The following is a 115,343-nucleotide window of genomic DNA, read 5'->3' on the forward strand; positions in this document are numbered from 1 at the left end:
CTTTAATTCTGGGTTCCCGGCAACCGTGCAAGAGGTCGTGAAAAGTGGATTAACGAAAAAATTAGGGCTTTTTAAAAGACCTGGCCGAGATGCCAAAGACAAAGTTCAAGAAGCTTTAAAGGCAGTTGGTATGGATGCTTATATGAATCGCAACATTGGAGAACTATCTGGTGGACAACAACAACGTGTTTTTATTGCAAGAGCTTTAGTCAGTGATCCCAAACTGCTCATTTTAGATGAGCCAACTGTCGGCATTGATCACGAGAATGTGCAGTCATTTTATGATATGCTGGCGAAATTAAATCGGGAACAAGGAATTACGATGATTCTTGTCACACACGATGTCGATACGGTATCGAATCGTATTAGCCATGTGGCATGTTTGAATCAAACGATTCACTTCCACGGCTATAAAAATGAATTTGATAATATTTCTCAGGATGCGCTAGACGCTTGGTATGGCCATTCCGTGAGAAAGATTCATTAGAAGGAGCAGGCATATGATTGAAGCAATTTTACATTATGAATTTTTACAAAATGCCTTTTTCTCTGGATTATTAATTGGCATACTTGCGCCCCTGCTAGGTGTGTTTATTGTTGTACGTAGGCTATCCTTGATTGCGGATGCTTTGTCGCATGTAACACTTGCTGGAATTGCTGGGAGCTTATACATTAGTCAATCAGTAACAGCCTTAGCAATGCTCAATCCTATTTATCTAGGAATACTAGCCTCTGTGAGTGGCTCTGTCTTGATTGAGCGTTTAAGACGTTTGTATAAGCACTATGAGGAGCTTGCCATTCCTATTATCATGTCAGGTGGTATTGGGATTAGCGCCATCTTTATTTCACTTGCCAGTGGTTTTAGCACAGATTTAATGAGTTATTTATTCGGCTCAGTTTCGGCTGTATCTCGTCAAGACTTATGGGTAGTGATTGGCATTGCTGCCATTGTGATAATCTTTTTGTTTTTATTTTTTAAAGAATTATTTGTTTTGTCTTTTGATGAGGAATATGCAAAAGCTAGTGGACTTCCAGCTCGTTGGGTTCATCTTTTATTTATGATTGTCACAGCGCTTGTCATTGCGGCAAGTATGCGCATAGTTGGTATTTTACTTGTATCATCTCTAATGACATTGCCTGTTGCAGCAGCAATGCGCTTAGCAAAGGGCTTTAAGCAAACCATCATTTATGCCATTGTTTTTGGAGAAACAGCTGTACTAATTGGTCTAATTAGCGCATTTTATATGGATTTAGCGCCAGGAGGCACGATTGTTGTCACTTCTATTCTGATTTTGTTACTTGTAATCCTAGGGAAGAAAGTAGCCTTTAAAATAGCTGCAAAGCAGGGGGAGGTAGCGCAATGAATATTTCAAGAGCGTGGGAAATATTAAAGGAAAATGGCTATAAAAAAACAGATAAACGGGAGTTAATATTAGATATGTTTGCAGCAACAGATAAATATCTAACAGCCCGTGATTTATTGGATGTTTTAAAAAAAGATTTTCCGGGAATGAGTTTTGATACTATTTATCGTAACCTTGCTACTTTTGTGAAACTTGGGATATTAGAAGAAACAGAGCTATCAGGGGAACGTAATTTCCGTATGCACTGTGAATCTGCGCATCATCACCATCATTTTATCTGTATGGACTGTGGCAACGTCAAAGAGCTTAATCTTTGTCCAATGGAAATGTTAGGTGAAAAATTGCCTGATTATGAAATTGAAAATCATAAGTTTGAAATATACGGTAAATGTCCTGATTGTAAGCATGAAACTCTGTCACATTAAATGTTGACAGAGTTTTTTTCTATGTAAGAAGAGGGTGCCAATAGAAGGCTACCCTCTAAAAGGATTAAGCTACTGCCACTCGACGAATCGCAACAATTTTATTGCAATCTACAATTAAAGGAGAAGCAGCTGCTGCACCTGGCTCAAGGAAGTATGCACAGCAATTTCTTGGATCGAAGGAAATGAAAGTCACACCTAAGAAGCTAATACCTCCAGATAAGAAGATATCTAGTGTAGTAGCTAGCTCTAATTTTCTTAATTGGTGACAAATACAGCCTCTACAGTTGCTGCTCATTCTTGGTGTACATTTTTCTTCTTTTTTACAGTGACATTTTTCCTCTTTTTGGCAATGGCATTTTTCAACTTTACGTTGACAGCATTTTTCCTCTTTTTTAGGACATTTACAGCCTTGCCAGTTCATATGTGACATATATCTTTTATCTTCCATTGTCTAGACCTCCCTTCCTCTAGTTTCGTAAGGGTAACCCTTACAGTAATAATCTATGTTTGGTGCATAGCTAGAGGCTGGCGATATGTCCGATAGGCTGCTTAAAAATCTATATTTTTCTCAAAAACTTTTGCAATGTGTAAAGCCCTAAGCTGAAATATTGCTATAAACATCTAATCAAGCTAATGGTATGGGAATAGATTTCTGATTTCCTTCTACAAGCGCGAAAAAAAGATGAATCTTTACATTTCTGTAAAGATTCATCTTTTAAATAGAAGTTTATTGATGTTTTTGTTGGAAATCTACCATGAAATCTCGTAAAGCTTCACATGCCTCAAGGGGCACTGCATTATAAGTGGAAGCACGACAACCACCTACAGAACGATGTCCATTTAGCCCAACAAAACCTGCTGCCTTTGCCTCTACAAGGAATAATTTTTCCAGCTCCTCATCTGCAACACGGAATGTAATGTTCATTAAAGAACGACTTTCTGGTGTGGCATGGCCTTTGTAGAAGCCATTACTATTGTCAATGGCATCATAAATGACTTTGGCCTTTAATTCATTATGTTTCTCAATTTCTGTTACGCCGCCTTTAGCTTCAACCCATTTTAACACCTCGCCTAGCATATAGATCCCAAATGTTGGAGGTGTATTATAAAGTGAATTACTATCAGCATGTGTTGTATACTTTAGCATCGTCGGAATATTTTTATTGGCTTTTTCAAGTAAATCTTTGCGAATAATTACGACCGTTACACCTGAAGGACCAAGGTTTTTTTGAGCACCAGCATAGATGATTCCGAACTTTTCAATATCAACGGGTTTTGATAGGATGTCACTTGACATATCTGCCACTAATGGAACATTTCCTGTATCAGGGTAGTTTTTCCATTGCGTACCATATATCGTATTATTGGATGTGATGTGAACATATGCATCATCTTCATTGAATTGAATATCTTCTAAAGCAGGAATATTGCGGTATTGGTTTTCTTTTGTGCTTGCAGCTTCAACAGGTGTCCCAAATAATTTAGCTTCCTTAAAAGCTTTCTCAGACCATGAGCCTGATAATACATAGCTAGCTTTTTGCTCAGTTGTTAAGAAGTTCATAGGCACCATTGTAAACTGAAGGCTTGCTCCACCCTGTAAGAATAGTACCTCATAGTTTTCAGGAATAGCATAAAGTTTTTTTAATAAAGTAATGGCTTCGTTATGTACTTCATCAAAAATGGCACTACGGTGACTCATTTCCATAATGGACATACCTGAATCACGGAAGTTTACTAATTGCTGTTGAGCATTTTCTAATACTTCTTGTGGTAGAGCAGATGGACCTGCGTTGAAATTGTATGCACGTTGTGTCAAAGTGGTACACTCCTTGTTTGGTTAATAACAGAACTTTACTGGATTATAACCTAATTTTCAAGAGAAAAAATAAAATTCTTAATATTTGAGCAGAATGGAGACAGACTCGCAACAAAATGTACACATTTAAGCAGGTATTTTCATTAAAAACGAACAAATAGAAAGTTATTTTTGAAATTAAGTGATATTTTCCGTATATTAAATATTTTTTGTTGCCATAAAAACGATAATGTTCGTGTTTTAATTTACAAGTATTTCCTTATTGGGAGTGTGAAACCTACAGGCTAAAGCAAAACCATTAAAATCGATTGTTAGAGAAAACTCCTTATTACTTTACGAGAGATAAGCAGGTTTTTGTATAATATTATAAAGAAAAGAAAAAGAGGTGTTCAGGATGTTTACAGTAGAGAAAGCTTGTTTAGTAGTGGTAGATGTGCAAGGAAAGTTAGCAACAATTGTTGATGACAGTGAAATGGTAATTGAAAATGTGGCAAAGCTCGTACAAGCAATGCAGGCACTGGAAGTACCTATTTTATGGCTAGAACAAAATCCAAGTCGTTTAGGGGGAACGGCTCTTGAGATTGCTCAGCATTTAGAAGGGCAACCGATTCCTAAAATGGCCTTTAGTGCGTGCCAAGAAGAGGCATTTGTAGAGGCGATGAAGGAAAATGGACGTACTCAATTCATTGTGACAGGTATCGAAACACACATTTGTGTGTACCAATCGGCTAGACAACTGAAAGAACAAGGATTTGAAGTAGAGGTTGTTGTAGATGCCGTATCTTCTCGAACAAAGGCAAATAAAGAAATTGGGCTTACAAAGATGCATGCGCTTGGTATTTACCCAACTAGCACCGAAATGATCTTGTATGAGCTACTACAACGTGCAGATCATGAACATTTTAAAACCATTTTGAAGCTTGTCAAATAACGTCACTAAAATCGAAACAATTGGTATATGTATTCCATTCATTGTAATAACAATTTTGTTTTCAAGAGAAATATATACAAAGAAATTGGGTTAGATTGAATAAATGTAGATGTTCGATGGGTCTATAGACCTTTATTGGGCATCTTTTTTATTTTAGGGCTAGATTATGTGTGACATTACTCATATAAAAACTTAGCCATTCCATTTGTTGTATACTATAATTAAAAATCGGGAATTCGTTATGGGTAAATAACTTTTAATTAGGATGATGACGATGAAAAAACAGTCATTTTTATGGGAGAAATGGAACAGCTAACATGGCTTGCCAAGCAATCCTCAAAGATCCCTCACACATCTGAGCAGCTTATCTCACAAGGGTTTTTACCTGAGGCAATTGGCCAATATGTGTTCATAACGAAAAATTTCTGGCAGCTTAAAGAGCCTTTATTATGGATTCATTCATTAGAAAATGCCTCTGTAAAAGGTAACTTTTATGCTCACTTGAAAGAGACAAATTCACAGACAGACGCTGCGATTGAAACAAAAGAAGGGCAATTTGTTGTAGCCATAAATCAAAATGCTGATAAGGAAGACGGTAAAGTAGCTAAAAAAGGTGAAATATCCTATGTTTTAATGGCAGAATTTGTTGGGCTCATCCTTGTCATTGCCGTTATCCTGTATATCATCCTTCGTAAACGAAAGAAAAATCAACTGAAACAATAAAAGCAAAGTCGCGAATGTGCGACTTTGCTTTTTTATGCAGGCATGTCCGTTGGTGTTGGTTTTGCATAGCCCTCTTTATACGTGTCATCAATGAACTGACGAATTTCTTTTAAGCTCTTGCCTTCCTTGTGCAGTTGTGCTGATTGGACAGCAATCTCTAAGCACACTAAACAACGCGTCCCATGATCATCCCAAACAATCGAACCATCCTCACGTTTTTCCTGAATAAAGCAATTTAAATTACTTTTATGGCCAGCAGATTCCCCACAGCCGCAATAGCATGGCATCCATTCGAGAATCTCTGTTGATTGTCCAGCGATTTGATAGACTAAGCGTATATTTTCTTGTTTGCCCTCTAAAAAGGTTGGTAGGACGTCAGCAGAAGCCGTTTCTTCTTGGATATCACCAGATGCCTCTGCATGGTCATGACCTTCATGTGAAGCGTCATTTGCTTTAGGAGAGGTTTCAGCACTGTTTTTATTTTCTCCACAAGCACTTAGTAACAGTAACGCCAATATAACAAAAATAGTAATCGATTTCTTCAAAAATAGCGCCTCCTACATGTTTACAATACTTCCATTATAACATCGTTTTCATAAACATTTACAGACGCCTCGTAGAAAATCAGTGAAATATATCTAATCCACGTGTTTTGTTCATGAAATGTTCCATTTTCTCGCTCAATAATTTTTTTAAGAAGAATCCGAACAGGATAAAAATGAACCAGAAACCAAATAGGAAGATGAGGTCCATCCAGACTGTTGACCAAATAATTCCGCCGACAGCTTCCCGCATCATTTCAATCGCATACGTAAATGGTAAAAAAGGGTTGATTATTTGGAAGAACCTCGGCAATAACTCGACTGGATAGGTTCCACCAGAGCCTGCAATTTGTAACACAAGCATCACAATCGCTAAAGCTTTTCCTACATTACCGAAGACGGATACGAGTGTATAGACAACCGTTACAAATACGAGACTAATAAAAAGTCCAAATAAGATAAAGTAGGCAGGTGCTTGAATGGAGCCGTCTACTAAGAAAATATCTCCAATGGTAATAATGAGAGTTTGAATAAACGAGAAAGTTGCAAATGTTAAGAGTCGACCAAAGTAAATTTCTCGAATACTATAAGATGAATCTCCGTGGAGATTCACAGACAATAATGAAATTAACAGTAAACAGCCTACCCAAATAGAGAGTACTGTGTAAAACGGTGTCATGGCTGTTCCATAGTTCGCAATAGGGAATACGCGATGTTCCTTTAATTTAATAGGCTCCTCAAAGAAATCACGTTCGGCGTTGACATCATTTTTTAGTAATTGCACAATCTCTGCTAGATCCGCTTCTTCTTCTAAAGTTCGTAGCTTATTCGCTAATTCTTTGATTTTAGCACTTAAAGTTGGAAATTCAGTTTGTATTTTTTGAATAGCTTGATTTGCTGTTCCTAGCGTGTTTTTGGCCTGTGTCAATTTATCTGTTGCCTGAGGTATGAATTGTTTTACATTTGTCAGCATGGTAGAAGCGTTAGTTAAAGTTTGCTTCGCACTGGTAAGGGTAGATCGAATTTGTGGCTCTAGACTTTCGCTATAATAGGATAAGAATTTTTGTAAATTAGCTGTAGCATTTTGTGCGATTTGCTGAATAGCTGTAATGTCTTGCTTGATAACATCTTTATCAATTGGCTTTAATTGATCCACTTTATTTAGTAAATCGTCATGTAGCGTCTGTAATTGTTGTAATGAGCTAAGCGCATTTGACGTAGAATCAATGAAGTTTGGAGGATGTTCCAAAGCTTCGCGAATGGCTGTCAGCTGTTCGATGATGGGTTGATTCGCTTCGGCATTACTTTCCTGTAAAGAACCAATAATGGTTGTTAAAGAGTCTTCTAATTGCTTACGAGTCGAAGCATCTGCCTGAATTAATTTTTGCAGTGCCTCAAGCGTTTGAATACTCTTGTTTATGTTGTCTTTAGAAGTTGACAATTGATTTTTAAGTGCCTCTTTCGTTTGCGTAATGGAGGCAGGGTCAAAATTTATACGATTGAGCTTATTGATGATCTCTGTAAAATGTTGGGCAATATTTTGAACAGTTGTGACATCCTTTTTGATGATAGGGGATAGTTCATTAAATAAAGCATCTGCTTCATTCACTAAATGTAAACCCTTTTGAATGGTAGTTAAACCATCTGTTGTTAGTTGTTCCACCTGTGGAACTTGTGTCAGCGCCTGATTAAGTAATTGATTTGCCTCTTTTCCTTGAGTAGAGGCTTGCGTTAAAAATGAATTAATATCAGGTAAATGCTGTTCGATAGTAAAAACATAGTTTTCGAATTTGCGAAAATCAGGTATGTCACGTTCCATTTCAATTCCAATTGAATTAAAAATAGAAAAAAGTGTCCCATTGACGGTGGATACAAATTCATTCGAAACCTGCTGTGTAAGTACGCTCGCTCCTTTACTTGTAATTTTAGGGGCAATAGGATTCTTTTTTTCATTTACATAATAATCAATATGGGCCTTCGTTGGTTGGTCGGTTAAAATAGAGGTTAGTTTTTGCGAAAAATCATTTGGAATGATTATGACTGCAAAGTAATCACCATTTTTTAATTGTTCCTTAGCTTTTTTCTCTGTTTCCAGCTTCCAAGTAAAGCTTTTATTCGTACGTAAAGTCTCAATTACTTCATTCCCGACATTAATTGCTTCATCTCTTACCGTGGTTCCCGTATCTTCATTGACAATCGCGATTTTCATATTAGAGGTGTGGGCGTAAGGGTCCATGGAGGCATAAATATTTAGCCAGGCATAAAGAGATGGAAGAAAAATTAGCCCACCTATAATGACAGCTACGACCCAGTTTGTGACAATATTACGGATATCTTTTGTATAAATTTGAAAAACATGCTGGAACGAGTTTTTCATCATGATCACCCCACATTCAAATTTTCATGAACTCTCACTATGTATGTTCCCAAATATACTTGAAATTATGTTATAAATGTGAAATATCTTCATTTAAAGGCGAATTAGTTTACTAGGTTTTCAAAACAATTTATAATCAATCGCGAATGCACTAAAACTAGGGCTTTTAGTGTAAAAAAGGAGGTCACTACTTTAGTGAAAAAATTATTAATTATTGGTTCAGTGATTGTTGTTTTATTTGCAGCAATTATTGTGCTTACCAACGTCTCAAACAAAAGTAAATTAGAAAGTGCAAATAACCCTTATGGCGATAAAAAGCTAAAACAAGAAACAATTGATCAATTGGATGATGAAAACTATCAAAACATTATGTTACCAGACGAACTAAAAGCTAAAATTAAAGCGGGTGAACCGGTCAATGCTTACTTCTTCAGTCCAATCTGTGTACACTGTCAAGCATTTACACCAGTATTAATGCCAATTGCCGATGAGCTTGGTGTTGATATTGCTCAATTGAATGTCTATGAATACGATGATCTATGGGAAAAATATAATATTGAAGCAACACCAACATTCATTCGTTTCGAAGATGGTAAAGAAGTAAATCGCTTTGTAGGAGCTCTTAAAGAAGAAGATTTACGAACGTTCTTAAATACGGTTGTGTTAAATAAATAGAAAAGGAAGAGACTGTATCATAATTATTTAGATACGGTCTCTTTTGTTTTTGTAGTGTATACTAAAAATACTGAATAGTTGTACACTGGAGGAATTCTGAATGTCAATGGATGATTATTTTTATAATGGTGAACTGATGAAATGCTATGAATTAGCGAAGCAGGTGACAAACGAAGAGGACAAAGTATTGGCACAAAAATATATTCGATTATTAGAAGAATATGAATATGATCGTTATCCAAAGCCAACTGCTCATCTCGAAGTACAGCATGTGGAACGAGCTGATGAAAGCTATCCAGAATCAGATCTAGTTGCAGATATACGGGCAATAAAAGATGAAGAGTCATTTGCGAAGCGTATTCAGCAATTGGAGGAAGTCGCAAAAACTGGAACACCCGCAGACAAGGCGCAATCTTTTTTTACACAGGGGGAGCTGTTCCTATTCGCACATCAATACAATGAGAGTGTTCACTGCTTTCAGCAAGCAGTAAAGCAAAATCCGAATAAGGCTGTCTACTGGGGGATCACAGGGCAGACGATGCATCGTTTTGGTTGGATGCCATTTGATGCGCTCGGTTATTTAGAACAAGCGATACAGCTAGATCCAACAAATCCTCGTTGGAAATGGAATAAAGCGCTCGTACTAATTCAATTAGCTAAGGATTTGCAAATGGCTCCATTTATGGCGAATGCAGCAATCACCTTAGAGGATGCACTAGCTTCTTGTGGCGAACAACAGCGGTCATTGAAAGAGGCCATTCAAAATACAGTAGATAATATGGATAGCTATGTTTTCTCCTGATATTTAGGGATTCCTATTTTCACCTTTCACAAACGATAATTACTTTACAACACTATGCGGATGTCCCCAATGTATATGGAGACATCCTTATTTTCTTGAAATAAGATTATGTCAACAGCGAAAAAAGACCTTTTGGCAAGGGAGAGGGTTGATTTCCGTTCCGCCAGCGCCCTTTCCAGGGGTCGTCCGATGAGACGCTTCACTCACTTGCGTTTGCTTCAGGGTCTCACCTGTGAAGCTAAATTCCCTAAGACTGAGGCTGGCTCCACTCCAATCAATCATTCTGCAAAGTGTCTTTACTTTTTTCATAGGAGCATAGCAATCAAATGGCCCATTATTTGTATTTTTAGAGGGAATAGGCTCTTATTTTCCATGTGGAGAAGTGAAGCGTGACACCACCTCTCCATAAAATGAGTAGTAAATACCTTCACTTTATTTGACTTTGCTAAGAAGATACATTTTTATAGAGTGGAGTGGGAGCCTACATGACTCCCGTTGGATAGCGAGACAGGCGAGCCCCTGCATGGATCGGTAACGGAGGAAACAATTTGGCGCTCGCCCACAGGAAAGCAAGTAGTCTTCAACGAAAATCTCTTTTCACCTTTCAAAAAATACTTTGGATGATTTTGTTTTCCAAAACAGTGAGGATGTCTCCAATGCATATGGAGACATCTTTTTTACTGAGAAATCTAGTGAGCCGGGTTCGTTGCCATATTTCACAATCATGGTATGATAAGAAAGAAAATGATTTGTAGATATAAAGGACGGATTTTTTATGGCACAAGAAGCGGCAAATAAGTTTATAGAAAACGTATGTAATCATTTAGTTCGCAATATGAATATTACAAAAGTGGAAGAGCATTTTAAAGAAACAATTACTATGCAGCGACAATCAGCCGCAACATCTATGGATTTTTGGGACATGTTGATGATTAATATGCTTTATTTTACTGAGAATGAACAGGCTTGGCAGCAGGAATTTCTAAAAATGCTTCAAGCTAAGGAGTGGCTAAAGCCATCAGCTCTTGAAGAGGAATTATTAATGCATCAGATGCGAATTCGTCAACAAGTGGCAGAGCAATTGGATGCTGCAAAGAATTTATTCCATAAGCAATATGAGACAGAAGGCATGACAGAGGAAGCGATTATTTATGATTATGCCTATAGCTCTGCTGGGCATTCCATGCGTATGGATTTATTAACCGTGCTTGTATCCACGCCAGAGCAGTCAAAAATACTCTTTAACGCAGATCCACAAGAAACGATACGAATTGTCAATGGCTATATTGCCTATCATACTGATGGATTAATTAATAAAACAAAATTACACTAATTTTGTTACAAAGCTTCACGTGAAAGGAATTTGATTAATGAATACACCATTTACTTTTAACCATACACAACCAACAAATATGGACCCTACGAAGAAATACCCTGCTATTTTTTTGCTTCATGGCATGGGCAGCCATGAAGATGATTTACCACAATTAGTGCAAGATTTTCAAGAGCAATGTCATATATTTAGCTTGCGAGGGCCAATTACTCAACATCCTGGCTATGCTTTTTTTACCATTCAAGAGGTGGGGCAACCAGATCGTGCAATCTTCGATAAAGTGTTGATTGCATTGCAACGATTTATATTAGAGGCCATCGAAGAATATCAAATCGATCCTCATAAAGTATTTGTTTTAGGCTTTAGCCAAGGGGCGGTTTTAGCACAATCACTGGCCTTTGTTATGGGGAATTTAGTGACGGGTATTGTTGCATTAAGTGGCTATACGCCAAAGTTTGTGACGGAGGAATACGCTATTCGTTCTGTAGAACATTTACATGCTTTTATTTCGCACGGTGATTATGATTATGTAATCCCATCTCAATGGGGAATGGAAAGCAAGGAGATCTTTGAACAATTTGGTGCTACGGTGACATTTAAACAATACCCAGATGGACATGGTGTAACACCCGATAATCTTCGTGATCTAGTGGCATTTTTAGCGCAGCAACTACAGGAGGAAATTCAATAAAAGGAAATCCGAGGCAAAAATTTGTCTCGGTTTTTTTGGCTATCGTAATATGACCTATTATCAAATTATTTTTCTCCAATAGTGTTTGGAAGAATCGAGGCAAGAAGGTTCAAATTCACGTCAGTCGGTGGTATCATAGTAGATGTTGTGAATGAACGTGCTTTGTTAGATGAAAAACATGTACTTTATGTGAAAAGAGAGACAGAACAGATCTAAAAGGGGTAAAATAATAATTTGATGTGCTAGATGCAAATTTTGTCGCTTTCTATCGATGAAAGCGTGTAGAAATTATGGAGAAAAGGAATTAAGCTGAATGGAACAAAATCTGAAAACGGAGCATAAACCACTATCCTCCGAAAAAACAAGAGGGAAGTCATCACGTTCTTCTATTTTAGCGCAAACCGTCAAGACAGGGATTATCAAATCTAATTTAATACCTATGTGGGCTGGTTTAACGCTAGGCATGTACAAAAATAAAATGACGTTTGTAGACAATATACCAGAAATTATTTTTTCAACAATCGGTTCTGCCCTTGTCATTGGAGCTGCGGGGGCCTTTAATAATGTCTATGATCGTGATATTGATGCAATTATGCCTCGTACACAAAGCAGACCAACTGTAACAGGTGAAATGTCGGCAAAATCGACTTTATCATTAGCTGTTGTAATGTTAATTATTGGCGTAGCTGTGTTGGCACTTGCCTCTCCTTTAGCAGCGGCATTTGGATTATTAGGTGTATTCCTATATGTAGTCCCTTATACCATGTGGACAAAGCGTCGTACGATATATAATACAGAAATTGGTAGTATTAGTGGTGCGGTACCACCATTAATTGGTTGGTCCGCTGTATCTACAGATATTACACACCCAGCGATACTTGGTTTATTTTTTGTTATGGTCATTTGGCAAATGCCACATTTCTATGCTATTGCCATTCGCAAACGTGTAGACTATGAAGCAGCCAGTGTACCCATGCTACCAGTTATCAAAGGGATGCGTCGAACGTATTATCAAACCAATTTTTATTTAATATTATTGATTCTATCAAGCTTTTTATTTGGCTCGTTAAGTGTAGGCATCATGCTTGTGGCATTGATCTTAAGTGTTGCTTGGTTAGTGATGAGTATTTACGGTTATCATAGTAATACAGATCAAGTGAAATGGGCTACCAAAATGTTTGTGTTTTCCCTGTTCCATATGACTATACTATTCTCAACAGTTATTGTGTACTCGCTAGTAGGGGTTATTTTTAAGTTATATTAATTTTTCAAAAATGGCGCTGAAAAAATATCGTTGTGCGAAAACAATTACGAAAATAAAAACCAACAAGTTTACTCGTTACTTGTTGGTTTTTTATTATCGACTGAAATGATTTGGCGACTAGGCCACTCGAATGCATGTAACTGTCCGCCAAACACAGCGCCACCATCAATACCAATAATATTATTTTCTCCGAAATAAACACGATAATCAGTTGGATCATGATGCAGGTTATAAGTAGGGGTATGGCCGAAGATTACTGTTTTTTCCCCTTGATAGCCTGCGTGGAATTCCTCGCGAATCCAAAGTAAGCGCATAGGGTCAGTTTCGGCTATTGCAGCACCTGGCACAACGCCACCGTGAACGAAAATAGCATCCTCTAACTCAATATATATTTCAAATGTCTCCATTAACTGTAAATGTTCTTCAAGCTTAGGGAGCGTTTTAATAAAGCTAGGCAGAGTATTACTTTGGATGGCTTCCTCAAAGTCTGCCAACTGATAGCCATAGCTTGCTAATGTTGCCTCACCACCACAAAGCCCTACCCAATGGTTCCATGGCTTAGCAAGACCTGAACGGCATGCATGGAGCATGATCGCCTCATGATTGCCTAGTAAAACTCGTGCACCTTTTGTCTGTAATTCACTCACTAAATTTAACACACCACTAGAAGAGGGCCCTCTATCAATATAATCACCAAGAAGAAAAAGCTGGTCGTTCATTGGGTCATAGTTTGCTTTTAATAATAATTCTTCCAGTAGCCCTAATTCTCCATGTATGTCACTAATTGCTAGTATACGGTTCATTTACGAGCATCCTTTCTAATAGTACAGCTTTACCCTTAAGTATAGAGAATTATTCTACAAGTTTCGACTTTTCTAGCTTCTCCTAGCTTTTTTCATAGAATTTTTAAAGAAACAATTCTCTTACTACTATGTTTATCATATGAAGGATGTTTTTATAGCTTTATTCATTTGTCTAGAGAAGATGGGTGATGAGAGGAGGGAAATGCTTGAAACGTAACAGCAGAAGCAAATTGCAATGCTCCTACTGTTTGACTTAAAAATTATATCTGTAGTTTTTCCCATGCTTGCTTCGCTATTTGTTCATCAAATGTTGAAATGAGGCGAAAATTATTGCTGTCTAAAATGCGATAATGCTGACTGATGACGTTTTGCTGTAGTCGAAAACCACCATACTCCTGAATGTTTTTCCACCATATGTATCCACCCATTGTTTTCTCTTTTGGCTGCAATGTTCCATTATTTGCGATTAAATCTACAACCTCTAATGGATCACCACCAAGCTCATGCTGTAAAATCGTACTGTCTCTACACAATGTGCAAACTGTAACAGTGGTTGTCCAGCCAGCTAGTATACGGCCCTTTTCAATTTGGACAAGTGTTTTTTTTGATAATCCTAGTAAATCACTCATTTGATCCTGTGTGAAAGCTTTTTCTGTACGGATTAATTTCAGTTTTTCTGAAACGAGTGTGATTAATTGTTCACGATTCATCCTAACACCCCTTATTTTCAGATTGTTAAGTTCCATTATACATGAAAGTAAAGAAGCGTGTTTTTCTTTCACCTTGAGAAGTGGCAGAGATCGCGTAAAATTGAAACAGACTGCCCCTAATGGACAGTCTGTTGGATGCTAGATTTCATATTTTTTCGTATCCGAGATCACCCTGAAGTGAATGCCTTTAATCTGAGCGCTGACCTTATGGCGGAGTGTATCAATATCCACAAGCTCCTCTTTATTTTTGACACACACAGCAATCTCTTGTAATAGCTTTGTAAAAGATTCTTTAAATAGAGCGCGCATATTATCGAAATCTAAACTACGAAAACTCCCATCAATATCGAAAGCTTCCACTGAATTTAATTGCTTGGAAGCTCCTGCAAACCGATCATCGTAGACTGTGTAATTTTCATCTGTTACCACGATAATAAATAGAACTTCTCCCGTGATTGTTTTTAACTCAATATTTGTTTTGTGTTTTTTTACATCAGTAATAATGTGAATACCATCTGAATGATATAGCTTAAATAATGTCATGTGTATGGCCCCCTGCAACTAAAATCATTTTCTCTATTCATTATATAGTGAAATGGCTAATAATGGAATAAGGAATACTGTTTCCTACTGTTACGATTGAACCTCTGTTTTAAGAGGTAGACTTTTTCGAAGAGGACGAACCTCTATATAATGAATTTGATGACCTTGTTGCTCATAGATGCTAAAAATATAGGAGCCTAGCTCAATATTTTTTGATGCTTTAATGCCGTTATTCACAGTTAAGAACCAACCACCTAATGTTTCCACTTCTTCAGCATCCAGGGTAATGTTTAATAGATTTTCTACATCTTCCACAAGCATTTTTGCATTTAATAAATAGTGATGATCTGTAATTTTTCGAATATCCGCAATTTCATCATCATCAAACTCATCTCGAATTTCACCAACAATTTCTTCTAAAATATCTTCAACCGTTACAAGGCCAGATGTACCACCATACTCATCCATTAGGATAGCCATATGGATTCGTTCCTTTTGCATACGTACAAGTAATTCTTGAATGGGCATTGTTTCAATTACGCGAATGACAGGATTTATGAAATCTTCTAGAACTAAGGAGTCGTCTGTAAGTTGTTCAAGTAGACCCTGCGTTAATAGTTCTTTCGCATTGATGAAACCTAATATATTATCTCGGTCCCCATCATAGATCGGGTAACGCGTATATTTTTCAGCAGCGATGTAATGAATAATGTTTGTAAAAGATTCATTTTGTTCAATTCCAATAATTTCTGTTCGGGGAACCATGATTTCACGAGCAATACGTTCATCAAATTCAAAGACGTTATTGACATATTTGAGCTCAGATTTATTGATTTCACCACTTTTAAAGCTTTCAGACAGTAATAATCGCAATTCTTCCTCTGTATGAGATAGCTCATGTTCGCTAGCAGGTTTCATTCCGAATAAGCCAACTAACACGCGTGCAGAACCGTTCAAGAACCAAATAAATGGATACATGATCTTATAGAAAAACATAATGGGTTTTGCAAAAAGAAGTGTAATGGATTCAGCTTTTTGAATGGCAGCTGTTTTTGGGGCTAATTCGCCGACCACTACATGTAAAAATGTAGCAATGGCAAAGGCTGTTCCAATTGTAAAGATCGTCATATATTTATCAGAAATGCCGATTATTTCGAATAGCGGGTGAAGCATAAATTCAAAAGTTTTTTCACCAACCATCCCGATACCAAGAGCGGTTACAGTAATCCCTAATTGACACGCTGATAAGTATTCATCTAAGTGTTGAACAACATGTTTAGCAGCAACAGCTTTTTTATTGCCTTCTGCAACCAGCTGATCGAGTCTTGAGGAACGTACTTTTACAATGGCAAATTCTGTTGCCACGAAAAAGCCTGTTAAAGCTAATAAAATGGTAAAAATCGATAGGTTTATTATGGTCTCCAAATAGTCGTTCTGTAAAAACAGAACGTCACCTCCTAATTATGAATGAGTAATAATAAAGATTGCATTAATGCAATACTTTCGGGTGAAACATTTTTCTTAATCGTTTCAATTTTTTTATCATCTTGCCTGTTCATTTGTGCGAGCAGAGATGTAACATCATGCTCTAAATCTTGCATTTTTAAACGAAGCATCTGTACATCGATTTCTTCATAGGGTGTGATGTTTAACTCATGTTGGATTTGTACAAGTGAAAGCCCCTGTTGTTTGCGCTGTTCAATCAATTGAAGCCGTTTAATCATGGCTTGGTCATAGTAGCGATAATTTGCTGCAGATCGTTCTGCATCTAGCAAACCAATATTTGTATAGTAATCAATTGTTCGTTTAGTAATGCCTGTTTTTTCTGCAAGCTCGCCAATCTTTAATTTTTCTGTCCCAATGCAAACACCTCCAAACCATCACGTGATACTTTGATTATAACGTGATGGTTTTAGTTTATTCAAATGATAGCCTTTGATATTTCGAAATTATAAGATTTTTTTCAAAAAAAGAACGTTTCTACCATGATTAAATGGTAGAGACGTTCCTAGGTTTTACGGAAGTAAATAAGTATCGTATAGGTGATGGAGTGCTTCCTCACCATTTTTTTGTAAGAGAATTTCATCATTATATGTAAGTGTTATGCTCGTTTGTTGGCTATCAATTTTGTCGTCAATTATTTGACAGGTAACAGTCACAAAGCCTGATTCAGTAAGCTTTTCTTTCATATCGTCACTCCACGCCTGATCAGAAAATAGTGGTGGCTGCCAAGTACCTCTCACATGCAGCTCACTTTTTTCAAGGTCATAATCCCAGCGTATGTCACGTAAAATAGTTTTAAATAGGTCATTAACGGTAAACGATGTATCTTTATAGTTAATGTCTAGAGCACGTATTGCATGGACATCTCGGCTAACTGCACTAGCTGCGGAATTAGCAGCTGAATTGATGCCTGAAGCAGCATCTTTAATTTCTGAAAATCGACCACCACAGCCAGAAAGTAGTACGCAGATGCATGTGATATAAGCAACTTTTGTCATCCATTTCACAAGTAGTCCCTCCAGTCTAGTAAGTTGTTATAACTATCTTAACGAAAAGAAAAATATGAAGAAAGGGCATGAAGGCGGTAGTTTGTGACGGTTTTGCAACGATGCGACCTCCACTTGATTGTTCGGCATTTGAGAATTATATAAGTCTGAATATTTAGTAAAAAAACAAAAGAATGGGAGCGGTTTGTGATGAAAATTAATGATGAAATGCTTGATCGATTAGGAACATATTTTGTTTATCATGCTGTTTATGATAATTATGGAATTACGTTTGAAAACTTTGTGGAGCGTTGGCTACGAGGCATACTTGACATATAGCGAGCTATACGTTAAAACTCCTGGAAACAGGAGTTTTTATCTATAAAAAATACATATTTCCTCCTGATTTAGATACTTTACTCATGGTGATTGATGCTATAATTAGCTTAATTGGTTACTTATCTATTACTTTCTATCTAAAGGAGATGATGCATATGAATTTATTGGGGAAAATTCTCGCAACTGTCATTGGAACAGTATTTGTCGTATTTGCAGTACTGACCGTTGTGAATATTTATCAAACAAAAAATTTAACAATAGAAACAGCTCAAAAAATGGCACAGGCAGAAACTTCTGATCACGCCTACCAGATTCAACTTCAGCTTGATTATGCTATGGATACAGCACGTACGCTTGCAGCTAATTTAACGACAATGGTGGAAGAACAAAAGGCTGATCGTGCTTTAACAGATGCTATGTTCCAACGTATTTTGAAAAATAATGAGCAATTTATGGGTGTTTGGTCTGTATGGGAGCCTAATGCCTTCGACGGGCAAGATGAAAAATACATTAATACAGAAAGGCATGATGCATCAGGACGCTATGTTCCATTTTGGACGCGTGATGGTGATAGTATCGTTCCTTCTCCTATTGTTGATTATGATACATCTGATTTTTATCTATTACCGAAACAAAAAGGACAGGAAATGATTTTGGAACCATTTGTTTATCCTGTCGCTGGTAAGGATGTGTTATTAACGTCTATCATTGTGCCTGTTACGATTGACAATGAATTTAAAGGTATCGTGGCCGTGGATATGAGTTTAGAAACATTCGCTCAACTAAGCCAACAAGTAAAATTATTTGATAGTGGCTATGGTTCGATTATCTCGAATAATGGCATGTTTGTGACACATCCAAACAAGGATTATGTGACAAAGCCATTTGCTGAGCAAGAACAGTATACATATAGAAACGAGATCCAAACAGCCATTCAGCAGGGCAAGGCTTCTGTTATTCAAGATTTTTCAAGCTATTTACAAGAGGATAGCTATATTGTCACTGCTCCCATTCATATTGGAAAAGCGGAAACTCCGTGGTCATTGCTTGTCACAGTACCGACTAAAGAAGTGTTAGCACAAACAACAAAACTCACATGGACGATGGTCATCATAGGCGTTGCTGGCCTGATTTATCTTTTAATCGTGCTAACATGGCTTATTCGTCGAATTGTTCGACCTATCGTAATGGCAGTGGCACAGGTGCAAGCGATAGCAGATGGAAATTTAGCAGTGGAACCATTAGCGGAGGATAGCAAGGACGAGCTTGGTCATTTAGCAAAGGCTGTCAATATCATGACAAGTAATACACGAACATTGATTCAGGAAGCAAGGCAAATTTCAAATCAGGCAAGTACCTATAGTGATCGACTCATGTCTTCCACAAATAATATGAGTGTTAGTATCGATCAAGTGCTAACGACAACAGGTGAGTTAGCGACAGGAGCAACCTTACAAGCTGAGCATGCAGCCCTAACGCTAGGTGTAACGCAAGAGGTAGAGCAGAAATTGCAAGCTATTCAAGTGGCTATCAAGGAAATGACTCATCGCTCTCAGGAGACAACGCAGGCATCCAAGCAAGGATTGGTTCATGCGGAACAATCGATTCAAGGCATGGAGGCGATGTCGGAGCAAGTCACATTAACAGCCTCTGTTGTCCAGCAGCTCAGTGACCAATCGACTGAAATTAATCGTATTTTACAAGTAATCAATGCTATTGCAGGTCAAACGGATTTACTTGCACTTAATGCTGCGATAGAGGCTGCTCGTGCAGGTGAGCATGGGAAAGGCTTCTCTGTTGTAGCAGAGGAAGTACGCAAACTTGCGGAGGAGTCCGCCAAATCGACGAATCAAATTGCAGCTATTATTGATACGGTTGTGAAGGATACTGTAAAAGCAGGGGATGCCATGCAAAATGTTGTAGCTGCTGTGCAAACCAACACACAGTATCTTGATGCCAATAAACAAGCACTTGATGCCATCTTACAGCATATCAATGATACTGTAGCGCAAATTGACGAAGTGACGACTGCCTCTCATTTAATTCAAAAGGAAACAGTAGAGGTAGTGCGGGCAGTGGAAAATATGACGGCTGTCAGCCAGCAGTCCTCAGCAGGAACAGAGGAGCTATTAGCAACGATGGAGCAGCAAAATACCGCGGTTCATGAGCTGAAAAATATGGCGGAAAGCTTATCTGGTATGACGAACTCCTTACAACAAACACTAGCAAAATTTCATTCTTAGTAGAGAACTAAGGTTGCGTGTCATCTTCTGTACAACGGGATGACATGCAGCTATATTGTGAGTTACTTTCTATAGAAAAAATTTTTCTGAATATTTTGTTATTTATTGTCGCATAAATGCTATTATTTATTTAGTTGCTATAGGCAGGAGCTGGTACATATGAAATTACTACATAAAATTTTACTGACAACGTTATCTACAATGATGTTTGTGTTCATCATTATTTTAAGTGTCAATATTGTAAAAACTAATTCATTAGCAGTGGAGGATGCACGACAGCTTGCTCAATCGAGGGCGTCCGAAAGTGCATATCAAATGCAAATGGAACTTGATTATGCGATGGATACAGCAAGGACAGTAGCCTCTAATCTCCAAACAATGGTAGCTAATCATAAGGGAGATCGTGATTTAGCAAACGAGATGCTCAAACAATTACTCGAACAAAATGACACCTTTCTAGGGGTTTGGACAATTTGGGAGCCAAATGCCTTTGATGGACAAGATGCTCATTTTGCCAATTTGAAAGGGCATGATACATCAGGGCGTTTCCTTCCATATTGGGCACGCAGCAACAAAGGTGTGACGCTTGCTCCTCTAGAAGACTATGAAACTAGTGATTATTATGTATTACCTAAAACGTTGAAACAAGAGGTTATTTTAGAGCCGCTCACTTACCCAATTGATGGTCAAGAAGTATTAATGACGTCCACAGCTATCCCTATTCAAATAGATGGAAAAGTCGTTGGTCTTGTTGGAATTGATATAAGCTTAGAAACATTGGTTGCCATTAATAATGAAATTGTACTATATGATACAGGGTATAGTGCCATTGTGTCTCATAAGGGGTCATTTGTTTCCCATCCATCTCCTGATTATGTCAATAGACCAGTGACTGAAATGGAGAAATATAAAAGTGCGGATAAAATTTTGTCTGCTGTTGAGCAGGGCAAACCCTATCTAGTAGAGGATTATTCAACCTATTTGCAGGAAGCTTCCTTTATTGCTGTCTCACCTATCCAAATTGGTCAAACGTCGACACCGTGGGCATTGCAGGTAATTATTCCATCTGAAGAGGTAATGGCCGCCGCAAGTGAGGCAATGTGGTTATCGATACTACTAGCTATTATTGGTATTATTGTATTAGTTGGTGCCATTACTTGGATAGCTCAACGGATCGTCAAACCAGTGGTTCAGACAGTGGAACAGGTCAAAACTATTGCTGGTGGAAATTTAGCAGTGGAGCCGTTACAGGTTCGTTCGAAGGATGAAATTGGTGAGCTTGCACATGCAATGAATCATATGACAGACAATATGCGCGAGCTGTTACAAGCAGCTACACATATTTCCAATCAGGTGAATGTATACAGCGGAGAATTACGTGCTTCTACCAATGATATGAGCATCAGTATCGAACAGGTGTTAACCACAACAAGTGAGTTGGCGACAGGTGCTACTGTACAAGCCGAACAGGCATCTACCACATTAGGCGTTACACAAGAGGTTGAGCAGAAATTGCAAGCAATTCAAATGGCAATTGAAGAAATGCTTCAGGATTCTCAGCATACAACAGCGTCTTCTAAACAAGGTTTAATTCATGCAGAGCAGTCTATTCAAGGGATGGTAGTGATGTCTGAAAAAGTGTCACTGACAGCTATGGTCGTCCAACAGCTCAGTGACCAATCAACAGAAATTAATCGTATTTTACAAGTCATTAATGCTATTGCAGGTCAAACAAATTTATTAGCATTAAATGCGGCGATAGAAGCTGCTCGTGCAGGTGAGCATGGCAAGGGCTTTTCGATTGTGGCAGAGGAAGTACGAAAGCTTGCAGAGGAATCAGCCAAATCAACGAGCCAAATCGCCTCCATTATTGATATGGTTGTTAGGGAAGCAGCAAAGGCTAGTGATGCTATGCAAACTGTTGTCTTAGCTGTGGAAAACAATACGCAATATATTGATGCCAATAAGCAGGCACTTGATGCGATTTTACGCCATATTGTCGATACAGTAGCGCAAATCGATAATGTGACAGCTGCCTCCAGTGTCATTCAACGGGAGACGCAGGAGGTTGTCCGTGCAGTAGAAAATATGACGGCTGTTAGCCAGCAATCCTCAGCAGGAACAGAGGAGCTAATGGCAACGATGGAACAACAGAATTTAGCGGTTCATGACATCAATAACAAAGCCCAACAATTAACAGCTATGACGGACTCATTACAGGCAGCACTCGCTAAATTTCAATATTAAATTAAAAGAGCTGTAGGCGAGTTGAAATTTACATCCAACCTTGCCTACAGCTCTTATACTTATTTGAAAAATTGTGTAATAAATTGATTCGCTTCCTGCCAGTTATAAACCCTTACAACATTATTAGGAACAGCAAGACGATTATAAGGTGTGTCAAATAACACAACAGGTATTTTTAACTCCTCTGCCAGCATTACTGCATTATCATGCTTATCCTCAAAGAAAGCTTCTACACGATGTTTTTTTGCAGCGGCTAGTTTATCATGGCTGCCGAGAAGCTCGATATGGTCGTAAGGTATAGCTTGCGATTTAAACCAATTGACCGTGATGTCTGCTACATTTTCACCTCGAGCAGAAATATAATACAGCTCAAAATTATTTTTCCAAGCGCTTAGAATATTTTTTGCATCTTTTGCCAACTCAGAGACTTCGTACATGTAAGGTTCATTTTCCTTAAACCAAGTATTAAAGGCACTTCGGTCAATAGGGTGTGGGAAGGCAGATAAAAAATCATATTCACAAACATCATCCAGCGTAATATTTACATTGTACTGTTTATTAATATGTGGAATGAGTGTACTTGGACATGTCACAGTCCCATCAATATCAATACCAAAGCGGGGCTTTTTCATGCTAGCACCTCCTTAGGCATTCGCTTTTTGAGCTTCTTCCGCTGCACGTTTTTCTTCCATTTCTGCTGCTAATTTATCAATTTCTTTCTTCAGTTCTTCCACCATTGTTTCTTCTGGCACTTTACGGACTGTTTTCCCCTTCATGAATAACAAGCCTTCACCACGGGCACCAGCGATACCGATATCTGCCTCACGCGCTTCTCCAGGACCGTTTACTGCACAGCCTAGAACAGCTACTTTTAACGGTACATTTAATTTTGAAATATATTCTTCTACTTCATTTGCGATAGAAATTAAATCAATTTCAATACGTCCACATGTTGGGCAAGAAATCAGAGTTGCCATATTAGAAGCGAGGCCAAAGGATTTTAATAATTCTCTTGCTACTTTAACCTCTTCTACAGGGTCAGCAGAAAGGGAGATACGTAATGTGTTTCCAATCCCTTTTGATAGGATGGCTCCAAGACCTGCTGCTGATTTTACAGTACCAGCAAATAATGTCCCTGATTCTGTAATCCCTAAATGAAGCGGATAATTAAAGGCTTTAGATGCCTTTTCATAGGCTTCAATGGCAAGATTAACGTCAGATGCCTTCATTGATACGATAATATCGTGGAAGTCCAAGTCTTCCAAAATTTTAATATGATGTAGAGCAGATTCTACCATCCCATCAGCTGTAGGATAGCCGTATTTTTCTAAAATATGACGCTCTAATGAACCGGCATTTACACCAATACGAATGGGTATACCTTTTGCTTTGGCTGCATTAACAACAGCTTCCACTTTTTCTTTACGACCAATATTACCTGGATTAATACGTACTTTATCAATACCATTTTCAATGGCTTTTAATGCTAATCTATAATCAAAATGAATATCAGCTACTAATGGAATATGAATACGTTTTTTGATTTCGGCAATCGCGTCCGCTGCACGTTCATCTGGTACAGCAACACGAACAACTTGACAGCCCGCTTCCTCAAGACGAAGAATTTCTGCAACTGTTGCTTCTACATCATGTGTTTTGGTTGTACACATACTTTGAATGAATAATTCATTACTACCACCAATTGTTAAGTTACCGACACGCACAGGACGTGTATTTGAACGGTGACAAATTTCACTCATTAACTTTCTCTCCTTTTCGGGCCTCTATTTTCAGCCGTCACTGTCATTTATTTTAGCAGTGTAAGAAAATAAGGACAAGGAAGAAACGCTAACTTTTCATTTTCCGCATTTGTTTTCTAGCTCAAATGAGAGAGGAAGCTTGATATTTTCACCTGGAACTAGTGCTTGTAATTGTAAGTATGGGTTTAAGTTGTAAAAAAGTTGTAAGCGTTCTGGAAAGGTCATGGGAACTTTAGCAGGGTGTAGAGCAAATAAACTATGAATAGTATCTCCTTCAATCGTTTGTACAGTAATATAATTTGGCTCACGCTGTTGTTCACAAAGTCCGTTTTCTGAGCTCTTTGTGGATAAAGCCGCAAGTGGGATGGACCCTTCTGTTAAATCTACTTTGACGACAAAGGCAATTATAATGATGATAGTTGTTAAGATGAATGCTCGCAAAAAATCCCCTCCTTTTCTACACTATATTGAGAAGAGAGGGGATTCATGCACATTATTTTATATTTGGTTGTTTTGGATATTTTGTAAAGGCCACAATTAATAGAGAAATGGTTAAAAATAAAGATAGTACAGTGATAACAGTACTGCTAACGGGCAGATAGTCTGCTAACATCGAAAGTAATGTAGCCCAAGTGATCGCAAAGGTAGTTGTTCTCCAGATATGGCGATACTCACCTCGACGCTTCATCGCTTTCAAGATAAATAAACCTGCTAAAGCATAAAGGGCAATTTGTGCAAAAATAAGCATTGTTGTCACGACGAAAAGCATTAGGAAGGTGAATGGATATAAGAGCCATTTAATGCCCTCTATGTAATCTGTTAAACCAGTTAAACTATCCATATCGAATGTATCAACGGACATACCTGCTGCAAAACGACCTAAAGAGAATACGGACACAATGGTAATCAGTAGAAAAGTATATTGAATAACCTTTCCAATAGGTAATAAACGATAGGCTGCTAGTTTTTTAGGATGTATAAGACTATCAATAAAAAGCTGTGAGTGTTTCATGCTATATCTCCTCCAATCGATATTTTAACATGTTCAAAGAGGACAAGATATGAAAGAAGTATAAATGAGGAGGGTCTTGATGTTAAAATGTTAACATTATGTAAAGAAGTTAAAGGATTTCTTTACTTTTTGTTTGGAATCATTTAATGATTAGAACGAGGGTAGTAGAGATGTAGGAATTGGAGCGAAAACAATTGACAATAGATTGGCAAAGCATTCTCTTTCAGTTTATAGGCGGGCTAGGGGTCTTTTTATTTTCCATTAAATTCATGGGGGATGGACTTCAAAAATCAGCGGATGATCGGTTACGTGAATGGTTAAATCGCTTTACCACAAACCCTATTATGGGTGTCCTGGTAGGTATATTTGTAACGATTTGCATACAATCAAGTTCTGCCACAACAGTCATCACTGTAGGATTAGTGAGTGCTGGTTTTTTAACACTGCGTCAAGCAATCGGTGTCATTATGGGGGCAAATATTGGTACAACGATTACAGCATTTATTATTGGTATTAATATTGGACTCTATTTTTACCCTTTATTGGCAATTGGGGCTGCCTGTTTATTTTTCTTAAAGAAAGCAACGTATCAACATATTGGTCAGATTCTATTTGGCTTTGGCGGTTTATTTTTAGGGCTAGAGTTGATGAGTGCTAGTATGCAGGCGTTACACCAGCTTGCAGATTTTGCATCGTTAACGCTTCATTTAAGTAATCAACCGATATTAGGCATATTTTTAGGAACCATTTTTACCTTACTTGTGCAAAGCTCTACCGCAACGGTGGGGGTATTGCAAGGTTTATATGCAGAACAATTAATTGGTTTAAATAGTGCTTTACCGATATTGTTTGGAGAAAATATTGGCACGACCATTACAGCTGTTTTAGCTTCCCTTGGTGCTTCTATTTACGCTAAGCGTGCAGCAGCGGCTCATGTATTATTTAATGTGATTGGAACGATTATTTTCATGTTATTGTTCACACCGTTTATGCAATATGTACAGTGGATCAGTGGCGTATTTCATTTAGAGCCTCGCATGCAAATTGCCATTGCTCATGGCTCATTCAATGTCTTTAATATGATGATCCAACTACCATTTATTGCTGGACTCGCAGCCTTAGTTACAAAGCTACTGCCGGGACATGATGGCAATATCAATGTAACAACAAAGCATTTAGATCCATCATTCATTGATTCCTCTCCTGCTATTGCGCTAGGTCAAGCTAAAGAAGAGGTATTACGAATGGGTGAACATGCATTGCGTGGGTTGGAAGAAACGTTTTTATATATGAAATCTGGAGAGGCAGAGCATATTCCAACGGTGCTACAGCTAGAAGTCGGGCTTAATCATCTAGACAATGAAATTACTGATTATTTAGTAATGGTGTCTAAGCAGCCTCTTTCCCGTGCAGACTCAGTAAGACATCATACTTTATTGACAAATGTAAGGGATTTTGAACGAATTGGGGATCACTTTGAAAATATATTAGAGCTTTTACAGTACAAGGATCACCACGAGGTAAGCTTAAGTAAATCAGCGCGACAGGACTTAATAGGTATGTTTAGTTTAGCTATAGAGGCAGTGCGCAAAAGTATAGAAGCATTAGATACCGCTAGCTTAAGCTTAGCTCAAGAAGTAACAGAGCTAGAAAGCCTGATTGATGATATGGAAGATAAACTACGTCAAAAGCATATTGCCCGATTAAACACGAATGAGTGTAGTGGGGCGGCAGGAATTGTTTATATGGATATCGTGAGCAACCTAGAGCGTATAGGAGACCATGCAGTAAATATTGCAGATTCTATTTTAGGCATTCGTCATTAATGAAACTTTTCACTTTGTTATTTCGTATGAAAGGCAATGCACGTTAAAAGGAGAGAATCTTTATGGAAGTTGTTGGCTGGATCTTAGTGATTGCCTGCTTTATTATTTCATTTATTGGTTTAGTATATCCAATTATTCCCGGAGTACTGTTTTTAGTTGGTGGATTTTTGCTCTATGGCTTATTTTTCTCATTCGCAGAGCTAAGCTGGTGGTTTTGGGTCATTGAAATACTATTTGTCGTGTTGTTATTTGGGGCAGATACTGTGGCAAATGCGTTTGGTATCAAAAAGTTTGGTGGTTCCAATGCTGGCATGTGGGGGAGCACCATCGGGTTATTAATTGGACCATTTGTGATCCCTGTGGCAGGGATTTTAATTGGACCATTTTTAGGGGCTGTGATTGCGGAACTAATCGTTGAGAAACGTACATTTAGTGAGGCAGTGAAAAGTGGTGTCGGTTCTTTAATTGGCTTTTTGACATCTACTGTTGTCAAGGCTGTTATTCAAATTGTTATGATTATTGTATTTTTTATCGCTATTTAATGCCTCACATTTAAGGTTTAGTGTGTGTGAGTAAAGGGTAAGATAGTAAACATATCGGTATTTCGGTCAAAAGGCTGAAATCTTCAAATTGAAGTATTTTTCGTTGAATGGTTTGACCAATTTTGATAATCTAAGGATGTACTAATTATTTCTTATTTTAGGGAGGAACTTAACAATGGCTTACGAATTACCACAATTAACTTACGCTTATGACGCATTAGAACCACATATCGATGCAAAAACAATGGAAATTCACCATTCTAAACACCACAATACTTATGTAACAAACTTAAACGCAGCAGTAGAAGGTACTGAATTTGCTGAAAAAGACATTAACGACTTAATCGCAAACCTAGATGCTCTTCCAGCTGACAAACAAACTGCTGTACGCAACAACGGTGGCGGACATGCTAACCATACATTATTCTGGGAAGTAATCGCTCCAGGCGGTTCAAATACACCAGTTGGTGAAGTAGCAAAAGCAATCGATGCTAAATTCGGTTCTTTTGATGCTTTCAAAGAAGAATTTGCTAAAGCTGCTACAACTCGCTTTGGTTCAGGTTGGGCTTGGTTAATCGTTGATGGTGACTCAGTTGCTGTTACGTCTACTCCAAACCAAGACTCTCCAGTAATGGAAGGGAAAACGCCAGTTTTAGGCTTAGATGTATGGGAACATGCATACTACCTAAACTACCAAAACCGTCGTCCAGATTACATCGGTGCTTTCTGGAACGTAGTAAACTGGGATGTAGTAGAAGCTAAATTCCAAGCTGCAAAATAATAACGAATAATTGGCTGTGCCTAAAGTGAGCAATCACGGGGCATAGCCTTTTTTTGTTGGATAAAACTGCAAATTAAGGGTGAGAATCTGAAAATAGCAGGATAATGAAGACGAAATATAAGGAGAGCGTGAAATAGGGCAACCTTTCTCCATAAAGTACCGTCAAATAAATGATGTTTTACATAAGAAATCGAAAGTGCGTGCTTTTCTGTCATACCTTCGAATGGTATACTAGGTATCGTGTATTGAAATGATCAGAAGATGAGGAGGGGAATACATATGCGCAAAGCACCAGGAAAAAATCGCGCGGCGAGTGTTAAAGCAAAACATCATTCTAACTTAACATTTCGTATGAATATCCTTTTCTTTGCAATATTTATCGTATTTTCAATGTTAATTTTTAGACTTGGCTATATGCAAATCGTCAAAGGGGAAGATTATGTACGTGATTTAGAGCGTAAAGAAGAGGTACCTGTGAATACAAGTGTACCAAGGGGACGCATGTATGACCGTTATGGCCGTATTTTAGTGGATAATCACCCAGAAAATGCCATTACTTATACAAAAATGCAAACGACCACATCAGAGGAGATGCTTGATATCGCGAAAAAGCTGGCACAATTAATAGAACAGCCAACAAAGCGTGTCACATTGCGTGATAAACAGGATTTCTGGATATTACAAAATCACGATGCTGCCTATGAAAAAGTCACAGAGGCAGAAAAAACAAAAATTAATGCACAAGAAAATATTACAACCAGTCAAATTAATGCAGAGATTGATAAACTGGTACGGGAACGTATAACAAACGAAGAACTTTTACAATTAACAGAGGCAGATTTAGAGGTATTAGCGATTTATCGTGAGATGGTATCTGGCTATAATCTATCTCCTCAAATTATTAAAAGTGAAAATGTATCAGCTGATGAATTTGCTCGTGTATCTGAGCGTTTAACTGAACTACCAGGTGTTAATACAACAACAGACTGGAAACGTGTTAAATTATCATCTTTATCTATTCTTGGTCGTACAACGGTCCCAACAAAAGGGATACCAAAAGAGAAGCTCAATTACTATTTAGCACGTGACTACTCACGTAATGACCGTGTGGGAGAAAGTTATATTGAAGCACAGTATGAAGAATTACTACAAGGTCAAAAAACAGTCGTCAAAAATATTACCAATAAAAAAGGTCAAGTAGTCGATACAGTCACAACCTATGAAGGGGAGCCAGGTAAAGACTTAATCCTTTCATTGGATAGTGAGCTGCAGGCTGAAACGGATAAGATTGTAGAAGAAGAACTGCTTAATTTAAAGGCACTTCCAGGCTCCTATTTATTAGACCGTGCCTTCCTAATTATGATGGATCCGAATACAGGCGACATTTTATCGATGGTGGGTAAGAAAATAGAAAAGAATCCCGAGACAGGGAAAAATGAAGTCGTTGACTATGCATATGGATCGTTTACAACGGCTTATGAAGCAGGTTCATCAGTTAAAGCAGCGACAGTCCTTACTGGCTACAATCAGGACGTTATTTCGATGGGGACTTCAATGGGAGACGAGCCGATTAAATTAGCTAGCACGGATCCGAAAACGTCTATTTTTAACAGGGCTGGATATATTCCGATGAATGACTTGTTGGCATTAGAACGTTCTTCCAACTCCTATATGTTTAAAATTGCGTTGCTGCTTAATGGAACCCCTTATAGTTATGGTATGCCATTACGCTTAAAGGACGATACGTTCTCCAAAATGCGTAATAATTATGCGCAATTTGGTTTAGGTGTGAAAACAGGCATTGATTTACCAAATGAATTTAGCGGAGTGCGTGGTCCATCAGGTCCAACAATGGGTGGTAAAACACTTGACTTGGCGATTGGTCAGTATGATACGTATACACCACTTCAACTTGCACAATATATTTCAACAGTTGCCAATGGTGGCTATCGTATTCAGCCACATGTTGTGAAAGAAGTTCGTGACCCATCACAGGATGGCAAGCAATTAGGACAATTAGTAACTGAAGTAGGTCCAACTATTTTGAATCAAATTGATAATCCTAAAGAAGAGATCGACTATGTAAAGCAAGGGCTACGTCGTGTATATACTGGTTCACATGGTACAGCACGAGCACAATTTGCCGATGCTCCTTATACAGCAGCAGGGAAAACAGGGACAGCAGAGGTAGTGTATTATGGTCCGTTACGTGAGCACTACGGCACAAATACGATTAATTTAACGCATGTTGGCTTTGCCCCGTATGAAAATCCTGAAATTGCCTATGCAGTTGTGATCCCATGGGTTAATACAAACTTAGCTCCACACTACTATCAAAATAATGTCATTGCTAGACGTTCTTTAGATAAGTATTTTGAATTAAAAGCTAAATATCAAGCTGAAAAAGTAACAGATAGTAATGTGAAACAGCCAATTTTACCAGCAATTACGGAAGAAAAAATTGGAGAGAATGAGCAGGATTAAAGGGTATTGGATATACGCTAATACAAAACGGATTTGGAAAAATTATTTTCCAAATCCGTTTTATTTTTACTTTTTTAAGACTAATCACGACCGCTAATCCTAAAGTAAATAGGGCATGTATAGCTAGAGATAATAAGGCATTAAGATACGAGTTGGGTGATTGCTATTCATGATAAACAGGCAGGAATGGAAAATACATCAGCACTTATTCAAAAATCCACTATAGCGATAGCTGACATTGTGCGCAATTCAGAGGCACTTGTCAAAAGTGCTGATGAACTCAATCAGTAGCGAAATCTCAACTGAACTAAGTAGTGAAAGGGGCGTTTGCATAGCAAAACGCCCCTTTCGGATATTTAGTGCCTTTATGCGGATAATTGCTGAATGGCTAATTCAAATTGCTCTCTTGGTTTTACCCCATAAAGTTCTATATTGTTATAGAAATAAGAAGCTAGCATAAAATCAATCGCCTCTTGAAGTGTATAGTCCCGATGTTCCATTACTAATGATAAATATGTTTTAAAATAATCGGCATTTTGTACTTTTGCATGTTTCATGACAAAGGTCAAACTCTCCTTATCATTAAATTAAATATTTCCTGACACAATTGCTTATTATAACACCTTTCCTATAGGAAGCAAGTTTCCTCTATTGTAAATTCATCTTTACAAACGTTTACAAAGCATTACATTCCTTTACATCTCTTTTACGAACCGTTTATACGACTTCAACAATCAGTCATTATAGTAAAGATTGTAAGACAAATAACTATAAAACAGTTCATGACGGAGGCAAATGAGATGAAAAAGTGGAAGTACTTAACGATGACAGCGGTAATGGGTTCTGCATTAATGCTAGGTGCATGTGGTAGCGATTCTGCACAAAACGGAAACAATACAGAAACGAACGCACCAGCAAGCTCAGGACAAGAAGCTGCTGATGAAAAGCTACAAGGGTCTGTAGCTGGAGATGGCTCATCAACAGTAGCACCAATCATTGAGGCAGTTGTTGAAGAGTATGCAGGTACACAACCAGATGTCAAAGTATCAGTGGGGGTTTCTGGTACTGGTGGTGGTTTTGAAAAATTCATCGCAGGTGAAACAGACTTTTCAAATGCATCTCGTAATATAAAAGATGAAGAGAAAGCGAAATTAGAAGAAGCGGGCATTGATTTTACAGAGCTAGCTTTAGCATATGACGGTTTATCAGTAGTCGTGAACCCAGAAAATGATTGGGCGAAGGATTTAACGGTAGAACAACTACAAAAAATTTGGGTTGAAGATGGGACAGAGAAAAAGTGGTCTGATATTGATCCATCTTGGCCAGATGAAAAAATCGTTTACTATTCACCAGGTACTGATTCAGGCACATACGACTACTTTGATGAAGTGATTTTAGATGGAGCAGATCTAGTAAGCTCAGCAACATTATCAGAGGATGATAATATGCTAGTGCAAGGTGTAGCTGGTGATAAAAATGCGATCGGCTTCTTCGGTTATGCGTACTACCTTGAAAATAAAGATAAATTAAACATTGTCAAAGTAAATGGCGTAGAGCCAACAAATGAAACAATTGAAGGTGGCGAATATACACCACTTTCACGTCCATTATTCACATACGTAAAAAATAGTGCGATGAAGGACAATGAAGCAGCTTACGACTTCATTAAATTTACACTTGAAAACGCAGGCGATATGGCTGAAGCAGTAGGCTATGTTCGTTTACCTGAAGAAAAATATACTGAAGGCTTAAAAACTTTAGAAGGCTTAAAATAAGAAGACATGCATAGAGGGAAAGAGATGTGTGCTCTTTCCCTCACTTATTTGAAAGGAGCTCCCAATGGTTTCTCAAAAGGAAGATAAGACATCATCTGTGCAGCAATTAATTGCAAATTCGCGCAACCAAAAAACAAAGAAAATAGTGGAAAAAGCCATGCCAGCTCTATTATTTTCTGCAGCTATTATTTCGATATTAACAACATTTGGCATTGTTTTCACCCTTATTTTTGAAACGTTTGAATTCTTTAAACGTGTGTCGATTACGGATTTCCTTTTCGGTACTAAATGGTTACCGTTTTCAGGTAACGAACCGTTATTTGGGATTCTGCCATTAATCGCTGGTACATTAAAAGTGACACTTATTGCAGTTGTAGTAGCTGTACCATTTGGAATTGCTTCAGCTATCTATTTAAGTGAATATGCAAGTGAGAAAACACGACGAACAGTGAAACCTATTTTAGAGGTATTAGCAGGTGTGCCAACAATTGTTTATGGCTTCTTCGCTTTAACATTTGTCACTCCAGTTTTACAAGAAATTGTACCTGGACTAAAACTTTTTAATGCATTAAGTCCTGGTATTGTTGTAGGGATTATGATTTTACCAATGATTACATCTCTTTCAGAAGATGCCATGTCCTCTGTACCAAATAGTATGCGTGAAGGAGCCTTAGCTCTAGGTGCGACGAAATTTGAAGTAGCAATCAAAGTAGTATTACCCGCTGCGCTTTCAGGGATTATCGCTTCTGTTGTGTTAGCTATTTCCCGGGCAATTGGAGAAACAATGATTGTATCGCTTGCAGGTGGTTCAACACCGAAATTTGACCTTAATGTAACAGACTCTATTCAAACAATGACTGCATACATTGTACAGGTTTCAACTGGTGATGCGGGTTATGGTACAACCATTTATTACTCAATTTATTCAGTAGGATTCACACTATTTATCTTTACTCTAGTAATGAATTTACTTGCTCACTATATTTCGAAACGCTTCAGGGAGGTTTACTAGCATGCGCTATATGGATGACACGGTCGTCATGAAACGAATGACAAAGCGTATTACAGCAAATAAAGTTTGGAAAACGCTCTTTTTCTTAGCTACTACGTTTGCACTTGTTGCTTTAGCTATTTTACTGTACCGCATTGTGACACAGGGGATTGATTACTTAAATATCGATTTCTTGACGAATTTTGCCTCACGATTTGCGGATAAGGCAGGTATCAAAGCTGCTTTAATCGGTTCGCTTTGGTTAATGGCAGTTGTAGCACCAGTATCAATTATTTTAGGAGTTGGTACTGCGATTTATTTAGAGGAGTATGCCAAGAAAAATAAAATCAATGACTTTATTCGCATGAATATATCGAATCTAGCAGGTGTTCCTTCCATTGTTTTTGGATTACTTGGATTAACTATTTTTGTACGTATGATGGGTCTAGGAAAAAGTATTTTAGCTGCTGGCTTTACAATGAGTTTGTTAATTTTACCTGTTATCATTGTAGCGGCTCAAGAGGCTATTCGTGCAGTGCCAAACGAACAACGTGAAGCTTCATATGGCATGGGTGCAACGAAATGGCAAACGATTTTGCGTGTTGTATTGCCAGCTGCCATCCCAGGTATTTTAACAGGAAGTATTTTAGCCTTATCTCGTGCCATTGGAGAAACAGCTCCACTAGTTGTAATTGGAATTCCAGTTATCCTGCAGTTTTTACCGAATGGCTTGCTGAGTCAATTTACAGCATTACCAATGCAAATCTATGATTGGGCAAAACGACCACAAGAAGCCTTTCAGTATGTAGCAGCAGCAGGTATTTTAGTGCTTATGACAGTGCTGCTATTAATGAATTCGATCGCCATCTATATCCGAAATAAATTCCAAAAACGTTATTAATGAGGTGACCTTATGGTAGTAGATTTTAAAGAGGAAAAAACAATTGTCAAACGGAATCAGGCAACGACTAAGTCTGTAGCAGATGTGGCGAAAAATATTGTCTATGATACACGCGATTTAAACTTATGGTATGGTGATCATCATGGTTTAAAAGATGTTAATTTAAGCATCTATGAAAATGAAGTAACGGCTATTATTGGACCATCTGGCTGTGGGAAATCTACGTATCTAAAAACATTAAACCGCATGGTTGAACTTGTACCAATCGTACGTACATCAGGAGAAATTTTATATCGTGAGCGAAATATTTTAGATAAAAACTATACGGTAGAGGAATTAAGAACACGTGTAGGTATGGTATTCCAAAAGCCAAACCCGTTTCCAAAATCTATTTATGATAACATTGCCTATGGACCAAGAATTCATGGCATTAAAAATAAAAAAATTCTCGATGAAATTGTGGAGAAATCATTAAGAGGGGCAGCCATTTGGGACGAGGTAAAAGACCGTTTGAATCAAAATGCCTACGGATTATCAGGTGGTCAGCAACAACGTATTTGTATTGCACGTTGCTTAGCGATTGAGCCTGATGTCATCTTAATGGATGAGCCAACATCTGCCTTGGACCCGATTTCTACGTTGAAAGTGGAAGAGCTGGTCCAAGAACTGAAAAAGGATTATTCCATTGTCATCGTGACACATAATATGCAGCAAGCGGCACGTATTTCTGATCGTACAGCATTCTTCCTAAGTGGAGAGGTTGTCGAATACGATAAAACGGATGTTATTTTCCAAACACCAGCAGATCAACGTACAGAAGACTATATTTCGGGACGTTTCGGCTAAGGAGGAGCAATGAATGATCGTACGTGAACGTTTTGAACAAGAGTTAAAAGAGGTACAGGGGCAATTTCTTGCCATTGCCAATAGCAGTATCCTTGCATTAAAAACAGCTTTTGAAGCATTGGTAGAGCAGGATTTAGAAAAGTCTTTGAAAATTTTGGAGGACGATTTAATCATTAATCGCCTTGAAGAAGAAATTAATGACCATGTGATCCTAATGATTGCCAAGCAACAACCAGTAGCAACAGATTTACGCCGTCTCATGGTTCTCGTAAAGGCAGCTTCAGATATGGAAAGAGTAGGGGACTATGCGGTTAATATAGCTAAAGAAGCAATTCGAATTGGTAAGGAGCCAATGATATTCCCAATAACAAATCTCCAAACCATGTGCAATAAAACAGTAGAAATGCTAGAGAGCATCATGAAGGCCTTTACTGAGGAAGATACGGTACGCGCTAAAGAGATTGCAGAGTTAGATGATTACGTGGACGATTTATACGGGGCAACGATCACCCTTTTACTCCGTGCTGGGGTAGAAAACCCCTCCCATATTTCACAGATTACGCACCTAACATTTATTTGCCGCTATTTAGAGCGTTCTGCTGATCATGCTACAAATATTGCTGAACATCTATTTTACTTAGTAAAAGGCAAACATTATGAATTAAATAATTAAGAAAGAAGAGCTGCGTTTTAGCTCTTTTTTTCATTTGCAGAAAAAAATCTCCTGAAGCAGCAACATTGTCTTTGGCTGTAGCGTCTTTATAGCAAGCGTTTTTGTATTGTCAAAAATTTTTTTTGGTTATACTATAGACATTATCCAAAAAATGTGGTGCTTAGGAGGTGCTGCTATATGAAAGATGCAATTGAATCCCTCATCAAGCAATTTGACAAGCAGTTGACAATAGAACAACTTGACTATTTACGTTTTCTCTATGAAAACCTACATATAGAGGAGTTAAGTGAAGGGGAACAACATTATTTTATCGATTATTTTTTCAAGAGTGAGCCATTACGAAATATGGCAGCATTTGCTCTGGAATTGACGGATATCATGCATGAAATCCAAGAGAATATGCCTGCTATTGAGAAGGCAGAACGCTTAGCAAATGGCAAAGAGCAACGCCAGTATTATGAACGAAAATGGTCAGAGCTTAGACGTCAAAAGCTGAAGCAACAGACAACGAAAAGCGGCAATATTTACTATGTACCCTTTCATGATTATCAACAAGACCCTGGCCCGATGATTATTTGTTTAGAACAAACGACAGGAATGGCCGCTTATTCTGAGATTTGTAAAAGTATGATTTTAGCGTTATTTATGAGTGCACATCGAGAAGGCCGTGATTTATACATTGTACCGTATGATCGGCAAATTCATGTCCACTACCGCTTTGAAAATGGTCATTTAAATTTAGCTGATTTTAAAAGTTTTATCGAATATAAGGCAAAGGGAGAGGCAGCCATTTTACCTGTTTTACAATTTGTGAAAGCATTGCTACAGGAAAATCAATTAGGTACAGAAGCAGATGTCATTATTTTTACAGAAGGAGCACCTATTGATGGGCAGCATCTCGTTGGCAAGCAAGCAAAAATGATGCTAAAGGAAATGAAGCAAAAATATCATGCTGAATTTTCGGTAATTGCCATGCATGAACATAACTTTAATAAACAGCAATTTTGGTTTGCTAGTAGGGCTTTTTTTGCAGATGATGCCATACAATAACAAGAACGGGGCTAACCATTACTGAAGGTCGGCTCCTTTTTGCTGGCGATACATAGGTAGTTATAAAGGAGAAATACATGGATTCATTACATTGGTTATTACCTAAATTTACAGTCCCAACCTGGCTAGATGGCTTAATTGCTGTCATTATTTGTTTAGTAGGGTGGCTTATTCAACGATTCATCATCAAAAAAATTATTCATCGTGTTGTGCTATTTTTAAAAGATCGTCAGCGCAATTTCCAAGCAAATGTACTGGCTCAATTTAGTAAAGCAATTGGCTATGCCTTTATGACGACGGTCATTGTGCTAAGCTTATCTTATTTAATAAAAGTCCCTTTATTTACACATCCATCAACAAAGAATTTTGTATTGTCTATTATGGTGTTTCTTGCTTTTAAAGGGATTTATGATGTTTTGAATTTTTATACGAAACAACCATTTGAATTAACGAGCGAAGAGGATCAGAATGTTTTATTACCGTTTTTTCTACGAATCGGTAAAGTACTTATCATGATTTTTGCTATGTTTACGATTGCTTCCTTTTGGGATTTTAATCTGAATGGCTTTTTAACTGGAATCGGCTTAACGGGTGTGGCGATTGCCTTTGGGATTCGCGATACACTAGCGCATGTATTTGGTGGCATGTCCGTAGCTTTAGATAATCCATTCCAAATAGGAGATTGGATTGCGACAGAGGACCAAAAAATTGAAGGAACGATTGAGGATATCAATTTAAGAAGTACGTTAATTCAAACAGGCGATAAAGGACTTGTGTATGTGCCGAACTCCTATTTAGTGAATCGTCCTCTTTATAATTTATCTAAACGAGAAAAACGGAAGTGTGAGCAATTTTTATATATCGCTGCTGATAATGATGAGGAAGACATACGTAGCGCTTTAACGGCCATTCATAAGGAAATTTATTTACATGCTAAAACAGAGAAAGACATGATTCATGTATTTATAGATGAATTTCATCATGATTCGTATCGCGTGCTTGTTCGATTCTTTGTTGCCACAAATGATACTGCTGTTATGCTGGAAGTGCGGCAGGATATTTTATTTGCGATTCGTCAAATAATGGAGGAGCTATCGATTACATTAGCTAGCCATCCTGAAGAAGAAAGTCTGCGAAATAAAAAATAAATTGAATTGTAAGATAGTTTGCTTTACAATATTACCAAGAAATCAGCTTTGATGAAGAGTAGTAGCTAGTACAATTTGTTATAGAGAGCTAGTGGTTGGTGAAAACTAGTACAAATGTTTAGTGAATGGACTTCGGAGCTCTAATCCTGAAAAAAGTACGGATTAGCGGATGCCTACGTTACAAGGCTTAGAGAGGGTTTTCCTATCAGGAGACCAATGAAGGTGGCACCACGGCTTTTCCGTCCTTTTGTGATGGAAAGGCCTTTTTATATTTTTTTCTTTAGACGGCAAATGTTTTAGCTGAATGAAGAGAAAGCCTTTAGCAGATTTCTGCTGCTAAAGATAGATGAGGTGTAGATGAGAAGAGCTTAGAGAAGGAGAGAAGAGTATGACAGTTGAGCTTAGAAAGTATGCTATGAAAGTATTACAGGGGGATATGATGACCCCGATCTCTGTGTATCAATCACTGAAAGGGCAGCATAAAATGTTGTTCGAATCCTCAGCGAAACATGAGGAAAGTGGGCGATATTCCTTTATCGCCATCAATCCAGTGGCTGAACTAAAAGGAAACAATGAAGAATTCGTGTTTTCAAAAGGAGCAGAAAATGACAAGGCTAGGGGCAATGTGCTTGATCGATTAAAAGAACTAATACCCTTTCATGAAGAAAGCTATCCTTTTGCTTTCTTTGGAGGAGCGATAGGTGTCTTTGGCTATGAAACAGCATTTTACACAGAAAAAATAGGGGACTATTTACAGGATGATTTAGCTATGCCTGATGTTCATGTTTTTTTCTATGATACATTTATTGTTTTTGATCATCTAACACAGGAAATTACACTAGCTTCGATTGATCTATTTCAGGATGGGCGTTCATTAGAGGAGATGGAAGCTGCTATTACAACGATGGAGCAACAGCTTTGTGCAGGTACGACCTTTGAGGCATTAAAGGTGGATGAGCTACAGTTTAAGCCTATGATTTCAAAGGAACGATTTGTTGCTTTGGTGGAACGTGCTAAGCAGCATATTTTGAGAGGTGATATTTTCCAAATTGTGTTATCGCAACGTTTTTCTGCGCCGTTTACAGGTTCGCCATTTTCGCTCTATCGTCAATTGCGCACGTCTAACCCGTCACCCTATATGTTTTATATGGATTATGGTGACTATGTTATTTTAGGAACATCTCCTGAAAGTCTTGTAAAGGTAAAAAATCGAAAAGTGACAACCAACCCAATAGCAGGTACAAAGCCGCGTGGCATGACAATAGAACAGGATGAAGCAATCGCAAATGCGCTATTAGAGGATAGCAAGGAAATAGCTGAACACCGTATGTTAGTGGATTTAGGTCGCAATGATCTTGGTCGTATTGCAAAAGTCGGTTCCGTCAAGCTAACTAAATATATGAAAATAGAGCGCTATAAATATGTGATGCATATGGTATCTGAGGTGATTGCCGAATTGCGAGATGACCTCCATGTTCTGGATGTACTTCGTGTTTGTTTACCTGCTGGCACAGTGTCAGGGGCGCCAAAAATTCGGGCCATGCAACTGATTAATGAATTAGAACCAGTAAAGCGTGGGGTATATGCGGGAGCAGTAGGCTACATTTCGACAACTGGTGATATGGACTTGGCCCTCGCGATTCGCACGATGCTCATTAAGGATCAAAAGGCACATGTACAGGCAGGAGCAGGTATTGTTTATGATTCGATTCCATTGTCAGAATATGAAGAAACACTGAATAAGGCACGTGCCCTATTGGAGGTAAAAAAATGATTTTAATAATAGATAACTACGATTCTTTTACCTATAATTTATTTCAACAAATCAGTATGCTTGGAAAAAGCGTCAAGGTTGTACGAAATGATGCCATTACTATAGAAGAAATTCAAAAACTATCGCCAGAAGCCATCATTTTATCACCAGGGCCAGGAACGCCAAATGAAGCAGGGATAACGATAGAGGTCATCAAGGAACTCTATCAAAAATTCCCTATTTTAGGTATTTGTCTTGGGCACCAATCGATAGGGCTGGCTTTTGGCGCAAATATTGTGCAGGCCAAAAACATTATGCACGGAAAGCTGTCCCCATTACAATACGAGCAAACGGGTTTATTTGCCAAATTAGATGGAGATATCGAGGTTATGCGCTATCATTCACTTATTATTGAAGAACAAACTTTACACATGGATTTTAAGATACTCGCAACAGCGGGGGATGACGGAGAGATTATGGCCATCCAACATAAAGAATATCCTCTTTATGGGCTGCAGTTTCATCCCGAATCAATTGGCACAAAAGAAGGCAGTATGATGATGCAAGCCTTTCTAGAAAGTTTAGCGTAATAAAAAAGCTGTCGCCTCATATCTGAATGGGCGACAGCTTTTTATGTTATTGTTTCTTGCCTGTAATTAAATTAGCTATTTCTTCTAAAGTCATGGAAGAATTGACCTCATAGGAGCCGATTTGTAAGCTTCTAGCATATTTAGGGTTAGCGAGTAGTAACTCCATTTCAACACTATTGGTAATAATGCCACCGTCTTCAAGTTTTTGTGCCACACTATACGGTGTGATACCACTATAGATTTGCAGAGACATCGTTGTAACATCTGTATCCGCTTCTTCATCAGCTTGTTCAGATGCATCTGTTGTCGAAGTTTTTTCAGTCGTATGTACTTGCTTTAATTGATCCTTTAACGAGGCAATTTCTTGATTGGCCTTACTTAATTTGTTTTGTAGTTCTTTTACCTGTTGTTGATTGGAAAATTCCTTGGTAGGAAGACCAATATTTACATCGAAGTGGTTTGCGAGTGCAAGCAATGCCCCAACAAGAAAAATGGCTATACCAAATGCGCGAATGGCAGACATATTCATCAATCAACGCCCCCCGTTTGCAATCACTTGCCGAACTTGCTCTTCTGTTAAATTTGAGCGAATACTAATATCTGCTATAGAAAGACCCTGTTTATTTAATTCAAGTACCTGACTAATAATAATTTGATGAATCGGTTTTGCTTGTGCTGTTGTTTGTCCAACTTTTGCCCCCTGTGCAGCCTGTTGAACAGCCTGCATGACTTGATGCACTTTAGAATCTTGGCCTTTTGGAGGGATACTTGATTTTGATTTCACTTGGAACTCAGGCTCTAGTAAAAGTTCTTCCTCCACAATCTTTAGACGACGCTTTAAATTATTCGTTTCTTGGAAGATGGAGATAGATAATTCTTCGACATCTTGTTCGATTTTTTTCGAGCTATTTTTGAAAAAGAACGAAACGATAATCAGAAAAATGCCAATACTCATTAATACGATGGATAAATCCAATAGCTTCACCTCAATGTAGTATGTAATTATAAGATATTTTACCATATGCAAACTTAATATGAAATGAAGGTAGATTTTTTTTCAGTTTATGTTATAATAGGTTAGTCGTATAAATCATGCTCAAATTTAAATTCTTGATATAGAGTGGGAGGGTTAATGATGCGCGTAAATATTACTTTAGCTTGCACAGATTGCGGCGAACGTAACTACATTTCTAAAAAGAACAAGCGTAACAATCCAGAGCGTCTTGAACTTAAAAAATATTGCTCTCGCGAGAAGAAATACACTCTTCACCGTGAAACTAAGTAATCGCTCATTAAGCCAAAACCACAAGTGGTTTTGGCTTTCTACATTTTATCACATCATTCAATGTAACAATTCCAGGAGGATATGAAGTTTTACGATATAGGAGGTAGCCTAGATGGATAAAACAACTTTACGAAACACGGTACGCCAAGCCCTTGCAACTATGACGGATGAGGACTATCATCGTCAATCATTAGCTGTTTTAAAAAAGGTGCTACAGGAACCATATATAATAGAAGCAAATACAATTGGCATGACCATTTCAAATAAGCCAGAAGTCGACACAATTCTTATAATTGAGGAATTATGGAAACTAGGTAAAAAGGTTGCAGTTCCTAAATGTCACCCGAAAACAAGAGAAATGTCGTTTTTTGCCATTGAATCATTTGCACAGCTTGAAACTGTATATATGCATTTGCGTGAGCCCATTCCAGCAAAAAGTGAGTTTGTTGACGCAAATGAGATGGATATCATTGTTGTACCAGGCGTTGTTTTTGATCCATACGGTTATCGAATCGGCTATGGCGGTGGTTATTATGACCGCTATGTATTAAACTATAAGAAGGGTAAGCTGATGTCGCTGCTCTTTGATGAGCAAATCATTGATTGTGTTCCTACTGAAGCACATGATTGCCCAGTAGATATCATTGTGACGCCCACAAAACGTATTGACTGTGTTGCACAACGAGGAGCGAACGAAAATGGATAAAATGCTAGATATTTATGAACTCTTGAAAACATATGGTACCTATATTTATACACGTGATCCTATTGGCGATTTAATGCTGATGGAGGATGAAATACGTGAGCTCTATAAAGCGAATGTACTAGACATAAAAGATTATCAGATGGCCCTACTGCTTATTCGACAAGAAACAACAAGACTTCGTATGGAAGAGCATAAAAAGTAATGTTTGAAATATAATGTAATTGGGTATTGTAAAATTAATGTAACATGTATGTAATATTCTTAAAAACAGTGGGTTTCCGCTGTTTTTATGTTTTTATGAAACTTTTTACAATGCAAAACGTATATATAGATATCTGGTGCATAGAAAGAGCAGGGTGAAAAAATTTTCCACAAGATATGTGTTGATTATCTGTTAAAAAAGGATTAAGATATATTTTGTTTCCGTAACAAAATGTAAAAAATTATTATTTTTTTGTAAGGAAGTAGGGAGGATGTTAGGAATGAAATCAATAAAGTGGCCTAAACATTCATTTATGATACTAGCAATTATAGCAACTTGGATTAAAACGGTCATTGTTTACCACACAAGCTTTGAAATGAAAATTGAAAATGCAATGCAACAGTTTATTTTATTTATTAATCCATTAAGCTTCTTGCTATTTACGTATGGTTTATCACTATTCTTTAAATCAGCAAAAGCTAGAAATCGTTATTTGATTACGGTCAGCGTTATTTTGTCCATTGTTTTATACGGAAATGTAGCGTTCTATCGATTCTACAATGATTTTATTACGCTACCAGTATTATTCCAAACAAGTAACTTTAGTGACTTAGGAACATCAGTAGCAGCCATTGTTGAGCCTTGGGATGTATTATATTTCGTTGATGTCGTGATCTTAATCTTAGCGAATAAATTTTTACCAAAAATGAAAAATGCATTTAAAGTGAATATTGAATTCCGTCGTGCATTCTTTGTGCTTGCAATAGCAATGACATTCTTAAATTTAGGATTAGCAGAAACTGAGCGTCCACAATTACTAACACGTAGTTTTGACCGCGAATTATTAGTAAAAAACATTGGTACGTACAATTACCACTTGTATGACATTTATATTCAATCTAAATCATCTGCACAACGTGCGTTAGCTGATGGTAGTGAACTAGTAGAAGTGAACAACTATATACGTTCTAATCAGGCTGCTGTAAATCCAGAGATGTTTGGGAAATATAAAGGTCGTAACCTGATTGTGGTATCGATGGAGTCATTACAAAACTTTGTCATTAATAATGACATGAATGGTCATGAAATTACGCCATTCTTAAACTCTTTAACAAAGGATAAAGATACGTATTATTTCAGTAACTTCTATCACCAAACAGGTTTAGGAAAAACATCTGACTCGGAGTTTATTGTTGAAAACTCATTGTTTGGTTTAGGTCGAGGTGCTGTATTCTTCACGCATGGTGGAAATACGTATAATTCAATGGCTGAACGCCTTGGAGAAAATGGATACTTTACAAATGTCATGCACCCTAATAATAAATCATTCTGGAATCGTGACATGATGTATCAATCGTTAAAAATTAATAAATTCTACGATATAGATTCATATACTGTGGAAGAGGGGCAAGCTGTAAACTGGGGAATGAAAGATGTTCCATTCTTAGAGCAATCAGCTGCTTTAATGAAAGATATGCCTCAGCCATTCTACTCTAGACTGATTACTTTAACGAACCATTATCCATTTACATTGGATCCAGAAGATATTATGATTCCTGAATATGATTCAAATTCAGGTACATTAAATCGTTACTTCCAAACAGTACGTTACATGGATGAGGCTTTAAAAGACTTCTTCCAACAGTTAAAAGATCAAGGTGTCTATGATAATTCTATTATTGTGATGTATGGGGATCACTATGGTATTTCTGAGAACCATAATAAAGCAATGGCGCAATATTTAGGAAAAGATCAAATTACACCAATGGATAATGCAATGCTTCAAGAAGTACCTTTATTCATCCATATCCCAGGAGCTGGCGATGGAAAAGAAATGGCTGAGATTTCAGGACAAATGGATTTACGTCCAACGATCTTACACCTTCTTGGCGTTGAAACGTCAAAAGATATGCAAATGGGTGCAGATTTATTCTCTCCAGAGCATGAGGACTTTGTAGTCTTCCGTGATGGACGTTTTATTACAGATAAATACGTCTATGCTGGTGAAGCTTGCTATGACAAAGCAACTGGCGAAGAAATAGATGGTGAGCCATGTCAGTCTTATGCTGATCGTGCTACAATGGAGCTAGAAAATTCTGATGCCATCATTAATGGAGACTTACTTCGCTTCTATGACGAAAAAACAGGTAATTTAAAGCAGGATTCAGTTAAATAATCAAAGAGAGATCTCGTATAGGGATCTCTCTTTTTATATTGCTGATAAAAAGGAATGAGTCTCAAGCATCCATTCATAAAATTTTTGTGAAGCCTATGCTAAAGAAAACACCTTTCGCAATGTTTTACAACACTATGCAACGTGAATACACTTTATTGAACATTTCTTTTTATTGACAAATAGCAAGATACGATTATAATAAGTGTAAATATCTGCATAACGAAGATTTGTTTTTCGCATTTCGGAGTATAAGAGTGAAAGGCATCGAAAAGAACGAGTAACTTTAATGGAACTGACAGAGAGTAGCCGGTTGTTGAGAGGCGCAAGGGGATATTAAAGTGAATACATCTTGGAGCTGCGTACCGAAACTATAGTAGGCTACGACGGGGTTGCATCCGTAATCATTGCAAAAGTATCGCTATGGCTGTACTTGTTGAGGAGAGCTATGTGAATAGCTCTCGAAAAAAGGTGGTAACACGTTTATCTACGTCCTTTAGGAATTTCCTAAAGGCGTTTTTTTTATGCCTTCTAAGCCAAAACGTGTAAAGTGATTAAGGCCTTGTCAACAAAATCGGTACCCCATATACTCTTATAGAACTTGCAATATTAATATTTAATATTACAAGGAGATGTTTCGTATGTTTTTTACACCAAAGGAGCAAATAGCGATTATCAAGAAAGGTGCTAGCAAGATTGTTGATGAACAGGATTTACTTAAAAAATTAGAGCGATCGTATAAAGAACAGCGACCTTTAACGATTAAGCTAGGGCTCGATCCGTCCGCACCAGATATTCATTTAGGTCATGCGGTTGTTCTACGGAAAATCAAGCAAATGCAAGATTTAGGCCATCATGCAGTGATTGTTATCGGTGATTTTACAGGACGAATTGGCGATCCTACAGGTAAAGCTAAGGGGCGAACAGCCTTAAATGACGATATAGTGAAGAAAAACGCCCAAACTTATTGTGAGCAAATTTTTAAAGTACTAGATCCGAACAAGACAACGGTTCGTTTTAATAGTGAATGGTTAGCGAAGCTGTCCTTTGAAGAAGTCATCAAGCTAGCAGCCACAACATCTGTTGCTCGACTTCTAGAGCGCGAAGATTTTCAGAAACGTTACCAACAGCACATCCCAATTGGTATACATGAGTTTTTCTACCCGCTTATGCAAGCATATGATTCAGTAGAACTTGAGGCAGATATAGAGTTAGGTGGAACGGATCAGACGTTCAATATTTTAATGGGACGCACCTTACAAAAGCATCGAGGATTAGAAAAACAAATTGCTATTTTTATGCCCTTACTAGAGGGGTTAGATGGTATTGAAAAAATGAGTAAGAGTTTAGGTAATTATATTGGCATCAATGAAGCACCTGAGATTATGTTTAAAAAGGTGATGGAAGTACCAGATACTTTAATTATCAAATATTTCGAATTAGCAACAGATGAGCATCCACTACACGTGCAGGCTATTCAAGATAGACTACAAAAGGGAGAGAATCCCCGCGATTTGAAATTCCTATTAGCAGAAATTATAACGGCTTTATACCATGGATCTACAGCAGTGGAGGAAGCAAAAGCTTATTTTGAAGCAGCATTTCAAAAAAAGGAAATACCGAAAAACATTCCTATACTGCTCTTAGAAATTGATAAGGAAAGAATCGTGGATATCATTCCACAACTAGTGGCAATGGGTTTTATTCAAAGTAAGAGTGAGTTTTTGAGGGTAATCAAGCAAAAAGGAGTATCCTTGAATGGAGAAAAAATGGCGATGGATGACATATCACAAGTATTAATGAATAATGATGTTCTACAAATCGGCAAGAAGCGGTTTCTTCAATTCAATAAGTAATAATAGACAAAAAAAGAGCAATCTCCTAAGAGACTGCTCTTTTTTTGTCTGAATTTTAGTGTAATTTTGGTGGGTAACCGCTGTGAACAATCGTCATGATGACGAACCATCCGAATACAGCAGCACTTAATAAGTTGAAAACAACGCTTAATAGGTTCTTTTCTTTAATTGCTTGGAATGTACCAAATACAGCTAAAATCGCTACTAGACCAAAAATAACCATTAATAAGTTCATTAAAAATAGACACTCCTTTCGACATCAGAAAATGAATGTCGCAAACAATATTCCTCCTTAATTGTAAACGTTCTACTTGTTTTTGTCGAGGACTAAAATACTGTAAACTATGAACATTTATCGTCAAATTGTGGCAAAGCCTGTATAATAGGAAGTTGAGGTGATAACTATGATGAACGTACGAAGTTATTCTCTTGGTCCCGTCCAAACGAATTGCTATATCGTATCGAATAAAGAAAAAGAATGTATCGTATTTGATCCAGGTGAAGAGGCGGAGCGTCTAATTAAAACAATCCGTAGCAACGGCTTAAAACCTCTTGCTATCTTTTTAACACATGCCCATTTTGATCATATAGGGGCAGTAGATGCAGTGCGTGAGGTATTTGACGTTCCTGTATGGATTCATGAAAAGGAAGTTAGTTGGCTAGCAGATCCAACGAAGAATGGCTCTAGTAAATATCCTGCATTACCAGATTATAGGGTAGCCGCACCAGCGCAAGATACAATCATCAAAAAAGAGCAGCAAATTGAAATAAGTAATTTTGTGTTTCAAGCTGTTTTTACACCTGGGCATTCACCGGGGAGTATTTCTTATATCTTTGAAAATGACGGTTTTGCCATCGTGGGAGATACGTTATTTGAACAAGGTGTAGGACGTACAGATCTATTAGGTGGATCAACCAAAATTTTATTGGAATCTATCCATCATAAACTGTTGACATTACCTGAGGATACTATTATCTATCCTGGACACGGTAATTATACAACGGTAGGTGCAGAAATGGAGACAAATCCTTTTTTAAATGGATTTTAAAATAGGGACAATAAACTGTTTTAGCACATAAAAAAGCGTATCTCACCGAAAGTGAGATACGCGATTTTGTTTGTATTAATGACCGCCACCAGGTACGTGAATGAATGTTGTATAGTACGTGAAGCCAGCGAAGAATACAGTTAAATATGCTCCGAAAATGTACATGTACATACGTTCTGAAAGGTTTAAGAAGCCTAATAATAAGAATAAACCTGTATTACCTAAGAATAATAGCGATACCTCGTTCATACCTCCAAGGTAGAACATAACGGCAAAAATACCTGTCCAGAATGCCATAACTTTATACATATTATCCATGAAATTTCCCCTCCTTTTGCCCACGACACAATAATCTCTTACTCATTATAAATGATATGAAAGGTGTCTGTAAACTGGAACTTCTCCATGTTTGTGACAAACAAATGGATTTTTAATCTAGCTATCGATTTCTGTCACGTTTATTTCATATTTACATAAATCGCAATTATGTATCATACTTTCCATTTGCACAAATTCATTATTCGTAAACAATGCATCTAATTGACCTTTTAAATAGGATTCATGTAATGAACAAACAATTTCAGAATAGGCTGTCAGTTGCTCCTGGAATGGACAATTGAAAATGGAGAAGATAACTTTTTTTCCTTGCTCAGTTTGTTGAATTTGTGGAATATAGCCAATTAAAGCGGCATTGTCCGTTAATAGCTGAAGTTTTTCATCGAAGGAAAGAGAATTACTTACTGTCAATTCAGCACTCATATAATTTTTCATTTGCTGGTAGCCGTCTTGGTAGCTAATTTCCTGGCACTTTGTTAATGCAGATGGACCAAAGTCTTCAATTAATTGTATCGTCCATTTTAATAAACGATCTTCCTCGCGTCTTGGAAAAGTAAGAGATACGCCTTTTTCTGAAGCTTTATAAACACGTCCAGGTCTGCCACCTTTACCTGTTTTTACATAGTCAGCTGTAATAATATTTATTTCTGAAAGCTTCGTTAAATGAAGTCGAGCAACGTTTGGATGGATACCGAATTTATCAGCAATATGTTGTACAGTAACTGTTTTTTTCTCTTGCAATATGTACTCATAAATAGAGTATCTTGTTTCATCCGCTAGTGTACTAGTAATTTTTAATGGATGGATCATGAGCTTCACCTCTTTAATTTATTATAAAAATTATGTTCGTCTACCAAGTGTTAGGAAAATAATCATGTTGATACTATTATATTGTATTATTGAAAAAGATACAGTTCATTTCGGCATAAATATTAATTTTTTCATGTATTTATATTCTTTTTTAGTGGAAAATTGCACTTTATCCACATTTTTATAGCAAAAAACATTTTTGGTAGAAAATTAACTTACAAATTTTTATTTTCTGAAAAGGGCTTTTCTCGTGGCGAGTTCCTCTTTATACTAGGAAATAACGAATAGAGCGGTCATATTCGAATGAACTAAAAGAGAGGTGCATATATGCAGAATTTTGAAACAGTTGTCGAACAAAAATGTGAGCAACTTTTACTAAAGGCCTATCATTTTGGAGCATCCGATTTATTGCTAGTTCCAGGAAACATAAAGTATCGGATCTATTTTCGAAAATATGATAAACTTCTACAAGCTGGTGAGCTACCTTATGAACTTGCAGAAAGAATGATCTCTTACTATAAATTTCTTGCAGAATTAGATATTAGTGAGCGTCGTAAACCTCAAAGCGGTGCCTTTCAAAAGGCAATGGAGCAAAATTCTTATTCGTTTCGAGTATCCACACTTCCTTCTGTATTTTTAAAAGAAAGCTTAATTATTCGTTTACTTCTCCAAAATCATGCATTTCCACTAACTTCCCTAAGCTTTTCCAAAAGCGCAGCTCACCAACTCATGGAGCTGATACAAAACCGACAAGGTCTTCTGTTTTTTACGGGAGCAACAGGCTCTGGCAAGTCTACTTCACTTTATTCCCTCATCCACTACTGTTCCACAGAATTGAATCGACATGTAATCTCTTTAGAAGACCCTGTAGAAAACAGTCAAGCCAATTTACTTCAAATTCAAGTCAACGAGCGAGCAGGCGTTACGTATGCTGCAGGATTAAAAGCCATTTTACGCCATTCACCTGATGTCATTATGATTGGTGAAATTCGCGATAGAGAAACAGCAAATATTGCCATCCAAGCCTCTTTAACAGGGCACTTAGTTGTCTCCACTATTCATGCAAAAGACTCCATTAATTGTCTCTATCGTTTAATGGATTTAGGTGTGTCGATAGAAGAGCTTCGTCAAACGGTTATCGGTATAGTTGCCCAAATGCTTGTTCAAACCTCAGCTATACATGAAGAACGTCGAGCTGTCTATGAGATATTACATGATGACCATCTATCAAGAGCCATCACCGCCATCAAAGATAAGGGCAATTACAAACTTCCTTATGATTTAACATTAATGGGACAAAAAGAATTAGTGGAGAGCCTATATGCAGTTACAAACATACATCGATAAAATGACTCTTTTTTATAATCGGGCTACGAAATGGCGGGTAAAGGAGCAAGCTCAGCTTTTCAATCGTTTATGTGTATTAATGCAGGAAGGATATTTATTTCCCCAAGCTATTTCCATGCTACTACCTCATCATATTGAAGCACATGAGGACATACAACAGCAAATTGATGAAAAGCTCAGACAAGGAGTAGGCGTTGCAGGGATATTTGAAACATTACAGCTAGGGAATCATTATTTAATGGCAATTAAGGTGGCGGAAAACAATGGTCATATGATAGAAGCGTTTGAAGGTGTAGCTAAACAGATAACAGTAAGTGAAAAGACTAAAAAAAAGTTAATCAAGCTGCTGATCTATCCTGTCACACTGATTATCTTTTTATTGTTATTATTTTTTGTGTTTCGTACATTTTTTTTGCCGAACATTGAAAGAATGGTCGGCAGTCGTACCTCTGAAACAGAGGAGACAAGCATTGCATTGTCCAATCTGTTATTGCATGTTCCAGATGTAGTTATCTCGACCATGTTCATAGTAATAGGTAGCGTATTCCTTTTTCGATTCTATCTTAAACGACAAGCTGTTGCTCATCAACTTACAGTCTTATTAAAAATCCCCTTTCTACAACGCTATTTTAGGTTGACTTTGACAAGGCAATTTGCTGCTTATTTAGGAAGCTTACTACAAAGTGGATTTTCATTACAAGCAAGCCTACAGCTATTAGAGGAACAGCAACTACAACCATTTCTTCAAGTTCTTTCACAGCGTATAAAAGATAGAGTCATCTTTGGAGAATCACTCACACAGGCGGTAACGATCATGGCCGTTTTTCAAAAGGACTTTCCGATGTTCGTTGAGCATGGCGAGCACAGCGGTTATTTAGCAAAAGAGTTAATATTGTATAGCGATTTATTAATGGAAAAGCAGGAACAGCTTTTGCAAAAAATATTATCGTTTGTGCAGCCTAGTTTCTTTATCCTTATAGCTGCTTGTATAATAGCGGCTTATATCAGTTTATTATTACCCATCTATCACATGATTGAATTAGTTTAGGAGGAAGATGATGAAACGTCTTAACCAACAAGATGGTTTTACTTTAATTGAGATGCTTATAGTTTTGTTAATTATATCTATTCTTATTTTAATTACAATCCCAAATGTTACAAAGCATTTCGCCACAATAGATAAGAAAGGCTGTACGGCTTATATAAGCATGGTACAAGGTCAAGTAGAGGCGTATCGTGTAGATTATATGGCTTATCCTACCTTAGAGGATTTAGTGGCAAAGGGCTATTTAAAGGAAAATGAAACAACCTGCCCAAATAAAGAAGAAATAGTGATTACTAATGAGGGAGAGGTACGTCCAGCCAATGTCAACTTGGAAACAGGTACGGATAGCTAATGAATGTTCGTAAAAACGGCGGTTTTACCATTCTTGAAATGCTGGTTGTCTTATTTCTTGTTATGAGTTTAACAGCAATTGTTAGTAAATTCTCATTGAAAATAGCAGAAACCAAGGAATTAGAACGATTTTTTACGCAATTACAGCTAGATATTCAATATATTCAAACCTATAGTATGAGCCAACGACAATATATAGCCTTGAAAATGGAAGGTTCAATAAATCGTTATACTATTCAAAAAGATATTTATACTCATTTATATGAACGTTCTTTTCCGAAGGGGGTTGAATTTTTGCCAGCTGAGAGTTCCATTCAAACACTTGTCTATAACTACAGCGGCAATGTGATGTCAGCAGGCACCATGGCATTTAAAACACCACAGGGCAAGAAAAAAGTAATCATAACATTAGGGCGAGGGAGAGCTAGGATTGAATGAGTCAGGCTATTCTTTTGTAGAAACTATTTTAGGTGTGGGTATTTTGATGTTACTTTGTACCTCGTTAATCCCCATTACCTATACGATGAAAACAAATCTTGCTAATAAAAAAATGGAGCTAATTGCAGCTGAAACAGCATACGAAGGTTTAAAACAGTACCATGCGATTCAAGTAACAGAGGGCTCTCGGACCATTGAACAGGTTGCTTATCATTGGATCGTTGACGAACAACAAGTTTGTGTCCAATTTCAAAATTTACAGGAGTCACGCCAAAAATGTATCCAAGTGACAGGTGAAGCCTCGTGAATGAAAAAGGCTATACATTAATAGAAGCTATGTTTCAATTAGTCGTTTTTGTGCTTATTTCTCATTTTTTTGTCCTTATAATACTTTGGTTTGCAGAAATGAAATCAACTATGCTAACAGATGAACAAACAAAGTGGGAACTATTTGTTTCCGACTTGAACCTCTCTCTAAAAGAACTTTCCACCTTTTCCATTCGTGAAGATCAAAAAAGAATAACTTTCCAAACAGCTAATACGCTCCATCATGTTGATTGCTACTCAAATATTATTCGTGAGCAGGTAAAGGGTGGACATGTTCCTATGCTAATAGGAATCAATAAATGTCAATTTAGCTATTCCGAAAATAAGCTGACGGTAGCTGTTGAAATGGCGAGTGGTATTCAAAAGGAGCGAGCCTTTTATGTGCCAATTATTGAAAAATGACAGAGGGGCTATTTTTTTGATCGCAATTGCATTATTATTTTTTGTAACTACTTTTGTTCTTGCGTATTATATGTCTTATGAAATGCAGTATCGAACATATGATGGGCTAGAAAAATTGAATGTTCGAGCTACGATAAATTTATTGGGACAAATTTTGTCAGACAGTGTAGAATCGTAGTTATAAGAAGGTGAATCGAATTGCGAAAAATATATTTAGTTGGTTTTATGGGTAGTGGAAAAAGTGCATTAGGAAGACGCTTAAGCTATTTATTGAAGATGCCATATTATGATATGGATCATGAAATTGTGCGTCAGCAGGGGATGACCATTCCACAGATTTTTGAAAAATACGGTGAGGCCCACTTTCGAGAAATAGAAACAGAATTTTTGAAAAATTTCAGGGACGAGGCTTGCATTATTTCGACTGGTGGTGGCGTTGCCATTAATGCTGAAAATCGAAAAATTATGAGACGCAGTGGATTGGTGTTTTTTTTAGATGCGTCGTTTGAGGATATTTATAAACGAGTTCAGCATGATCCAAATAGACCCATTGTACAGAGCTCTACAAAGGAGGAGCTAGAAAGTCTGTATCACTACAGAAGGAAGTTTTACCGTGATGCAGGTCATATTCAGGTACTGACAGAAGGTAGGACGATTCGCCAAATTCTAGAGTATTTAGTATTTCAAGTGAAAAGGTTAAAAAACGAACGATGAATATATTATGTCAATTTAATGTTCGTGTTTTATTATCTTTTAAAAAATGATTGCCTTTCCAATGCATTTAATGTTAGGATATAGACAAATAAGTAACTAAATGTTCATTGAATACTAAATAGTACCAAGATTTATCTTGGGCGGATGATTGTGCGGGGAGAGAGCGTGTAGACGCCACCGAAGGAGCAAGTAGCAATGGGCTATGAATCTCTCAGGTAAAAGGACTCGTACAAGACGCAACTCTGGAGAGAGCTGTAGTATAACAATAACAGCCACCAAAGGGGAAAGCCGACTGATTGGCAAGGGTAAAGCTTGCGAGCCAGTCTGGTGTAACTTTCAGGTGCAAGGACAGAGAATCCCGAAAAGGGGTTCGTCTGTCTTTTTTTATGTCTATAGCCAGTTTTACGTAATTGATTGTAGGAATACAAAAAGCAGACGAACTACTACCAGTAAAAATGTAACTAACAATAAGGGGGCAAAAAAGAATGGCGAATGAATTAAAACGTACACCTCTATTTGAAGAATACGCGAAATATGGTGCAAAAACAGTTGACTTCGGTGGATGGGAATTACCTGTTCAATTCTCTTCTATTAAAGAAGAACATGATGCAGTGCGTAATCGTGCAGGCTTATTTGATGTATCACATATGGGAGAGATTTTAGTAACTGGTCCCGATGCATTAGGTTTTTTACAAAATCTGTTATCAAATGATGTCTCAAAAATTGTTGACGGTCAAGCGCAGTACACGGCAATGTGCTATGAAGATGGTGGCGTTGTTGATGATTTATTAACATATAAATTAGCTGACAATCACTATTTATTATGTGTCAATGCAGCTAACATTGAAAAAGACTATGATTGGATGATGGAAAATCAACATCAATATGATGTGACGATTGATAACCAATCGGATGCCTACGCACAAATTGCTCTGCAAGGACCATTAGCAGAAGAAGTTCTTCAATCCCTTACTTCAACTGATGTAAGTGCCATTAAATTTTTCCGCTTCCAAGAGAATGTGGAGGTTGCCGGACATAAAGTATTAGTTTCGCGCAGTGGCTACACAGGTGAAGATGGCTTTGAATTATATGGCGCTCCAGAAGACATCAAAGCGCTTTGGGGTAAAATTTTAGAGGCAGGTCAAGAAAAAGGTGTGGTTCCAGCTGGACTAGGATGTCGTGATACACTTCGTTTTGAAGCGGGGCTACCACTATATGGTCAAGAGCTATCAGCAACAATTTCTCCTCTAGAGGCTGGTATTGGCTTCGCTGTGAAATTAAATAAAGAAGGCTTCATTGGTCATGAAGCATTAGTAGCTCAAAAGGAAAATGGTCTACCACGCAAACTTGTAGGCATTGAAATGATTGATAAAGGCATTCCACGCCATGGCTACAAAGTGTTTAAGGATGGTCAAGAAATCGGTGAAGTGACAACTGGTACACAGCTTCCTTCATCAAAACGTAATGTTGGTCACGCATTAATTGACAGTCAATTCGCAACAATCGGAACTGAACTGGAAATTGAAATTCGCGGTAAACACTTAAAGGTAATAACAGTAGAAACACCGTTTTACAAGCGTTCAAAATAATAGTTGAAAAGAGGGACCTACATTTATGAAACATCGTTATTTACCTATGACGGAGCAAGATCAAAAAGAAATGTTAGACGTAATCGGTGTATCCTCAGTCGATGAGTTATTTGAGGATATTCCTGAGAAAGTCCGCTTTAAAGGCCTTTATGATATTAAAGAAGCAAAATCAGAATCTGCGTTATTAAAAGAGTTAACGGCACTTGCTGCTAAAAATAAAGACACAAATGCCAACGTATCATTTTTAGGTGCAGGTGTTTATAACCACTATAAACCAGTGATCGTAGACCATGTTATTTCTCGTTCAGAATTCTATACAGCTTATACACCATATCAGCCAGAGATTTCACAAGGTGAACTACAAGCCATCTTTGAATTCCAAACGATGATTGCTGAGCTAACGGGAATGGATCTTGCTAACTCATCTATGTATGACGGTGGTACAGCATTGGCAGAAGCGGGTATGTTGGCAGCTGGTCATACGCGTCGCAAGAAAATTTTAGTGTCAGAAGCAGTGCACCCAGAATATCGCGATGTTGTTGCTACATATGCCTATGGTCAATCCATTGATATCGTGACTATCCCGCAAAAAGATGGTGTGACAGATGTGGATGCATTAAAAGAGTTAATCGATGACAACACAGCGGCTGTTATTGCACAATATCCAAACTTCTTTGGCCAAGTGGAAGATATCCAAGTGATTGGGGATATTGCACATGCTGCAAAAAGCTTACTCGTTGTATCTTCTAACCCATTGGCATTAGGAATTTTAACGCCTCCTGGCAAGCTTGGTGCTGATATTTGTGTAGGTGATGCGCAAGTATTTGGTATTTCTGAAGCTTTCGGCGGCCCACATTGTGGTTTCTTTGCAGTGACAACAAAATTGATGCGTAAGGTTCCAGGACGTCTTGTTGGTGAAACAGTGGATGGTGAAGGCCGTCGTGGATACGTATTAACACTACAAGCACGTGAGCAACATATCCGTCGTGATAAAGCAACTTCGAATATTTGCTCAAACCAAGCACTACTTGCACTTGCAGCTTCTGTAGCGATGACAGCTCTAGGAAAACAGGGAATTCGTGAAATGGCTACTCAAAATATCGCGAAAACACGTTATGCAAAAAATGCCTTTGAAGCAGCAGGCTTTACAGTAGCATTCCAAGGTGCACACTTCAATGAAATCGTTGTGAAAACGAATAAATGTGTGAAGGAAATCAATAAAGGCTTAATCGAAAAGGGTATTATCGGTGGCTATCCTTTAGGTCAAAATTATGACTCTCTTAAAAATCATGTGCTAATCGCAGTAACTGAATTACGCACGAAAGAAGAAATTGATGCACTTGTTGCAGAAATGGGGGCTCTTAATGCATAACGAAAATCAATCACTCATTTTTGAAATTTCAAAAGAAGGTCGCGTTGGCTATAGTTTAGAAGCACTAGATGTGCCTGAAGTAGACCTAGCAGATTTATTACCTGCAAACCTAGTACGTTCAGAGGCAGCAGAACTACCTGAAGTATCTGAGCTTGATATTATGCGTCATTATACAGCACTTTCTCGTAGAAACCATGGGGTAGACTCGGGCTTCTATCCGCTTGGCTCTTGTACGATGAAATATAATCCGAAAATTAACGAAACAGTTGCACGTCTTTCAGGCTTTGCAAATGTTCACCCATTACAGGATGAATCAACAGTACAAGGGGCAATGGAACTTCTTTATGATCTTCAAACGTCTTTAGTAGAAATTACAGGGATGGATGAAGTTACATTACAACCAGCAGCAGGTGCTCATGGTGAATGGACAGCGTTAATGATGATTCGTGCGTTCCATGAAGCAAATGGTGAAGGTCACCGTAACAAAGTAATCGTGCCTGACTCAGCTCACGGTACAAACCCAGCCTCAGCGACAGTAGCAGGCTTTGAAACAATCACTGTTAAATCAGATGAAAATGGCTTAGTTGATATCGAAGACCTTCGCAAAGTAGTAGGTTCTGATACAGCAGCACTCATGTTAACGAACCCGAATACACTAGGGTTATTTGAAGAAAACATTATCGAAATGGCAGAGCTAATTCACTCTGTAGGCGGTAAAGTGTACTATGATGGTGCGAACCTCAATGCTGTAATGAGTAAAGCACGTCCTGGCGATATGGGCTTTGACTGTGTGCATTTAAATCTACACAAAACATTTACAGGCCCACATGGTGGCGGTGGCCCAGGTTCTGGTCCAGTAGGTGTAAAAGCAGATTTAATTCCATTCCTACCAAAACCAGTATTAGTAAGAACTGAAGAAGGCACATATCACTTTGACTACGATCGTCCACAATCAATCGGACGCGTAAAACCTTACTATGGTAACTTTGGTATCAATGTTCGTGCTTATACTTATATTCGTACAATGGGGCCAGATGGCTTAAAAGCTGTTACAGAATATGCTGTATTAAACGCAAACTATATGATGCGTCGCTTAGAGCCATTCTACGATCTACCATATAACCGTCACTGTAAACATGAATTTGTCTTATCAGGTCGTCGTCAGAAGAAGCTAGGCGTTCGTACATTAGATATCGCAAAACGTTTGTTAGACTTTGGCTACCATCCACCTACAACATACTTCCCATTAAATGTGGAAGAGGCGTTAATGATCGAGCCAACTGAAACTGAATCTAAAGAAACATTAGATGCATTCTGTGATGTAATGATTCAAATTGCGAAAGAAGCAGAAGAAAATCCATCAATCGTTCAAGAAGCACCTCATACAACAGTCGTATCTCGTCTAGACGAAACACGCGCTGCTCGTACACCAGTGCTTCGTTATCAAAAAGCATAGTCTCCAAAACCGTTCACGTTTAGGTGAACGGTTTTTTTTGCACCTTAAATTACAAGCTGAATGGATGAACATTGGATTTTAGCGTGCTGGCGACGTAATATAAAGCCAAATAAAAGTGTGACTGATTACTGGCTCATGACTTTTGGGAAGAAAATCATAAAAGGAAAGCAAAATTTTCGATTATTTTGTTTAGATGTAACTTTCCAAGGATAAGAGGGTGAAGTTGTAAATGAAGAGGTGAACAATGCTATTTCTCCTAACTATTTTTGGAGGTTGGACTTTCCTTTTTGAAATTCATAATATCCTGAAAGAAAAGTACAAATGCTTAAAGAACTATTTTATATATATTCATCCTAAAAGACTAATGTCGTTATTTGATTAATACTTTTTATTCATTTTTCCTATATAGAAGATTATTTAAAAAAACAGCTTTGGGCCCAAGAGTAATTGAACCTTTAGTTTTTTTTTTATAAAAAAATAGGATTAATCCTATATTAACTGAAAAAATATCATAATTATTATATGTAACATTTTTACTAAAAATACTTTAAATTGTTTTTAATTACAATATCTTCTATAGAAAATATTGACATTAATTTTTGGTGTTATATAGTTACTTTTGTGATACATCCTATCATTAGTGAATAAAAAATGCATAAAAGAAGAATTAGAGTTTCTAGTACATAGCTTAGCCTCAAATTGATTTTTATTCCTGAAATATTCTTTATAAGAAGTAGTTATATAATTCTAATCCTGTATTTTTATCACTAAATGTTTATGCTTACCCGAAATTCGTTATCTAAAGGAGGGACGGCTGTAGAAATATACAGCCAAATGAATGGAGATTATTAATCAAACAAACAGAACCATGCTATTTGAAGAAATTAATCCTGAAAAAATGGACTTAATTACGCTTGTTGGAGATGTAAAGGGGATCGACAGTCTAAGTGATGAAAAGATTAAAGAAATTCCATGATGGAGATGATATCGGCTACATTATTGACGAGAAAACGAGCACGTGTCAAATTGACCTTGTGTTTAATGGCAATGTGAAGAATTTAGAAGTAATGATTACAAAAGGGACAAGTGCTGTTAAAGCCTAACAAGTATAAACCTACAATTATTCAATTTTTCAGTCGTATGTTTAAGATTTTTTAAATCTTTTAACATAAATAAGAATCGAGAGACTAATTGCTAATATTCTGCAGAACAGTTAGATGTCTTGATTTAACAAATTTTAGGGGGTAAGAAAATGGGTTTTGTATTAAAAGTAGAAGGTTCAGAGGCAATTGAATTAGGCTTAGAAAGCATCATGACTGTCGAATATGAAACAGATACACCAAATGATTCGAACGCTCGCTCTACAGATGTTGGAGCCACTTTAAAAGTAAGAGGTAAAATTCTTACAGCAACTGATGGTGATAATTCTGATGATACGATGAAATTAGGTTTATGGTCATTAGTACCAGCTGAAAAGGCTGATTGTTACCGTAAAGTGACATTAGAGGTTGTTTCAGCGGATCAAGTAGTAAGAAAAATTCATTTCCCGAACGCTTTTGTGGTGGATTATACAGAAAGATATGGTGACACAGAAGGTATCGGTGAATTCTTCTTATTTATTAAGCAAAAGAAAGACAAAACAGATTTGGCAAAAATCGAAGGCGGCTACGCTGTCTAAGATTGCAGCAGGATAAAACACTACTAATTATCTAAGGAACTTTTATAGTTCCTTAGATTATTTTTAATCTCCCTAAAATTACTTTAAAGGCGGAAATAAAAGATCCTATACATAGAAAAGATAGCACTCAAACTCATATTTTTGTGAGGAAGAAGTAGAGAGAAGCATTGCCAACAGGTATGCCTTTGATGAGATGGTTGAGGCAATGGAAGGATCAGATTTCAAATTCTGTGTCATGAAGGATGTGTAGGGACTAAGCAAATAATAGTTGATAGGTTGAAATATAGTTGATGAAAAAACGGAAGGTGATTGGGATGAAGTTTATAGATGAAAAAATTATTGCATTAAGAAATGAAATGAGAGAGCAGGAGCAACATGAGCTAGCCCAGCGACAAGTAGCCTTACAAAAGGAACAGGAGCCTGAGCAGGCATCTAAGCAGGAGGAGCAAGACCTTGAAAAAGTAAATATCTATCAAAGCTACATCATCATTGATGATGAGAAGATAGGGGTGATGGAGCAGTCATTATTGGATGGTAAAATGACGATTCGTATGCCAAAACTATTTTCTAAGATGTCTACTGAATTAGCAGCCTTAAAGTACCCATCGGACCGTCGACCAAATCTAATTTATACAGATGAATCCTCATCGATTAATCTTGCCTTCAACCTGACTCCACATCGATTACAGGAGGAGGGAGTTGCTGCTTTTCAAGAAAATATGATTGATATCCTTGAACAAGCTCAACCTTCAGCTGATTGGCTTGATACGGATGTCCTGAAGATTGACGAAAAGACAGTAGGCTTTTTAGAGATTATTACACCGGCTATTGATGGCGATATTTTTAATTTAATGTTCTTTGCCTCTATCGAAGGAATAGCACTTATTGGAACCTTCAATTGTATGGAGGAGGACCTTGAAACTTGGCGTCCGATTGCGAGAGCTATGATGGAATCCTTGCGATTTGCTTCAAATAGTAGGAACGGAGGGGGAATACGATGAGTAGTGTCGTGACAGCTTATCATAATATTCAAATTCTACCTTTTGAGCTTATTAGTATTCAAGAGCTTACTATCGTAAAAAAAATGAATGAACATGCTACGTTACGTTTTACTGGTATTGTGCCTGAAGTAGCGAGAGACACATATGTGGAAATGACGGAGGCAAAATCGGCAATTGAAGTAAATCAGCTTAATCATCTTGGTATCCCTTCACCCTTATTTAAAGGTGTAATTTTAGATGTGAAGGTTCGTTCAGTTCGTGGCATTTATTATATTGAAGTAGAAGCGGCTTCAAGCACCTACCAGCTAGACATTAAAAAGAAAAATCGCTCCTATCAGGATAAGGAAATGACCTATTCGTCTTTATTCAAACTATTACATCCTTTTTATCCTGGTCTTGACATTATTGATGAAGCAACAAAGGGTGCTAAATTAGACAAGTTTACCCTGCAATATCGAGAGACAGATTGGCAATTTTTAAAAAGACTAGCCTCACGTTTTAACACTGGACTAGTGCCTGCTGCTACCTTTGATAAGCCAAAGTTCCATTTTGGTGTGCCTGCTGGTAGAGCTAAAGGCAAGCTAGAAGATTACCATTATACGACCCGAAAAAAACTAGCAGATTACCTTCTATATACAGAGAATGGTAATGGAGGTATGGGAGAGCATGACTTTCTATACTATGAGGTGGAAACAGATAAGGTAATGGAAATAGGAGATCATGTCACTTTTCATCAACAAACGCTTTATATATGTGAAGCATACACAACCATGAAGGATGGCTTGCTGAAACATTATTATACGCTGTCAACGAAAAATGGCATGAATAAAAGTGAACTATTTAACGATGCGATCTCAGGCTTATCACTGGAAGGAAAAGTATTAGAAGTCGCAAAGGATCATATTAAGGTGCATTTAGCGATTGATGAGAAGCAGGATAAAGGCAAAGCACATTGGTTTCTTTATTCTACAGGCTATACAGCAGAGGGACATAGTGGTTGGTATTGTATGCCTGAAATTAATGATTTTGTTCATGTCTATTTTCCTTCACATCGGGAGGAGGAAGGAATTTCTAGCAGCTCCATACGAAAAAATTTAGATACTTCAGCAACGAACAAACTAGAAGATCCCTCAACCAAATATTATCGTACAGCCTTTGGTAAAGAAATTAAAATGAGTCCAACTGAAGTGGTTATTACTGCACAGGATGGGGATATTTTTATTCGGCTAAACGAAGCAAATGGTATTGAAATATTTAGTAAAAAAGAAATTAAACTAATCTCTGAGGCAGATATATCAGTGAATGCGAGTAAGAAAATTCTTTTGTCTGCGGAGGAAGAAATTTCTTTACAATGCAAAGAAAGTAAAATAACGATGAATGGCAGTGTGCAGATTTTTGGGAAGGAAGTAAAGGCAAATTAAAATGGTTGCGTGTGAATGAGAAGGAAGGAGACTTATATGCAGACACAGGGAGTTTTACAGCATTTTTATGATAACGAAGTAGAAAAAAGACGGTTGAAATATCTCTTATTGCTCGAGGATTTTTTTCAAGCCTCCAAGGATAGGCTCGCTGATGATTTTAGGATGTCTTTTCAAAAAATATGTCAGCAACTCAAACAACAGCAAACGCTTCAACAGAAAGGACCGATTGCACATATCACGTTTTCAATGCTACGCACAGAGCTACTAGAGAGCAACCCTCACTATTTAGTAGAAGCTACGGATGAGGAATGGTTTTTTGATATTCATCCACTTTTAACTACTTATGATGCAGGTTGGGCGCATCATTTTTTAGAGCAATACATTGAAGAATTAAGTTTGTATAGCAAAACTTTTATGGGGGCAATTACTCAGGCAGATATAGATCGCATTAGACTTCAGGAAGCCAAACATTTTCACCAATATGTAATAAGTCTCGCTAGATATGCGCTACCTGACATTATTCGATGTCCAGAGTATTTGGCGCTAGATCGGGATGTGGCTGTCGAGATACGTGTAGGCGAGTTTATGGATATGAACGAGGTTGTCTATAGCGAGGATTTTTCAGCGAAGGATAGTGAAGAAATAAAGGCTTGGCTAGATGAACAATTAGAGGAGGAATATCCATACGAGGTATTTAGCCATTTAAATTTAGCAGGTGGGCGATATGAAGGCTTGGATATTCGCTATGCCTTTTTCCACAAAGCCAATTTAACCAATTGTCATATGCGTGAATGTCTGTTGATTGGTACTAGCTTTCGGGAGAGTCAGCTAATGGACACGGATTTGAGCTTTAGCACAATTTATGAGGCGGATTTTAGTAATAGTCAGTTACAGGGAGCGAATTTTCAACAGGTACAAGGAGCGAGTGGTCTACTAGATCGTCAGAAATGGGAAATACCTGGCTATTTACCGGTTCGTTTTACCGATGCGAATTTAGAAGGCGCCAATTTTGAGCTAGCGAATTTACGAGGGGCCAGCTTTATGGGGGCAAATGTTAGAAATACAAATTTTGCGGGAGCCAATTTAGAAATGGCTATTTTCTCTAAGGAAGCAAAGGAATATGTAAAGCTAGATCCATTCCAGGCTGCTAGTGTCATTTGGAAGTAGACAGTGTGAAAAAAGGAGACGAAAGATGAACTATTTTATTCTATCTCAAGATGAACGTATCATAAATGCTGTGAAACCTGTTGGTATCGCCCAAGTGATTAAAAAAGAGCTATTAACCATTGAAAGAATGGAAGAATTAGAGGAACTTGAACGGCAATTTCCTGTATTAGAAAAAGGCGAGATGGTGTATACCGATCTCATAGAAAAGCCAATCATGCTTATTTCTGATGCTGTTAAACAATTAGTGGAAAAGTATGTCCCAAATATGCCATTTAAAGCAGTTGTTCTCACGGATATGCCTAAATTAATGCAAACCTTATATTGGCTGGTGATCCCACCAAGAGTGCGTTGTCTTTCCACTCAAACGGAATTTCATCTGGATGGTACGTTGAAGAAGCTAGTCATAGATGAGCAGTTGGCTGCTCCTTATTCATTCTTTCAAATCGAGGGCATTAAAGAACAGTTTATAGTGGTGAATATTGAATTAGCAGAGAGTATTCTACGCAGAGATTTTCGGGGAATACGATTACAAAAAATACAAACTGAAGGAAGATGGAACGACATTCTTTCTGTAGGAAAATAGATGAGGTGCTTGAAAAAGGATTAAAGCACATGATGGAAGGTGCTTTAGATAAATGGTAGGGAGAAAATAGCGAGATTAAAATTAGAGCAATTTGAAGAAAGAGTCGTCAGACGTAAGTATTGCAGTTAAGTCTTATGTTTAGCAAAAGTGGTAACACCTTACGTATCGAAAGGATGGTTTTTCTATGTCAGAAGAATTGCAGACAAAGGGTGGCGACCAACGGAGTTATGTCGTAGCTGGTGCCAAATTATCCTGTTCACAAGGAGATCAAACGAGTATTTTAAAAATGCCAGTCAGTCACGGTGTTTATACGAAAAATAAGGCGCAGATGAATACGATGGATTATAAGCCTTATGTCAATATTCAACCATTTGGCTTATGCCAGACATTAGCGAATCCAACTGTTGCGGCAGCTACAGCTGCTAATAATGGTGTCTTAAAGCCCATGCCCTGTACACCTGTGATTACAATGCCCTGGATCAATGGGAAGGATGATCAATTAATTGAAAATCATCCAGCGTTAGTTAGTCAATCGATTAATATGTGTATGTATTGTGGAACGATAAAAGTAGAAGATGATGGGCAAGAATAAGCGATTGTCCCCTGAGGAAAGAAGGGAATTCATGTGAACACATACGAGGAAGTAATCGGATACGGTGAGCTTGAACTCGTATCCCCCTATGAAATCCAAACATTGCATAATCTCACGTTGACTCAAACAGTGAACGACCATGCAAGATTAGCAATAACGGGATTTATTCCTGCGGAAAAGAAAGATAGTTGTATGCAGCTTGCCAGTACGGCAGATCGAATAGAGCTCTATCAAAAACACAAAGGTCAACGGCTGCATGCGCTTTTTAAAGGGCAGGTAACAGAAATTGCGGTACGAATGACAAGGGGTGTATATCAAGTTGAATTAGAGGCTGTTTCTTCTACATTCACCTTGGATTGTAAACAAAAATACCGCTCCTTTCAGCATCATAAAATGACTTATGAGGCGATGTTAAAAAAGGTGCTAGAAGATTATTCAGGTGCAGATGTTATTGATACTGTATCGAAAGCTACTCCTCTTAAGCAATTTATATTACAATATAAGGAGACGGATTGGCAATTTTTACAACGTATGGCCTCCCATTTTCGGGCTGTATTAGTCGCCGCAGTGGATGCTGATAAGCCGAAGTTTTGGTTTGGCCTACCTGAAGGGCGAATGCAAAAGCTTTCCTTGGCAAATTATACGATCTTAAAGGATCGCTCTAAGTTTTTACATAGTAAGCATAATGACATCGAGCAGCCAATTGAAGAGCGGGATACAGTTGCCTACGTGATAGAATCTAGAAAAACATTGAAACTGGGTGATCGCGTTCTGCTCCAGGGCAAGGAGCTGGTAGTAGCCAAGTCTATCGCCCGCATGAAGCAAGGCATCCTTACCTATGAGTATCATCTGCTGTTCGAAAAAGGCATACGTCAAGATAGGCGCAGTATTCCGTTCCTACCGGGCACAGCGATTGAAGGAAAGGTATTAGAGGTCAAAAAGGATCAGGTTCGAGTCCACCTCAGTATCGATGAGACACAAAAAAAGGAAGAAGCTACGTGGTTCCCACTTGCTACGCCTTATACGGCAGAGGGACATAGTGGCTTTTACAGCCCACCAGAGGAAGGAGATAGCGTCCACCTAACCTTCCCAACACATCGAGAGGAAGCAGCGTTTGTTCGTCATAGTGTACGAAAGGGTGGCGAGTCCAACCCGAAAACAGCTGATCCCAAAACGTCTTACTGGGGTACACCGAAAGGGAAGGAAATGAAGCTAGACCCACAGTCCGTAACATTTACCGCCAAGGAGGGCGCTGTCTTTCTGCAGCTCCATCAGGACAGCGGCATCACTGTGCATAGTAAGCCCTCCTTGCTGGTCAAAGCCAACGACACGATCACCTTTGCCGGAAAACGTGTGTCCATGAGTGCAGCGGAGTCGATGCGTTTCACATGCGGCTCAAGCAGTCTTGTATTTGATGGCAATACCGATATTCAGGGACAGGTAGTGACGATGGATGGCTCCATTAAAGCCCCTGTATCTGTCGCAGCGCAAGAAGAGGAAGCAGACCTGGAGGCAGCCCTAGACGTCATGGGGATGATCCCTGTTGGTGGGGGTGATGCCTAATGGGTCTATTAGGATTAGCAGGAAGCTTACTAGGGATGATTCCGAAAGTAGGCTCCCCAAGTGGAAAGAAAAAAGGAAAGAGCGGCGGGTCAAAAGGAAAGAGCACTAAGAAATCCTCCAAAAAGAAGAGCTCTACGAAGAAAAAACAAAGAAAATCCAATAAAAAGAAGAAAAAACGCAAGAAGAAAAAGAAGAAGTGGGGTAAATTCTTTACCAAGGCACGGAAGCTAAAAAATAGTTTATCCAAGAGTAAATTGGTTAAACGGGCAAAAAAGGCAATTAAAAAAGCTGTTCTGACCACGAAAAAGGTTGTGAAAAAAACAAAGGCGGCTGTTTCGAAGGCCAAGCAACAGGTAAAGACCGCTGTCAAACAGACGAAGCAGGTAGTGAAGAAACAAGTACTACCAGTCGTGAAAAAGGCTGCGCAAGCAACGACCAAAGCAGTGAAAAATGCTGTAAAACCTAAAAATCTGTTAAATACGCTCCAAACGGGCTTGGATATAGTCGGGATGGTCCCCGTTGTAGGAGAAGTAGCAGATGGCGTGAATGGTATTATTTATGCGGCAAGAGGTGACAAGGTCAATGCGGCCCTCTCCTTTGGCGCTATGATTCCAGTAGTGGGTAATGCGGCAACAGCAGGTAAATGGGTCAATAAAGGTGCGAAGGCAGCGAAGGGTATCAGTGAAAGTGCTCAAAAAGCGAATAAAGGTCTTTTAGGCAATGTAAAAGAAAAAGTCAACAAGCAAGTCTCAAATGTAAAAACCCAGATCCAAGCCAGAGTAGACGAAGTCAAACAACAGCTGCGTCAGCTACGACCACCAGAGATGGAGTTAGCAGGAGCAGGTGTAAACGTCAGACGCATAGAGGATACAGGAACAGTTGGAAGAAACACAACAACTCCAAGTCCGAAGCCATCTAATTCCCAACCACCACAAAATGGCTCGAATAAAAAGCCTGATGAGAATAAGGGTACGGGTAAAAATGAAAACGGATGGGATATTCCTCGTGGTGGCGGTGAGATAGGGGGAAGAAGATATTCAGAACATGCACTAGAAAGAATGGCACCTAATCTGATCCAAGTTAACGTTGAGTTAGAAAAAAGAGCCATTGAAAAGGGATTAAAGCCAGGTACTAAAGAATTTGAAAAATTTGTTGACCCAAGGGGTGTTCCACCTATGGTTGTAGAGGATACAATTAGAAATGTAATACCTACTCCTGGAAATAGACCAAATACACTAAAATATGATGGTGAAGCCGCTACTGTAATTACTAACACAAATGGTGATGTTATTACGGTAATTCCGAAGGGAAGCAAGAAGAAGTGAGGGTGATTTTCATGGCAATAAAATATGATGAATACTTACTGCTTGAAATATTCAATAGTGAGCCAATAATAATTGATAAAGAAGCTGAAATTTACAAATATAAGATGCAAGGTCCTCTAGGATTAGAAATAGCATTTTCTTTTTCAGTTTATGACCAATATGTAACAATAAGATTGGACAATAAACAACTTCAAAATCCATTATATGACGTTGAAATACAAAATGTAGAGGAAATTAGGGTAGAGAATGCTAAACTATTAATAATTAAGCAACAAAGTAAAGAGCCAGTAATCGAAGTTACAATAACACCTAACTTTAAGATAGATTTATGTATCTAAACTAATAATAGTCACGAAAATATTTTATTATCGACCTGTATCAGCGGATTTTACAATACAACCAAGAAACCACAATGTGAGCTAGTCGCTCATGTTGTGGTTTCTTCTTCATCCCAACTATATCATTAATTTTCACTGAAAGAGCACAGGTGGTCACAATGAAGGACTAATTAAATCAACAAAATATTAATAAAGGTAGTGGCATTCTAAAAGTAGATGCAGGAAAGCAAGGTAAGCATGTGCCAGGGCATGGTAATAACGTTTCAACCAAGTCACAATGCCTGAAGGTCAAAAATGGTGTACAGTTAACTCAAGAAGCATGGATGAATTTTACTCCGGTACGAGCAGATGGAAGTGTAAAAACTTATGATTTTGGCAAGCCTGTTGGACCAAATGGAGAAACTAGGGTGAAAGTTCATATTGATAAAAAAGGTAATATTCATGGAGATAAAATATGAGAGAAGTTTTACTAAATACAATTGACAGATTGTATGGAAAAGGTGATTTTCAATATATACTTGCTAAGTATATTGATAAGGAATATTGGGTTAGTAAGTTCAATGATGAGGTAGAACAGATATTCATTGATAATCTTACCGACTTCAGTTATTCAACGTGCTTTTCTTATTTTATTCAATCATCACTAAGTCCGGACTTTAGAATAGGTAGTGATGAGTTTAACGATTATCTTAAGGAAAAGCATGAGGTAACAGGGGTTATGGTGTTAATTTCATTAATTGCTCCGTATTCAGTGGTTAAATATGTTAGGTACAACTACAATGATGGGGCTGTACAAAAATGAAGCATATTCTCCACTTAATAAAGAAACAGAGCGAATTAATATAAGGATTTTAGAAATATTAAATAATAATGGAATTCAAACGCTAGACGAAGCTATTCTGAATGTTGTAGTGCCGAATATTTCTTTAGAGTTAAAAGAGGAAGACGTTACAATATTTAATTGTCTTTTTGAGGATAGATATTGAGTTGTTAAACCTTGACTGGCTATATGCCTCTCAAGGTTTTTCCTTAACTCAATGAAATTTATGGTTAAAAAGTAATCTGATATTTGATTCGAAAGCTAATAAAGGCTGGGCCATCAAGGAGCACTATGTAAACAGTGGTCTAAGAATAAAAGTGTGAGAATTAGGCGAGATGACATTTTACATGCAAGAGGTAGTTTTGTATGGAAAAGTGACTAAATAAACGATAATGACAAAGCTCGTGGCGATAAACAAGGATATAAATAGTTTTTTTGTGTACAGTTAAAGATATCCTTGAATTTGAATAAATAACTCATGAAGGCAAGCCGTCAAGAAATGTTTTTTTATACTAATGTAATAAGAGCGAAAATGGGTGAGATGACATATTACTTACAAGGACCACTTTATGGATGGCATAAGCAACAAACACACGAGATTAAACAAGCTAAAGGGTTTAAAAGGTACACTTGCCATGTAGTAAAAAAGATGTCATACTGTCAATACTAAAATAACTTATAAAACTTGCAAATATTAATAAATTAGAAAATTTATAAACTTAAAGCACTTGATTGTCTATAACAGGCGACAAGTGCTTTTCTACATATACAGTTGGAAGAAACACAACAACTCTAAGTCCGAAACTACTAATACCCAATCATCACAAAATGGCTCGAATAAAAAGCCTGCCGAGGATAAGGGTACGGGTAATGGTGTAGGTAATTTTGTAGGAAAAATTAATGCCGATAATATTCCTAACATGACTAAAAATGATATATTAGATGGGTTACCAAGTAACTGGAAATACACTGAGAATAACGGTTTTGTTCATATTAGAGATGCTAATGGAAATGTCCGGATGAAAATTGACCCTCCTGACAAAGTTACAAAGTATGACCATGTTCATATTTTTGATGAAAGTGGTAATCCGCTTGATGTAAACCTAAACGTTGTGGATAGAAAAAGCCCGGATGCTCATATTCCATATAAAAAGTGAGGTGGAGTAACTTGAATGCTCAGAAAATACTAAATGAAATTGAAGAACTGCATTATTGGGATGCTAGAGTACTGCAAATGGAGTCCAGTTTTTTTGGAGATGAACTTAGAATTGTATTTGAAGACACAGATTTTAATGTAATCTTACTTTTTACTGGATGTTCGAAATTCTCATTTGTAACAAGTGTTGATGATAGATTGAAACCCTTAAAAGAGTTAACGAAAACTCAAATTCCTTATTTTATTCAAGATGTTGAGATTACAGATGTACAGATTGATGGAGAAGATATATTAAAATGTAATATTTTTATGCCGCCTTTAAATGTAGAAGTTGTTTGTAATACTATACTAATTGAAAAAGAATAATAAAAGAACCTTGATTTGGTTAATGAGCCTATCAAGGTTTCTTTTTTGTTGGTGGGGATACCCAGTGTCGAATAGTTCAATTGTTATGCAGAGAATATGAGTAACTCCTGTAAGCCTCATATTAAGTTTTTACGAATTATATAGTACGTACAATACCTTTAAAAAGTATGTCCTATTTACTCTTTATTTTGTTAAGCAAATAACCATAATATCATCAGTTACCACCATTTCTATTCTCCAAAGCCATACCTTCGCTTCTCCCTGCCTTTAAATTTTTCGCAACTTTTACGTACATATAACGATTACTAGAGCGAGAGGCTACTCCACCTCGATTAACTCCTGAATGTCGATGTCTAACACTTTGCATACTGTTTCTAATGTTGATAGATAAACCCTGTCCACATTGTCTGAACAAAGATGGCTGATTGTATTTGGTCGTAGTCCTGTCATTCGTGCTAACTCACGTTGTGAAAGGTCACGTTGTTTCAAGATTTCCTTTAGTTTGATTGATATTGGCATGATATTTCCCTTCCTATTATTCATATTACCTTTTACGATACACAATAAATTTGTATCGGTAAAGGGGTTGAGTATATCGCTAAAGCCGCATACAATGAACTTATACTAAAAATAGCGTCTAAGCGTTACGTTAATCTCAATTTATGTAACGGAAAGAAGAAAAAGAAGAAGTGGGGTAAATTCTTTACCAAGGCACGGAAGCTAAAAAATAGTTTATCCAAGAGTAAATTGGTTAAACGGGCAAAAAAGGCAATTAAAAAAGCTGTTCTGACCACGAAAAAGGTTGTGAAAAAAACAAAGGCGGCTGTTTCGAAGGCCAAGCAACAGGTAAAGACCGCTGTCAAACAGACGAAGCAGGTAGTGAAGAAACAAGTACTACCAGTTGTGAAAAAGGCTGCGCAAGCAACGACCAAAGCAGTGAAAAATGCTGTAAAACCTAAAAATCTGTTAAATACGCTCCAAACGGGCTTAGATATAGTCGGGATGGTCCCCGTTGTAGGAGAAGTAGCAGATGGTGTGAATGGTATTATTTATGCGGCAAGAGGTGACAAGGTCAATGCGGCCCTCTCCTTTGGCGCTATGATTCCAGTAGTGGGTAATGCGGCAACAGCAGGTAAATGGGTCAATAAAGGTGCGAAGGCAGCGAAGGGTATCAGTGAAAGTGCTCAAAAGGCGAATAAAGGCCTTTTAGGCAATGTAAAAGAAAAAGTCAACAAGCAAGTAGCGAACGCCAAAACCCAAATCCAATCGAAAGTAGACGAAGTCAAACAACAGCTGCGTCAGCTAGGAGCCCCGCAGATGGAGTTGGCAGGTGTGAACGTTGGACGGATTTCGGATACAGGATCGGTTGGAAAAAATACGTCATCCTCGAGTCCGAAGCCATCTAATTCCCAACCACCACAAAATGGCTCGAATAAAAAGCCTGCTGAGAATAAGGGTACGGGTAATGTTTTAGATAATGGTACAGTGTGGGGAAATATAAAAATAACTCAACCAGTCTATGATGGCACAAAAATACCTAAATCATTTGAATTAGCAGTAGACGGTGAAAAATTTTGGGTACATCCAAATGGAACAAAACATATGGTAGAGTATATAACTAGAGATGCGACTACACATGGAATGCCAATAAATAGCCAAACTTTATTGACAAGCTTCGAAAGCTCTGTTAAGAAAGCTGTTAAGGAAGGTGTCAAATATGAAGAAATTATGAATGTAGGAAATTGGGAGTTAATATTTAGTAAACCACGTGGAGACGGATTACTACCAGTAATAAAGCACGCTGTATATAGACCTTAGAAGGAGATAGGAGTATGCTAAAAGTAACAGAATATAAAGAAAGTCAGCCTATAAATATTGAATATGATCTTTATACACCGATTAATATAGAATTTGGTGCTTGGGATATATCAAAAGAGCAAACGATATATTGGAGAACTGGGGATTTTAAGAAATCTTTAATTGAAATAGGAATAGGGAAATATACAGGAAATATACGTTCTATTACATTGACTTTGAGTGAAAATGTACACCAAATAGAAGATTTGAACTTGGATATGAAAAATATAACTTTAATTAATGGTATACCTAATTTTCAAGTTGAAGAATATGACGATAAGACATATATAGATGAGAACAGTAAATTGAATGTATATATAGGGATTGATAATGTATTAATTTCATTTTCAGAAAATGATACTGTGTCAATTGTGCAAAATGATAATGTGGGATTTGCTTTAGACAAAGATAAAATGGTTTGTGGCATTTTAGTAAGTGGTATGTTAGAACATGAGAAGAATATATTAGAAGAAGCATTGAAATAAAGTATTATGAAATATAAGGAAATTGAACCTTGATTGGCTAACCACCTTTCAAGGTTTTTTGTTGTGGTTAAAACAATAAGAATCTAGGATTACAGCTCATAACAGGAGAGTAAAAGAGAAATTAGAATTTGTTGATAAAATAAAGTCATGCCATGTCCAGAATCAAATATCATGAAGGCACTGCCATCATGAGTATTACTAAACAATAAAAAGCGTGAGAAGTATGCGAGATGACTTTTTACATGGCAAGGGTAGTAAGAGTAGGAAATAATAAAAAACAAATGATACTGACAACGCTCGTGGCGATAAACAATAAGGCACTCTTGTCCTAAGTTAACCAAGCAGAGTGAACGTGGTTTTAACAAAAGGTTATACACAATTTTATTAATAATGACGATAAAAAAAGTCGCTTCTTCCAACACTGGAGGCGATTTTTTTAATCTTCCATGTCTATAAGGTCAATAATTTCTCGAATATCTTCTATCTCTAATGTTTCTGCAATTTTTTCGATATGATGGAAAAGAATATTTTGTCTTTTTTGGTTGGCTAGCTCACTTCAAGCGGCATGACGTATATCTGTTAATCGAGACAATTCTCTAAGGGAGATCCTTGGCAATGCGGCAACAGCTGGTAAATGGGTCAATAAAGGTGCGAAGGCAGCGAAGGGTATCAGTGAAAGTGCTCAAAAAGCGAATAAAGGTCTTTTAGGCAATGTAAAAGAAAAAGTCAACAAGCAAGTCTCAAATGTAAAAACCCAGATCCAAGCCAGAGTAGACGAAGTAAAACAACAGCTGCGTCAGCTGCGACCACCAGAGATGGAGTTAGCAGGAGCAGGTGTAAACGTCAGACGCATAGAGGATACAGGAACAGTTGGAAGAAACACAACAACTCCAAGTCCGAAGCCATCTAATTCCCAACCACCACAAAATGGCTCGAATAAAAAGCCTGATGAGAATAAGGGTACGGGTAATCTAGTTTTCAAATCAGATTATGATAACCACTTAATAAATGTACAAGGTTTTAATCGTGATGCTTCTAAAGGTATTACAGGTGGTCACAATATGGATGAGTTCTACAATTATTTTAGAAATGTTGAGAAGTTAGATGATAAAGATTTTATCCATAAAGTAACACCCCATCCTACAATTGATGGAATCATACAAATTAATTACAAGATACCTAAACTTGATAATAAGGGTAATCTAACTGGGGAGTATAAGCACTTCAAGAATCCAAAAACAGTGTATGATCCATCCAAAATATCGGATGCAACCATAATCGAATGGGGTAAAGACGCAATGCAACAAGGAATTGATGCTGGTAGTATTGTCGGAAGAAAGATAACTGGTATTAATCCGAATGGATTGAAATTTGAAGGGTATATGGATGCAAATGGTACTATTACAAACTTCTATCCAAAACTAGACTAAAGGAGATAAACAATGAAAATAAATAAGAATTTTGATGAATTAACTGCAATGGAACTATATTTCCTCTATCTTGATGAAGATAAATTTGTAAATGCTCTTGAGGATTTTTCAAACTCCATAGGATATGGTATCTCAGAGTTTATCAGTTGTGCATTTCCATCTGAATATGAATCGTGGGAAGAAGGGTATTTTGGAGATAATGGTGTGAAATTTGAAGTTGAACCACCAGCAGTTGATGAGATTAAATATGAAATAGTATCAAATACAGACTTCATTGATTTTCTAGATAATTTAACAGATCAGTACCTTGGCTCATATCCTATGGAGGAATCTAAAGTTGTACTTCTATTAAACCAAATTAAAACTACATTAATTTAATAAGTGGGGCTATACAATGCCGAATGAAACAATAACGAATATAATCCATGGAATATTCATATAAAAGTTTCGTCATTTCGTTTGTATGCACATAAATGCTTAAATTTCATACCTTAAATAACGCTATGCTGTTATATTGGACAGGTCGATTATGGTCAGATAGCCCATGATTGGCCTGTTTTTGCCTCGATGGCACAGATAAAGCAAAAGATACAGACTGGCATGGATAAGCTTGGAGATATGTTAAACGGAAATAAACCTCAGCTTGCGACAGCAAGTGCGAATGGTATGAAGATGGGAGCGAAGAAAGAAAGTGACTCGCTCGTTCAGATGAGTACCAATAAATCTGGTAGTTCAGAGAAGGATGTTAAGTGGTATGTTAGAACATGAGAAGAATATATTAGAACAAGCATTGAAATAAAGTATTATGAAATATAAGGAAATTGAACCTTGATTGGCTAACCATCTTTCAAGGTTTTTTATTACAGTTGCAACAAGAAGGATTGAGGATAACAACTCATAATATGCAATGACTAATAGTATTGATAAGATAAAACTATGCCCTGCTCAGAATCAAATATCATGAAGGCAGTGCCATCATGAGTATTACTAAACAATAAAAAGCGTGAGAAGTATGCGAGATGACTTTTTACATGGCAAGGGTAGTAAGAGTAGGAAATAATAAAAAACAAATGATACTGCCAATGCTCGTGGCGATAAACAATAAGGCACTCTTGTCCTAAGTTAACCAAGCAGAGTGAACGTGGTTTTAACAAAAGGTTATACCCAATTTTTTTAATCTTCTGTGTCTATGAGATTAATGATGTCTCGAATATCTTCTATCTCCAATGTTTCTGCAATTTTTTCGATATGATGGAAATGAATGTTTTGCCTTTTTTGGTTGGCTAGCTCACTTAAAGCGGCATGACGTATATCTGTTAATCGAGACAATTCTCTAAGGGAGATCCTTAGCAATGCAGCAACAGCTGGTAAATGGGTCAATAAAGGTGCGAAGGCAGCGAAGGGTATCAGTGAAAGTGCTCAAAAAGCGAATAAAGGTCTTTTAGGCAATGTAAAAGAAAAAGTCAACAAGCAAGTCTCAAATGTAAAAACGCAGATCCAAGCCAAAGTAGACGAAGTCAAACAACAGCTGCGTCAGCTGCGACCACCAGAGATGGAGTTAGCAGGAGCAGGTGTAAACGTCAGACGCATAGAGGATACAGGAACGGTTGGAAAAAATACGTCATCCTCGAGTCCAAAGCCATCTAATTCCCAACCACCACAAAATGGCTTGAATAAAAAGCCTGCTGAAGCAACTAAGGGAAAAGTTGGACCGTCTCACGAAAAAGTGGATTATGGTGATCATTTTACGAAGAGTGGTAGAAAAAAAGTTTTAAAACCAAATGTAGAATACAAATCTCCAGATGGTTATACTTACCGTACGGATAACAATGGACGTATTACCGAATGTGAAGGAACGCTTATTCTAGGCACTGCAGAACGAAACGCATACGCACAGAGAACTGTGGGAGGAAAAGATAGATTACCTGATGACGACGGTGGACACTTAATAGGAGCACAGTTTAAAGGGCCAAAGGATATCGATAACCTAGTTCCACAAAATAGCCAAATTAACCGTTCTGGTGGTGAATGGTTCAATATGGAGACTGAGTGGGCAAATGCATTGAAAGAAACACCTCCGAAAAAAGTTACTGTACAAATTAATCCGACGTATTCGGGGAATTCAATGCGACCAGATTCATTTATAGTTGAATACGAAATTGAAGGGGACTTTCCAGTAATTCGTGAAATCGCAAATAAAAAAGGTGGATGAAATAGATGAGTTTTGAAATAGAATTGAATAAAATATATAAAGAAATAGCACAGCAGGTTAACGATATCATACCTGTTGAATGGAGTAACTTCTATTTTAATGGTGAAGTTAAGGATAAGGACGGAGGAGTTTTTTTCTTTTTTAGACCTAAAGATAATGAAGAGAACTACTTATTTTCACATTTTATTCCAAGAATATATGGTGTAGATAAAAGGGTTTATAATAAAGAGCTGCATAAGTTATTTGAACTAATTGTTAAACTTCAAGATGTGTTTATTAATAACGACCAAGAACTTTGGTTTTCAGTGACATTATTACTTAATGATAAAGGTAAATTAAATGTCCATTTTGATTATATAAATTGGCAAAAAAGTGAATTTGGCCCAGCAGCAAGAATTAAGTATTTTGAGTATAAATATGTAAGCAATAACAAAGATAAACTAGATATAGATTTAATAGAGAGAATGAAGAAATTTGAAGTTAAAGAGAGTAGTATATAGTTCTCCTTTTCTTTTGATTTTAGATTCGAAGAGTATGAGTACCTTAGAAAGTATATTTATAATAATCCATAATTTTGCAGGAATTCTAGATAAAGAGTAGTATTTAAGTTGATTTGTTAAATTAACGCTTTTATACTCCTAGTTTAGACAAAATAAATATTTAAAGAATTATAAGTTTAATAGCTTCTTTTAAAAAGCTCATACATCCATTTTAATAGTGGATATGAGCTTTTTATTTTTGCATTGTTGTCAACTTCAATAATAGAAGCTCAGAGAATTACCTTCTTGTACGGCGCAGCGATAAAGAGCGGAGGGGCGAAAGGAAAGAGCGCTAAGAAATCCTCTAAAAAGAAAAGCGCCACGAAGAAAAAACAACGGAAGTCCAATAAAAGGAAGAAAAAGAAAAAACGCAAGAAGAAAAAGAAGAAGTGGGGTAAATTCTTTACCAAGGCACGGAAGCTAAAAAATAGTTTATCCAAGAGTAAATTGGTTAAACGGGCGAAAAAGGCAATTAAAAAAGCTGTTCTGACCACGAAAAAGGTTGTGAAAAAAACAAAGGCGGCTGTTTCGAAGGCCAAGCAACAGATAAAGACCGCTGTCAAACAGACGAAGCAGGTAGTGAAGAAACAAGTACTACCAGTCGTGAAAAAGGCTGCGCAAGCAACGACCAAAGCTGTGAAAAATGCTGTAAAACCTAAAAATCTGTTAAATACGCTCCAAACGGGCTTAGATATAGTCGGGATGGTCCCCGTTGTAGGAGAAGTAGCGGATGGTGTGAATGGTATTATTTATGCGGCAAGAGGTGATAAGGTCAATGCGGCCCTCTCCTTTGGCGCTATGATTCCAGTAGTGGGCAATGCAGCAACAGCTGGTAAATGGGTCAATAAAGGTGCGAAGGCAGCGAAGGGTATCAGTGAAAGTGCTCAAAAAGCGAATAAAGGTCTTTTAGGCAATGTAAAAGAAAAAGTCAACAAGCAAGTAGCGAACGCCAAAACCCAAATCCAATCGAAAGTAGACGAAGTCAAACAACAGCTGCGTCAGCTAGGAGCCCCGCAGATGGAGTTGGCAGGTGTGAACGTTGGACGGATTTCGGATACAGGATCGGTTGGAAAAAATACGTCCTCCTCGAGTCCGAAGCCATCTAATTCCCAACCACCACAAAATGGCTCGAATAAAAAGCCTGATGAGAATAAGGATGCGAGCCAAATTGGTACCTCACCTCGATATGGTGATAGGCAAATATCAGACGAAGAATATGATATGTTAAGAGGACAGACGCCAACACAAAAATTGAGAGATAAAGTAAATGAAGGACACGATAAAAAAACAGTAACCAAAGATCAAGTCCTTCCTGGAAAAACATTTAAGGGTGCATTGGAAGCTGATCATATTGTTTCGATGGATAGAATTGCTAGGATGGATGGTTTCGGTAATTTAACAACCTCCCAGAAATTAGATATTTTAAATAATTCAGAAAATTTTGTGGAGTTAAGTAAATCTGCCAATACTTCTAAGCAGTCTAAATCGTATGAAGAGTGGACACATTATACGGAAGGGAAACCAGGAGAAATAGAGGTAAATCCTGAATTTAGGGAAAAAATGATTGTCAAAGAAAAAGAGCTTGAAAGAAAGATACAGAAACAGATAGATGATTTTAATGAGTTAAATAAAAAAGGAGATGACTAGAGATGAACCAAAAACTTACTTATTTAAAAAAGTACAATGAAAATGTTCGCATATTAACAATTGATCAAATTGAAAAACTTGAGGATAATGAAATACCAATTGAATGGAAAAAAATCTTTTATAATGACGATATCAAAAAAAGAATTGATTTATTTGTGAAAATTTGGGAAAAAAATATAGGGATTGAACTACGGAACACGATCTCTTATCTAAACGAATATCTTACAAATATTGAAATAATCGAAATGGAAGGAGAATATTCAGTTTTATATACTATAAGAAATTCAAAAGGAGACATATTATATTACGAAGGGCGTAATCCTCAAAAGAGACAAAAAAACATAGAATTAGAGAAATCGTGGAGTAAAATACCTTCTTCGATTCAAAAATTTTATGAAAATGTTCACGATGGTTTTTATTATTATGCGAGTGAGTCGATGGGCTTAGTTCCACTAGAATCAGTAACATACCTTGGTGATGAAGATATTGAATGGAGTATTATTGATGATTTAGAAGAACCGATAAAAATTAACCTAGATTCATCTTTTGGCTTTTTCACTAACGGTATGGGAAGCTATATAGCGATAGATTATACAAATTGTGTTGATAATAATGCAACCTTTTGGTCTGCGAAATTAAAGCCAAAATATAATATAAATTTTTGGAGTTATGTAGATGAATGGATTGTAATTGGATTTGAAAATTAACTCTGTAAAGGTATTCTTATTTTAAAAGAATAAAAGCAAGATTTTTTAGAACCTAAAAATATTGTTAGGAAAATTACTTAAAGCACTTGATGTATAACATTCAACAAGTGCTTTTCGTGTTTTCACATTCGCGATAAATTACCCTCAAAAGAATTATAGTAACGTTGCAATATTGGATGTAAATATTTCTGGGCTTAAGCCATAATTTAAAGCGCACAGTAGGACAAAAGAGCAGATAAAGCACTCGATTCTCCATATGATTTTGCAAATTATCTAACTCTAGGTGCAGTAGATGGCATTTGGTCTGGAGCCAAAGGTAGAGCAGATAAGATGCGCAACATTTGGTTTACGGGAAATATTTTAATAAAGGGATTATCTCTCATTATGCAGTAGAATTGATGGAAATTGGTGACGAAAGTGAATTTGTTCATGAACTTGCTTGGGGAATATCTAGTGAAGATTTAGATAAACTCATGTTAGCTATAAGAACTAATTATTTTCCTCAATTAAATGAAGAAAGCACAATATTGGTTAATTATATGCCCCAAGAACTTCCAACTACGCATGAAGATATAATGAAAAGGTTTGAAAATTTTTTAAAACGAGAGAGAATTAGATATAGTTAGCTATTTTAATGGGCAAAGAAAGAAAAGCATAAAAGACAAGTAAAAAAAGTGAAAGAATGGATGAATGGTGGAAAATGAAAAGGGAAGAATTGTTTAAGATTGAACAAGAAAAATGGATTTCTAAGATTTCATTAGAAAACAATTTTCAGTTAGCAGCTATTCGTCGGGTAGCTGGAATTGACATTGCATATTGGACAGAGGGGAAGCAAGATTATGGGGTTTGTTGTATTGTCGTAATCGATTATATTACCAAACAAATTATCGAAGAAGTAGAATATTGGGGTCAAATAGATGTGCCATATATTCCAGGATATCTTGCTTTTAGGGAACTTCCGATGGTGATAGAAGCAGTGAAAAAGCTGCAATGTGAACCAGATCTTTATATGTTTGATGGAAATGGTTATTTACATTATAGGCATATGGGAATCGCAACACATGCCTCATTTTATTTGAAGAAACCCACAATAGGCGTTGCAAAAAGCTACTTAAAGATAAAAGACACGGATTTTCAAATGCCAAAAAATGAAACAGGAAATTTTACTTATATTAAGGTTGATGGAGAAGTATATGGAGCAGTATTGAGAACGAGAAAGGATGTAAAGCCCATTTTTATTTCATGCGGTAACTGGATCGATTTAGAGACTTCAATAAAAATAACTCTACATTTTGTAGAAAAAAATAGTCGATTACCAATTACGACACGTTATGCAGATTTAGCTACTCATGAGAGTAGAAGGAAATATACTCAATAGATTCATTAACAGGTAAACATATTTGTTAGGGTATAAGAAGGAGTTTTTGGTTACTCATAGATTTAGAGGTTATGTGATATAAAAGGTGTCGTACAATCAATAAAGAAATCACCCTACAACGTTATAAACTTAATAAATAAAAGTTCTTTTTTTTCAAATACATATTGGGAAGTTTATGATAAAACACATCAAGACCTTTTAGGACTGGATTCATGTAAAGAGGAATCTGTTTTTTTATAAATATATAGAATCTACATAAAATAAATATCTCACAAAAATATATGGCTAGATTATCTTTTGAAATCAACTGCTTGAATCACCTATTTAAATGTGATTTAAGCTTTTTTTATGAATAAAGGTTAGTGTTAATTCGACTTTCTAATATAATAAGAAATTCTTAACGAGAGATGGATAAAAAATCAAAATGTCAAATAGATGTATCAAACCTCAAATGGAAAGAAGATCACTATTTAATAAAAAGATATAAATTGGTATACTTACATTAATTTGTATTTTAGTTAAAAGGTAGATAATTTGATCTATATTTGCATACAGGTTTTCAAAGCTTATAAGGGGGAAGGAGCAAAAATGCAAGCAACTCAATGTGAATTGAGCTTACCGATAAATAGTGTTCTGAATAATACATATAAAATAAAAGAAGTTGTTGCTACTAGTAAATTATCCATCGTCTACCTTGCGGAAAATATTAACAATGCAGAGCAACTAATTGTTAAAGAATTCTTTCCAAAAGAAATGGCTATACGGGATTTAGATAATAGAACAATCATCAATCGTTTGCCTTCAACAAAGCAAAAATTCAAGGATCTAAAAGGAATTTTTCTAAATGAAGCATTTATTATGCAGCAAATAAATCATCGTAATATAGTCAAATATACTGATCATTTTGAGGAAAATGGATCGATTTATATCATTATGGATTATTATGAAGGAAAACTATTAGATCAATATCTAAAGGATTTTCCTGTCCAGGATCGAGACCATTTATACAAAAGTATCTTTCTTCCTTTAATAGATGCACTGTGCTATGTACATAAACTGGGGATTCTCCATCGTGACATTAAGCCAAGTAATATTTTGATAGATTCAGAAGGTAATCCATTTTTACTAGATTTTGGGTCAGCAATTTTTTATAAAACAGCTAAAGATAATCAAATTTTTACAAGCTCAGGTTACTCTCCTCTTGAGCAATATTCTAATAAGTCCGCGCAAGGTGTATATACTGATGTATATAGTTTTGCTGCAACATTTTACTTTTCAATGACAGATAGTATTCCTCCTGATGTTTCCCAGCGGCTTATTGAGGATAAAATTGAACAAGTAAAAGAACATAATAATAGTGTAAGTCTTCTCTTATCCTACATCATTATGTGGGGGTTGGCAGTACAAGTAAAAAAACGGTGTCCTTCCCTACAAATCATGAAGTGGGTAATAACAGTTGAAGAATTTGTCAATAGGATAAGGAACTATTTAAAGGTAAATAATTCTAAATGACCAATTATCTAGAAAAAGTAATCCATTCTTATCATTTTGTAGTGTAAGATCAGCGCTCTGTACAGCCTAAGAGGATTAAAAAATTCACCCTAGGCTGTCTTTTTTTATTAAAAAAAGTGGAAAAACACATTTTTTTTAAAAAAAATATCATAAAATTAGGTATGTTTAATTTTTCCTATTAAACTATCAATTTACATTTTAATTAACAAAATATTACAATGTAAATATTGACAATAAAATAAGATATTGTATAGTTACGTTGTGATACATAATGTCATTTGTGATGTAGATAAAATGGTTATAAAATTTTAACTTCAGTTTAGCTAAACTGCAGTTTCTTTTTCTTTAAATGGAATTTTATAACTAAAAAGTTAATTTTAAGTTACCGCTCGCAGATGATTGTGCTTACTCGAAATCCGATGTAAAAAGGAGGGATGGCTGTATAATAATACAGCCGAATGAATGGATATTATTAGTCAAACAAACAGAACCATGCTATTTGAAGAAATTAATCCTGAAAAGATGGACTTAATTACGCTTGTTGGAGATGTAAAGGGGATCGACAGTCTAAGTGATGAAAAGATTAAAGAAATTCATCAATATCTTCTTGTCAAAAGCTTTGACGAATTTTTAGATAAGTTTTCTCCAACGGTTTATTCATTCTACAATGCCGCTAATCAAAAGGTAATGTATACCCTGAAGAAACCTGAAGGTATTCAAGATGATTGTATTTCTGAAATAGCAATCGATCAAAATAATGATTTTTTAAAGATGCTCTTCACCCTCATTGATACCAAAAGAAGCCAGGGCATCACAAATGTAGATTTTAAATTCGAAAATCTACTTGATATGATCTCTCCTAAGAAAGTCATGGACGACATTCGCCAAGTTCGTAAGGAAATTCATTACCTTTACGGTGAATATGAGAAGCTAGATGAGGGTGATCCGAAAAAATTAGATACTGGTGACAAGCTGAATCTGATGTTTGAAGTAGCCAGTAAAAATTACAACAATGTCATGGCCATGCTACCTTTAGCAATCGAAGATATTAAAACTAGATTATTGTTAGGCGTTAATCAGGATGAAGGAGAATCCGAAAAATTACAAATTGGGACCCTTTCTATTGGTGATAATGGCGAGTTGAAAATTATTGAGGCACCTCAAAACAATAGCTCGGAACTGATGGTGATTGAAGAAAATAGTAACTATGGTTTAAGTACTGTTTTTGAAGAAGATTATGAGGCCATTACAGAGTCTCCTTCTTCCTATGTAAAAGATTTAGTTGTAAGAACGTTCTCTCCTCTACCAGCTGTGAAGGCGGAATTTGATGTGGAAACAGAGGTTCAAAATTACAATACATACCTTGAGTTCTATAAGAATGCGAAGGATGAATTTGTAAAAACGGTCAAGCCTCTAGTGGAAAAGCTCCTAGGCATTAAAATGTACTTTGATCAGTACACAACGAAAAATAAAGGGATGCAGCCATCATTGCTTGTGACAAACACTAAGCTCGATATGCTCGTGAAAAGTAATAACCTACCACGATTACGGACGTATTTAAATACTGTAAACTCTAAAAATGACTTTACGGATACGGTGTGGTACGGCATTGTTCCTGCACTGGAGCTAGAGGCTACTGGAAAAATGAAGGTCAGCCGATCTAGATTTAAAGGGAATGAAAAGGTTGCCAAGCAAGAAGGCAATACAATGGAATCCCTATCGATTCTTCTAGATACGATAAAAGATTACAAAGTGCAGGTTTTCTTTAACTTCATGGCGGAGGAAGAAACAACATTCAATGGGATTGCAACCGCAGGGATAGATCGTCTGATTGATAAATGCGCCGTGCTTGTTCGAAAAGACTATAGTGAGTTTGCGATACCGTGCTTACCGAACTTCACCATAATTCCAAAGGATAAATCAGGTGTCGTTATTGATGCGAGAATGTACACGACGGAAAATGGCGCCCGTTTATCTAAAGAAAAGGAAGATATTTTAAAGCTATGGATCGAAGGGGTCTATGTCGGGGCTAGCTATGTAGCCGCAGGCATTGTTTCCGCCTACCAATGCCCTGAGTATTTAAAGGAGTCCTTCAGAAATGTAAAACGTAATTATCCTGGCGTACGATTCGATATTGAAGCCGGTGAAAACTCGCTTAGAGCTGTTACAACAATGGCAAAGGAAATCTCAGGCTTTACGAATAATATTAAAGATGCGATTAACAGCAGAAGCTTTGGCTTTGTGTTCTCGTCAGAAAATGCCCAGCTCCAAGATAAAGATATTAAACGTATTACTGTCTATAAAGCTAGAAGCTTAGCGATGGAAGAGGATGGATTCGATTCTATCTACAAAACACAGGTGAGTACGTATATTGAAAGAATACTGCGATTCCAATCAGGTGACTTTAAGCATGAAAATATTGTTAGGTTCTTCAGTAATAATCCAAGCAGTCAAAAAAGTAAATGGCTGAATGATAAAGGCTATGTCAACTCCATTATCCATGATGGAGATGATATCGGCTACATTATCGATGAGAAAACGAGCACGTGTCAAATTGACCTTGTGTTTAATGGCAATGTGAAGAATTTAGAAGTAATGATTACAAAAGGGACAAGTGCTGTTAAAGCCTAACAAGTTTAAACATACAATTATTCAATTTTTCAGTCGTATGTTTAAGATTTTTTAAATCTTTTAACATAAATAAGAATCTTCATTAAGGTGGAGTGTTACATATTTCTCGATGTTTTATTGAGAAATGAAAACAGCAAGTGTTAAAAACTTTCATCTTATGAACAGGAGATTCAAAAAATATTAGGAGGGAATTAGAATGGGTTTTGTATTAAAAGTAGAAGGATCAGAGGCAATTGAACTAGGGTTAGAAAGCATTATGTCTGTTGAATATGAAACAGATACGCCAAATGATTCTAACGCACGTTCTACAGATGTTGGAGCCACTTTAAAAGTAAGAGGTAAAATTCTTACAGCAACTGATGGTGATAATTCTGATGATACGATGAAATTAGGTTTATGGTCATTAGTACCAGCTGAAAAGGCTGACTGTTACCGTAAAGTGACATTAGAGGTTGTTTCAGCAGATCAAGTAGTAAGAAAAATTCATTTCCCAAATGCTTTTGTGGTGGATTATACAGAAAGATATGGTGACACAGAAGGTATTGGTGAATTCTTCTTATTTGTTAAACAAAAGAAAGACAAAACAGATTTGGCAAAAATCGAAGGCGGCTACGCTGTCTAAGAGTGAGATAGCACACTAAAAATTATCTAAGGGGCTTAATATAGCTCCTTAGATAATTTTTGAATAATCCTAGTACTGGGGATGAAAAAATGAAAACACATTATGACACATTAGGTATTAGTAAAGACGCGACACAAGATCAAATAAAGCTCGCTTATCGAAAGCTTTCAAAAAAGCATCATCCTGATGTAAGCGGAGGAAACAAAGAGTCTGAAAAAATTTTCTTAGAAGTAACAGAGGCATATAAAGTTTTGAAGGATGAAGCGGCTAGGAAGGCATATGATGCTCGACTAGATGGCGCTGCGCAAAGCTGGAATCATGAACACTCAGCTAACAAGCAATCGACAAGTCAACAATCGACTGCAAAAAGGCCAGATTTTAATATGAACAATATTGAAAAAAACTTTGAACATTTCTTTGGCTTTAATCCTAAAACAAAGGAAACGTCCTCAACGTTACATAAGAAAAATAAGAAGAATCCTCTTGATACTACAGATTTATTCGAACGTTTCTTTAATAAATAATTCAAAATGGCAAGAGGGAGTGTGATTATATGCAGGAACCATATTCAAGTAAAGATTATAGTAACAATGCAAGGAAAAAAATGTTTATAAGACTCATCGATATTATTATTATCACAATTGCCTTCTTTTTTATCCTATATGTTTTTGTTATGAATCAGGAAGTCCTTTTAAAATTTGTTATCGGAACCGTAATGGTGATACTTGCCATTATTTATGGTTCTCTCAAATACGAGGCAAAATCACTCACTCAAGCGAAAACAAACAACGACATTTCAAAGCTTGTACTACTTAATGAACGCGGGATGAAAGTAGATGAATGGGAGCTTGGTGATCAAATTTCATTGCTTATCGGGAAAAGTACAGCTGAACATAAGGCAGATATTGATTTATGTGGAACGGAATATGAATCTCTTGTGAATTATGAGCATGCTGTATTAAATTGTGTAGCTGGTATTTGGTATATAGAGGATATTGATTCAGTAAATGGTGTTGGCTTAAAAAAAGCTAATAAGCGCGTTAAAAATAGATTAAAACAAGAGATCCCTTACCCATTAGGTAATGGTGACACGATATACATAGCAAATACGCGAATTTTGGTGAAATAGAGAAAGAAATTCGGAACATAGATGGGGGATAACGAAATGAGTTTGATAAGATGTACAAATGGTCACATGTTTAGTTCAAGGAGACATCGCAATATTTGTCCATATTGTAACGTGATGGTGGAGCAAGAGCACAGACAAAATAGCCCAACAGCTCCTGTCGTTGAATCAGAAGATAAAACATTGCCCTATTTAGGAGAAATGGATGGAATTGATCCAGTAACAGGTTGGTTGGTTTGTATTGAAGGCCCTCAAATGGGGAGAGATTATCGCATCTTAACTGAAAAGAATTTTATAGGTAGAGCAGAAGACATGCATATCCGGATAGCAGGAGATAATTCCATCTCGAATCGTAATCATGCTGTCATTGTATATGATCCGAAAAAGCGTAATTTTTATTTATTACCAGGTGATGCCTCGGGATTAGCTTATCTGAATAATGAAGCCGTTTATACCCCAACTGAATTAGCAGCTTATGATGTTATTCAGTTAGGGAGAAGTATGTTTTTATTTATTCCATTATGTGGCGTTCACTTTGAATGGGAAAACAATCAAAGTGAGGAATGATGATATATGGACCAAAATTTAGTGCCTTACATAATTGCCTTAATTTTCATCATTATACTCATCGTTTTGCTAATTATCAGATTTATTCTAGCTCAAAAAATGGATAAAGGGAAAATTTATATTGGGAATGGTCAAACGATTGGAAGACGTGATGAACAGGATGATTATTTCTCCACAACCGAAACAACGCATGGCACAATTGCAGTGCTTGCAGATGGTATAAGTGGTTTAGCCAATGGTCGTATGGCCAGTACTATCGCTGTAACGACATTTATAGAAGAATTTAAAAAGCTTACTACCTTAAAAAATCTACCTAACTATTTTAAGGAAGCAGCCATAGCAAGTAATCATATGATTTTAGAAAATTTAAATGGCTCGAACGGAGGAACTACCCTAGTCACGGCCATTATCGACAAGGAAGGTTTACTCCATTGGGGGGCTGTAGGAGATAGTGTTATCAAAATTTTTAGAAATGGCGAATTTATAGCGGTTAACCAAAAGCATATTTTTGAATCAGTATTAACAGAGCGATATATTTCTGGTGAAATAACTCAGCTTGAGGTGCAAGAAAATCCTCTGAAAAAGAGACTTATCAATTATTTAGGGTATGAAGGCTTTAAAAATTTAGATATAGGGAAGAGCCCTATTCAGCTAAATAGGGGCGATAAGGTCTGTCTATTTAGCGATGGAGTCTATGATACGTTAACAGAGGTTGAAATGGAAAAAATTCTCTCACAGCCAACTCCTCCCTATGATATTGCTCAAGACATTATTAAAGCTGTTGAACAAAAACGCTTAAAAAATCAAGATAATGCAACCATCGTTATTCTAGAAAAAACATGGTAAACATTTTACATGTTAAGGAGGAGTAATCATGAGAAAAGAAAACAGCGACTTTAAAACTAGTTTTCTATCTGAAGCTGGTTCATTTTTGCAGAACAAAGATTACTTTGCCTATACAGAGCTCGACGATGTAGCCTGCTGGGTAGCTGTAAAAGGGTTAGATTCTGATCAGGAAATAAGTAGCGCAGAACTTGCTGTGAAGGCAATTTTGGAAAAGTTTATGGAAAAACCATCTATGTCCAGGAGAAGTATTAAAAAATATCTAAAAAATGCGCAAGCTATACTTCAGGCTCAAAGCTTAAGGGTGAGATTAAAGGCAAGTATTGTTATCGTCATATCAGATTACTCAAAAATGATTGTTGCAGTCGCGGGAAATTCGAGGCTATATCATTTTCGAAATGGTACTTTATCGTATAAAACTACTGATCAAAGCTTAGCGCAGGAGATCGTAAACAGCAGAAATCGTTCACTGGATATAAGCCAGCACGAGGAAAGAAGCAACCTACTAAATTATCTTGGTAAACCTGAAGATTTTAAGCCCTTTGTGTCTAAGAAAATGAAGTTATTGGATGGAGATGTGTTAGTGCTTTGTACGGCGGGCTTTTGGGAGGATGTTAATGAGATTGAAATGGCCGACGCACTGGAGGACACGAAAGACCCTGAGCAATACACGGATTTATTGGAAGAGGTGCTTCTAAGTAGGCAAAGGAAGGTTGTAAATAATTATACAATTGCCACTATATTTGCTAATAAGGTTTATCAGGAAACAAATAAGAAAAAAATGAAGTACATTAAAATGATTGCTGCCGCATTAATCGTAGCGTTAGTCGTTGGGGGCAGTACTATTTTTTATCAAGCGAAGCAAGCCAAAAAAATGGCAGAATTAACCGTTGAAATGAAGGACCATGAAAAGAGCGGAAATCTTTATTTTCAAGATGGAAATTATGAAAAAGCGCTTCTGGAATATAGTGAGGGCAGAAATGCAGCCAAAAAATTGAAGGATCCAATACATAGAAATTTACTGGCTAAAAAGTTAAGAATTACTGATCTCATCTTAAATGGAGATAAATCAGCTGAAGCAGGAAAATTTACAGATGCTCTTGAGCAATATGAAAAGGCTAAAAAAGAAGGAAAGCTCATTAAGAACTTTGGAAAGGAAGCTACTGAGCAAAGAATAGCGAATATGGATACGATTGTTCAAATTGCTGAAGCTGTGAAGGATGGAGATTTTCGATTTGAAGCAGAAGATTACAATGGGGCACTTGAAACATATGAAAAGGCAAGGAAAAAGGCCCTCACCATCTCCTATACTGGCGAGCCTCAAATAAAGACAAAAATAGAAGAGACAGAGGCTAAAATTGCTGAATTGAAAAAGGCCCAGAAGGAATTGAAGGCAGAAGGTTTAGAAAAAAGTGGAGATCAGAGCTATGCACGTCAAGAGTACGGAAAAGCGATTGAATATTATACACTTGCACAGGAAATTTATCAGGAGACAGAGCTACTGTCAAAGGTTTTAGGTCTTGAGCGAAAGGTTATGAACGCCAATGATAAATTAAATCCACCTCCTCAGGCACCGGCTACTGATATAGACCCATCTTACGAAGCGGCAATACCATTTGAAGAAGGAGCAGCTGCTAATGAGTCATCTGATGCTGAAGTGATGAAAGAGGGAAAGTAAAGTGATAAAAGAGCTCATGTTTGAACGGTTACGCAAAATAGAGGATTTAGAGCAACGTCAACTGCTAAAAGATATTGTCAGTGGCGTTTTTGTAAATTTAATTGACTATCAGGATGAAATGAATAGAAAGCTTGAAGAGCGAGTATTTAACGAAATAGAAGATGTTGAGAATAGGTTTGACATTTATGTCACGCTTAGTTCAAAGGAGGATGTTGACCCGATTCATCAATGTTTATTTCCGATGCGACCAACTGATTTAGAAACGAAAGCAATCGATACAGCCAAATTACTTCAATCGTTAAAAAACAAAGAACAAGCCGTCCTGTGTACTTTATTTCTAGAGTGTGACTCGATACAAATTCAGCAGTTATTAGTTGAGAAACGACGCTTTAATGGAACTCTCATCACAACAGAAGGACAACTAGAGATAAAGGTAAGCCTTTCAAGAAATTCAGACTATTTGCAAGAAATCGATCAGCTATATCCGATATTCCAAATTAATGGATTGCCATGGAAAACCATTAATCACCCATACGCCTATAAATTTTTGGATGTACATTTAGTGGATTGTCCACCTTTCAATGAAGATACTGAAATCATTGAGATAATAGTTGATTTAGAGGAATACGAGCCAAAAAAGAGAGTGGACATGGTTCCACTATGGAATATTGAGCGACATGAGGTCAAGAATGTGGGCTTCCCCATTCCTGCTATCGATAAGGTCAATTATGAGCATGTCCTTTCAATCCGCAAAATTGGCAACGAGCATGGGTATCTTGTTGAAGCGGATGAGGAGAATGTTCGCTACGTTAAACGTTCAGATAATGAATTAACCATTGTTTCACCACAAGACAAATCAGGGGTTTGGCAGTTAATCAAAATTGCAAAAATGGAAGATGAAAAAATTGGAAAGCTTCATTATGAGCTTGTTTCCAATCGACGAATAGAGCATTTTATGCACAAATTTGCTAGTAAGTATACTGCAAATGTTAAAACGAAGGGGGAGATTACTAGGATGATTAACTCCTTCGAGGCAGCTGTTAGCGTTGAGCTAGTAGATGTGGAGATAGTGGACTCTTTTTCAAGAGCAGGTTTTACGCATTCAGTAAACCCTTTCTTAACAGAAATGATAGGAGAAAATAGTCATAAAAAAACGATGCTACTAAAGTTTAAGGCAAAAGAGAAAAAAGATTTTATAGCAAATGATATTTTGAGCTTTTTAGTATCCGAGGTACAGCGACATTTCTTTGAATATAAATGTGTAGGTGTGTGGCTATGAATTATATTTGGGATTTGCTCATTAAAGCCGAGGATGAAGGACTTTCTAAAAAGGATATAAATTTTCACCTTGCCGAGACATATTCGCCCTATATGGAGCTTAGTCCACAGTTTTTAAATACACAGTTGGTTGAGCAGCACGTCGAAGTAAATCCGTACTATCGCTACTTTGATATTTTTAACAATCTTTTTCACCCGGATAATACATCTGATAGAGCGTTTAGGGAATATTTTTTTGACATCGTACTGCATTTCTTAGCTGACATTGATCGTATGCAGGGGATGAATAAAAAAGAGTTTTTTATTCGCTTTATTTTAAAAGATATCGAAGCCAATGTATTTGGCAATGTAGTACGTCATAATATTTGTTCGTTTTCAAAAAAGGAACAAGAAATCGTGGTCCTGAACATGCTGAGACTGTACCAGACCGGGGATGAAATTTACTTATTAAAGGATACGCTAAAAAGGCTCTTTAAAGGTTGTTTCATCTATGTAAAATCAGAGGAGCAAGATGAGCTGCTTTTATATATACGTCAGAAGAAGACAGAGCAGAATGAGCAAAAGGTACAGCTCATACAGGAAATATTTTTGCCTATCAGCTTCCATATAGAGGTTTATTGGCAATATCACTTCGGCATAATCGATGCAGAGGAAACAATGAAGCTAGATCGAATAGCTCTTTACTAAACAGGGCAGAGGAGGGATTCGTAATGACGACTAAATATTCATATAAACTGTATGCGAATAAGCGTTATACAGAAAAAAAGTTTATGACCTATACACGAGTAGAATTAATGGAAATGACAACCTTCCAGCTGAGGAATATTTGTTATAAGGAAAAACTTGTGACAGGGCTTATTAATACATTAACCAGAGACGAGTTAATCGACAAAATTTTACGATATCGTGGCGCTGAAGAAAACCCTCTAATTAAAGAAAGTAAGGATGGGGGATTCGAAAGAGTAGAAGCGGCTGTGCAGCAGTATTTAAAAACACCACTGTCTGACAATGGTGAGATAAAAATTCCTGCCAAAATGAGCTTATATAGCGGTATGAAAATTGATAAGCCAGACCAGTATTTCGTAGAAACAGGAGGATTTCTAGTTGAATCCAATGTACTGCTAGTCAATGAGCAGCTAGATCTTTGCGGCATCCTTCATGTTATAAAAGACGATCAGCAGCCAAACAAGTACTATTTTGCGGCAGATGAGGCACTAGAAATTCGAAAGACTAACAATAAAAACTACAGCTTTATATTTTTACGAAAGCAAGATTCTGAGTATATCTATAAGACTTACTATCAGGAGACCCCACTTCCGCCTACAAACCTTCACTACTATAAGGTTCCAATACCAGATTTAGAGATTAAACAGCTGGAAACAACCGATGCGATTCTTGCCATTGATTTTGGAACTACCAATACAACGGCTGGTGTTTACTTAGAAAGTGATTATGTCTCTTCTCCTTGTAGCCATGACCTATTAAATGACAGAATTCAGCTAAATAGCATTAATTTTGTCCAGTTTCCAGATCCGCTTCACCAAAATGAATGGATCGAAGTAGTGCCGACAGTCATGACAGTGGCAGATTGCTCAAATCAAGATCAAGTGAGCTATTACTATGGCTATGAAGCGTTAAAAATGATGAAAAAAAATAGCTACACTTCATTGGCAACGAAATTCCAAGGCATTAAACGCTGGGTTAGTAATTATGCCAAATTGGAAGAGATAATGGATGCGAACGGAAATACAGCACTTGTTCCGCGAAGTCAGATATTAAGAGAGTTTATGCTTTATATTATTCAAATGGCAGAACATCAATTTAAATGTCGCTTCAAGCATTTACATATTTCCAGTCCTGTAAAGCTGAAAAATCAATTTTTAGATATGTTTCAGACAATTTTACCTGAATACAACATCGAAACAGAACATGCTCTCGATGAAGGGATGGCGGTTCTTTATAATACAATCGCCAATCAAATAGAGAATAATAGCTTCTTGGATGGGAAGGAACATAAGGCACTGGTCATTGATTGTGGTGGTGGAACAACCGATCTTTCCTCCTGTAAGTTTCGAATAGAGGATGGACATATTTCATACAAAATTGATATTCATACAACCTATGAAAATGGAGATACCAATTTTGGTGGCAACAATATTACCTATCGTATTTTCCAATTTATGAAGATTGTCTTTGCCAATTACTATAGTCGGGGAAAAAGTGCTTATGATATTGATGCACTCATTGATATTCCAGGCAAGGATATTTATCGATATGTAGACGATCATGGGGTTGACGAGGTATACAAACAATTTGAAAAAGCCTTTTCAGATGCTGAGTATATCATTCCAACTCGCTTTAAGGAATATGAAAATCGCACACGTGATGAATACTTACGTGTCAGAAATAATTATTATTTCTTATGGGAAATGGCAGAGGAAATGAAGAAGGAATTTTTCCGTAAAACAGGCATTTTAAGAAGCCGCTTTTATTCGGACAGTGATATGCAGCACGATAGCGATTTAAATGTGACAGCAGTAGATCGATGGTGCCTATCTCTGCTTGAAAACAATCAATTTAAGGAAGTTTATGATTATCCAAATGTCTTTTTCAACATAAAAGAAATTAATCATCTTATAAAGGCTGATATTTATGATATTGTGCGTGAGTTTTTAGAGGAATTTTATGAGAGTGGTCTTTTGGGCGAATACTCTATTATTAAATTAACTGGACAGTCCTGTAAGATTGATGCATTTCGTGAGGCCTTAAAAGAATTTGTACCCGGACGAAGCATTGAATTTAGGCAAAAAGCTGAAAATATTGGTAAAGTGCCAGAATTAAAGCTTGCTTGCCTTAGAGGAGCACTGCGTTATTTAAATGCGAAAAAGATAGGCATGATTGAAACAAAAGTGACAAATCATGCTCCTGTTGTACCTTATGCTGTAAGTGCCTTTACACATAATCGCCAGGAAAAATTACTTATTAGTAGCTTAGAAAGGCTAAACCAAATTCATGGTACTATTTCCCGTCCATGGGGTGTAACAGAGGTGGAGTTTTTCCTAACTGGCAGTGACAATCAGTCATCCTATAAATACACTTACTTTAATCGTCCTGAGAATTTTAAGCCTGTTCTTTATGAAAATATTGCGGCAAACTATTACGATAAAATTCCACAAGACGAGACGGATTCTATCATGAATGGCGAAGTGAAATTCTTTGTTTTTGCAGGCGAAGATCATTGGGGCTTTCATGTGGTGCCAGTAGCACGAAAAGACGAACAGCTGTTTATTGGAAAGAAGGAATTCTTCGCCTTTGAAGCTGATTTATCGGATCTAGATTTCTTTGACGGATTAAAGTAGAGCAAGCTCACGTGATAAAAAAGAAAAGAGGTGGGTGACAGCTTGTTTGCTAATCAATATCCACATTTTCATAAAGGTCGCATTTTAAAGCGAGAAATGCTGGAGAATTTGCGAGATTACCCAAGAGATTTTTTAGATTTATATTTTCAAGATTATTCAAACGGCATCATTGCTGGTGTCCATATTATTGTAGCGGATACACGTCTTATCATTACAAAAGGCATTATTAAGCATAAAGGAAGGCTCTATATGCTAGATAGTAGCTATGAGCTTCCTTATGAAGCTACAGGAAGTGAAACGATTTTAAAAGTGCGATTTGCTGAAGAAGCAAATGACTTAGACTTTAGCAATTACAGAACAGAGATTGTCTTAGACGATTCGTTAGAGCTTGCTCATAATGAACTAGAATTAGCGCGCTTTAAATTAAAATTAGGTGCCAAATTACGCTCACAGCATACCGATTTTTTCGACTTTGCGACAGAATATAATACTGTTAATTATCTTCATTGTCAGTATGCAGGGCTGGAAAAAAGCACCTACCATCCACTCATTTTGCAATACTTTTCGCGAGAGCTTTTAAAAAATCGACCCACTAATCCGTATGATATTGCCTTTGCCTTAGAGTGCTTAAATCAGGAGAGAGTGCAACGAGATGTAATTGATTTCTATATTTGCAACCGGCTAGAGTTGGACTATCAATCTTTATCTAATAGCCAAATTCATAAATATTTAAATCGCATTTTGTTGGAATCTAAGGGCAGTAGTCGGATGAAAGGGGTCGGTCAAGGGCGACCTAAGCGCATGATAGTTGATTAATAGTCTACTAGTGAATTAAGAGGTTGGCTAGTTAGAGGAAGATAAGAAATACGAATAACAAAGGAGGGGAAAAAATGAATTTCATGGATGAAGAAGTCATTGAGATGACGAAGCATGCAAGGCAGAAGAAACGACTGGAGAACATTGAAAACCAATTGTTACATACTGACATCGTTCAAGCCATTAAAGAAGGCCAGCTAACGATTGAAGATGAAATGATTGAATTTGCAGAGAGTAGTTTTTATGAGGACCAAATTCGGATGTTTATCCCTACAGCTTTTGAAGAGATGGAACCTGAATTAATGGATATTAAATATCCATCAAGCCGTAGACCCGATTATATCTACACAAGTGAAAGTACATCTATTAACATCACGATGAAAATGATGGAGCAACAGATTCAAGAAGAGGAATTAGAAGATTTCACACATACGATGATGAATATCCTTCGAAAATTACAGCCAGATGCTGATATGTTAGATATTGGCATAAAAGAAGTGGATGGTCGTCAAATCGGCTATTTTGATTTCATTACGAAGGCTCTAGATTCTAAAATTTACAATTTAATGTTTTTGTTTATGGTAGGCGATAATGTAGCAACAGGCTCGGTCAATTGCTTGAAATCAGAAATACCTATTTGGCAACCCATTGCATACGGCATGATGGAATCAATCTCAATCGAAAACAAATCATTAGATGGAGAAGGTGTTGTTTGATGGAGCGAGTAAATAAGGAAACAGCTTTAACGTATAAAGATATGGTTGTGATGCCCTATAATATCCGCGTTAGTGAAATCGAAATTACACAACAAATGAACGAGCATGCAACATTGCGTTTAACAGGCGTGATTCCAGATGAACTTGAAGATTCCTACGTCTATATGACAGATGCAGAAACAGCCATTGAAGTATTACAAATTGGTAGCAATGGACAATCCACACCTATATTTAATGGGCTTGCGTTAGATGTCCAAGTGAAAATGGTTATGGGTACGTATTATTTGGAGGTTAAAGCCGTTTCACATACGTATAAGTTAGATGTGAAGAAGAAAAATCAAACATATCAAAATGCAAGCATGCCCTATAGTGAATTAATCAATGTATGTATTGCCGATCAACCAGGCGCGGATTTTATGGACCATGTCACAAAGGGGGCTAGTCTTGGTAGCTTCACGATGCAATATTTAGAGACCGATTGGGAATTTCTTAAGCGAATGGCATCGAGATTTCATACAGGCTTGGTGCCAGATACCATTCATGGGGCGGCAAAGTTCTACTTCGGTGTACCGTTTCAACCGGGTAACACACCAAAAATGGATGCCCTTAATTACCGAGTTAAAAAAGCAATCGGCAACTTCCTAATCTCTAGTAAAAATCATCTCGACAGTATTACGGATAGTGACTACATGTACTATGAGGTGGAGTCGACTCAATCATTCAAAATAGGTAATGAAGTTACTTTCCAATCAATGAAATTGTATGTTTATAAAATTGTCTCAAAGCTAAAAAATGGTTTATTAAAGCATATCTATACGTTAACACCACAAAATGGCTTTAGTGTTCACACGACTTACAATCAAGCTATTATTGGTGCCTCTATTCAAGGAAAAGTAATTGATGTGGCTGGGGACAAAATTCGTATTCATGTCAATTTTGATGAGGGGCAAGAAAAGGACACGGCCTCTTGGTTTCCATATTCAACAATCTATGCATCGGAAGATAATACAGGATGGTATTTTATGCCTGAGCTATCTGACAACGTTAGAATTTATTTCCCAAGCAATCGTGAGGATGAAGGGATTGCCATTAGCTCCGTATCAAAAGCACCTCCCCAATCTGGAGCAATGTTAGCAGCAACGAATCCTACTAGTCAAGATGGTGGTGGGCAATCAGGTGCTACAGCGCCAGAAGATAGTCGCCAAGACCCGATGCGAATGGCTGACCCAGATGTGAAAACACTGAGAACGAAGCATGGGAAACAAATTCTACTAGCTCCTGATCGGATTGTCATTTCTGGTGGGGGATTAATGATTTCACTTATGGATGATAATGGTATTTCAATCATAAGTGATAAAAATATTAACTTAAAAGCAACAGATAAAGTCGTCATCAATGCGAAGCAAATTATGATTAATGCAAATGAGAAAATTGAGATGACGTGTAAAGATAATTCCATCAAGATGGAAGACAAAATGGAAATTAAGGGAACGGAAGTACGAGCAAATTAGTGAGGAAGTGGATGCATGAAACGAGAAGAAGCATTACAGCATTTTATGGATGAATGCGTGTCAGTTCATGTCAGCCGATTGCAAGAGAAAGTTGTTCGACGGTTTCGCCAAAACAAGGAACTTTTGCTACAGCCAATCATTCACTCCCTTGAACAGTTGTTTGCGAATATTAGAGAGCAGCAAAGGCAGGGAAGATTAGCATCTGTTGCTTTTATTCATTTTTCATTGCTAAGAACGTCTTTGCTAGAAAACAAGTTTACGTATTTGCTAGAAGCCTATGGAGAAGCTTGGTATTACGAATGGACAGAATGCACGGCACAGTATGAAGCGGATTGGCTGAGTGAGGCAATTACAGAGTTACAAACAATACTTGAAAAAGAAAGAAAACCCTATCTCAGCATTCAAGCAGCGGACGTTCGAGTCATTATTCAGCAGACAGTTATCCTATTTCATCACTTTATCATTCAATTGATACGCTATCTCTTTCGCTATCAAAAAGAATGCGTACCAAAAATCAATTTTCAACGAACAGCGTGCTTACGTTTTCGTGTCGGTGAATATAAAGGGTTCAGTGAAGATGTTGCAATCATCGACGAACGGGAACGTGAGGAGAAGAACCTTCTTTTATGGTTAGAGAACAAAGAGACCGACCAATCGTATACGTTTGAAAACTTCTCGAACCTTCCCTTACAGCAGAAAGATTTCAATCAGCTGGACTTCTCCTATGCGAATTTCAAAGAGAGTAATTTAGAAGGCTCCTCATGGAAACACAGTGTATGCATTGGTACTAGTTTTCAACAGTGTAGATTAGCCAATGCTGATTTTTCATATGCAGCCATTCAAGATGCTGATTTTCGACAGGCTAATTTAGCAGGCGCGAATTTTACTCATGCGCAGGGAAAAACGCTAAGGCTTTCCAATTATGAAGTTGCGAGCTATCTTGGCACAGATTTCAGTAATGCGAATTTAGAAAATGCAAGATTTGAGTTTGCGCAGATGGCAGGTGCCAATTTTACAGGTGCCAATCTAAAAGGTGCAACCTTCTTTAAACGCGATCAAGAAAAGTATCTATTCAGCCCAGAACAGATAAAAGACATTCATTGGATTCATTAACTTTGTACAAAAGTGATGAAGGGAAGCAATGGTGGTTACAGGAGGAAAAGATGGAGTATTTTATTCTTCAGCAAGATCAAAGTATTACTAATCCAATTATTCCTATGAAGACAGACCTCGATGATGATTTTGTCTGTTCGTCTGTTTTTGGAGAAGTGATAGAAAAAGAGAATGCACTCTATTTGGATTATTTAGAAAAGCCTCGGAGAATCGTGTCTGAACAATTAAAAAAGTTATTAGTAAAATACGAGGATAACTTAGCATTTACGGCCATTGTTTTTACGGATGTTATGAAAGGAACACAGCGCATCTATTGGCTTTTGAACATTGTGAAAAAGCATTGTATTTCACATGAAACGACGTATTATCCAGACGGACGCATAAAGGAGCTTGTGATTAACCCCAAAAGTGTGGAATTGGATTGTATTTTTCAGGTTGATGGCAAAAGGGAATCTTTTACCATCGTTAATTTGGATGTGGCAGAAAGTCTCTTAAGGCGATCATTTCTTGGAATTCAGCTACAGCGAGTAAAGCTAGAGAAACGATAAATTATGAAACACTGTAGCTACAGTGTAAACGCGAAAATGATCACAAATAATCTGAAGGGAAGGATAGCAAATGGCTCAAGTTGTAGAAAATTTGGAGACAGAGGGTTCGGGACAAGAGCAATTTAGTTATGTGGTACATGGAGCAATCATTTCCTGTGAGCATGGTAGCCATCTGAATTATTTAAATTTACCACAGGATCATGGCGTTTATATAAAAGGCAAAGCCGTTATGAATGTAGGCGATCGAAACCCTGAAAATATCCCAACCTTTGGTGTTTGCTTGAAATTAAAAAAGCCGTGTACGCCAGCATGTTCCATCGACTGGATGGAAGGGATGGAAAATGTCAATATCGAGGGGAAGCAAGCGCTATTAAACCGTTGTCATACGCAATGCTCTGCAGGCGGAGGCAAAATCGATATAGTTCATGATGGACAAGAGGATTTGGAAATACCAAAACAAGGTTTTTAAAAAATAAATTGCTTGAAAGGAGGTAAGCAATGACAACGCTAGAAAAAAAAGAAGTCCACATGATTAGTACGTATGAGGATCTTGTGCTTGAATGGCCTTATCCTCTTATTCATTTAGATAAACTAACCATTAAACATAAAGGCAATGACCATGCGAGATTGTACTTTACAGGAATGATTGCTGAAGAGCAAGCACAAAAGTATATTCAAAGGGTCAGTCATACTGATGAAGTGGTTGTGAAATTTGGACGAGAGCAAGGTATTTTGTTTTCAGGACGAATCGAAAATGCAGAGTTACAGGCTGTTCAAGGTGTGCATTATGTCTTAGTTGAAGCGGTATCGTTTACAGCAAACATGGATATTGAGAAACGTTCCCGGTCTTTCCAAGATGCGACTATGACGTATGTAGAGTTAATGAATCATATTGTGGGAGCCTACCCTCAGGGTGATTACATCGACCATGCTTCTAATAGCCAAGCCATTGGTCATATTTCCATTCAATACTTAGAAACAGATTGGGCATTTATTAAAAGAATGGCCTCAAATCTAAATGCGGTTGTTTTCCCAGATTTAAAAGGAAAAGGGCCGCGATTTTGGTTGGGTACACCGCAAAGTAGGAAAAGCATATCAATCGACCATTTACCTTCCACATTACGAATGGATATCGATACGTATCGGCTGATTACTGAAAACGATGGCACTGATGTAAGCGAAATCGATTATACTTTTTGTGAGTTTGAAAGCACAGAGGCCTATGAGCTAGGCACTACAGTCCAATTAAAAGGAAGATCCTATGTTATTACGGCTCGGGAAGTCTGTCTTGAGGGTGGTGTCTTAACGTTTCACTATACTGCCCAACCAGAGAAAAGTATTCGCCAGCGATTAGTACGCAATTTAGATCTTATTGGGGCAGCTTTTACAGGAAAGATCATCGATGTCACACAGAACACGGTGAAAATTCATTTGGATATTGATAAAAAACAAGATAAAGCAAAGGCCCATTGGTTTGCTTATTCTGCCGATGCGAATGGGGTTATGTATTTAATGCCTCAAATAGGAGCACGTGCCCAATTACATTTTCCGAGTGCAGTGGAAGAAGAGGCTATCGTTATTAGCTCTGTCCGGGTTGACCCAGTCACACCTGAGGGTGGTCAAAAGCAGACGAAGAAAATGGCGGACACGACCGTTAAATCATTAGCGACCAATGCTGGGAAAGATGTGACATTAGGTGTTGGGGATATTACCTTTAGTGCAGTAGATGGGGTATTGGACTTAAAGATGGATGATGGAGAAGGTGTAACATTTCTTAGTAACAGTACCATCATGCTTGCAGCGGACGAAACACTTGACATTAGCGGTATGAAAGAGCTATCTGTAGAGGCGGAAGAGTGGATTGCCATTTCAGCAAAGGAGCAAAGTCATGTAATCCTTGCTGCTGACACACAGTTAATTAGTACACTTATTGATCAGGAAGGTACAGAGAAGAAAAGCCAACCTCCGAAGTTAAATGAAGAAGCAATCGAAGCTACGTCGAAAGTTGACGTCATTTTCCCCCAAAAGGCAGAGGTGAAAAAAGAGAAAAAAGGCTTTTTTAGTAGTTTATTAGATGGTGTAAGTTTGGCACTGGATGTAGCTGGATTCATTCCTGGTATAGGGACAATTGCAGATATTGCGAATGCAGGTATTAGTTTAGCTCGGGGAGACTATATGGGCGCAGCCATGAACTTAGTGGGGGCGGTTCCAATAGTTGGTGATGCAGCAAAAACAGCATACAAGGCCAAGAAAGCAGCAAAAGTGGCAGAGGCAGCGAGTAAAACGGCAAAGGCTGCGGATAAGGCAGTTGATGCTTCAAAAGCAGTTAAAGGGATGAAAGCAGCTTACACAAAAGTATCCAAGACGCTAGATACCGTATCAGCGGTAGCCAACAAGGGCTCAAAGAGCGTCAAGACAGCAGCAGATAAAGTCATCGCCTCCATGGACGAAGTGCTAGCTGTTTCGAAGGCAGTAGACGGTATGAAAGCAATGGCCAAAACAGAGCTAACGAAATTTAACCATGGGGTATTAAAGAAATTTAATTGTACAAAAGGGTTAAGTGATAAATTCTGTAAAAAAGGCTTTGAACCTGTTGATTTAATTACAGGACGAATGATATATGAAGGTGTAGACTTTGAGCTACCTGGACCAATCCCTCTTTCATGGGAACGAGCTTGGTACAGTGATAGTAGCAGGGTTGGCTTGTCAGGTCATGGTATGCACTTTATCTACGATCTTGCCTTAGAGATATTTGAGGAAGAAGACCTGATTGGGATTGTAGTAACAGATGGTCGTGCAGTTGGGTTTCCAATTTTACCAATAAATTTGCCATATTTTAATAAAAAAGAAAGAATGACCCTGATGAATACAGGGGAAGAGTATCATTTGTTTGAGCATGATACACGATTAATTTATGCATTCGAACAAGTAACAACCTCAACATACCGATTAAAAGAAGTAAAAAATGAGCAAGAGCACCATCTTCAATTCGCCTATAACAATAAAGGTTTCCTATCTCAAGTAACAGATAGCGTTGGCAGAATTCTAGATGTTACGACCAATGAGGCAGGAAGAATGACAGAAGTTGCCTTACGTAATCAGAACAATCGTGAAGTATTGGTGCGCTATGTTTATAATGATGTTCAGGATCTAATCGAAATTCAGGATGCATTAGGTCAGAGCACGCATATAACCTATGTGAATCACTTAATGATGCAAAAAATCGACCGCAATAAAAATAGCTTCTTCTGGCGCTACGATGGCCCAACAACAGGGGCACGAGTAATCAGAACATGGGGAGATGGCAATGTTCTAGCAGGTGAGCTTGCCTATTTCGACGGCTATAATGAAATCACTAATAGTTTAGGACATACAAGCTATTACTATTTTAATGAAGATAACTTGTGTACGAAAATTGTCTATCCAGATGGCAGTGAAGTCAGCTATCAATATAATGAGGACTTTGAATTACTCCAAGAAGTAGATGAAGATGGCCGCACAACAACATTCAGCTATGATGAATGGGCAAATCCGGTAACCATCACTCTTGCAGATGGCAGTACATTATCCTCACAGTATGATACTAAGGATAGGCTCATTCAAGCAGTTAACGCAGAGGGCGGAAGTCGTCAGTGGATCTATAATGAAGACGGTACATTGCAGGCAATTATGTTAGAAGACGGTACAAAGACTGAATTTTCCTATAATGAGTATCGTTTAATTGACACAGTGACAAATGCGCAAGGTCATATGGTAAGCTTAGCGTATGATGCAGATTTGAACTTGAGCCAAGTGACATTACCAGACGGGACAAGCTCCACTTGGACATATGACCGCCGAGGTAACTGCATTAGTACAACCAATCCATTAGGGGCGACAGAGAAGTTCCGTTACGATCACTTGAATCGCCTTGTTCGCGCAAATCTTTCAGATGGTAACGATGTGCAATTACAGTACAATGCCTATGACGATATTATTTTTGCGAAAGATAACCATACGCAAGTTGCCTTTGATTACACGATTCTTGGTAGCCTAACGTCTCGAAAACAAGGTGGTAAGAAAGTACAATTCACTTATGATACAGAGGAGCAATTAACCGCTGTGATCAATGAAAGAGGCGAAGCATATACGTTTGAACGTGATACGAAAGGCCATATCATCAAGGAAATCGGCTTTGATGATATGGAAAAAACGTATGAGCGAAGTCCAGCAGGATTGGTTCAGCGCATCCAACGTCCAGGAAATCGTTGGACAGCGTATCAGCATGATGATCTAGGGAATGTCATACGATCAGACTACTATGATGGCACATGGGAAACGTTTGCCTATGACAAAAACGGCTCGCTAAAAGAAACGGAAAACGACCATGTAACCGTCAAACTAGAACGAGACCCATCCGGCCAAGTCATCAAGGAGTGGCAAAATGACCAGTGGATTGCCAGTAGCTATGACGAGTTAGGCAATCGCTCCCAAATAACAAGCAGCCTCGGTGCCAAAATCGATGTCATGCGTAATGAGCTGGGCAATATCTTACAAATGACTGCCTCTCGCTCCGAGCAAGCCCAGTGGACAGCCTCGATGCAATACAATGAACTCGGGCAAGAGATTGAGCGAATCCTGCCAGGGGATGTCATCAGTAAATGGCAATATGACATCACAGGTAGACCAACACACCATCGCGTAAGTAGTCAAAGCCGAAATACGCGAAGACGTGTGTATAATTGGGATGTGAATCACCAATTACGCAGCATGGTCAATGAGCTAACTGGTGTAAAAGTAACGTATGGTTACGACGAATTCAGTAACCTCGTCTGGGCCAATCAAGACAGTAAATTTGATTTCTTATACCGTAGCGTCGATGATGTCGGCAATCTATATGAAACAAAAGACAAAAAAGATCGTGTTTATGGTGCTGGCAGTAGATTACTAGAATCACAAGATGCCCAATTCTCTTATGATGAAGAAGGAAATCTCGTAGAGAAAGTCGAAAAGAATGGTGATACGTGGAAGTATGAGTACTATGGCAATGGCATGTTGTCGAAGGTCATTAAGCCAGATCATACGGAAGTTACTTTCAAGTATGATTCATTAGGTAGGCGAATAGAGAAGCGTTCTGAGGATAAGGCAACGCATTTTGTATGGGATGGCAATACGATTCTGCATGAGTACTCCACACAGAATGTTGCAGATACTTTAGACAATCTGAAATCTTTACAGACTGATACCGATATAGCAGATGATCTTGTTACATGGGTGTTCAATGACGGCTTCGTCCCTTCTGCAAAGATTACGAGTGAAGGTCATTATAGCATTATTAGTGATTATCTTGGAACGCCTGTTGAAGCCTATGATGAAAAAGGGAATAGGGTTTGGACAGCTGAACTTGATGTTTATGGACGAGTGAAAGAAGTTACAGGTGAGAAAGACTTCATTCCATTCCGTTATCAAGGGCAGTATGAAGATGTGGAAATAGGATTGTATTATAACCGATTCCGATACTACGACTCAGATGTGGGGATGTATACTCAGCCAGACCCGATTGGGCTTGCAGGGAATAACCCAACGTTGTATGGGTATGTTAGAGATCCGCTTATGGATATTGATCCATTTGGGTTGATAAATTGGAAAAAAATTAGTTGGACTGCTACTCGACCAAAGGGTACTAAACAAACATATGATGTATATCAAAGGGATGATATCGACTGGGATAAAGTAAGAACACTTGGTAGTGCAAAGGGGAGAGGAATGACAAATAGAGATGCGGCGAATAAATATGGATTAGCACCTCAACTTGCTGATGGTAGCTTTGTAACTTTACATCACTTAGGTCAAGATTCGAGGGGAGCATTAGTAGAGGCAAGTACTCGATATCATGGAGTAGGAAAATATGGGCAGGATATATTGCATAGCCAATTTGGAAGAAACAAGCCACATCCTATTTATCCAATAAATAGACCTCAATTTAATGTTGATACTAGAGAATATTTTAAAACACGATGTAAAAAATAGAATTTTGGAGGTAAATAAAATATGAAAGATATGAATGAATTACGAAATAAATATAAAGCTTTATATGATATTGATGGAGTTTCTAAAGAGGATTTAGATAAAATTGAAAATGAACTTCAAATAAAGCTACCTAGTGATTTCCGTGAAATATCTGGCTTTTACAGTGGAGGTATTGTTGGTGGGATAGATATCCATTCTTTTCTATTTTCTGAGCCAACTAATTTTATAAGCGAAACTATAAGAATCCGAGAAGCAGTTGGTTTGCCGAACAGATTTATTGTAATTGCTGAAGAAGCTGAAAGTATTATTGTTATGGATACTGAAAAAAAACCATCAATTATGTGGCTTGATTCTGTAGAAGTAACTAAATTAGAAATGCAGGATTTTATTTCTAAACCAGATGTATGGGAGGACTTTTCTGACTTTTTTAATTACTTACTAGATGAGGAAGAGGAAGAACGGAAATATTAAAAAGTTTAATAAATAAGAGTAATATTAAATTAAGAAAAATACTATTACTGATTTAAACGAGACATATGTAAAGTAAATGAATTAGATTTTACTTTACATATGTTTTTGTGTTATTTGAAAACTTATATCTGGCTTTTTGGTAAAATAACAAAATAATACTTGTAACATACAAAAAGTAAAAAACAATTTTTTTATAATTGTATTAATAAAGGATAAGGCAACTCATTTTGTATGCATGGCAATACGATTCTACATAAGTATTCCACGCAGAATGCTGCAGATACTTTAGATAATCTAAATACTTCACAAACCGATACTGCTATTGCAGATAATCTTGTTACATGGGTGTTCAATGATAGCTTCGTCCCTTCTGCAAAGATTACGAGTGAAGGTCATTACAGTATTATTAGTGATTATCTCGGAACGTCTGTTGAAGCCTATGATGATGAGGGTAATAGAGTTTGGTCTGCTCAGCTTGATATTTATGGACGAGTGAAAGAGTTCACTGGTGAGAAAGACTTTATTCCATTCCGTTATCAAGGGCAGTATGAAGATGTAGAAACAGGATTGTATTATAACCGATTCCGATACTACGACCCAGAACAAGGGAATTATACTCAAATTGACCCGATTGGACTTGCGGGTGGGAATCCTACCTTATATGGATATGTCCGGGATACAAATAACAATATTGATAAATTTGGTTTATATTCAGATTTATTGGATACTGGTATGGGACATCATTTGATGCCGAGATCAATAGCAAAGGCTTTAGACATTTCAGAGTTAAGTCAAATTCATTCAATTTCTTGGTATCCAGATGAAGGAGCGGGAACGGCAGAACTTCACAAAAAATTGCATAGAAAGCTTATAGAAGATGGAATACCTTATCATGGTTCAAAATTTACTGGTACAACAGATGAATTTTTTGAAAAAGCTGCTAAAGCTTACAAAGACATTGACGTTAAAGGTTTTTTAAAAATCCCATACACAAAAGAAAAGTTATTCAAAGATTTAACTCCTGCAGAAGCTTTAGAGAAATTAAAAGAATTACATTCTAATGGAAAAATCCCTTGTAAATAGAAAAAAAGGAGATGTTATAATGGATAGAATTTTAGATACTGGGAGTTACGGAATTTGTTTATTTTCAATAGACGTCCTGCAAGACTTTTTAAAGAAAGAAAAAGTTAGGACAAAAAAAATTTTAAAAAATTTTCAGGATAATCATAATCGTTATTTAGCTTCACTTAAAAATGGTATTTGGATACCTTTTTTGCCTATAAATTCCATAGAGTATATAATCAAACTTGAAAATTGTAATCAGTCATTTGACGATGAATGGGAAGAAAAATTCGTTTATCATGACTTTAATATTGAAGTTAAAGATTCATTGTGGATTGCAGATATTGGTTCATTTTATGAATTTGATAAAAATGAATTTTTAGGAAATGATGAAGTATCTTATGAAACTTTAGATGGTAAAACACTATATTCCGGATTTAGATACAGTGTTTCTTCTGGTAAATATTCGGTATCTATAAAAGGATTTGCGCGTAAGAAGAAATTAGATTATCCAAATTCAAACTTTGGTTTTTTGTTTTCTCTAAAAAAAGTAAACGAATTTGAAGGTTTTAATGATCCACGGGAAGATGAAAGATATAACTTTAATGTGGCAAAGATAGATTAAAATAGTATAGGAGAGATACCTAAGTATCAATTCTGAGGGGCAATAAATCACACTAAAGGGATTTTTGCCCCTTTTCAAATTACAGTGATTTCAAGAAATATGGAATAAGATTCTCGATGAGTGTTTCACGCAGAATGATACAGTTGAACGAGAAAACTTAGTTGAGTCACAAAACAAGCATGAATTACAGAACAATCTAGTTACATGAGTATTTAATGAAAGGTTTGTCCCTTCTACAAAGATTACGAGTGAAGGGTAGAAGCTTTTGACGAAGAGGGTAATAGGGTTTGGTATGCTCAGCTTGATATTTATGGACGAGTGAAAGAGTGTTATCAAGGGCAGTATGAAGATGTGGAAATAGGATTGTATTATAACCGATTCCGATACTACGACCCAGAGCAAGGGAATTATACTCAGATTGATCCGATAGGTCTTGCAGGAGGAAATCCTACGCTTTATGGGCATGTCAGTGATACGAATATTTGGATTGATATATTTGGGCTTTCTTATACAAAAGAGCTTAAGAAAAATATGAATAAAGCTAACAAAGAACTGGCCAAAACAGAAGGATATATGAAAAGGGCTTGGCATAAGGAGAAAGGGTCGGCTGCCCATCATATTGTTGCTGGCGATGATTTAAGGGCTCAGCCTGCGAGGGATATATTAGCTCATTATAAAATCGATGTAAATTCAGCTGATAATGGTATTTATTTGAAACACATATACCCTAATAGTAAACAACCAGGAGCGTATCATAGGGTGATTCATACAAATAAATATTATGAGGATGTAAACAAACAAATAATCAATGCAAGTAAAGTTGGAGGGAAATCAGCTGTAGAAAAAGAATTAGAGTTAATTAGGAATGAATTATTATTTGACAAGAAGGTGTATTAATTTTGGATATATATGAAATTAAAAGTGACTATGATGTTTTTAAATTTTTTGTATTTAAACAAGGAAGTTCATCTAACTATTTAAACTTTGAAGGTCAAAAATTAGGAGACAATTGGATACCTTTAGAGTTTGAAATTTTCAAAGAAAAAGGAAAGAAAAAGGATAAACGATTTGAAGATTTTGATGCTTCATGCTATTTTGATGGTATTTTAATCGTGAATAATAATCTGAAAGAGATTTTGGAAGCTAATTATAGTGAAAAAGTTGAAATTTTGCCAGTTAATACGGATAGAGGTCCATATTATTATATAAATGTAACGAATAAAATTAAATCTATTAAAAATGTGGATAAAATGTCTTCAGACGAAATAATGGAAATGGTAAGAAATAATAGGTACGTTTTTGATCTTCAAACTGTAAAAAACGAGTCCATATTTAGAGATAGCAAAATGTCATCAAGCTATTTTGTTACAGATTTCTTTATTAATCTAATGAATAATAATCAAATCAAAGGATTACGTTATGAAAAAGTTGGTCATACAGAATAGTAAAAAACGTATAACGAAAATATACAAAACAGGATATTACAAATTATTATTTTTGTTCCGAAAAAAATTAAACTAATTACTATTGAAGATGTGTTATCGCTTCCAGAGATTTGGTTTTAGCTTCTTCCAAATTCGAAAAAATGAAATTTAAATATAAAGGGATGTTTTCATTAGATAGCTTTTATTTACTATTTAAAATGATGCGTTTTTAATTTTTTGTAGTAAAAAAATTAAATTTTGTCAACTGTGCCCCATAATTTAGCAGTTTAGTAAAAAAAGAATGCTGTATTAATTAGATGACTTCTGCATGTTGCCGAAGTCATCTCTTTTAATATTTCGAAAACTCTTTTCTATGCTAGGAGCTTCCTTGTAACTCTTAGGCTATGGATAAGAAAATATCTTCTCAGTTAAGGTAAATACAACTGTTTTACTATGTTAATGTTTGAAAGGATACTGATGAATACTAGCAGGTATTGATGAAATTCCAGTAAACTGGGCAAGTGAAGAATCAATGGTTTAAAATATCAACAAAAAATGGTGGGACATCAATTGTTTTAAAGAGGTGGATCTAGACAGGTGATTTGTAGGAAAAATAGAGTCAATAGTTGAAATAGAGAGGTGTGAATAATATGGATTGGTACAACAAAATTGAAAACGTATCAAACAAGCAACAATTCTTAGAATTTGTAAATTTATTATCAACGGATTATCAAAAAAATATAGATGAATGGGAGAATAAATCTATAGATTTATTTCTTCAAGCCATTGAGGGATGGATGGAAGATATGGAAGGATTTTATGAAAATTCTGGTTTAGATACACCCAAAAATATAGACTTGAAACTATTGTATATTATGCTATATGTAGGTAAGGTATATGAATAAAAGGCCCACGCTAAAAAAGAATTAGTTATGTGAGATTTGTATGGAGAGACTTTAAATTGATGAGTGTGGTGTAAATAATAAATCAATTTAAGGAATTTATTAGATCGATTGATTAGTTGAAGAAGCTTATTAGTGATTATCTAGGTACACCTTCTGAAGCCTACGAAAATGATGGTAATAAGGTTTGGTCCAATGAGTTAGATATTTATGGCCAGTCAAAAGCGTTTAACAGTGACAAGGATTTTATACCATTCCGATATCAAGGGCAATACGAGGATGAAGAAACTGGCCTTTACTACAACAGATTTAGAAATTATTCACCAATTGAGGGTATGTATACGCAAAAGGATCCAATTGGGCTTAATGGAGGTTTGGTCTTATATGGCTATGTACAAGATACAAATAACTCAATAGATATTTTTGGTCTTTCTTGTACTAAAGAGTTAAAGAAAAATATGAACAAAGCTAATCGAGAGTTAAGAAAGAATGAAGGGTACATGAAACGTGCTTGGCATAAGTATAAAGGTTCAGCAGCTCATCATATTGTAGCGGGGGATCATTCAAACCAAGCAGCTCAGAGGGCAAGAGATGTACTAAAAAGAGTAGATATTGATATCAATAGTGCTCATAATGGAATTTATTTAAAACATATGGATCCAAATAGTAAACAACCAGGGGCTTATCATAGAATAATTCATACCAAAGAATATTTTGAAAATGTTGCTCAAAGATTAGAATCTGCTGAGATGTTAGGAGGAAGAGCGTTAGTAAAAGCTGAATTAGAATTAATACGAAATGATTTACTATTTAATAAAAAAATATGGTAATAAAACAAGGCGAGGGATTAATATGGATATATTTAAAATAGGAAATGATTTTGACTATTTTGATTTGACTTTTCTTGATGAAAAAGACGTGAGACTTTTTTCAACTTTTAAAGGACAAAAAATTACTTTAGAATGGAAAGAAGATATTTTTGCAATATCAAAGGATAATTTACAAAAAAATGAGCTTTTAGATTTTGATGCACGTTGTTTTGGTTCTACTTTAATTGTGAAAAAGAAATTTGAAAATCAATTTAAAAAATTACAGCCAAATGAAATTGAAATGTTTCCTGTAAGGATAAAAAATATTTCGGAGGATTTCATATATATAAATGTACTTAAAGTAATTCCTGCTATTGATTTTGATGGTTTAGATACCCAACAATCTCTTAGTATGCTAAGAAATAAAGAAATTAAGTTCAAATTAAACGAAATATCCGATCAAATTCTCTTTAGAGATGTTAAAATTAATTTTTATTATTGTACTCAAAAGTTTATTGACTTTATTGAAAATAATCAAATTAAAGGTTTATCTTTTGATAAAGTTGGGGTAGCAACATGAGTACAAAGGAATAAATATTACAGTTAAATAATGACAATACCTATTTCTCATTAAGACTTCTTGAATAGAAATATATTTTTCCGTTGTAAGATGCTTCAATAGCTCTAATCACTTAGACGAATGATTCGCCTGCCGAAAGCAAAAAATTCACGACATAAATTAAAGATGTTCTGTTGGTAATGGGATGAAATGTACGAAGGCCGGAATTTTTTGTATTAAAATATATCTTCAAGTAGAAGTAGAATTTTTAGTCATATATCGTAATAATAGATGATTATTGGGAAAATATTGAAACATAGGTAAGAAGGAATTTTTAATACTTCTTTACCTATGTTTTTTGTGTTAATGATACTTACAGGAAGCAAACACAAAGATAGAAGCAAGAAGTGAATAAAATAAAAAGTAGATGGAAACCAGGAATAAATGATGACGCAACTATTAAAAGAGTACAAAAAGAAAAATAAAAGCAGGGGATCTTCCAAGAGGTAAAGAAACTTGTAATAAACTTGGATAGATAAATCAATTAATGAGGAGAGGTTTTATATGGAAAAGAAAATTAAAGATTTATTGATAAATTAGCTCGATTAATAGAACTAGCTGATATTAAAAAAGATAAATATTTATTCCAGACCCATCATATGAAATAATGGATGAAATTGAAGCGTTAGATAATGCATTTGATTATTTAGAACCTATATTTCTATTAGATGAAAGACGCCCTTTGGTGTCTTGGAGCACTTGGGAGTTTTTTAGAAAAGTTTTATCATGATGGCTATGAAGACTTGTGTGTTAAGTCCTGAATTAATAAGAGACTTTCGATTAAGACAAGGATTTTTTGAAGCTTACCCACCCTATGATGAAGAGAATAAACTATTCTTTTTAATGGATGGGAGTCTGTGCCTTTTTCAATAGAATTAACAGATAGTGAATAAAGTCCTATTTATGAAAACCAAAAGAAGATTGCCAGCTCTCTTGAAGAATTTTTATCCAAGATCATGGAAGATCCTGAGTACTTCCAACAGGATTAGTAAAAAGATAAAAAGGGCATTAAATAAAGACAAAAGAAGATTAGAAATTGTTTGAAACGAGAGAGGCAATATTCTTTATGATTTGAAGGTACTCTCCTTCAGAAGGTTAGAAGATTGAGCATTTGACCAAAAAGTATCTTGAATATATTTCGAACCTAATTAAAAGAGAGTAGCATAAATCCATAGAATTTGGATTATTGCTACTCTTTTATTATAGTGCAAGGACTCTCATCAGTTTCCAGTAAATATAGTCAACACTGAAGCTTTAAAAAAGCAAAAACCGCTAGAATTTTAATTTTAAAGAATTTATTGTTAATTATTGAAGAAAGATATTGAAATGACTTGATGTCACCTCACATAACACATCTGAAATAGAATTACTATTTGGGATGTGAATCACCAATTACGCAGCATGGTCAATGAGCTAACTGGTGTAAAAGTAACGTACGGATACGACGAATTCAGTAACCTCGTCTGGGCCAATCAAGACAGTAAATTTGATTTCTTATACCGTAGCGTCGATGATGTCGGTAATCTATATGAAACAAAAGACAAAAAAGATCGCGTTTACGGCCCTGGTAGTAGATTACTTGAAACGAAAGATGCCCAATTCTCTTATGATGAAGAAGGAAATCTCATAGAGAAAGTCGAAAACAATGGTGATACGTGGAAGTACGAGTATTATGGCAATGGCATGATGTCGAAGGTCATTCGTCCTGATCTCACAGAAGTTATTTTCAAGTATGATGCTCTAGGTAGACGGATAGAGAAGCGTTCTGAGGATAAGGCAACTCATTTTGTATGGGATGGCAATACGATTCTGCATGAGTACTCCACACAGAATGTTGCAGATACTTTAGACAATCTGAATTCTTCACAGACTGATACCGATATAGCAGATGATCTTGTTACATGGGTGTTCAATGACGGCTTCGTCCCTTCTGCAAAGATTACGAGTGAAGGTCATTATAGTATTATTAGTGATTATCTCGGAACGTCTGTTGAAGCCTATGATGATGAGGGTAATAGAGTTTGGTCTGCAGAGCTTGATGTTTACGGTAGAGTGAAAGAATTTACAGGTGAGAAAGACTTTATTCCATTTAGATATCAAGGTCAGTATGATGATGTAGAAATTGGATTGTATTATAACCGATTCCGATACTACGACTCAGAGCAAGGGAATTATACTCAAATAGATCCGATTGGACTTGCGGGTGGGAATCCTACTTTGTATGGTTATGTCGGGAACCCAAATAATTCATTGGATATATTTGGTCTAGCCCCTAAATCTCCAATGCTTCCTGGTGTAGATTTATCAGAATTGAACTTAATTATGTATAAACCAACAAAAGTAACACCAATAAATGGATCGTATTATCAAGGTATAGAACGTGCTTGGGAATTAGAAAAAGAATTGGTTGAAAAAACAGGGAGTGGATCTCATCTTTGGGATGAAGCTGAAATAGAAGAACTAAAAAGCCGGGGAAAAGTGAGTGGTTATACAGGACATCATATTACTAATCATAAGAACGGGGCTTTAGGGAATGCTTGGAAGGGAGATCCAAGAAATATTAGATTTTTACCTAATGCTAAACATGTTGGAGGATATAATGAACATTTATATGGTGAGAGAGGTCATAGAGGAAGTTATACTAATGCAACTACTGGTAGACTAATTGATCGCCAAGCAATGATAGATAGATATAACAGTGAAAGGAGCTGTAAAAAACGATGAAGTATCTAGCTCGTTCAATTTCTAAGCAAGAAAATGCCAATAAGATAAAATGTTTAGGAACATCTACAGAAACTAAACGGGAGTTAGGAAAAGTTTTCAAACTTCCAATTTTAAGCCAAGCGCTTTTGAAATGGTACAGTGATTTACCAAAATCCAAAGATATAATGTTTTATTGGACTAACGATTTCTATATATTTGGTATAGAAAATCTAACAGTTGCGTTAGAAGGTTACAGGTTTATAAGAGATGATAAAGGTTGGATAGATATTTCAAAGACAATGAAATGGCGTGAAAATTGGATTATTATTTCCAGTTGGAGTGGAAATCCAGTGATTGCCGATATAAGTAAAGCAGAAACTCCAATTTATTACGATTATGTTGGAGAAGATTTTTCACCAAAACTACTAGTGGATTCACTAGAAAAATTCGACTATTTTCTATCTGTTTGGCTTGATAAACACGATGATAGATACTATAAAAGAGGTGAATATCAATCTGATTTTTATGATTTAATGGAGAAAGAGTGGAAAGTTAAGTTAAGTGAGGAGGAAATTAGGGTTTTATGCGGATTTCTTCCTATTGTAAAATCAAAAGATAATTTTGCTCCAATTGAGCAACGGATTATAGAAAAAGCAAAAAAGAATTATGTGTATCTGGATAATCCAGGTGAAAATAAATCAAAAGTGATACTAGCATTAAAAAAAGAAACAGGATTATCACTTGATGAGATACGAAACGGTTTAAATAATAAAGGATTTCTAATAGCTGCGGGATATGGAGAAAATATTTTAGTTTTAGCTGAATACTTTATTTCTTTAGGTGCAAAAGTGAGGATTGAGCAGAAATAAATCATTATAGTGTATTCATTAGAAACTAAAATATAGAGGAATTTAATTTATGAAAAAGAGGCTTATAAAGCCCGAAATAGATAGGTTGGAAAATTCAGAAAAATTTCAAGTTAATCATAATCGTTTTTTTGTTTTAAAGTAGTATTTACCTTTTTACCTTAAACATGAAAATTGTAAACAGTTATCTGAAGTTGAATGGGAAGATAAGGACTATTGAAGATATTGGTGCAATTAATGAATTAGAAGGCTTAATAATCTATGGGAAGATGGAAGGTATAACTTTAATATAGGGGGTAAAGTGGTAATTTTTAAAAATATAATAAGAGAAAGATTATAATATTGGCAATATCATAGTTAGATAAATAATAGTAGAAATATAAAAAAGAAGGCGCTTTAGCCTTCTTTTTTCATATCATCGCGTAAGCGAACAGTTTTCATTCCGTTGCATTTAAGAAATGTTTTGAGAAAACAGTCTGTTAATAGAGACTGAGAATAAACATACATGCAATCTTCAAGCTTGAGCGAGATCCATCTGGTTCTGAAGAGACTTTATTCCATTTAGATATCAGGGGCAGTATGAGGATGTAGAAATCTGATTGTATTATAACCGATTCCGATACTATGACCCAGAGCAAGGGAATTATACTCAAATTGACCCGATTGGACTTGTAGGCGGGAATCCTACATTATACGGTTATGTTAGTGATCTAAATGCAATGATAGATCCCTTTGGATTAATAGTAAGGCAACCAATCATTTTCCTTTCTACTGGTGAGGAGTAATACATCCTAAAACTATAAGTCCGAATAATCCACATGGTATATTTACTATAGATGCAACTGGTTCATATTTTGATGATAGAGCCGCACTTGCAAAAGAAGCTGGAATTAATGATCCAGGCAAAAATTATCGATCTCATCATATAGATTACGATCCTAAGACGAATACAATGAGAATGCAATTTGTACACGAAGAATACCATAAATACCCCACATGTAGGCGGTGCTGATGACTTTAAAAAGGATACAGGTTTTAAATATGGTTCGCCAGAAGCAGTTGCGGAAGCAACTAAAAGAAGAAATAAATTAAAAGGAGGGTGTGTAACCTAAATGAACAACAATTTTAAAAGTAATTCTAATGAATTTTTTAATAATGATATTTTATTTGAGAATTCTTGGAAGAGTATATCGCTTTCCCAAATAAATGAAATTGTACCTGATGAGTTTCCAGGTAAAAAAGATTTTATAAAGTTTTACCTTACTACTAATGGTGGAGTGTTTTCTAAAGGGGCATATATTTATCCGCATAATTTTTATGAAGCTTCAAATAAGGATTATTATTCTATAGAAATTGGTAGT

At 36.8% G+C, this 115,343-nt stretch carries 122 protein-coding genes, 2 pseudogenes, 1 riboswitch and 2 other annotated features (2 of these 127 only partly in view); of the genes and pseudogenes, 101 read left to right on the plus strand and 23 right to left on the minus strand.

The window, feature by feature from the left end; genetic code table 11:
• The 3 genes in view from EW028_RS08600 to EW028_RS08610 are tightly spaced (at most 13 nt apart) and all read left to right on the plus strand, a layout consistent with a single transcriptional unit that may run on beyond the window.
• On the plus strand, positions 1–487 hold the 3' portion of the coding sequence (locus EW028_RS08600; RefSeq protein WP_131520575.1) for a metal ABC transporter ATP-binding protein. The gene continues 260 nt to the left of window position 1, outside the view; the window shows 487 of its 747 coding nt (coding positions 261–747); its start codon lies off the left edge, out of view; the stop codon is at positions 485–487.
• Between the two features lie 13 nt (positions 488–500).
• Positions 501–1,364: a metal ABC transporter permease gene (locus EW028_RS08605; RefSeq protein WP_131520576.1), complete on the plus strand. Its 864-nt coding sequence runs from the start codon at positions 501–503 to the stop codon at positions 1,362–1,364.
• A complete protein-coding gene (locus tag EW028_RS08610) occupies positions 1,361–1,789 on the plus strand; it encodes a Fur family transcriptional regulator (RefSeq protein WP_004227247.1) in 429 nt (142 codons plus the stop codon). Before EW028_RS08605 ends, EW028_RS08610 begins: the two co-directional genes overlap by 4 nt.
• 64 nt (positions 1,790–1,853) lie before the next feature.
• Here EW028_RS08610 and EW028_RS08615 read toward each other — a convergent pair whose 3' ends face one another.
• Positions 1,854–2,237, minus strand: a complete 384-nt coding sequence (locus EW028_RS08615; RefSeq protein ID WP_048392221.1) for a hypothetical protein — start codon at positions 2,235–2,237, stop codon at positions 1,854–1,856.
• 279 nt (positions 2,238–2,516) lie between these two features.
• Positions 2,517–3,605 (minus strand): 3-phosphoserine/phosphohydroxythreonine transaminase, encoded by a 1,089-nt coding sequence (gene serC, locus EW028_RS08620; protein ID WP_131520577.1) that lies wholly within the window; start codon positions 3,603–3,605, stop codon positions 2,517–2,519.
• Between the two features lie 394 nt (positions 3,606–3,999).
• On the opposite strand from serC, the gene EW028_RS08625 reads away from it, so the two are divergent.
• Together EW028_RS08625 and EW028_RS08630 are read left to right on the plus strand one after the other, a co-directional pair.
• The gene (locus tag EW028_RS08625) at positions 4,000–4,536 is read left to right on the plus strand and encodes a hydrolase (RefSeq protein ID WP_131520578.1); all 537 of its coding nucleotides are present in this window, start codon (positions 4,000–4,002) and stop codon (positions 4,534–4,536) included.
• Between the two features lie 303 nt (positions 4,537–4,839).
• Entirely contained in the window at positions 4,840–5,259 is a 420-nt protein-coding gene (locus EW028_RS08630) for a hypothetical protein (protein ID WP_227744903.1), read from the plus strand.
• A gap of 32 nt (positions 5,260–5,291) precedes the next feature.
• Here the strand turns inward: EW028_RS08630 and EW028_RS08635 are convergent, their stop codons facing one another.
• Complete coding sequence (locus EW028_RS08635; protein ID WP_131520580.1) at positions 5,292–5,804, minus strand: PCYCGC motif-containing (lipo)protein; 513 nt, start codon at positions 5,802–5,804, stop codon at positions 5,292–5,294.
• 79 nt (positions 5,805–5,883) lie between these two features.
• Complete coding sequence (locus EW028_RS08640) at positions 5,884–8,178, minus strand: YhgE/Pip domain-containing protein (RefSeq protein WP_131520581.1); 2,295 nt, start codon at positions 8,176–8,178, stop codon at positions 5,884–5,886.
• 195 nt (positions 8,179–8,373) lie between these two features.
• Between EW028_RS08640 and EW028_RS08645 the strand changes: the two genes are divergently transcribed.
• From EW028_RS08645 to cyoE, 5 genes are all read left to right on the plus strand, one after another.
• Positions 8,374–8,853, plus strand: a complete 480-nt coding sequence (locus tag EW028_RS08645) for a thioredoxin family protein (RefSeq protein WP_131520582.1) — start codon at positions 8,374–8,376, stop codon at positions 8,851–8,853.
• Between the two features lie 100 nt (positions 8,854–8,953).
• On the plus strand, positions 8,954–9,655 hold the full coding sequence (locus tag EW028_RS08650; protein ID WP_131520583.1) for a tetratricopeptide repeat protein: 702 nt from the start codon (positions 8,954–8,956) through the stop codon (positions 9,653–9,655).
• Positions 9,656–10,430: 775 nt separating this feature from the next.
• The gene (locus tag EW028_RS08655; protein WP_131520584.1) at positions 10,431–10,988 is read left to right on the plus strand and encodes a hypothetical protein; all 558 of its coding nucleotides are present in this window, start codon (positions 10,431–10,433) and stop codon (positions 10,986–10,988) included.
• A gap of 37 nt (positions 10,989–11,025) precedes the next feature.
• Positions 11,026–11,679, plus strand: a complete 654-nt coding sequence (locus EW028_RS08660; protein ID WP_066036432.1) for an alpha/beta hydrolase — start codon at positions 11,026–11,028, stop codon at positions 11,677–11,679.
• Positions 11,680–11,992: 313 nt separating this feature from the next.
• On the plus strand, positions 11,993–12,943 hold the full coding sequence (gene cyoE, locus EW028_RS08665; RefSeq protein WP_131520585.1) for a heme o synthase: 951 nt from the start codon (positions 11,993–11,995) through the stop codon (positions 12,941–12,943).
• A 68-nt stretch (positions 12,944–13,011) separates the two neighbouring features.
• Here cyoE and EW028_RS08670 read toward each other — a convergent pair whose 3' ends face one another.
• From EW028_RS08670 to EW028_RS08695, 6 genes are all read right to left on the minus strand, one after another.
• The gene (locus tag EW028_RS08670) at positions 13,012–13,746 is read right to left on the minus strand and encodes a metallophosphoesterase (protein ID WP_131520586.1); all 735 of its coding nucleotides are present in this window, start codon (positions 13,744–13,746) and stop codon (positions 13,012–13,014) included.
• Between the two features lie 260 nt (positions 13,747–14,006).
• Positions 14,007–14,456: a helix-turn-helix transcriptional regulator gene (locus EW028_RS08675; protein WP_009370152.1), complete on the minus strand. Its 450-nt coding sequence runs from the start codon at positions 14,454–14,456 to the stop codon at positions 14,007–14,009.
• Between the two features lie 138 nt (positions 14,457–14,594).
• On the minus strand, positions 14,595–14,999 hold the full coding sequence (locus tag EW028_RS08680; RefSeq protein WP_131520587.1) for a hypothetical protein: 405 nt from the start codon (positions 14,997–14,999) through the stop codon (positions 14,595–14,597).
• 90 nt (positions 15,000–15,089) lie between these two features.
• The gene (locus tag EW028_RS08685) at positions 15,090–16,424 is read right to left on the minus strand and encodes a hemolysin family protein (RefSeq protein WP_131520588.1); all 1,335 of its coding nucleotides are present in this window, start codon (positions 16,422–16,424) and stop codon (positions 15,090–15,092) included.
• Positions 16,425–16,456: 32 nt separating this feature from the next.
• Entirely contained in the window at positions 16,457–16,861 is a 405-nt protein-coding gene (locus EW028_RS08690) for a MerR family transcriptional regulator (RefSeq protein ID WP_227744915.1), read from the minus strand.
• A 153-nt stretch (positions 16,862–17,014) separates the two neighbouring features.
• Positions 17,015–17,500, minus strand: a complete 486-nt coding sequence (locus EW028_RS08695; protein ID WP_227744916.1) for a hypothetical protein — start codon at positions 17,498–17,500, stop codon at positions 17,015–17,017.
• 198 nt (positions 17,501–17,698) lie between these two features.
• On the opposite strand from EW028_RS08695, the gene EW028_RS25840 reads away from it, so the two are divergent.
• The 3 genes from EW028_RS25840 to EW028_RS08705 all read left to right on the plus strand — a co-directional run bounded on the left by EW028_RS25840 (position 17,699) and on the right by EW028_RS08705 (position 22,317).
• Positions 17,699–17,827 (plus strand): hypothetical protein, encoded by a 129-nt coding sequence (locus tag EW028_RS25840; protein WP_004227289.1) that lies wholly within the window; start codon positions 17,699–17,701, stop codon positions 17,825–17,827.
• 155 nt (positions 17,828–17,982) lie between these two features.
• Positions 17,983–20,070: a methyl-accepting chemotaxis protein gene (locus EW028_RS08700; RefSeq protein ID WP_131520591.1), complete on the plus strand. Its 2,088-nt coding sequence runs from the start codon at positions 17,983–17,985 to the stop codon at positions 20,068–20,070.
• Positions 20,071–20,229: 159 nt separating this feature from the next.
• The gene (locus tag EW028_RS08705) at positions 20,230–22,317 is read left to right on the plus strand and encodes a methyl-accepting chemotaxis protein (RefSeq protein WP_131520592.1); all 2,088 of its coding nucleotides are present in this window, start codon (positions 20,230–20,232) and stop codon (positions 22,315–22,317) included.
• A gap of 59 nt (positions 22,318–22,376) precedes the next feature.
• Here EW028_RS08705 and EW028_RS08710 read toward each other — a convergent pair whose 3' ends face one another.
• From EW028_RS08710 to EW028_RS08725, 4 genes are all read right to left on the minus strand, one after another.
• Entirely contained in the window at positions 22,377–22,949 is a 573-nt protein-coding gene (locus EW028_RS08710; protein WP_131520593.1) for a 5' nucleotidase, NT5C type, read from the minus strand.
• Positions 22,950–22,961: 12 nt separating this feature from the next.
• Entirely contained in the window at positions 22,962–24,077 is a 1,116-nt protein-coding gene (ispG, locus tag EW028_RS08715) for a flavodoxin-dependent (E)-4-hydroxy-3-methylbut-2-enyl-diphosphate synthase (RefSeq protein ID WP_004230987.1), read from the minus strand.
• A 96-nt stretch (positions 24,078–24,173) separates the two neighbouring features.
• Entirely contained in the window at positions 24,174–24,518 is a 345-nt protein-coding gene (locus EW028_RS08720) for a hypothetical protein (protein ID WP_131520594.1), read from the minus strand.
• Between the two features lie 52 nt (positions 24,519–24,570).
• Positions 24,571–25,089: a DUF1189 family protein gene (locus tag EW028_RS08725; RefSeq protein WP_066036426.1), complete on the minus strand. Its 519-nt coding sequence runs from the start codon at positions 25,087–25,089 to the stop codon at positions 24,571–24,573.
• A gap of 194 nt (positions 25,090–25,283) precedes the next feature.
• On the opposite strand from EW028_RS08725, the gene EW028_RS08730 reads away from it, so the two are divergent.
• The 5 genes from EW028_RS08730 to EW028_RS25845 all read left to right on the plus strand — a co-directional run bounded on the left by EW028_RS08730 (position 25,284) and on the right by EW028_RS25845 (position 31,013).
• Positions 25,284–26,915: a Na/Pi cotransporter family protein gene (locus EW028_RS08730; RefSeq protein WP_131520595.1), complete on the plus strand. Its 1,632-nt coding sequence runs from the start codon at positions 25,284–25,286 to the stop codon at positions 26,913–26,915.
• A 62-nt stretch (positions 26,916–26,977) separates the two neighbouring features.
• Complete coding sequence (locus EW028_RS08735; protein ID WP_004230999.1) at positions 26,978–27,457, plus strand: DUF456 domain-containing protein; 480 nt, start codon at positions 26,978–26,980, stop codon at positions 27,455–27,457.
• A gap of 175 nt (positions 27,458–27,632) precedes the next feature.
• Positions 27,633–28,238: a superoxide dismutase gene (locus tag EW028_RS08740; protein ID WP_016995356.1), complete on the plus strand. Its 606-nt coding sequence runs from the start codon at positions 27,633–27,635 to the stop codon at positions 28,236–28,238.
• A 279-nt stretch (positions 28,239–28,517) separates the two neighbouring features.
• On the plus strand, positions 28,518–30,722 hold the full coding sequence (locus EW028_RS08745) for a peptidoglycan D,D-transpeptidase FtsI family protein (RefSeq protein ID WP_131520596.1): 2,205 nt from the start codon (positions 28,518–28,520) through the stop codon (positions 30,720–30,722).
• Between the two features lie 156 nt (positions 30,723–30,878).
• Complete coding sequence (locus tag EW028_RS25845) at positions 30,879–31,013, plus strand: hypothetical protein (RefSeq protein ID WP_255501590.1); 135 nt, start codon at positions 30,879–30,881, stop codon at positions 31,011–31,013.
• A gap of 74 nt (positions 31,014–31,087) precedes the next feature.
• Here the strand turns inward: EW028_RS25845 and EW028_RS08750 are convergent, their stop codons facing one another.
• Complete coding sequence (locus EW028_RS08750) at positions 31,088–31,279, minus strand: hypothetical protein (protein ID WP_131520597.1); 192 nt, start codon at positions 31,277–31,279, stop codon at positions 31,088–31,090.
• A 243-nt stretch (positions 31,280–31,522) separates the two neighbouring features.
• Here EW028_RS08750 and EW028_RS08755 point away from each other — a divergent pair, with 243 nt between their 5' ends.
• The 9 genes from EW028_RS08755 to EW028_RS08795 all read left to right on the plus strand — a co-directional run bounded on the left by EW028_RS08755 (position 31,523) and on the right by EW028_RS08795 (position 40,449).
• Positions 31,523–32,497, plus strand: coding sequence for a PstS family phosphate ABC transporter substrate-binding protein (locus EW028_RS08755; protein WP_131520598.1), 975 nt, complete (start codon positions 31,523–31,525; stop codon positions 32,495–32,497).
• Positions 32,498–32,561: 64 nt separating this feature from the next.
• Complete coding sequence (pstC, locus tag EW028_RS08760) at positions 32,562–33,509, plus strand: phosphate ABC transporter permease subunit PstC (protein ID WP_004231004.1); 948 nt, start codon at positions 32,562–32,564, stop codon at positions 33,507–33,509.
• A 1-nt stretch (position 33,510) separates the two neighbouring features.
• Positions 33,511–34,389 (plus strand): phosphate ABC transporter permease PstA, encoded by an 879-nt coding sequence (gene pstA, locus EW028_RS08765; RefSeq protein WP_048392246.1) that lies wholly within the window; start codon positions 33,511–33,513, stop codon positions 34,387–34,389.
• A gap of 12 nt (positions 34,390–34,401) precedes the next feature.
• A complete protein-coding gene (gene pstB / locus EW028_RS08770; RefSeq protein WP_131520599.1) occupies positions 34,402–35,235 on the plus strand; it encodes a phosphate ABC transporter ATP-binding protein PstB in 834 nt (277 codons plus the stop codon).
• Between the two features lie 13 nt (positions 35,236–35,248).
• Positions 35,249–35,908 (plus strand): phosphate signaling complex protein PhoU, encoded by a 660-nt coding sequence (gene phoU / locus EW028_RS08775; RefSeq protein WP_048392248.1) that lies wholly within the window; start codon positions 35,249–35,251, stop codon positions 35,906–35,908.
• Between the two features lie 177 nt (positions 35,909–36,085).
• Positions 36,086–36,958 (plus strand): vWA domain-containing protein, encoded by an 873-nt coding sequence (locus EW028_RS08780; RefSeq protein ID WP_131520600.1) that lies wholly within the window; start codon positions 36,086–36,088, stop codon positions 36,956–36,958.
• A 77-nt stretch (positions 36,959–37,035) separates the two neighbouring features.
• Positions 37,036–38,106, plus strand: a complete 1,071-nt coding sequence (locus EW028_RS08785) for a mechanosensitive ion channel family protein (protein ID WP_131520601.1) — start codon at positions 37,036–37,038, stop codon at positions 38,104–38,106.
• Positions 38,107–38,145: 39 nt separating this feature from the next.
• Positions 38,146–38,356, plus strand: a binding site (T-box leader).
• A 138-nt stretch (positions 38,357–38,494) separates the two neighbouring features.
• Positions 38,495–39,880 (plus strand): anthranilate synthase component I, encoded by a 1,386-nt coding sequence (trpE, locus tag EW028_RS08790; RefSeq protein ID WP_131520602.1) that lies wholly within the window; start codon positions 38,495–38,497, stop codon positions 39,878–39,880.
• Positions 39,877–40,449 (plus strand): anthranilate synthase component II, encoded by a 573-nt coding sequence (locus tag EW028_RS08795; protein ID WP_131520603.1) that lies wholly within the window; start codon positions 39,877–39,879, stop codon positions 40,447–40,449. Before trpE ends, EW028_RS08795 begins: the two co-directional genes overlap by 4 nt.
• Before the next feature lie 46 nt (positions 40,450–40,495).
• Here the strand turns inward: EW028_RS08795 and EW028_RS08800 are convergent, their stop codons facing one another.
• Positions 40,496–40,978 (minus strand): hypothetical protein, encoded by a 483-nt coding sequence (locus EW028_RS08800; protein ID WP_131520651.1) that lies wholly within the window; start codon positions 40,976–40,978, stop codon positions 40,496–40,498.
• 3 nt (positions 40,979–40,981) lie between these two features.
• On the minus strand, positions 40,982–41,404 hold the full coding sequence (locus tag EW028_RS08805; RefSeq protein ID WP_227744904.1) for a hypothetical protein: 423 nt from the start codon (positions 41,402–41,404) through the stop codon (positions 40,982–40,984).
• 180 nt (positions 41,405–41,584) lie between these two features.
• Between EW028_RS08805 and rpmG the strand changes: the two genes are divergently transcribed.
• The 5 genes from rpmG to tyrS all read left to right on the plus strand — a co-directional run bounded on the left by rpmG (position 41,585) and on the right by tyrS (position 46,671).
• Complete coding sequence (rpmG, locus tag EW028_RS08810; RefSeq protein ID WP_008408521.1) at positions 41,585–41,734, plus strand: 50S ribosomal protein L33; 150 nt, start codon at positions 41,585–41,587, stop codon at positions 41,732–41,734.
• Between the two features lie 112 nt (positions 41,735–41,846).
• Positions 41,847–42,440: a 5-formyltetrahydrofolate cyclo-ligase gene (locus EW028_RS08815; RefSeq protein ID WP_131520605.1), complete on the plus strand. Its 594-nt coding sequence runs from the start codon at positions 41,847–41,849 to the stop codon at positions 42,438–42,440.
• Positions 42,433–42,642, plus strand: coding sequence for a YqgQ family protein (locus EW028_RS08820; protein WP_004231021.1), 210 nt, complete (start codon positions 42,433–42,435; stop codon positions 42,640–42,642). Before EW028_RS08815 ends, EW028_RS08820 begins: the two co-directional genes overlap by 8 nt.
• 280 nt (positions 42,643–42,922) lie before the next feature.
• Complete coding sequence (locus EW028_RS08825; protein WP_131520606.1) at positions 42,923–44,818, plus strand: LTA synthase family protein; 1,896 nt, start codon at positions 42,923–42,925, stop codon at positions 44,816–44,818.
• 255 nt (positions 44,819–45,073) lie between these two features.
• Positions 45,074–45,315, plus strand: a binding site (T-box leader).
• A gap of 141 nt (positions 45,316–45,456) precedes the next feature.
• Positions 45,457–46,671, plus strand: coding sequence for a tyrosine--tRNA ligase (gene tyrS / locus EW028_RS08830; protein WP_131520607.1), 1,215 nt, complete (start codon positions 45,457–45,459; stop codon positions 46,669–46,671).
• A gap of 55 nt (positions 46,672–46,726) precedes the next feature.
• Here the strand turns inward: tyrS and EW028_RS08835 are convergent, their stop codons facing one another.
• Positions 46,727–46,906 carry a DUF2759 domain-containing protein gene (locus tag EW028_RS08835; protein ID WP_004231029.1) on the minus strand — a complete coding sequence of 60 codons (180 nt, stop codon included), beginning with the start codon at positions 46,904–46,906 and terminating at the stop codon, positions 46,727–46,729.
• Between the two features lie 169 nt (positions 46,907–47,075).
• On the opposite strand from EW028_RS08835, the gene EW028_RS08840 reads away from it, so the two are divergent.
• Positions 47,076–47,720 carry an MBL fold metallo-hydrolase gene (locus tag EW028_RS08840; protein WP_131520608.1) on the plus strand — a complete coding sequence of 215 codons (645 nt, stop codon included), beginning with the start codon at positions 47,076–47,078 and terminating at the stop codon, positions 47,718–47,720.
• A 75-nt stretch (positions 47,721–47,795) separates the two neighbouring features.
• Here the strand turns inward: EW028_RS08840 and EW028_RS08845 are convergent, their stop codons facing one another.
• Positions 47,796–48,038, minus strand: coding sequence for a DUF2626 family protein (locus EW028_RS08845; protein WP_004231035.1), 243 nt, complete (start codon positions 48,036–48,038; stop codon positions 47,796–47,798).
• 117 nt (positions 48,039–48,155) lie between these two features.
• The gene (locus tag EW028_RS08850) at positions 48,156–48,866 is read right to left on the minus strand and encodes a helix-turn-helix transcriptional regulator (protein WP_131520609.1); all 711 of its coding nucleotides are present in this window, start codon (positions 48,864–48,866) and stop codon (positions 48,156–48,158) included.
• Positions 48,867–49,193: 327 nt separating this feature from the next.
• Between EW028_RS08850 and comGA the strand changes: the two genes are divergently transcribed.
• From comGA to EW028_RS08970, 26 genes are all read left to right on the plus strand, one after another.
• Positions 49,194–50,213: a competence type IV pilus ATPase ComGA gene (gene comGA / locus EW028_RS08855; protein ID WP_131520610.1), complete on the plus strand. Its 1,020-nt coding sequence runs from the start codon at positions 49,194–49,196 to the stop codon at positions 50,211–50,213.
• On the plus strand, positions 50,188–51,261 hold the full coding sequence (comGB, locus tag EW028_RS08860) for a competence type IV pilus assembly protein ComGB (protein ID WP_131520611.1): 1,074 nt from the start codon (positions 50,188–50,190) through the stop codon (positions 51,259–51,261). The genes comGA and comGB overlap by 26 nt, the downstream gene beginning before the upstream one ends.
• Positions 51,262–51,271: 10 nt before the next feature.
• On the plus strand, positions 51,272–51,610 hold the full coding sequence (gene comGC / locus EW028_RS08865) for a competence type IV pilus major pilin ComGC (protein ID WP_131520612.1): 339 nt from the start codon (positions 51,272–51,274) through the stop codon (positions 51,608–51,610).
• Positions 51,610–52,047 (plus strand): competence type IV pilus minor pilin ComGD, encoded by a 438-nt coding sequence (comGD, locus tag EW028_RS08870; protein ID WP_131520613.1) that lies wholly within the window; start codon positions 51,610–51,612, stop codon positions 52,045–52,047. The genes comGC and comGD overlap by 1 nt, the downstream gene beginning before the upstream one ends.
• Positions 52,040–52,354 (plus strand): hypothetical protein, encoded by a 315-nt coding sequence (locus tag EW028_RS08875; RefSeq protein WP_131520614.1) that lies wholly within the window; start codon positions 52,040–52,042, stop codon positions 52,352–52,354. The genes comGD and EW028_RS08875 overlap by 8 nt, the downstream gene beginning before the upstream one ends.
• The gene (gene comGF, locus EW028_RS08880) at positions 52,351–52,776 is read left to right on the plus strand and encodes a competence type IV pilus minor pilin ComGF (RefSeq protein WP_131520615.1); all 426 of its coding nucleotides are present in this window, start codon (positions 52,351–52,353) and stop codon (positions 52,774–52,776) included. Before EW028_RS08875 ends, comGF begins: the two co-directional genes overlap by 4 nt.
• A gap of 16 nt (positions 52,777–52,792) precedes the next feature.
• The gene (locus tag EW028_RS08885) at positions 52,793–52,954 is read left to right on the plus strand and encodes a hypothetical protein (protein ID WP_225340350.1); all 162 of its coding nucleotides are present in this window, start codon (positions 52,793–52,795) and stop codon (positions 52,952–52,954) included.
• 20 nt (positions 52,955–52,974) lie between these two features.
• Positions 52,975–53,490, plus strand: a complete 516-nt coding sequence (locus EW028_RS08890; RefSeq protein ID WP_004231053.1) for a shikimate kinase — start codon at positions 52,975–52,977, stop codon at positions 53,488–53,490.
• A 144-nt stretch (positions 53,491–53,634) separates the two neighbouring features.
• Positions 53,635–53,727: riboswitch (glycine riboswitch) on the plus strand.
• A gap of 248 nt (positions 53,728–53,975) precedes the next feature.
• The gene (gene gcvT / locus EW028_RS08895; protein ID WP_131520616.1) at positions 53,976–55,079 is read left to right on the plus strand and encodes a glycine cleavage system aminomethyltransferase GcvT; all 1,104 of its coding nucleotides are present in this window, start codon (positions 53,976–53,978) and stop codon (positions 55,077–55,079) included.
• 25 nt (positions 55,080–55,104) lie between these two features.
• Entirely contained in the window at positions 55,105–56,451 is a 1,347-nt protein-coding gene (gene gcvPA, locus EW028_RS08900; protein ID WP_004231057.1) for an aminomethyl-transferring glycine dehydrogenase subunit GcvPA, read from the plus strand.
• Positions 56,444–57,907 (plus strand): aminomethyl-transferring glycine dehydrogenase subunit GcvPB, encoded by a 1,464-nt coding sequence (gcvPB, locus tag EW028_RS08905; protein ID WP_016993972.1) that lies wholly within the window; start codon positions 56,444–56,446, stop codon positions 57,905–57,907. Before gcvPA ends, gcvPB begins: the two co-directional genes overlap by 8 nt.
• Positions 57,908–58,745: 838 nt before the next feature.
• Entirely contained in the window at positions 58,746–58,883 is a 138-nt protein-coding gene (locus tag EW028_RS25250) for a hypothetical protein (protein ID WP_156113261.1), read from the plus strand.
• Positions 58,858–59,010, plus strand: coding sequence for a hypothetical protein (locus EW028_RS25255; protein WP_156113260.1), 153 nt, complete (start codon positions 58,858–58,860; stop codon positions 59,008–59,010). The genes EW028_RS25250 and EW028_RS25255 overlap by 26 nt, the downstream gene beginning before the upstream one ends.
• Positions 59,011–59,159: 149 nt before the next feature.
• Complete coding sequence (locus EW028_RS08910) at positions 59,160–59,585, plus strand: hypothetical protein (RefSeq protein ID WP_036076155.1); 426 nt, start codon at positions 59,160–59,162, stop codon at positions 59,583–59,585.
• 290 nt (positions 59,586–59,875) lie between these two features.
• A complete protein-coding gene (locus EW028_RS08915) occupies positions 59,876–60,586 on the plus strand; it encodes a hypothetical protein (RefSeq protein ID WP_227744905.1) in 711 nt (236 codons plus the stop codon).
• The gene (locus EW028_RS08920; RefSeq protein WP_131520617.1) at positions 60,583–62,007 is read left to right on the plus strand and encodes a hypothetical protein; all 1,425 of its coding nucleotides are present in this window, start codon (positions 60,583–60,585) and stop codon (positions 62,005–62,007) included. Before EW028_RS08915 ends, EW028_RS08920 begins: the two co-directional genes overlap by 4 nt.
• A gap of 36 nt (positions 62,008–62,043) precedes the next feature.
• The gene (locus EW028_RS08925) at positions 62,044–63,174 is read left to right on the plus strand and encodes a pentapeptide repeat-containing protein (RefSeq protein WP_131520618.1); all 1,131 of its coding nucleotides are present in this window, start codon (positions 62,044–62,046) and stop codon (positions 63,172–63,174) included.
• Positions 63,175–63,199: 25 nt separating this feature from the next.
• Positions 63,200–63,757 carry a serine protease gene (locus EW028_RS08930; RefSeq protein WP_131520619.1) on the plus strand — a complete coding sequence of 186 codons (558 nt, stop codon included), beginning with the start codon at positions 63,200–63,202 and terminating at the stop codon, positions 63,755–63,757.
• 184 nt (positions 63,758–63,941) lie between these two features.
• On the plus strand, positions 63,942–64,349 hold the full coding sequence (locus EW028_RS08935) for a DUF4280 domain-containing protein (RefSeq protein WP_036076149.1): 408 nt from the start codon (positions 63,942–63,944) through the stop codon (positions 64,347–64,349).
• A gap of 33 nt (positions 64,350–64,382) precedes the next feature.
• Positions 64,383–65,912: a contractile injection system protein, VgrG/Pvc8 family gene (locus EW028_RS08940; protein WP_131520620.1), complete on the plus strand. Its 1,530-nt coding sequence runs from the start codon at positions 64,383–64,385 to the stop codon at positions 65,910–65,912.
• On the plus strand, positions 65,912–67,237 hold the full coding sequence (locus EW028_RS25585) for a hypothetical protein (RefSeq protein ID WP_227744906.1): 1,326 nt from the start codon (positions 65,912–65,914) through the stop codon (positions 67,235–67,237). The genes EW028_RS08940 and EW028_RS25585 overlap by 1 nt, the downstream gene beginning before the upstream one ends.
• Before the next feature lie 11 nt (positions 67,238–67,248).
• Positions 67,249–67,575, plus strand: coding sequence for a hypothetical protein (locus tag EW028_RS08950; protein ID WP_131520621.1), 327 nt, complete (start codon positions 67,249–67,251; stop codon positions 67,573–67,575).
• Positions 67,576–67,778: 203 nt separating this feature from the next.
• Positions 67,779–68,033, plus strand: a complete 255-nt coding sequence (locus tag EW028_RS08955; protein ID WP_481817324.1) for a polymorphic toxin type 50 domain-containing protein — start codon at positions 67,779–67,781, stop codon at positions 68,031–68,033.
• A complete protein-coding gene (locus EW028_RS08960) occupies positions 68,030–68,377 on the plus strand; it encodes a hypothetical protein (protein WP_227744907.1) in 348 nt (115 codons plus the stop codon). Before EW028_RS08955 ends, EW028_RS08960 begins: the two co-directional genes overlap by 4 nt.
• Before the next feature lie 746 nt (positions 68,378–69,123).
• Positions 69,124–69,552, plus strand: coding sequence for a hypothetical protein (locus EW028_RS25590; protein WP_227744908.1), 429 nt, complete (start codon positions 69,124–69,126; stop codon positions 69,550–69,552).
• 11 nt (positions 69,553–69,563) lie between these two features.
• Positions 69,564–69,917, plus strand: a complete 354-nt coding sequence (locus EW028_RS08970; RefSeq protein WP_036074807.1) for a hypothetical protein — start codon at positions 69,564–69,566, stop codon at positions 69,915–69,917.
• Between the two features lie 318 nt (positions 69,918–70,235).
• Here EW028_RS08970 and EW028_RS08975 read toward each other — a convergent pair whose 3' ends face one another.
• Positions 70,236–70,436 (minus strand): helix-turn-helix domain-containing protein, encoded by a 201-nt coding sequence (locus EW028_RS08975; protein ID WP_131520623.1) that lies wholly within the window; start codon positions 70,434–70,436, stop codon positions 70,236–70,238.
• 228 nt (positions 70,437–70,664) lie between these two features.
• Between EW028_RS08975 and EW028_RS25260 the strand changes: the two genes are divergently transcribed.
• Positions 70,665–71,735, plus strand: a complete 1,071-nt coding sequence (locus tag EW028_RS25260; RefSeq protein WP_193767344.1) for a hypothetical protein — start codon at positions 70,665–70,667, stop codon at positions 71,733–71,735.
• A gap of 14 nt (positions 71,736–71,749) precedes the next feature.
• Positions 71,750–72,259 carry a hypothetical protein gene (locus EW028_RS08985; RefSeq protein ID WP_053994227.1) on the plus strand — a complete coding sequence of 170 codons (510 nt, stop codon included), beginning with the start codon at positions 71,750–71,752 and terminating at the stop codon, positions 72,257–72,259.
• Positions 72,260–72,695: 436 nt separating this feature from the next.
• On the opposite strand, the pseudogene EW028_RS25595 reads toward EW028_RS08985, so the two are convergent.
• Positions 72,696–72,902: pseudogene (locus tag EW028_RS25595) on the minus strand (helix-turn-helix domain-containing protein).
• Positions 72,903–73,074: 172 nt separating this feature from the next.
• Between EW028_RS25595 and EW028_RS08995 the strand changes: the two are divergent.
• From EW028_RS08995 to EW028_RS25265, 3 genes are all read left to right on the plus strand, one after another.
• The gene (locus EW028_RS08995) at positions 73,075–73,689 is read left to right on the plus strand and encodes a CdiA family toxin C-terminal domain-containing protein (protein WP_131520624.1); all 615 of its coding nucleotides are present in this window, start codon (positions 73,075–73,077) and stop codon (positions 73,687–73,689) included.
• 12 nt (positions 73,690–73,701) lie between these two features.
• Positions 73,702–74,067, plus strand: a complete 366-nt coding sequence (cdiI, locus tag EW028_RS09000; RefSeq protein ID WP_131520625.1) for a ribonuclease toxin immunity protein CdiI — start codon at positions 73,702–73,704, stop codon at positions 74,065–74,067.
• Between the two features lie 189 nt (positions 74,068–74,256).
• Complete coding sequence (locus EW028_RS25265; protein ID WP_193767345.1) at positions 74,257–74,457, plus strand: hypothetical protein; 201 nt, start codon at positions 74,257–74,259, stop codon at positions 74,455–74,457.
• A 405-nt stretch (positions 74,458–74,862) separates the two neighbouring features.
• Here EW028_RS25265 and EW028_RS09005 read toward each other — a convergent pair whose 3' ends face one another.
• Entirely contained in the window at positions 74,863–75,069 is a 207-nt protein-coding gene (locus tag EW028_RS09005) for a helix-turn-helix domain-containing protein (protein ID WP_131520626.1), read from the minus strand.
• A 172-nt stretch (positions 75,070–75,241) separates the two neighbouring features.
• On the opposite strand from EW028_RS09005, the gene EW028_RS09010 reads away from it, so the two are divergent.
• From EW028_RS09010 to EW028_RS09190, 37 genes and pseudogenes are all read left to right on the plus strand, one after another.
• A complete protein-coding gene (locus EW028_RS09010; protein ID WP_131520627.1) occupies positions 75,242–75,901 on the plus strand; it encodes a DNA/RNA non-specific endonuclease in 660 nt (219 codons plus the stop codon).
• Positions 75,902–75,906: 5 nt separating this feature from the next.
• Positions 75,907–76,401 (plus strand): immunity protein YezG family protein, encoded by a 495-nt coding sequence (locus EW028_RS09015; RefSeq protein ID WP_036074849.1) that lies wholly within the window; start codon positions 75,907–75,909, stop codon positions 76,399–76,401.
• 246 nt (positions 76,402–76,647) lie between these two features.
• A complete protein-coding gene (locus EW028_RS25600) occupies positions 76,648–78,087 on the plus strand; it encodes a hypothetical protein (protein ID WP_227744909.1) in 1,440 nt (479 codons plus the stop codon).
• Positions 78,088–78,089: 2 nt separating this feature from the next.
• Positions 78,090–78,794, plus strand: coding sequence for an SMI1/KNR4 family protein (locus EW028_RS09030; RefSeq protein ID WP_131520629.1), 705 nt, complete (start codon positions 78,090–78,092; stop codon positions 78,792–78,794).
• 356 nt (positions 78,795–79,150) lie between these two features.
• Positions 79,151–79,420, plus strand: a pseudogene (locus EW028_RS09035) (DUF2247 family protein); the annotation flags it as partial.
• Positions 79,421–79,476: 56 nt separating this feature from the next.
• Positions 79,477–80,172 carry an endonuclease V gene (locus EW028_RS09040; RefSeq protein WP_131520630.1) on the plus strand — a complete coding sequence of 232 codons (696 nt, stop codon included), beginning with the start codon at positions 79,477–79,479 and terminating at the stop codon, positions 80,170–80,172.
• Between the two features lie 588 nt (positions 80,173–80,760).
• Entirely contained in the window at positions 80,761–81,684 is a 924-nt protein-coding gene (locus EW028_RS09045; protein ID WP_131520631.1) for a serine/threonine-protein kinase, read from the plus strand.
• A gap of 462 nt (positions 81,685–82,146) precedes the next feature.
• On the plus strand, positions 82,147–84,315 hold the full coding sequence (locus EW028_RS09050; RefSeq protein WP_036075040.1) for a transcriptional regulator: 2,169 nt from the start codon (positions 82,147–82,149) through the stop codon (positions 84,313–84,315).
• Between the two features lie 196 nt (positions 84,316–84,511).
• The gene (locus tag EW028_RS09055) at positions 84,512–84,937 is read left to right on the plus strand and encodes a hypothetical protein (RefSeq protein WP_036075041.1); all 426 of its coding nucleotides are present in this window, start codon (positions 84,512–84,514) and stop codon (positions 84,935–84,937) included.
• A gap of 89 nt (positions 84,938–85,026) precedes the next feature.
• On the plus strand, positions 85,027–85,461 hold the full coding sequence (locus tag EW028_RS09060) for a J domain-containing protein (protein ID WP_036075042.1): 435 nt from the start codon (positions 85,027–85,029) through the stop codon (positions 85,459–85,461).
• Between the two features lie 29 nt (positions 85,462–85,490).
• Entirely contained in the window at positions 85,491–86,066 is a 576-nt protein-coding gene (locus tag EW028_RS09065) for an FHA domain-containing protein (protein ID WP_036075043.1), read from the plus strand.
• A gap of 36 nt (positions 86,067–86,102) precedes the next feature.
• Positions 86,103–86,630 (plus strand): FHA domain-containing protein, encoded by a 528-nt coding sequence (locus tag EW028_RS09070; RefSeq protein ID WP_131520632.1) that lies wholly within the window; start codon positions 86,103–86,105, stop codon positions 86,628–86,630.
• Positions 86,631–86,636: 6 nt separating this feature from the next.
• Positions 86,637–87,476, plus strand: coding sequence for a PP2C family protein-serine/threonine phosphatase (locus EW028_RS09075; protein WP_131520633.1), 840 nt, complete (start codon positions 86,637–86,639; stop codon positions 87,474–87,476).
• Positions 87,477–87,504: 28 nt separating this feature from the next.
• The gene (locus tag EW028_RS09080) at positions 87,505–89,151 is read left to right on the plus strand and encodes a serine/threonine protein phosphatase (protein WP_227744911.1); all 1,647 of its coding nucleotides are present in this window, start codon (positions 87,505–87,507) and stop codon (positions 89,149–89,151) included.
• Between the two features lies 1 nt (position 89,152).
• Complete coding sequence (locus EW028_RS09085) at positions 89,153–90,430, plus strand: normocyte-binding protein (RefSeq protein ID WP_306461351.1); 1,278 nt, start codon at positions 89,153–89,155, stop codon at positions 90,428–90,430.
• Complete coding sequence (locus tag EW028_RS09090; protein WP_081977432.1) at positions 90,421–91,116, plus strand: iron-dependent peroxidase; 696 nt, start codon at positions 90,421–90,423, stop codon at positions 91,114–91,116. The genes EW028_RS09085 and EW028_RS09090 overlap by 10 nt, the downstream gene beginning before the upstream one ends.
• 23 nt (positions 91,117–91,139) lie before the next feature.
• On the plus strand, positions 91,140–93,788 hold the full coding sequence (locus EW028_RS09095; protein WP_131520634.1) for an acetate and sugar kinases/Hsc70/actin family protein: 2,649 nt from the start codon (positions 91,140–91,142) through the stop codon (positions 93,786–93,788).
• 42 nt (positions 93,789–93,830) lie between these two features.
• A complete protein-coding gene (locus EW028_RS09100) occupies positions 93,831–94,604 on the plus strand; it encodes a hypothetical protein (protein ID WP_036075048.1) in 774 nt (257 codons plus the stop codon).
• Between the two features lie 74 nt (positions 94,605–94,678).
• Entirely contained in the window at positions 94,679–95,320 is a 642-nt protein-coding gene (locus tag EW028_RS09105) for a hypothetical protein (RefSeq protein ID WP_131520635.1), read from the plus strand.
• A complete protein-coding gene (locus EW028_RS09110; protein WP_131520636.1) occupies positions 95,320–96,831 on the plus strand; it encodes a phage baseplate assembly protein V in 1,512 nt (503 codons plus the stop codon). The genes EW028_RS09105 and EW028_RS09110 overlap by 1 nt, the downstream gene beginning before the upstream one ends.
• 15 nt (positions 96,832–96,846) lie before the next feature.
• On the plus strand, positions 96,847–97,944 hold the full coding sequence (locus EW028_RS09115; protein ID WP_131520637.1) for a pentapeptide repeat-containing protein: 1,098 nt from the start codon (positions 96,847–96,849) through the stop codon (positions 97,942–97,944).
• A 50-nt stretch (positions 97,945–97,994) separates the two neighbouring features.
• Positions 97,995–98,492, plus strand: coding sequence for a hypothetical protein (locus tag EW028_RS09120; protein ID WP_131520638.1), 498 nt, complete (start codon positions 97,995–97,997; stop codon positions 98,490–98,492).
• A gap of 70 nt (positions 98,493–98,562) precedes the next feature.
• On the plus strand, positions 98,563–98,961 hold the full coding sequence (locus EW028_RS09125) for a DUF4280 domain-containing protein (RefSeq protein ID WP_036075055.1): 399 nt from the start codon (positions 98,563–98,565) through the stop codon (positions 98,959–98,961).
• 29 nt (positions 98,962–98,990) lie between these two features.
• Positions 98,991–104,501, plus strand: a complete 5,511-nt coding sequence (locus tag EW028_RS09130) for an RHS repeat-associated core domain-containing protein (RefSeq protein ID WP_131520639.1) — start codon at positions 98,991–98,993, stop codon at positions 104,499–104,501.
• Positions 104,502–104,522: 21 nt separating this feature from the next.
• A complete protein-coding gene (locus tag EW028_RS09135; RefSeq protein ID WP_036074795.1) occupies positions 104,523–104,972 on the plus strand; it encodes an SMI1/KNR4 family protein in 450 nt (149 codons plus the stop codon).
• Between the two features lie 231 nt (positions 104,973–105,203).
• Positions 105,204–106,055 carry an RHS repeat domain-containing protein gene (locus EW028_RS25850; protein ID WP_131520640.1) on the plus strand — a complete coding sequence of 284 codons (852 nt, stop codon included), beginning with the start codon at positions 105,204–105,206 and terminating at the stop codon, positions 106,053–106,055.
• 19 nt (positions 106,056–106,074) lie between these two features.
• Entirely contained in the window at positions 106,075–106,659 is a 585-nt protein-coding gene (locus EW028_RS09145; RefSeq protein WP_227744912.1) for a hypothetical protein, read from the plus strand.
• Positions 106,660–106,977: 318 nt separating this feature from the next.
• Positions 106,978–107,556 (plus strand): AHH domain-containing protein, encoded by a 579-nt coding sequence (locus tag EW028_RS25980; protein WP_281114986.1) that lies wholly within the window; start codon positions 106,978–106,980, stop codon positions 107,554–107,556.
• A 2-nt stretch (positions 107,557–107,558) separates the two neighbouring features.
• A complete protein-coding gene (locus EW028_RS09155; protein ID WP_131520642.1) occupies positions 107,559–108,104 on the plus strand; it encodes an imm11 family protein in 546 nt (181 codons plus the stop codon).
• Between the two features lie 629 nt (positions 108,105–108,733).
• On the plus strand, positions 108,734–108,988 hold the full coding sequence (locus EW028_RS09160) for a DUF7660 family protein (RefSeq protein WP_131520643.1): 255 nt from the start codon (positions 108,734–108,736) through the stop codon (positions 108,986–108,988).
• 116 nt (positions 108,989–109,104) lie between these two features.
• On the plus strand, positions 109,105–109,815 hold the full coding sequence (locus EW028_RS25985) for an RHS repeat-associated core domain-containing protein (RefSeq protein ID WP_131520644.1): 711 nt from the start codon (positions 109,105–109,107) through the stop codon (positions 109,813–109,815).
• A gap of 22 nt (positions 109,816–109,837) precedes the next feature.
• Positions 109,838–110,374, plus strand: coding sequence for a hypothetical protein (locus EW028_RS09170; RefSeq protein ID WP_131520645.1), 537 nt, complete (start codon positions 109,838–109,840; stop codon positions 110,372–110,374).
• A gap of 1,440 nt (positions 110,375–111,814) precedes the next feature.
• Positions 111,815–113,137 (plus strand): RHS repeat-associated core domain-containing protein, encoded by a 1,323-nt coding sequence (locus EW028_RS09175; RefSeq protein WP_193767346.1) that lies wholly within the window; start codon positions 111,815–111,817, stop codon positions 113,135–113,137.
• Positions 113,134–113,985, plus strand: coding sequence for a hypothetical protein (locus EW028_RS09180; protein WP_131520647.1), 852 nt, complete (start codon positions 113,134–113,136; stop codon positions 113,983–113,985). The genes EW028_RS09175 and EW028_RS09180 overlap by 4 nt, the downstream gene beginning before the upstream one ends.
• 596 nt (positions 113,986–114,581) lie before the next feature.
• Entirely contained in the window at positions 114,582–114,767 is a 186-nt protein-coding gene (locus EW028_RS09185; protein ID WP_227744913.1) for an RHS repeat-associated core domain-containing protein, read from the plus strand.
• Between the two features lie 180 nt (positions 114,768–114,947).
• A complete protein-coding gene (locus EW028_RS25270; protein WP_193767347.1) occupies positions 114,948–115,094 on the plus strand; it encodes a hypothetical protein in 147 nt (48 codons plus the stop codon).
• Positions 115,095–115,343, plus strand: the 5' portion of a protein-coding gene (locus tag EW028_RS09190; protein ID WP_131520648.1) for an SMI1/KNR4 family protein. The gene runs 285 nt beyond the window's last position; only the first 249 of its 534 coding nucleotides appear in the window; the start codon lies at positions 115,095–115,097; the stop codon falls past the right edge of the window. It begins immediately after the preceding gene.

Source organism: Lysinibacillus sp. OL1, assembly GCF_004332175.1.
Taxonomy (GTDB): domain Bacteria; phylum Bacillota; class Bacilli; order Bacillales_A; family Planococcaceae; genus Lysinibacillus; species Lysinibacillus capsici.

Excerpts from the sequence above, each read along its gene's own strand:
- EW028_RS08605 (WP_131520576.1), top strand. The coding sequence starts at position 501 with ATGATTGAAGCAATTTTACATTATGAATTTTTACAAAATGCCTTTTTC.
- EW028_RS08610 (WP_004227247.1), top strand. The coding sequence starts at position 1,361 with ATGAATATTTCAAGAGCGTGGGAAATATTAAAGGAAAATGGCTATAAA.
- EW028_RS08615 (WP_048392221.1), bottom strand. The coding sequence starts at position 2,237 with ATGGAAGATAAAAGATATATGTCACATATGAACTGGCAAGGCTGTAAA.
- EW028_RS08625 (WP_131520578.1), top strand. The coding sequence starts at position 4,000 with ATGTTTACAGTAGAGAAAGCTTGTTTAGTAGTGGTAGATGTGCAAGGA.
- EW028_RS08630 (WP_227744903.1), top strand. The coding sequence starts at position 4,840 with ATGGAACAGCTAACATGGCTTGCCAAGCAATCCTCAAAGATCCCTCAC.
- EW028_RS08640 (WP_131520581.1), bottom strand. The coding sequence starts at position 8,178 with ATGAAAAACTCGTTCCAGCATGTTTTTCAAATTTATACAAAAGATATC.
- EW028_RS08650 (WP_131520583.1), top strand. The coding sequence starts at position 8,954 with ATGTCAATGGATGATTATTTTTATAATGGTGAACTGATGAAATGCTAT.
- EW028_RS08655 (WP_131520584.1), top strand. The coding sequence starts at position 10,431 with ATGGCACAAGAAGCGGCAAATAAGTTTATAGAAAACGTATGTAATCAT.
- EW028_RS08660 (WP_066036432.1), top strand. The coding sequence starts at position 11,026 with ATGAATACACCATTTACTTTTAACCATACACAACCAACAAATATGGAC.
- cyoE (WP_131520585.1), top strand. The coding sequence starts at position 11,993 with ATGGAACAAAATCTGAAAACGGAGCATAAACCACTATCCTCCGAAAAA.
- EW028_RS08670 (WP_131520586.1), bottom strand. The coding sequence starts at position 13,746 with ATGAACCGTATACTAGCAATTAGTGACATACATGGAGAATTAGGGCTA.
- EW028_RS08675 (WP_009370152.1), bottom strand. The coding sequence starts at position 14,456 with ATGAATCGTGAACAATTAATCACACTCGTTTCAGAAAAACTGAAATTA.
- EW028_RS08680 (WP_131520587.1), bottom strand. The coding sequence starts at position 14,999 with ATGACATTATTTAAGCTATATCATTCAGATGGTATTCACATTATTACT.
- EW028_RS08695 (WP_227744916.1), bottom strand. The coding sequence starts at position 17,500 with ATGACAAAAGTTGCTTATATCACATGCATCTGCGTACTACTTTCTGGC.
- EW028_RS25840 (WP_004227289.1), top strand. The coding sequence starts at position 17,699 with ATGAAAATTAATGATGAAATGCTTGATCGATTAGGAACATATTTTGTT.
- EW028_RS08700 (WP_131520591.1), top strand. The coding sequence starts at position 17,983 with ATGAATTTATTGGGGAAAATTCTCGCAACTGTCATTGGAACAGTATTT.
- EW028_RS08705 (WP_131520592.1), top strand. The coding sequence starts at position 20,230 with ATGAAATTACTACATAAAATTTTACTGACAACGTTATCTACAATGATG.
- EW028_RS08710 (WP_131520593.1), bottom strand. The coding sequence starts at position 22,949 with ATGAAAAAGCCCCGCTTTGGTATTGATATTGATGGGACTGTGACATGT.
- ispG (WP_004230987.1), bottom strand. The coding sequence starts at position 24,077 with ATGAGTGAAATTTGTCACCGTTCAAATACACGTCCTGTGCGTGTCGGT.
- EW028_RS08725 (WP_066036426.1), bottom strand. The coding sequence starts at position 25,089 with ATGAAACACTCACAGCTTTTTATTGATAGTCTTATACATCCTAAAAAA.
- EW028_RS08735 (WP_004230999.1), top strand. The coding sequence starts at position 26,978 with ATGGAAGTTGTTGGCTGGATCTTAGTGATTGCCTGCTTTATTATTTCA.
- EW028_RS08740 (WP_016995356.1), top strand. The coding sequence starts at position 27,633 with ATGGCTTACGAATTACCACAATTAACTTACGCTTATGACGCATTAGAA.
- EW028_RS08745 (WP_131520596.1), top strand. The coding sequence starts at position 28,518 with ATGCGCAAAGCACCAGGAAAAAATCGCGCGGCGAGTGTTAAAGCAAAA.
- EW028_RS08750 (WP_131520597.1), bottom strand. The coding sequence starts at position 31,279 with ATGAAACATGCAAAAGTACAAAATGCCGATTATTTTAAAACATATTTA.
- EW028_RS08755 (WP_131520598.1), top strand. The coding sequence starts at position 31,523 with ATGAAAAAGTGGAAGTACTTAACGATGACAGCGGTAATGGGTTCTGCA.
- pstC (WP_004231004.1), top strand. The coding sequence starts at position 32,562 with ATGGTTTCTCAAAAGGAAGATAAGACATCATCTGTGCAGCAATTAATT.
- pstA (WP_048392246.1), top strand. The coding sequence starts at position 33,511 with ATGCGCTATATGGATGACACGGTCGTCATGAAACGAATGACAAAGCGT.
- pstB (WP_131520599.1), top strand. The coding sequence starts at position 34,402 with ATGGTAGTAGATTTTAAAGAGGAAAAAACAATTGTCAAACGGAATCAG.
- phoU (WP_048392248.1), top strand. The coding sequence starts at position 35,249 with ATGATCGTACGTGAACGTTTTGAACAAGAGTTAAAAGAGGTACAGGGG.
- EW028_RS08780 (WP_131520600.1), top strand. The coding sequence starts at position 36,086 with ATGAAAGATGCAATTGAATCCCTCATCAAGCAATTTGACAAGCAGTTG.
- EW028_RS08785 (WP_131520601.1), top strand. The coding sequence starts at position 37,036 with ATGGATTCATTACATTGGTTATTACCTAAATTTACAGTCCCAACCTGG.
- trpE (WP_131520602.1), top strand. The coding sequence starts at position 38,495 with ATGACAGTTGAGCTTAGAAAGTATGCTATGAAAGTATTACAGGGGGAT.
- EW028_RS08795 (WP_131520603.1), top strand. The coding sequence starts at position 39,877 with ATGATTTTAATAATAGATAACTACGATTCTTTTACCTATAATTTATTT.
- EW028_RS08800 (WP_131520651.1), bottom strand. The coding sequence starts at position 40,978 with ATGAATATGTCTGCCATTCGCGCATTTGGTATAGCCATTTTTCTTGTT.
- EW028_RS08805 (WP_227744904.1), bottom strand. The coding sequence starts at position 41,404 with ATGAGTATTGGCATTTTTCTGATTATCGTTTCGTTCTTTTTCAAAAAT.
- rpmG (WP_008408521.1), top strand. The coding sequence starts at position 41,585 with ATGCGCGTAAATATTACTTTAGCTTGCACAGATTGCGGCGAACGTAAC.
- EW028_RS08815 (WP_131520605.1), top strand. The coding sequence starts at position 41,847 with ATGGATAAAACAACTTTACGAAACACGGTACGCCAAGCCCTTGCAACT.
- EW028_RS08820 (WP_004231021.1), top strand. The coding sequence starts at position 42,433 with ATGGATAAAATGCTAGATATTTATGAACTCTTGAAAACATATGGTACC.
- EW028_RS08825 (WP_131520606.1), top strand. The coding sequence starts at position 42,923 with ATGAAATCAATAAAGTGGCCTAAACATTCATTTATGATACTAGCAATT.
- tyrS (WP_131520607.1), top strand. The coding sequence starts at position 45,457 with ATGTTTTTTACACCAAAGGAGCAAATAGCGATTATCAAGAAAGGTGCT.
- EW028_RS08835 (WP_004231029.1), bottom strand. The coding sequence starts at position 46,906 with ATGAACTTATTAATGGTTATTTTTGGTCTAGTAGCGATTTTAGCTGTA.
- EW028_RS08840 (WP_131520608.1), top strand. The coding sequence starts at position 47,076 with ATGATGAACGTACGAAGTTATTCTCTTGGTCCCGTCCAAACGAATTGC.
- EW028_RS08845 (WP_004231035.1), bottom strand. The coding sequence starts at position 48,038 with ATGGATAATATGTATAAAGTTATGGCATTCTGGACAGGTATTTTTGCC.
- EW028_RS08850 (WP_131520609.1), bottom strand. The coding sequence starts at position 48,866 with ATGATCCATCCATTAAAAATTACTAGTACACTAGCGGATGAAACAAGA.
- comGA (WP_131520610.1), top strand. The coding sequence starts at position 49,194 with ATGCAGAATTTTGAAACAGTTGTCGAACAAAAATGTGAGCAACTTTTA.
- comGB (WP_131520611.1), top strand. The coding sequence starts at position 50,188 with ATGCAGTTACAAACATACATCGATAAAATGACTCTTTTTTATAATCGG.
- comGC (WP_131520612.1), top strand. The coding sequence starts at position 51,272 with ATGAAACGTCTTAACCAACAAGATGGTTTTACTTTAATTGAGATGCTT.
- comGD (WP_131520613.1), top strand. The coding sequence starts at position 51,610 with ATGAATGTTCGTAAAAACGGCGGTTTTACCATTCTTGAAATGCTGGTT.
- gcvT (WP_131520616.1), top strand. The coding sequence starts at position 53,976 with ATGGCGAATGAATTAAAACGTACACCTCTATTTGAAGAATACGCGAAA.
- gcvPA (WP_004231057.1), top strand. The coding sequence starts at position 55,105 with ATGAAACATCGTTATTTACCTATGACGGAGCAAGATCAAAAAGAAATG.
- gcvPB (WP_016993972.1), top strand. The coding sequence starts at position 56,444 with ATGCATAACGAAAATCAATCACTCATTTTTGAAATTTCAAAAGAAGGT.
- EW028_RS25250 (WP_156113261.1), top strand. The coding sequence starts at position 58,746 with ATGGAGATTATTAATCAAACAAACAGAACCATGCTATTTGAAGAAATT.
- EW028_RS25255 (WP_156113260.1), top strand. The coding sequence starts at position 58,858 with ATGAAAAGATTAAAGAAATTCCATGATGGAGATGATATCGGCTACATT.
- EW028_RS08910 (WP_036076155.1), top strand. The coding sequence starts at position 59,160 with ATGGGTTTTGTATTAAAAGTAGAAGGTTCAGAGGCAATTGAATTAGGC.
- EW028_RS08915 (WP_227744905.1), top strand. The coding sequence starts at position 59,876 with ATGAAAAAACGGAAGGTGATTGGGATGAAGTTTATAGATGAAAAAATT.
- EW028_RS08920 (WP_131520617.1), top strand. The coding sequence starts at position 60,583 with ATGAGTAGTGTCGTGACAGCTTATCATAATATTCAAATTCTACCTTTT.
- EW028_RS08925 (WP_131520618.1), top strand. The coding sequence starts at position 62,044 with ATGCAGACACAGGGAGTTTTACAGCATTTTTATGATAACGAAGTAGAA.
- EW028_RS08930 (WP_131520619.1), top strand. The coding sequence starts at position 63,200 with ATGAACTATTTTATTCTATCTCAAGATGAACGTATCATAAATGCTGTG.
- EW028_RS08935 (WP_036076149.1), top strand. The coding sequence starts at position 63,942 with ATGTCAGAAGAATTGCAGACAAAGGGTGGCGACCAACGGAGTTATGTC.
- EW028_RS25585 (WP_227744906.1), top strand. The coding sequence starts at position 65,912 with ATGGGTCTATTAGGATTAGCAGGAAGCTTACTAGGGATGATTCCGAAA.
- EW028_RS08950 (WP_131520621.1), top strand. The coding sequence starts at position 67,249 with ATGGCAATAAAATATGATGAATACTTACTGCTTGAAATATTCAATAGT.
- EW028_RS08960 (WP_227744907.1), top strand. The coding sequence starts at position 68,030 with ATGAGAGAAGTTTTACTAAATACAATTGACAGATTGTATGGAAAAGGT.
- EW028_RS08975 (WP_131520623.1), bottom strand. The coding sequence starts at position 70,436 with ATGCCAATATCAATCAAACTAAAGGAAATCTTGAAACAACGTGACCTT.
- EW028_RS08985 (WP_053994227.1), top strand. The coding sequence starts at position 71,750 with ATGCTAAAAGTAACAGAATATAAAGAAAGTCAGCCTATAAATATTGAA.
- EW028_RS08995 (WP_131520624.1), top strand. The coding sequence starts at position 73,075 with ATGGAGTTAGCAGGAGCAGGTGTAAACGTCAGACGCATAGAGGATACA.
- cdiI (WP_131520625.1), top strand. The coding sequence starts at position 73,702 with ATGAAAATAAATAAGAATTTTGATGAATTAACTGCAATGGAACTATAT.
- EW028_RS25265 (WP_193767345.1), top strand. The coding sequence starts at position 74,257 with ATGGCACAGATAAAGCAAAAGATACAGACTGGCATGGATAAGCTTGGA.
- EW028_RS09010 (WP_131520627.1), top strand. The coding sequence starts at position 75,242 with ATGGAGTTAGCAGGAGCAGGTGTAAACGTCAGACGCATAGAGGATACA.
- EW028_RS09015 (WP_036074849.1), top strand. The coding sequence starts at position 75,907 with ATGAGTTTTGAAATAGAATTGAATAAAATATATAAAGAAATAGCACAG.
- EW028_RS09030 (WP_131520629.1), top strand. The coding sequence starts at position 78,090 with ATGAACCAAAAACTTACTTATTTAAAAAAGTACAATGAAAATGTTCGC.
- EW028_RS09040 (WP_131520630.1), top strand. The coding sequence starts at position 79,477 with ATGGATGAATGGTGGAAAATGAAAAGGGAAGAATTGTTTAAGATTGAA.
- EW028_RS09045 (WP_131520631.1), top strand. The coding sequence starts at position 80,761 with ATGCAAGCAACTCAATGTGAATTGAGCTTACCGATAAATAGTGTTCTG.
- EW028_RS09050 (WP_036075040.1), top strand. The coding sequence starts at position 82,147 with ATGGATATTATTAGTCAAACAAACAGAACCATGCTATTTGAAGAAATT.
- EW028_RS09055 (WP_036075041.1), top strand. The coding sequence starts at position 84,512 with ATGGGTTTTGTATTAAAAGTAGAAGGATCAGAGGCAATTGAACTAGGG.
- EW028_RS09060 (WP_036075042.1), top strand. The coding sequence starts at position 85,027 with ATGAAAACACATTATGACACATTAGGTATTAGTAAAGACGCGACACAA.
- EW028_RS09065 (WP_036075043.1), top strand. The coding sequence starts at position 85,491 with ATGCAGGAACCATATTCAAGTAAAGATTATAGTAACAATGCAAGGAAA.
- EW028_RS09070 (WP_131520632.1), top strand. The coding sequence starts at position 86,103 with ATGAGTTTGATAAGATGTACAAATGGTCACATGTTTAGTTCAAGGAGA.
- EW028_RS09075 (WP_131520633.1), top strand. The coding sequence starts at position 86,637 with ATGGACCAAAATTTAGTGCCTTACATAATTGCCTTAATTTTCATCATT.
- EW028_RS09080 (WP_227744911.1), top strand. The coding sequence starts at position 87,505 with ATGAGAAAAGAAAACAGCGACTTTAAAACTAGTTTTCTATCTGAAGCT.
- EW028_RS09095 (WP_131520634.1), top strand. The coding sequence starts at position 91,140 with ATGACGACTAAATATTCATATAAACTGTATGCGAATAAGCGTTATACA.
- EW028_RS09105 (WP_131520635.1), top strand. The coding sequence starts at position 94,679 with ATGAATTTCATGGATGAAGAAGTCATTGAGATGACGAAGCATGCAAGG.
- EW028_RS09110 (WP_131520636.1), top strand. The coding sequence starts at position 95,320 with ATGGAGCGAGTAAATAAGGAAACAGCTTTAACGTATAAAGATATGGTT.
- EW028_RS09115 (WP_131520637.1), top strand. The coding sequence starts at position 96,847 with ATGAAACGAGAAGAAGCATTACAGCATTTTATGGATGAATGCGTGTCA.
- EW028_RS09120 (WP_131520638.1), top strand. The coding sequence starts at position 97,995 with ATGGAGTATTTTATTCTTCAGCAAGATCAAAGTATTACTAATCCAATT.
- EW028_RS09125 (WP_036075055.1), top strand. The coding sequence starts at position 98,563 with ATGGCTCAAGTTGTAGAAAATTTGGAGACAGAGGGTTCGGGACAAGAG.
- EW028_RS09130 (WP_131520639.1), top strand. The coding sequence starts at position 98,991 with ATGACAACGCTAGAAAAAAAAGAAGTCCACATGATTAGTACGTATGAG.
- EW028_RS09135 (WP_036074795.1), top strand. The coding sequence starts at position 104,523 with ATGAAAGATATGAATGAATTACGAAATAAATATAAAGCTTTATATGAT.
- EW028_RS25850 (WP_131520640.1), top strand. The coding sequence starts at position 105,204 with ATGCATGGCAATACGATTCTACATAAGTATTCCACGCAGAATGCTGCA.
- EW028_RS09145 (WP_227744912.1), top strand. The coding sequence starts at position 106,075 with ATGGATAGAATTTTAGATACTGGGAGTTACGGAATTTGTTTATTTTCA.
- EW028_RS09160 (WP_131520643.1), top strand. The coding sequence starts at position 108,734 with ATGGATTGGTACAACAAAATTGAAAACGTATCAAACAAGCAACAATTC.
- EW028_RS09170 (WP_131520645.1), top strand. The coding sequence starts at position 109,838 with ATGGATATATTTAAAATAGGAAATGATTTTGACTATTTTGATTTGACT.
- EW028_RS09175 (WP_193767346.1), top strand. The coding sequence starts at position 111,815 with ATGGTCAATGAGCTAACTGGTGTAAAAGTAACGTACGGATACGACGAA.
- EW028_RS09180 (WP_131520647.1), top strand. The coding sequence starts at position 113,134 with ATGAAGTATCTAGCTCGTTCAATTTCTAAGCAAGAAAATGCCAATAAG.